Origin of the sequence: Spirosoma endophyticum, from assembly GCF_900112365.1 — a bacterium.
Taxonomy (GTDB): Bacteria; Bacteroidota; Bacteroidia; order Cytophagales; family Spirosomataceae; genus Spirosoma; species Spirosoma endophyticum.
The window spans coordinates 346030-461372 of the sequence record NZ_FOLQ01000001.1 but is presented as its reverse complement, the minus strand read 5'-3'; the positions used below and the strand labels follow the sequence as shown (position 1 = coordinate 461372).

At 48.4% G+C, this 115343-nt stretch carries 85 protein-coding genes (2 of these 85 only partly in view); 47 read left to right on the top strand and 38 right to left on the bottom strand.

Features of this window, described 5'->3' with window-relative positions; all coding sequences use genetic code 11:
* The 7 genes from BM202_RS01755 to BM202_RS01725 all read left to right on the top strand — a co-directional run.
* Nucleotides 1–140: the end of a nucleotidyltransferase family protein gene (locus BM202_RS01755; RefSeq protein ID WP_093822741.1), read on the top strand. The gene continues 466 nt to the left of window position 1, outside the view; the window shows 140 of its 606 coding nt (coding positions 467–606); its start codon lies off the left edge, out of view; its stop codon occupies nt 138–140.
* A 107-nt stretch (nt 141–247) separates the two neighbouring features.
* Nucleotides 248–823 carry a DinB family protein gene (locus BM202_RS01750; protein WP_093822740.1) on the top strand — a complete coding sequence of 192 codons (576 nt, stop codon included), beginning with the start codon at nt 248–250 and terminating at the stop codon, nt 821–823.
* Between the two features lie 20 nt (nt 824–843).
* Nucleotides 844–3180 carry a glycoside hydrolase family 65 protein gene (locus BM202_RS01745; RefSeq protein WP_093822739.1) on the top strand — a complete coding sequence of 779 codons (2337 nt, stop codon included), beginning with the start codon at nt 844–846 and terminating at the stop codon, nt 3178–3180.
* 153 nt (nt 3181–3333) lie between these two features.
* Nucleotides 3334–4323, top strand: a complete 990-nt coding sequence (locus BM202_RS01740; RefSeq protein ID WP_245776484.1) for a hypothetical protein — start codon at nt 3334–3336, stop codon at nt 4321–4323.
* Nucleotides 4280–6730, top strand: a complete 2451-nt coding sequence (locus BM202_RS01735; protein ID WP_143100618.1) for a hypothetical protein — start codon at nt 4280–4282, stop codon at nt 6728–6730. Before BM202_RS01740 ends, BM202_RS01735 begins: the two co-directional genes overlap by 44 nt.
* Nucleotides 6727–7386 carry a class I SAM-dependent methyltransferase gene (locus tag BM202_RS01730; RefSeq protein WP_093822736.1) on the top strand — a complete coding sequence of 220 codons (660 nt, stop codon included), beginning with the start codon at nt 6727–6729 and terminating at the stop codon, nt 7384–7386. Before BM202_RS01735 ends, BM202_RS01730 begins: the two co-directional genes overlap by 4 nt.
* 106 nt (nt 7387–7492) lie before the next feature.
* A complete protein-coding gene (locus BM202_RS01725; protein WP_093822735.1) occupies nt 7493–8989 on the top strand; it encodes a glycine--tRNA ligase in 1497 nt (498 codons plus the stop codon).
* Between the two features lie 86 nt (nt 8990–9075).
* Here the strand turns inward: BM202_RS01725 and BM202_RS01720 are convergent, their stop codons facing one another.
* From BM202_RS01720 to BM202_RS01690, 7 genes are all read right to left on the bottom strand, one after another.
* Nucleotides 9076–9738 (bottom strand): Uma2 family endonuclease, encoded by a 663-nt coding sequence (locus tag BM202_RS01720; RefSeq protein ID WP_093822734.1) that lies wholly within the window; start codon nt 9736–9738, stop codon nt 9076–9078.
* 46 nt (nt 9739–9784) lie between these two features.
* Nucleotides 9785–11035, bottom strand: a complete 1251-nt coding sequence (locus BM202_RS01715; RefSeq protein WP_093822733.1) for a sulfate adenylyltransferase subunit 1 — start codon at nt 11033–11035, stop codon at nt 9785–9787.
* 79 nt (nt 11036–11114) lie between these two features.
* Nucleotides 11115–12017 carry a sulfate adenylyltransferase subunit CysD gene (cysD, locus tag BM202_RS01710; protein WP_093822732.1) on the bottom strand — a complete coding sequence of 301 codons (903 nt, stop codon included), beginning with the start codon at nt 12015–12017 and terminating at the stop codon, nt 11115–11117.
* Nucleotides 12018–12109: 92 nt separating this feature from the next.
* Nucleotides 12110–12841 carry a phosphoadenylyl-sulfate reductase gene (locus BM202_RS01705; protein WP_093822731.1) on the bottom strand — a complete coding sequence of 244 codons (732 nt, stop codon included), beginning with the start codon at nt 12839–12841 and terminating at the stop codon, nt 12110–12112.
* Complete coding sequence (locus BM202_RS01700; protein WP_093822730.1) at nt 12838–13950, bottom strand: Gfo/Idh/MocA family protein; 1113 nt, start codon at nt 13948–13950, stop codon at nt 12838–12840. Before BM202_RS01700 ends, BM202_RS01705 begins: the two co-directional genes overlap by 4 nt.
* A 36-nt stretch (nt 13951–13986) precedes the next feature.
* Nucleotides 13987–15180: a trans-sulfuration enzyme family protein gene (locus BM202_RS01695; protein WP_093822729.1), complete on the bottom strand. Its 1194-nt coding sequence runs from the start codon at nt 15178–15180 to the stop codon at nt 13987–13989.
* A gap of 107 nt (nt 15181–15287) precedes the next feature.
* Complete coding sequence (locus tag BM202_RS01690) at nt 15288–16343, bottom strand: sulfite exporter TauE/SafE family protein (RefSeq protein ID WP_245776524.1); 1056 nt, start codon at nt 16341–16343, stop codon at nt 15288–15290.
* A gap of 555 nt (nt 16344–16898) precedes the next feature.
* Between BM202_RS01690 and BM202_RS38055 the strand changes: the two genes are divergently transcribed.
* From BM202_RS38055 to BM202_RS01680, 3 genes are read left to right on the top strand one after another with little or no spacing between them, the layout of a single operon-like run.
* Complete coding sequence (locus BM202_RS38055; protein ID WP_245776483.1) at nt 16899–18116, top strand: carboxypeptidase-like regulatory domain-containing protein; 1218 nt, start codon at nt 16899–16901, stop codon at nt 18114–18116.
* Nucleotides 18117–18119: 3 nt separating this feature from the next.
* Nucleotides 18120–19922 (top strand): TonB-dependent receptor, encoded by a 1803-nt coding sequence (locus BM202_RS38050; protein ID WP_262507658.1) that lies wholly within the window; start codon nt 18120–18122, stop codon nt 19920–19922.
* Between the two features lie 37 nt (nt 19923–19959).
* Nucleotides 19960–21288 carry a RagB/SusD family nutrient uptake outer membrane protein gene (locus BM202_RS01680; protein WP_093822728.1) on the top strand — a complete coding sequence of 443 codons (1329 nt, stop codon included), beginning with the start codon at nt 19960–19962 and terminating at the stop codon, nt 21286–21288.
* Between the two features lie 73 nt (nt 21289–21361).
* On the opposite strand, the gene BM202_RS01675 is transcribed toward BM202_RS01680, so the two are convergent.
* From BM202_RS01675 to BM202_RS01660, 4 genes are all read right to left on the bottom strand, one after another.
* Entirely contained in the window at nt 21362–21811 is a 450-nt protein-coding gene (locus BM202_RS01675; protein ID WP_093822727.1) for a DoxX family protein, read from the bottom strand.
* Between the two features lie 88 nt (nt 21812–21899).
* Nucleotides 21900–22472 (bottom strand): Crp/Fnr family transcriptional regulator, encoded by a 573-nt coding sequence (locus tag BM202_RS01670; protein WP_093822726.1) that lies wholly within the window; start codon nt 22470–22472, stop codon nt 21900–21902.
* Between the two features lie 69 nt (nt 22473–22541).
* Nucleotides 22542–23735 (bottom strand): S8 family peptidase, encoded by a 1194-nt coding sequence (locus BM202_RS01665; RefSeq protein ID WP_093822725.1) that lies wholly within the window; start codon nt 23733–23735, stop codon nt 22542–22544.
* Between the two features lie 134 nt (nt 23736–23869).
* Nucleotides 23870–25696: a hypothetical protein gene (locus tag BM202_RS01660; protein WP_093822724.1), complete on the bottom strand. Its 1827-nt coding sequence runs from the start codon at nt 25694–25696 to the stop codon at nt 23870–23872.
* A 137-nt stretch (nt 25697–25833) separates the two neighbouring features.
* Between BM202_RS01660 and BM202_RS01655 the strand changes: the two genes are divergently transcribed.
* Nucleotides 25834–28779, top strand: coding sequence for a leucine--tRNA ligase (locus BM202_RS01655; RefSeq protein ID WP_093823577.1), 2946 nt, complete (start codon nt 25834–25836; stop codon nt 28777–28779).
* A gap of 95 nt (nt 28780–28874) precedes the next feature.
* Here the strand turns inward: BM202_RS01655 and BM202_RS01650 are convergent, their stop codons facing one another.
* Nucleotides 28875–29423: a Uma2 family endonuclease gene (locus tag BM202_RS01650; protein ID WP_093822723.1), complete on the bottom strand. Its 549-nt coding sequence runs from the start codon at nt 29421–29423 to the stop codon at nt 28875–28877.
* A gap of 88 nt (nt 29424–29511) precedes the next feature.
* The gene (locus BM202_RS01645; RefSeq protein ID WP_093822722.1) at nt 29512–30528 is read right to left on the bottom strand and encodes an LLM class flavin-dependent oxidoreductase; all 1017 of its coding nucleotides are present in this window, start codon (nt 30526–30528) and stop codon (nt 29512–29514) included.
* 159 nt (nt 30529–30687) lie between these two features.
* On the opposite strand from BM202_RS01645, the gene BM202_RS01640 reads away from it, so the two are divergent.
* From BM202_RS01640 to BM202_RS01625, 4 genes are all read left to right on the top strand, one after another.
* Entirely contained in the window at nt 30688–31563 is an 876-nt protein-coding gene (locus BM202_RS01640) for a glycerophosphodiester phosphodiesterase family protein (protein ID WP_093822721.1), read from the top strand.
* A gap of 1 nt (nt 31564) precedes the next feature.
* Nucleotides 31565–31975 carry a ribosomal maturation YjgA family protein gene (locus tag BM202_RS01635; protein ID WP_093822720.1) on the top strand — a complete coding sequence of 137 codons (411 nt, stop codon included), beginning with the start codon at nt 31565–31567 and terminating at the stop codon, nt 31973–31975.
* Between the two features lie 116 nt (nt 31976–32091).
* Nucleotides 32092–33432 carry an MFS transporter gene (locus BM202_RS01630; protein ID WP_093822719.1) on the top strand — a complete coding sequence of 447 codons (1341 nt, stop codon included), beginning with the start codon at nt 32092–32094 and terminating at the stop codon, nt 33430–33432.
* Nucleotides 33433–33444: 12 nt separating this feature from the next.
* On the top strand, nt 33445–34470 hold the full coding sequence (locus BM202_RS01625) for a zinc-dependent alcohol dehydrogenase (RefSeq protein WP_093822718.1): 1026 nt from the start codon (nt 33445–33447) through the stop codon (nt 34468–34470).
* Nucleotides 34471–34535: 65 nt separating this feature from the next.
* Here the strand turns inward: BM202_RS01625 and BM202_RS01620 are convergent, their stop codons facing one another.
* The 4 genes from BM202_RS01620 to BM202_RS01605 form a co-directional block, all read right to left on the bottom strand.
* Nucleotides 34536–35180, bottom strand: a complete 645-nt coding sequence (locus BM202_RS01620; RefSeq protein ID WP_093822717.1) for an NAD(P)-dependent oxidoreductase — start codon at nt 35178–35180, stop codon at nt 34536–34538.
* Nucleotides 35181–35246: 66 nt separating this feature from the next.
* Complete coding sequence (locus tag BM202_RS01615; RefSeq protein ID WP_093822716.1) at nt 35247–35654, bottom strand: RrF2 family transcriptional regulator; 408 nt, start codon at nt 35652–35654, stop codon at nt 35247–35249.
* Between the two features lie 222 nt (nt 35655–35876).
* The gene (locus tag BM202_RS01610; protein WP_093822715.1) at nt 35877–37475 is read right to left on the bottom strand and encodes a carbon-nitrogen hydrolase family protein; all 1599 of its coding nucleotides are present in this window, start codon (nt 37473–37475) and stop codon (nt 35877–35879) included.
* Nucleotides 37476–37576: 101 nt separating this feature from the next.
* A complete protein-coding gene (locus tag BM202_RS01605; RefSeq protein WP_093822714.1) occupies nt 37577–38614 on the bottom strand; it encodes a threonine aldolase family protein in 1038 nt (345 codons plus the stop codon).
* A 303-nt stretch (nt 38615–38917) separates the two neighbouring features.
* On the opposite strand from BM202_RS01605, the gene BM202_RS01600 reads away from it, so the two are divergent.
* The 3 genes from BM202_RS01600 (at nt 38918) to BM202_RS38045 (ending at nt 41616) form a co-directional block, all read left to right on the top strand.
* A complete protein-coding gene (locus BM202_RS01600) occupies nt 38918–39874 on the top strand; it encodes an OmpA family protein (RefSeq protein WP_093822713.1) in 957 nt (318 codons plus the stop codon).
* A gap of 30 nt (nt 39875–39904) precedes the next feature.
* Nucleotides 39905–40396 (top strand): hypothetical protein, encoded by a 492-nt coding sequence (locus tag BM202_RS01595; RefSeq protein ID WP_093822712.1) that lies wholly within the window; start codon nt 39905–39907, stop codon nt 40394–40396.
* 68 nt (nt 40397–40464) lie between these two features.
* The gene (locus BM202_RS38045; RefSeq protein WP_245776481.1) at nt 40465–41616 is read left to right on the top strand and encodes a hypothetical protein; all 1152 of its coding nucleotides are present in this window, start codon (nt 40465–40467) and stop codon (nt 41614–41616) included.
* A 111-nt stretch (nt 41617–41727) separates the two neighbouring features.
* On the opposite strand, the gene BM202_RS01585 is transcribed toward BM202_RS38045, so the two are convergent.
* The 3 genes from BM202_RS01585 to BM202_RS01575 form a co-directional block, all read right to left on the bottom strand.
* Nucleotides 41728–42231 carry an SRPBCC family protein gene (locus BM202_RS01585; RefSeq protein ID WP_093822711.1) on the bottom strand — a complete coding sequence of 168 codons (504 nt, stop codon included), beginning with the start codon at nt 42229–42231 and terminating at the stop codon, nt 41728–41730.
* 6 nt (nt 42232–42237) lie between these two features.
* The gene (locus BM202_RS01580) at nt 42238–44910 is read right to left on the bottom strand and encodes an MGH1-like glycoside hydrolase domain-containing protein (RefSeq protein ID WP_093822710.1); all 2673 of its coding nucleotides are present in this window, start codon (nt 44908–44910) and stop codon (nt 42238–42240) included.
* Between the two features lie 584 nt (nt 44911–45494).
* Nucleotides 45495–46670, bottom strand: a complete 1176-nt coding sequence (locus BM202_RS01575) for a serine hydrolase domain-containing protein (RefSeq protein ID WP_093822709.1) — start codon at nt 46668–46670, stop codon at nt 45495–45497.
* Nucleotides 46671–46951: 281 nt separating this feature from the next.
* Between BM202_RS01575 and BM202_RS01570 the strand changes: the two genes are divergently transcribed.
* Nucleotides 46952–48310 (top strand): DUF3300 domain-containing protein, encoded by a 1359-nt coding sequence (locus BM202_RS01570; protein ID WP_093822708.1) that lies wholly within the window; start codon nt 46952–46954, stop codon nt 48308–48310.
* A gap of 106 nt (nt 48311–48416) precedes the next feature.
* Here BM202_RS01570 and BM202_RS01565 read toward each other — a convergent pair whose 3' ends face one another.
* Entirely contained in the window at nt 48417–49916 is a 1500-nt protein-coding gene (locus tag BM202_RS01565) for a M28 family peptidase (protein WP_093822707.1), read from the bottom strand.
* 224 nt (nt 49917–50140) lie between these two features.
* On the opposite strand from BM202_RS01565, the gene BM202_RS01560 reads away from it, so the two are divergent.
* The 8 genes from BM202_RS01560 to BM202_RS01525 all read left to right on the top strand — a co-directional run bounded on the left by BM202_RS01560 (nt 50141) and on the right by BM202_RS01525 (nt 59357).
* Nucleotides 50141–51715 (top strand): serine hydrolase, encoded by a 1575-nt coding sequence (locus BM202_RS01560; RefSeq protein WP_093822706.1) that lies wholly within the window; start codon nt 50141–50143, stop codon nt 51713–51715.
* Between the two features lie 82 nt (nt 51716–51797).
* Nucleotides 51798–53330 (top strand): M20/M25/M40 family metallo-hydrolase, encoded by a 1533-nt coding sequence (locus BM202_RS01555; RefSeq protein WP_093822705.1) that lies wholly within the window; start codon nt 51798–51800, stop codon nt 53328–53330.
* A gap of 40 nt (nt 53331–53370) precedes the next feature.
* Nucleotides 53371–55065, top strand: a complete 1695-nt coding sequence (locus tag BM202_RS01550) for an N-acyl-D-amino-acid deacylase family protein (protein WP_093822704.1) — start codon at nt 53371–53373, stop codon at nt 55063–55065.
* A 112-nt stretch (nt 55066–55177) separates the two neighbouring features.
* Complete coding sequence (locus tag BM202_RS01545; RefSeq protein WP_245776480.1) at nt 55178–56215, top strand: amidohydrolase family protein; 1038 nt, start codon at nt 55178–55180, stop codon at nt 56213–56215.
* Nucleotides 56216–56278: 63 nt separating this feature from the next.
* Complete coding sequence (locus tag BM202_RS01540) at nt 56279–56620, top strand: ArsR/SmtB family transcription factor (RefSeq protein ID WP_143100617.1); 342 nt, start codon at nt 56279–56281, stop codon at nt 56618–56620.
* A gap of 140 nt (nt 56621–56760) precedes the next feature.
* Nucleotides 56761–57912, top strand: a complete 1152-nt coding sequence (locus tag BM202_RS01535; protein ID WP_093822702.1) for a sensor histidine kinase — start codon at nt 56761–56763, stop codon at nt 57910–57912.
* The gene (locus BM202_RS01530) at nt 57909–58688 is read left to right on the top strand and encodes a LytR/AlgR family response regulator transcription factor (RefSeq protein ID WP_093822701.1); all 780 of its coding nucleotides are present in this window, start codon (nt 57909–57911) and stop codon (nt 58686–58688) included. Before BM202_RS01535 ends, BM202_RS01530 begins: the two co-directional genes overlap by 4 nt.
* Nucleotides 58689–58808: 120 nt before the next feature.
* Entirely contained in the window at nt 58809–59357 is a 549-nt protein-coding gene (locus BM202_RS01525) for a YceI family protein (RefSeq protein WP_093822700.1), read from the top strand.
* A 37-nt stretch (nt 59358–59394) separates the two neighbouring features.
* Here the strand turns inward: BM202_RS01525 and BM202_RS38665 are convergent, their stop codons facing one another.
* Nucleotides 59395–59520, bottom strand: coding sequence for a hypothetical protein (locus BM202_RS38665; protein ID WP_262507653.1), 126 nt, complete (start codon nt 59518–59520; stop codon nt 59395–59397).
* Here BM202_RS38665 and BM202_RS01520 point away from each other — a divergent pair.
* Nucleotides 59511–59885: a chromate transporter gene (locus BM202_RS01520; protein WP_317039673.1), complete on the top strand. Its 375-nt coding sequence runs from the start codon at nt 59511–59513 to the stop codon at nt 59883–59885. The genes BM202_RS38665 and BM202_RS01520 overlap by 10 nt on opposite strands.
* A 301-nt stretch (nt 59886–60186) precedes the next feature.
* Here the strand turns inward: BM202_RS01520 and BM202_RS01515 are convergent, their stop codons facing one another.
* Nucleotides 60187–61764, bottom strand: coding sequence for a RagB/SusD family nutrient uptake outer membrane protein (locus tag BM202_RS01515; RefSeq protein WP_093822699.1), 1578 nt, complete (start codon nt 61762–61764; stop codon nt 60187–60189).
* A gap of 12 nt (nt 61765–61776) precedes the next feature.
* Nucleotides 61777–64830 carry a SusC/RagA family TonB-linked outer membrane protein gene (locus tag BM202_RS01510; protein ID WP_218160497.1) on the bottom strand — a complete coding sequence of 1018 codons (3054 nt, stop codon included), beginning with the start codon at nt 64828–64830 and terminating at the stop codon, nt 61777–61779.
* 491 nt (nt 64831–65321) lie between these two features.
* Between BM202_RS01510 and BM202_RS01505 the strand changes: the two genes are divergently transcribed.
* From BM202_RS01505 to BM202_RS01470, 8 genes are all read left to right on the top strand, one after another.
* Nucleotides 65322–67883, top strand: a complete 2562-nt coding sequence (locus tag BM202_RS01505; RefSeq protein WP_093822697.1) for a DUF7133 domain-containing protein — start codon at nt 65322–65324, stop codon at nt 67881–67883.
* Nucleotides 67884–67964: 81 nt separating this feature from the next.
* Nucleotides 67965–69023: a sugar phosphate isomerase/epimerase family protein gene (locus tag BM202_RS01500; RefSeq protein WP_093822696.1), complete on the top strand. Its 1059-nt coding sequence runs from the start codon at nt 67965–67967 to the stop codon at nt 69021–69023.
* 24 nt (nt 69024–69047) lie between these two features.
* Nucleotides 69048–69833 carry an SDR family NAD(P)-dependent oxidoreductase gene (locus tag BM202_RS01495; RefSeq protein WP_093822695.1) on the top strand — a complete coding sequence of 262 codons (786 nt, stop codon included), beginning with the start codon at nt 69048–69050 and terminating at the stop codon, nt 69831–69833.
* Nucleotides 69834–69860: 27 nt separating this feature from the next.
* A complete protein-coding gene (locus tag BM202_RS01490; protein ID WP_093822694.1) occupies nt 69861–71183 on the top strand; it encodes an MFS transporter in 1323 nt (440 codons plus the stop codon).
* A gap of 49 nt (nt 71184–71232) precedes the next feature.
* Entirely contained in the window at nt 71233–72006 is a 774-nt protein-coding gene (locus tag BM202_RS01485) for an SDR family NAD(P)-dependent oxidoreductase (protein WP_093822693.1), read from the top strand.
* An 83-nt stretch (nt 72007–72089) separates the two neighbouring features.
* On the top strand, nt 72090–73301 hold the full coding sequence (locus tag BM202_RS01480; protein ID WP_093823573.1) for a pyridoxal phosphate-dependent aminotransferase: 1212 nt from the start codon (nt 72090–72092) through the stop codon (nt 73299–73301).
* A 299-nt stretch (nt 73302–73600) separates the two neighbouring features.
* A complete protein-coding gene (locus BM202_RS01475; RefSeq protein ID WP_093822692.1) occupies nt 73601–74494 on the top strand; it encodes an AraC family transcriptional regulator in 894 nt (297 codons plus the stop codon).
* A 137-nt stretch (nt 74495–74631) separates the two neighbouring features.
* Nucleotides 74632–76560, top strand: coding sequence for a tetratricopeptide repeat-containing sensor histidine kinase (locus BM202_RS01470; protein WP_093822691.1), 1929 nt, complete (start codon nt 74632–74634; stop codon nt 76558–76560).
* 17 nt (nt 76561–76577) lie between these two features.
* On the opposite strand, the gene BM202_RS01465 is transcribed toward BM202_RS01470, so the two are convergent.
* Together BM202_RS01465 and BM202_RS01460 are read right to left on the bottom strand one after the other, a co-directional pair.
* The gene (locus tag BM202_RS01465; protein WP_093822690.1) at nt 76578–78977 is read right to left on the bottom strand and encodes a tetratricopeptide repeat-containing sensor histidine kinase; all 2400 of its coding nucleotides are present in this window, start codon (nt 78975–78977) and stop codon (nt 76578–76580) included.
* A 41-nt stretch (nt 78978–79018) separates the two neighbouring features.
* Entirely contained in the window at nt 79019–79324 is a 306-nt protein-coding gene (locus tag BM202_RS01460; RefSeq protein WP_143100616.1) for a hypothetical protein, read from the bottom strand.
* A 386-nt stretch (nt 79325–79710) separates the two neighbouring features.
* Between BM202_RS01460 and BM202_RS01455 the strand changes: the two genes are divergently transcribed.
* Complete coding sequence (locus tag BM202_RS01455) at nt 79711–80181, top strand: hypothetical protein (RefSeq protein WP_093822688.1); 471 nt, start codon at nt 79711–79713, stop codon at nt 80179–80181.
* Between the two features lie 60 nt (nt 80182–80241).
* On the opposite strand, the gene BM202_RS01450 is transcribed toward BM202_RS01455, so the two are convergent.
* Entirely contained in the window at nt 80242–82314 is a 2073-nt protein-coding gene (locus BM202_RS01450; protein WP_245776478.1) for a sigma 54-interacting transcriptional regulator, read from the bottom strand.
* 438 nt (nt 82315–82752) lie between these two features.
* On the opposite strand from BM202_RS01450, the gene BM202_RS01445 reads away from it, so the two are divergent.
* From BM202_RS01445 to BM202_RS01420, 6 genes are all read left to right on the top strand, one after another.
* Nucleotides 82753–83220 (top strand): nuclear transport factor 2 family protein, encoded by a 468-nt coding sequence (locus BM202_RS01445; RefSeq protein WP_093822687.1) that lies wholly within the window; start codon nt 82753–82755, stop codon nt 83218–83220.
* Nucleotides 83221–83298: 78 nt separating this feature from the next.
* The gene (locus BM202_RS01440; RefSeq protein WP_093822686.1) at nt 83299–84879 is read left to right on the top strand and encodes a Na+/H+ antiporter; all 1581 of its coding nucleotides are present in this window, start codon (nt 83299–83301) and stop codon (nt 84877–84879) included.
* A gap of 377 nt (nt 84880–85256) precedes the next feature.
* On the top strand, nt 85257–86042 hold the full coding sequence (locus BM202_RS01435; protein WP_093822685.1) for an alpha/beta fold hydrolase: 786 nt from the start codon (nt 85257–85259) through the stop codon (nt 86040–86042).
* 58 nt (nt 86043–86100) lie between these two features.
* On the top strand, nt 86101–86922 hold the full coding sequence (locus BM202_RS01430) for an alpha/beta fold hydrolase (RefSeq protein ID WP_093822684.1): 822 nt from the start codon (nt 86101–86103) through the stop codon (nt 86920–86922).
* A gap of 608 nt (nt 86923–87530) precedes the next feature.
* Nucleotides 87531–89843 (top strand): tetratricopeptide repeat-containing sensor histidine kinase, encoded by a 2313-nt coding sequence (locus BM202_RS01425; RefSeq protein WP_093822683.1) that lies wholly within the window; start codon nt 87531–87533, stop codon nt 89841–89843.
* A gap of 701 nt (nt 89844–90544) precedes the next feature.
* Nucleotides 90545–92680, top strand: a complete 2136-nt coding sequence (locus BM202_RS01420) for a tetratricopeptide repeat-containing sensor histidine kinase (RefSeq protein ID WP_177236481.1) — start codon at nt 90545–90547, stop codon at nt 92678–92680.
* Between the two features lie 288 nt (nt 92681–92968).
* On the opposite strand, the gene BM202_RS01415 is transcribed toward BM202_RS01420, so the two are convergent.
* Together BM202_RS01415 and BM202_RS01410 are read right to left on the bottom strand one after the other, a co-directional pair.
* A complete protein-coding gene (locus BM202_RS01415; protein WP_093822681.1) occupies nt 92969–96655 on the bottom strand; it encodes a DUF6923 family protein in 3687 nt (1228 codons plus the stop codon).
* Between the two features lie 1343 nt (nt 96656–97998).
* Nucleotides 97999–98748: a LytR/AlgR family response regulator transcription factor gene (locus BM202_RS01410; RefSeq protein WP_143100615.1), complete on the bottom strand. Its 750-nt coding sequence runs from the start codon at nt 98746–98748 to the stop codon at nt 97999–98001.
* Nucleotides 98749–99860: 1112 nt separating this feature from the next.
* Between BM202_RS01410 and BM202_RS01405 the strand changes: the two genes are divergently transcribed.
* Entirely contained in the window at nt 99861–104156 is a 4296-nt protein-coding gene (locus BM202_RS01405) for a hypothetical protein (protein ID WP_093822679.1), read from the top strand.
* Nucleotides 104157–104259: 103 nt separating this feature from the next.
* Here the strand turns inward: BM202_RS01405 and BM202_RS01400 are convergent, their stop codons facing one another.
* From BM202_RS01400 to BM202_RS01385, 4 genes are all read right to left on the bottom strand, one after another.
* On the bottom strand, nt 104260–104679 hold the full coding sequence (locus BM202_RS01400) for a hypothetical protein (RefSeq protein WP_093822678.1): 420 nt from the start codon (nt 104677–104679) through the stop codon (nt 104260–104262).
* A 135-nt stretch (nt 104680–104814) separates the two neighbouring features.
* Complete coding sequence (locus BM202_RS01395; RefSeq protein ID WP_093822677.1) at nt 104815–105552, bottom strand: SDR family oxidoreductase; 738 nt, start codon at nt 105550–105552, stop codon at nt 104815–104817.
* A 66-nt stretch (nt 105553–105618) separates the two neighbouring features.
* On the bottom strand, nt 105619–106497 hold the full coding sequence (locus BM202_RS01390) for a helix-turn-helix domain-containing protein (protein WP_093822676.1): 879 nt from the start codon (nt 106495–106497) through the stop codon (nt 105619–105621).
* 25 nt (nt 106498–106522) lie between these two features.
* Entirely contained in the window at nt 106523–106888 is a 366-nt protein-coding gene (locus BM202_RS01385) for a winged helix-turn-helix transcriptional regulator (protein WP_093822675.1), read from the bottom strand.
* Between the two features lie 86 nt (nt 106889–106974).
* Between BM202_RS01385 and BM202_RS01380 the strand changes: the two genes are divergently transcribed.
* Complete coding sequence (locus tag BM202_RS01380; protein WP_093822674.1) at nt 106975–107778, top strand: SDR family oxidoreductase; 804 nt, start codon at nt 106975–106977, stop codon at nt 107776–107778.
* A gap of 447 nt (nt 107779–108225) precedes the next feature.
* Here the strand turns inward: BM202_RS01380 and BM202_RS01375 are convergent, their stop codons facing one another.
* From BM202_RS01375 to BM202_RS01355, 5 genes are all read right to left on the bottom strand, one after another.
* Nucleotides 108226–109143: a helix-turn-helix domain-containing protein gene (locus BM202_RS01375; protein WP_093822673.1), complete on the bottom strand. Its 918-nt coding sequence runs from the start codon at nt 109141–109143 to the stop codon at nt 108226–108228.
* Nucleotides 109130–110122, bottom strand: coding sequence for an NADP-dependent oxidoreductase (locus tag BM202_RS01370; RefSeq protein ID WP_093822672.1), 993 nt, complete (start codon nt 110120–110122; stop codon nt 109130–109132). Before BM202_RS01370 ends, BM202_RS01375 begins: the two co-directional genes overlap by 14 nt.
* A gap of 150 nt (nt 110123–110272) precedes the next feature.
* On the bottom strand, nt 110273–112639 hold the full coding sequence (locus tag BM202_RS01365; RefSeq protein WP_093822671.1) for a TonB-dependent receptor: 2367 nt from the start codon (nt 112637–112639) through the stop codon (nt 110273–110275).
* 36 nt (nt 112640–112675) lie between these two features.
* Nucleotides 112676–113017: a winged helix-turn-helix domain-containing protein gene (locus BM202_RS01360; RefSeq protein ID WP_317039664.1), complete on the bottom strand. Its 342-nt coding sequence runs from the start codon at nt 113015–113017 to the stop codon at nt 112676–112678.
* 306 nt (nt 113018–113323) lie between these two features.
* A complete protein-coding gene (locus tag BM202_RS01355) occupies nt 113324–113836 on the bottom strand; it encodes a hypothetical protein (RefSeq protein ID WP_093822670.1) in 513 nt (170 codons plus the stop codon).
* A gap of 509 nt (nt 113837–114345) precedes the next feature.
* Here BM202_RS01355 and BM202_RS01350 point away from each other — a divergent pair.
* Together BM202_RS01350 and BM202_RS01345 are read left to right on the top strand one after the other, a co-directional pair.
* Entirely contained in the window at nt 114346–114966 is a 621-nt protein-coding gene (locus BM202_RS01350; protein WP_093822669.1) for an RNA polymerase sigma factor, read from the top strand.
* Nucleotides 114967–115065: 99 nt separating this feature from the next.
* Nucleotides 115066–115343: the 5' end (the start) of a FecR family protein gene (locus BM202_RS01345; protein WP_093822668.1), read on the top strand. Its footprint extends 844 nt past the window's final position; only the first 278 of its 1122 coding nucleotides appear in the window; the start codon lies at nt 115066–115068; its stop codon lies off the right edge, out of view.

Here is a 115343-nt window from a genome sequence, read left to right as displayed (position 1 = left end):
AAGGGGATAAGGGCGTAAAATGGGTCATTGTTAAACACCGGGCTGATTGCTCGGAAGTCCCTTTTGAAGCCGGAGGCATCGACCTCGATTCAAAGCGAGATGTTGAGTTGTTTCAGCAGGTACTGATGCAGACGCAATAGACGTTGCGTGTAGAGACGCAAATAGGCGTCTCCTGACCGGGTGATTTTACTGACATACATATTGCTGACGCACAGGAGACGTTTATTTGCGTCTTTACACATAAATCATGCAAAAACTAAACGCTGCCCACGATCTGAAAACTCGTCTTAAGACCGTTCTGGAAACAGTAGAACGGGAATTTACTCCCCTGACTGACGAACAACTACGGTGGAAACCCGCACCCGATCGCTGGAGTATTGTGGAGTGTTTACAGCATCTGAATCTGGCCGAACGGTTCTACATTCGGAATATTCAGCATAAAGTTGATAAGCTTGGGCTGGTGCAAACCAACCCCACAGACCAGCCTGTCATGAGTGACTGGGTTGGGAGGGTCATGCTGTTTGCCGTTGACCCAACCGTGAAAATTAAATTGCCAGCGCCGGGAATGATACGTCCCCGGCCAGCCGCTGATCTGGTTCCTGCCGACGTGCTGGGGCAATTTGTTGAGCTACAAACGTTACTGCTTTCGCTCCTGAACAAAGCCGTTTACCTCGATTGGAATCAGGAGAAAGTGATGTCGTTGTTTGGTAACTGGCTCAGGATTCGGTTGGGAGATGCCCTCAAAATGCTGATCGCGCATACGGAACGACATATGAACCAAGCCATGCATGTAAAAGCGGAAATGGCTACTTTTACGCAGTAGAGATCTATAACTAACCATTGATGAAACACTATTTTACTGAAGACCCCTGGAATATTGTTGAAGAAGGATTTCACCGTGACTACAACGAAATTACCGAAAGTGTGATGTCACTCGGTAATGGCAGGCTTGGTGGGCGCGGTTCATTTGAAGAGAAATTTACGGGTAAAACCTTGCAGGGTAACTACGTAGCGGGCGTTTATTATCCCGACAAAACCCGCGTTGGCTGGTGGAAAAATGGCTACCCCGAATACTTTGCCAAAGTGCTGAATGCGGCCAACTGGATTGGTATCGATATTGATATTGAGTACGAAACACTCGACCTGAATCAGTGCGAGGTGCGCGATTTCCGACGGGTGCTGAACATGCAGGAAGGTTATCTCGAACGTTCGTTTGTTGCGCAGCTCAAGAGTGGGAAAGAAGTACAGGTAAATGCAAAACGGTTTTGCTCCATTGTCGACGACGAAGCCGGGGCCATTCGCTACGCCGTTAAACCGCTGAATTTCGACGCCAAGATTACCGTTACACCCTACATCAATGGCGATATCCGCAACCGCGATGCCAATTACGACGAAACGTTCTGGGACGAAGTGCGGAAAGAAACGGCTTACGGTGAAGCCTATATTGAGTTGCGCACTCGTAAAACAGGCTTCCACGTAGCGACCGGCATGTGTGTTGAAATCGAACAGGATGGCGTAAAGGTTGATTACCAGTCGCAGCCAATTAAATACGAAAAATACGTAGCGAACCGGATTACGCTCGACTGTCGACAGGGACAGGAAACAGTCATGTATAAGTACGCCGTAAACTTGTCGTCGCTCAATTACGACAGCGACACGATCATCAAAGACGCGCACCAGTACATCCAGCGCATTACGCGGAAAGGCTTCGAAAAAATGCTGTTCGAGCAGAAGCAGGCCTGGGCCGATAAATGGAAAACCAACGATATTGTAATTGACGGCGACATCGTGGCGCAGCAGGGTATCCGATTCAATATTTTCCAGCTTAACCAGACGTATACTGGTGAAGATGAGCGCCTAAACATTGGTCCGAAAGGATTTACGGGTGAGAAATACGGTGGTTCGACCTACTGGGACACCGAAGCGTACTGCCTGCCATTCTACCTCTCGACGGCCGATCAGAAAGTGGCTAAAAACCTGCTGGTCTATCGCTATAAGCAACTGGGCAAAGCCATCGAAAATGCCCAAAAACTTGGCTTTCGGGCGGGCGCTGCGCTGTATCCAATGGTGACGATGACGGGCGAGGAGTGCCACAATGAGTGGGAAATCACCTTTGAGGAAATTCACCGGAATGGAGCCATTGCCTACGCCATTTACGACTACGTTCGCTACACCGCCGACGAGCAGTATCTGGTCGACTACGGCCTGGAAGTTCTCATTGCCATCAGTCGGTTCTGGAGCCAGCGTGTCAACTGGTCGAAAGCGAAGGAGCAGTACGTTATGCTGGGCGTAACGGGCCCGAACGAATACGAAAATAACATCAATAATAACTGGTACACGAATTACATTGCCGCCTGGACGTTGCGGTACACGACCGAAGCCGTGGCTAAAGTGAAAGCGCTGGACCCCACTAAATACGCCGAGCTGATTGATCGGATTCATTTCCGGGAAGAAAAAGAACTGGCTACGGCCCGGCACATTATCGACAAAATGTACCTGCCACAGGATGAGACGCTGGGCGTTTTTCTACAGCAGGAAGGGTTTTTAGATAAAGACCTCATGCCGGTGTCGGACATTCCGAAAGGGCAGCGGCCTATTAATCAACACTGGTCGTGGGACAGGATACTGCGTTCGTGTTTTATCAAACAGGCCGACGTGTTGCAGGGGCTCTATTTCTTTGAAGATGAGTTCGATACCGAAACGCTACGTCGCAATTTCGACTTCTACGAACCAATGACGGTGCATGAGTCGTCGCTCTCGCCCTGCGTTCACTCGATTCAGGCGTCGAAGCTGGGAATGAAGGAAAAAGCCTACGAAATGTATCTGCGCACAGCCCGGCTTGACCTGGACGATTACAACAATGACACCGAAGACGGCTGCCACATCACGTCAATGGCCGGTACGTGGCTGGCCGTAGTGAAAGGCTTCGGTGGACTCCGCATTGAGAATAAAGGCGGCACCGACCAGCAGTTATCGCTAAATCCCTACTGCCCCGATAACTGGCAGTCGCTGGCGTTTAAGATACGATTCCGGGGCGCGTTAATTCAGGTGACAACCACCCAACAGGACGTAACGGTACAGAATTTCTCGACTTCTCCAATTATCATCAAACTGCTTGGTAAAGACGTAACGGTTAAAGCTGAGAGCCATAAGACGGTGGGTGTGACGGAGAAGGTGTGAGAATAAAATCAAAGTAGACTAGACACCGGGTCAAAACCCGGCGCAATGTATATCTTTACTTGCGCCGGGTTTTGACCCGATGTTGTATAAGGCATGGGGAAAATAATAAGCCAACCCAAGAATGTACTTGGGTTCTTAGCACTATGTGTGAGTATGGTCGCCTGCCAAACTACCGAATCACCCAAACAGATTACCCCCGCCTTTTATCACTGGAAAGTAGCCTACAACCCAACTCATTCGGAATTGGAGCAGCTTAAAGAGCTGAAAATTAGTAAGGTATACCTTCATTTTTTCGATGTAGACTGGGACGCAAAAACCCGTCAGCCAGTACCGAAAGCCTTTGTTCAATGTCGGCAGCAGCCTATAGGTAACGTAGTGCCGGTGGTCTTCATCACAAACCGGACGCTGAGCAACGTAGCGCCTTCAGCACTGCCTGAACTGGCTACAAATGTTACCCAGGCCATCACCCGCATCAGTCAGAAAAATGAGATCCGGTTCCAGGAAGTGCAGGTTGACTGCGACTGGTCGACCAGCACGCGCGATCGCTATTTTAAGTTGCTTACACTGCTGAATCAGCAACTTTATTGCCCACTTTCGGCAACGATCCGGCTGCATCAGATCAAGTACACCGATCAAACGGGTATTCCGCCCGTAGCGCGGGGTATGTTGATGCTCTACAACGTAGCGGACTGGAAACGGGCTGACACGCGCAATTCCATTTACGATGCCGACGTTGCCAACCAGTATCTGTCGTTTGTGCCAACCTATCCATTGCCGCTCGATGTTGTGCTGCCGCTTTTCCGCTGGACGGTAGTGTATCGGAATAATCGTTTCCTGACGTTTTTAAACAACGTTGACCGGACGTCATTAGCGAGTCGTGAATTTCTGGACGTTCAGTCCGATAGCATGCGGTTTCTGGCCACACGTGATACGTCGGCTTTCGGGTTTTCAGTTCGGCGGGGCGACCTGTTTCGGGCTGAAGCTGTTTCGGCCGAGATGCTGCTGACCGAAAAAAAGCGACTGCTAGGCCAGATTCGCAACCAAAAAATTACTTTTGCTTTATACCACCTCGATTCCACTATACTTTCTGCGTATCCCCGTGAAACCCTTAAAGCCCTTCTCTTCCCTCAGGCGCTTCCGTAAGCCTGTTTTACTCGTTGCTGTCGCTCTCGGATTTGCCTGTGGTCCATCGTTCGACCCGAATGAGTTTATGAGCTTCTTTATGCCCGAATCGACCAATGCCCAGCCTGAAGATCGACGCTATTTTTTTACACCCCAGTTTTATAATGACGCCGAAAGTGCAGAGCAGTACACGACCAGTACCATTGTGGACGAAAACACACAAGCCTGGGCAGGTTACGTGGGTGGCAATCTACCGCAAACGCTCATTAGTAAGGCACTCTATGCTGAAAATACGGAAGCGGTCAGTACGTTAAAAGCGGCATTGAACCGGACCAATCCGCAGGCGGTAACTTACCTGGATTTCGCCTGGGCAGCCGACAACGGACAGGGGAATCCGTGGGAGGCTGGTGCTAACCAACCCGACAGTGCGAATCTTCCTCACTTGTTTAATGACGCCCAAAAAGGGTACAAAAGCGTAAATGATGCTTTTTTGAAGGAACGCTATGGCTTTCAGATGGTAAAGCTGGCCTGCGAAATGGTAGATTATAAACAGGCGCAACTCGTCTATGATAAACTCTGCAAGCCTTTGCCGAAACATACGTTCATTAGCGATTGGGCGTTGTGCCGACGGGCGGGTGCTACGTTAGCACTGGGCGATACGGCCCAGGCGATCTATGAATTTGCGCAGGTATTTGATCGGTGTCCATCGCGCCGGAAAGCGGCTGAAACGAGTTTGCGCCGATACAATATCAAATTTCAGGAGGGCGCTATGCAATATGCAAAAACCGATCGGGAACGAGCGGCTGTGTATGCGCTCTGTGCGATTCAGCCGGGCCAGGATGGACTGGATTTACTCAAAGCGCTGGCCCACTTAGCGCCTAAAAATCCACTCGTTGAGTTGGTGATGGCGCGGGAAATAAATCGGAATGAATATTACTTCTTTACATCGGCGCAGGAATACGTGAATTATGGCTTGCTGAATCGACCAGATTCAACAGTGTTTGAGGGCCGAAAAACAGAAGCAGTATCGTATTTCGATAAACTACGTTCGTTTGCTGTCGAATCAGCTGAAAACAAAGAACTTGGTAATGGCGCGTTCTGGTACACGGCGGCTGCCTACCTGGATTATATTGGCAAAGACTATAAGGCGGCCCAAACTCACCTGGATCAGGCAGCATTTTTACCGACAACGAACAAAAATCTGAAGTCGCAGATTGCCGTGCAACGCATGTTATTACTGGCAGCACAGACCGAAAAAATTACGCCCGAAGTTGAAAATCAATTGATTGGTTATCTGGAAGAGTTTGATAGTACGCTAAATTTCCGACTTAACAACGCCTTTGTGGCCGTCTGCAAACAGTTTGCCGATTTGTATCAGCAAAAGCCAGCGAAGAAAAGTGGCTGGTTATCGAGTTGTACCCGGTCAACGGATGAACCTTTCGATGGCCCAAGTCAGGCGAAAGCGTATCTGCTGACCATGCTTACGACACAGGCGAACCCTGCTACGTATTTCGCCAGCACGGTCGATCCACATACCATCGAGGATTCGATTACGCCAACGGTTGTTCAACAGGCCATTGCCTTTGCCAGCCAGCCTAACCCGTCTGATTTCGACAAACGGTTGTTGACATTATCCGGCTTAACTGGCGACTACCTGAATCTCTTGCTGGGGCGTCGGCTTATGATGAATCACCACTACGCCGAAGCTGCGGATGCCTTCGCGAACGTAAAGCCTGAAACATGGAAGACTGAAAATTTTACGATGTACTTTCAGAAAAATCCATTCGCGGTAAAAATGCCCCAGTTAGGCGCTCCCGTAAATTTCCCGGCTGAATCGGCAAAGAACCTTTACACGCCGGTTCAGTTTGCCCGGCGGATGGCCGATCTGAAGCAACAGGCAAAAGCCGCTACGGGCGACAAGGCTGCCGAGTTATATTATCAGCTGGGCTGTGGTGCCTGGAATCTGAGCTGGTATGGCAATGCCTGGCTTCTGGTAAAGTCCTACTGGAGCGCGGGTGAGCCACCCGTTTACGATGTGCCGACCAATCCCGTAGCCAAACAAAAACGCTTCGATGCGCTTATGCATACGGATTATTACACGACTGCGTATGCCAGAAATTATTTTGAGCAGTCCGCAAAACTCGCCAAAACATCTGTTATGGCTGACCGATCGGCTTACATGGCGGCCCGTTGCGAATCCAATGGGTTTTCGGTGCAGCGATCCATTGAGCAAATTCGGAATGGCTACGTATATGAGGAAGATTCGACGTTTGTGAGGAATATGCGGGTGTTGCGTAAAACTAAATACGCTAACCTATATGACGATTTTTTCAAAAATCATACCCACACGATGTTCAATAAAGAGATGATTCGCGAGTGTGCGATGTACAAGGATTTCCTGTCGTTTGGTGAACAGACCGGCGAATGAGCGATGAACCAATAGGGCCTAAACCGAATACCGGAAGCGGTTTCGACTGGATCGCTCCCGTATATGATGCCCTTGCGTTTGTCGTGTTTGGGAGAAAGCTGCAACAGGCACAGCTTACGTTCCTGAATCGGATTCCCCACGACGCCACCATTCTACTGGTGGGTGGCGGAACCGGCTGGCTACTTGAGCAGGTGTTGATAAAATGCAAGCCCCGACGTGTGCTTTATCTCGAATTGTCCGCCCGGATGGTAGCGAAAGCCAGCCATCGAATGGTGAAAAACGGCGTAGTAGGTTCCGTTGAATTTCGAGTCGGAGATGTGCGTGACTTGCCCACCGATGAACCATTCGACATCCTCATAACGCCCTTTTTGCTGGATCTTTTCCCTGAATCAACCTTACAAACCGACGTTATTCCCCGACTGCTACGTATCCTGAAGCCGACCAGCTTATGGCTTGTCACTGATTTTGTCGCAACTCATGTTTGGTGGCAAAAAGCCTTACTGTGGAGCATGATCCGCTTTTTTCAACTAACGGCCGGAATTGAAGCAAAGCAACTACCCGACTGGCAACGGTTCCTTGCCGATGCCGGGTTGATACGTCAGGAAAGCCAGCCGCAGGTAGGAGGGATGGTTCGGGCGGAGATTTGGGGAAGGTAAGAAATCGCTGCCAATCAGGTAGTTGTCAGCAACGTGAGTGTCGAAAGTTAGCCATTTTCGGGGATTTTCGGCGTAAACGCTATCTTTGTGGCATCAGTAACTGATTATGACAGAGCAAAAAGTTTCCCCAGCTACAACATTACAGGATATCATCTCCCACGCCAAAGAATATGGCTTTGTATTTCCGTCCTCCGAAATCTACGACGGGTTGCAGGCTGTTTACGACTACGGTCAAAATGGCGTTGAACTCAAAAATAACCTCAAAACGCTGTGGTGGAAGGCCATGACTCAACTCCACGACAACGTAGTGGGGATTGATGCGTCGATTTTTATGCACCCGCTGACCTGGAAAGCGTCGGGTCACGTGGACTCGTTCAACGATCCGATGATCGACAACCGCGATTCGAAAAAACGCTACCGTGCCGACCAACTCATAGAGCTTAAGGCTGAGACGTATGAAAATGCGGGCGACGTAGCGCGTGGGCAAGCCCTGCGTGACGAGCTTGGCCGTTTGCAAAGTGCGGAGGATATGGAAGGTCTTCGGAACCTCATCATCGCCGAGGGCATCAAAGACCCCGTATCTGGTAACGACAACTGGACCGAGGTGCGTCAGTTTAACCTCATGTTCTCCACGCAGGTGGGGTCGCTGGCCGAAGATGCCAGTCTGATTTACCTGCGTCCCGAAACGGCACAGGGAATTTTTGTGAACTTCCTGAACGTGCAAAAAACCGGCCGGATGAAGATTCCGTTTGGAATCGCTCAGATCGGGAAAGCCTTCCGAAATGAGATTGTGGCGCGGCAGTTTACGTTCCGGATGCGGGAGTTTGAACAGATGGAGATGCAGTTTTTCGTACGGCCCGGCACCGAAATGGAGTGGTATCAAACCTGGCGCGATGCACGGATGAAGTTTTACCAGGCGGTTGGATTGCCCGCCGAGAGCCTCAAATTCCATAATCACGAAAAGCTGGCGCACTACGCGAATGCGGCCGTGGATATCGAGTATAAGTTTCCGTTTGGTTTCCGCGAAATGGAAGGGATTCACTCCCGCACCGATTTCGACTTGAAAGCGCACCAGGAGCTGAGCCGTAAGAAAATGCAGTACTTCGACAACGACATTGACGAAGCGACGGGCAAACCCTACGGTAATTACATTCCCTATGTAGTGGAAACGTCCGTTGGTGCCGATCGGTTATTTCTGGCGGTGTTCTGCAACGCGTTTACGAAGGAAACGGTGGGCGAGGGTGATCAGCAGAAAGAGCGGACGTATTTAAAACTGCACCCAGCTTTAGCGCCCATTAAAGCCGCTGTGTTCCCACTTGTGCGCAAAGACGGACTGCCTGAAAAAGCAGAGGAAATCGTTAAGAGCCTACGCTCGGAATTTCGGGTGGTGTATGAAGAGCGCGATGCCATCGGCAAACGCTACACCCGGCAGGATTTGATCGGTACGCCGTTCTGTATTGCCGTGGATTACCAAACGCTTGAAGATGACACCGTGACGGTCCGTTACCGCGACACAACCGAACAAATTCGTATCCCGATCAGCGAACTGAAGGCGCATATCGGCCAGGAAGTTTCGATGGAACGAGTGCTGGAGAAGATGTAAAAGCTTCGAAATAAATAAAAAAATGCCCTGGAAACCATTTCCAGGGCATTTGTCATTCTGAGGAACGAGGAATAAAAAAATCCCTCTTAACGAACAAGTAACGTTCTTAGGGCGGCTACATTTGCGGTTGAATCGAAGACCGCTTTTACTGGAATTGTAAAACCCACTAACTGCTGACTGGAAATGGTTTCACCTATACGAAACAAGCCCTGTAAGGCATAAGCTTCAGTATCTGCGTCGAGCGTGTAAAGATCAATGGTTTGGCGGGTTGGGTCGATGAGCCAGTATTCAGCTACATTGTGAGCCGCGTAATCTTCAAACTTTACTTCCCGATCATTCTTCTGGGTGCTTTTCGACAGCACTTCAACAACCAGATCAGGAGCTGGGTAGTATAATTGATCAGGTTGTATGGTCGCGGCTTTCTCTACTCCGAAAAAGCAGATGTCTGGCTCGTAACTGTTGCGTGTTAACTCAACTAAGGCTTTTTCCGCACGTACTTTACCTAGATTTCGTTCTGTAACAAAAACGTTTAGTAAGGTTGATAGGAACAGAACTGCCGAGTTGTGTTTATCTAATGCTAGCGAGTGGACGACGATTTCGCCGTTAATAAACTCAGCTTTTACATCGTCATCCATCCACTCATAAAAAGCCTGCCGCCGATTTTTCTCGTCATTCAGAATGGCTTGCACCTGCTGAATGATTTGCGGAGCTTTCGGTGATTCAAGCAGTTGAGCAGCTAGTTCAGTCATGCTATTGTCGGGTATTTACCCAAATATACAAAATTAGCAAGCCATTTTATGCTTCGCCTATCAGCATCAGGGCACCGACTGTTACGTTCGACGTTTCGTCAATCAGGATGGCCCCACCCGATGCCCGGTTTGTTGCATACGGGTCGAAACTGATTGGCTGGGCGGTACGTAGCATGACCTTGGCTAAATCATTTAGTTTCAGGCTATCAACATGCTCTATCTCTTCGTAGGTGTTAACATTTAGCTGGTAGACAATTTCCCGCACTGAGCAGCGTGTCCGGGATGTACCCACCTGCAAAATATACTTGCTGCCTGCTTTTAACTCTTTGGTGTCCATCCAGCAAAGCATCGCTTCAACGGTTTGGCTAACAATCGGCTGGCTATCAGAACGCACGATGAGGTCACCCCGGCTGATGTCTACATCTGTCGCTAAATGCAGGACAACCGACATTGGTGTAACAGCCTCGTCAAAATGGGTTTCTGCAATTTCAATGGCGTCAATTGTCGACGTTTCGCCCGATGGGAATACCGTTATGGAATCACCTTTGCGGAACTGACCGCTGGTGATTTTTCCGGCATAGCCCCGGTAGTCGTGCAACTCGGCCGTCTGCGGCCGAATAACGTATTGAACGGGAAAGCGGCCTTGCACCAGGTTGAGATCGTCGTCAATTTCGACCGTTTCCAGATGTTCCAGTAATGTAGGGCCTTCGTACCAGGGCATCGCCACCGACTTGTCAACGACGTTGTCGCCGTCGAGGGCACTCATTGGAATATACGTTACGTTCCTGACATTTAGTTTTTGGGCTAACTCCGCGTAGTGAATGCAGATGTTCGAAAACACGTCCTGCGAGTAACCCACTAAATCCATTTTGTTAACCGCTACCACAATGTGCGGGATGCCCAGCAAAGATGCAATCAGCGAATGCCGCCGGGTCTGCTCGGCCACACCGTGTCGTGCATCGACCAGCACAATAGCCAACTGACAGTTCGAGGCTCCCGTTACCATGTTGCGGGTGTACTGAATGTGCCCCGGCGCATCGACAATGATAAATTTGCGGGCTGGCGTTTGAAAATAGCGATACGCTACGTCAATGGTGATACCCTGCTCACGTTCGGAGCGAAGTCCATCGGTCAGCAGAGCGAGGTCGATCTCACCGTCGTCCCGGCTTTTACTTGCCCGTTCGATGGCTTCCAACTGGTCAGCCAGGATGGATTTGGAATCGTAAAGAAGCCGCCCAATGAGCGTACTTTTGCCGTCATCAACCGAACCGGCCGTTATAAATCGTAATAAATCCATTTCTTGAATGATGAATTATAAATGATGAATTATGAATGAATTGGAGTGAAATAATTCATCATTCATAATTCATCATTTTTCAAAAATACCCGCCTTTTTTGCGGTCTTCCATCGCGGCTTCCGACAATTGGTCGTCCATCCGGGTTTCGCCCCGCTCAGAGATGCGCGTGGCCTGTATTTCGTCGATAACGTCGTCGAGTGATTCGGCAACTGATTCAGACGCTGCTGTGCAGGAAATGTCGCCAACGGTGCGGAATCGTACCCGACGGGTGACAACCTGGTCGTCGGCTTCGGGTTTGATAACACCCCCAGCGGTCGCCATCAGTTTGCCGTCGCGGATGATCAATTCCCGGTCGTGCGCAAAATAGATGCTCGGTAGTTCTATTTTTTCACGGCGGATGTAATTCCAGACGTCAAGTTCGGTCCAGTTCGAAATAGGGAATACACGGACGTTTTCGCCTTTGTGAATCCGGCCGTTATACAGGTTCCAGAGTTCAGGACGCTGGCGTTTGGGGTCCCACGAACCGAACTCATCACGTACTGAGAAAACACGTTCTTTCGCCCGTGCTTTCTCTTCGTCCCGACGGGCTCCACCGATGCAGGCATCGAACTCAAATTCTTCGATGGTGTCTAGTAACGTGAACGTTTGCAGACCGTTACGTGTCGCGTTACGTCCCGTTGGTTCTTTCAATTTCTTCTCCCGGATCGTATCCTCCACGTAGCGAACGATGAGTTTTTCACCAATTCGCTCCGCCAGGTTATCCCGGTAATCAAGGGCTTCCTGAAAGTTATGGCCTGTGTCGATGTGTACTAGCGGAAACGGAAATTTCCCTGGCCGGAACGCTTTCAGCGCCAGGTGCACTAACGTAATAGAATCTTTACCGCCCGAGAACAGCAAAGCAGGTCGCTCAAACTGGCCCGCAACCTCCCGCATGATGTGGATGGCTTCGGATTCAAGCTGATCTAGATAATCGAGTTTCATTGTAATGAGTGAACCGGAACGCCGGGGCGGAGCGAATGAGCGAACGAGTGAGTAGCTGCCAGCGCTTATTCACTCGTTCATTCATTCGCTCATTATGGTTTAAATGTCTCTTCATGGCTGTGCAGCCCGCACTCTTTCTTGGAGTTATCTTCCCACCACCAACGGCCTGCGCGAAAATCCTCGCCAGGCTGGATGGCGCGTGTGCAGGGCTGGCAGCCAATACTCACAAATCCCCGGTCGTGCAGCGGGTTATAGGGTACGTTATTGTCTTTTACATACTGCTTCACGTCCTCGAAGGTCCAGTCCATGAGTGGGTGGAATTTAAAGAGGCTGTGTGCGTCGTCCCATTCGAGCTGGGGCATGCTCTGGCGATTGGCCGACTGTTCGGCGCGAATGCCCGTTATCCAGACTTTCTGTCCTTTTAACGCCCGGTTCAGCGGCTCAAGTTTACGAATACCACAGCATTCTTTCCGATTCTCAATGGAGTCATACATGCTGTATGGGCCTTTCTCCGTCATTAAGGCTTCTTCGGCCGCACGGTCCGGAAAAAAGGCTTCAATCTTCGTCGCATACCGGTCATTGGTTTTTTTCCAGACCGAGTAGGTTTCCGAAAACATACGCCCCGTATCAAGCGTGAAAATTTTGATCGGGATGTCATTGGCAAGAATCAGGTCGGTAATAACCTGATCTTCGTATCCGAGGCTGGTCGAGAAAACGACTTCGCCGGGAAACAGATCGGCCAGCGTGCGCAGTGCATCAACGTTGCTTAGGCCGTGTAGTCGCTCGCTTAAGCTTTCGAGCGTGTAAGTAGGTTCAGCGATCATAATTTCGGCTTCAATGATACCGCCTTGCCCGTTTTCGCCGATTGCCGGGCGGCATCTAAAATTTCCATGACGATCATGTTATTGTCTAATGACGTTAATTCGTCGGGTTTAGTTTCGCCGTGCAGGAGTCTGGCCAGATACGTGAATGAGTCGCTAGCGGGCGCATCGGCCTGGGTCGCTTCGGCCAGATGTTCCGCCTTTTCATCCTTGAGCCGAATACGCATTTTAGTGCCGTCTACGGTGAAAACGTATCCCGTTTGTCCGTACACTTCCATGTCTTTTCGGGCAAATGGCCAGTTCCACGACGCCTGAATAATCGTCTGGGTTTTCGGGTAGGTCAGAATAATCGTTCCTTCGTCGTCTACCTTCGGATAGATGTCGGGCTTGATCTGCTGCGTGACGGCCAGCACCGACAGGGGACGCTGGTTGTGCATCAACCAGGTGGAGAGATTCGCGCCGTAGCAACCAAAATCAAACAACGCGCCCGCACCATTTGTCACGGGATCGGTTAGCCACTCAAAGAACTCCTGGTTTACATTGATCTCTTTTGGGCCCTGATGACCGTCATGGACAACGATTTTACGCAGGTCGCCAATAACTTTATCCGTATTGGCCAGCGCGTAAGCTTTATGATTGCTACCGTACCAGGTTGTCTCATAGTTGGTTAGCAACTGAGTCTTGTGCTTTTTTGACAAGGCTTCCATTTGCTGGGCATCGGCAAAACTCGTGGCCAGTGGCTTTTCAACCATCACATGAATGCCTCGCGGGGCACAGGCTTCCACTGTTTTCTTATGATCAACAATACGTCCAAAATCCGTGACAGCCTCAGGTTTGGTTTTGTCGAGCATTTCGGCGATGGTCGGGTAAACCAGTTTCATGTCGAAGCCAAACCGTTTGGCCAATCGCTCGGCCAGATCACGGTTTGGTTCGGCGATACCTACAATCTCAATATCTGCCTGATTTTGTTGTTTGTATACCTTGTTTAAAATGCCATTCACGTGCGAATGCACCAGCCCGACCACACCTACGCGCAACGGCTTTTTCGCGGATTGGCCAAACGTAAGTTGAGCCGATAACAGTAAGGCAACAAACAGGATGATACGTAGCATAGTGAGTCAGTTTAAAGTAGTCAGGCGCGAACTACGCTACGCTACTTTCTCTTTAACTACGTCAGCCGACTTTTCTACTGCCTGCGTGAAATCGTCAATTAAATCCTCAATGGCTTCCAGACCTACCGAAATACGAATCAGGCCCGGCGTAATACCCAGAGCCGCTTTTTCTTCGGGTTTCAATTTCGCGTGGGTCGTTGTGTTTGGATTGGTAACGATGGTACGTGAATCACCCAGATTTGAGGAAAGTGTCGGAATCTGGAGCGCATCGAAAAACGCGCTTACCCGCTCAAAACCGCCTTCCAGTTCAATGGTTACGATGGCACCGCCCGCACTCATCTGCCGCTTGGCCAGATCATATTGCGGGTGGGAGGGAAGGAATGGATACAATACCCGCTCTACATCCGTATGGGCGTCCAACGCTTCGGCTAACTGGAGGGCGTTGCGGCAATGACGTTCCATCCGCAGGTCCAGCGTCTCCAGACTTTTCGACAAAACCCAGGCATTGAACGGCGATAACGACGGTCCCGTGTGCCGCGCAAAGAACCGGATCGGCTGAATCAGATCGGCCCGGCCGACAACAATGCCGCCCAGCACACGTCCCTGGCCATCCATGTATTTCGTTGCTGAATGCACCGATAAGTCGGCCCCGAAATCGATGGGTGTTTGTAAAATCGGTGTAGCGAAGCAGTTGTCTACATTTAGGATAAACCCGTACTTCTGTTTTAGTCGCCCCAGCATCTCCAAATCAACCAGTTCCAGACCCGGATTTGATGGCGTTTCCAGATAGACCATGCGCGTATTGGGCTGCATGGCGGCTTCCCATTCGGCTTCTGTAGCACTGGCATCCACATACGTATGCGTGATGCCCCATTTGCTCAGAATCTGGGTAATAATCTGGTGTGCCGATCCGAATAAAGCCCGGCAGGCTACCAGATGATCGCCGGATTTCAGCAAACCTGCCATGCTCGCAAACACAGCCGCCATGCCCGTTCCCGTTGCAATACCGTCTTCTGCGTTTTCCAGCATGCAGACTTTAGCGACGAATTCCGATACATTGGGGTTCGAAAAACGGGAGTAAATATTACCCTCTTCTGTTTCCTCAAAGAGTGCTTTTCCCTGTTCGGCACTTTCGAAAGCAAAACTTGAGGTTAAATATAACGGGACTGAATGCTCGCGATTCTGCGATTTGTCCGCCTGAATACGGATGGCTTTGGTTTGTTTCTGCATTGGAGTCGTTAGTCGACAGTCGTTAGTCAATAGGTTGAAGCCCGCAAGTAGTCAGGATCATTTATGAACGACTACTACAGACTGATAACTAACGACTATCGACTTCTTTAAAAGAACTTGATAATCTTGCGCAAACTTACGAGGATCACGACAATTCCGACGAGGATCATCATGGTTTTGACCGGTAGTTTTTGCGCTAACCGAGCCGCAATAGGTGCCGCAATCATCCCGCCAAGGATCAGACCCAGAATGACCATGCCGTAGTTGTCTAATCCGGCATAAAGGGCAAATACAACCGAACTGGCAAACGATACGAAAAATTCAGCCAGATTAACCGAACCAATCGTGTAGCGTGGGTGGCGTCCGGCCGCAATCAGGGTTGAATTCACAATAGGGCCCCAGCCCCCTCCGCCAATCGCATCGACGAAACCACCGAACCAGGCTAGCAGACCAATCTGACGAACAGGCTTTTTCTTGGTTTGCTTCGCTAAGGCTTTTTTTAGAATCAAAATACCAAGAATAGCAGTGTAAACGGATATAGCCGGGCCAAGGTAATTCGCGACAACTTCCATATCCGCGAGCTTCGTGATCAGAAAGGCGCCAAGAGCCGCTCCAATAACTCCAGGAATCAGGACAATCTTAAAGAGTCGACTGTTCACGTTGCCGAATTTCAGGTGCATATAGCCGGACACACCACTCGTGAAAATTTCGGAACTATGGACGCTGGCCGTTGCAAATAGGGGACTGATGCCCACGCTCGTCAGGAACGTAGTGGCCGTTACACCATAGGCCATGCCTAACGCACCGTCAATCATCTGGGCCACAAATCCGGCCATTATAAAGTAAAAAATATCGGGCGTTACATCAATTGTGCTGGCAATGAGCGTCAATCGATCCAGTGTAAAATAACTGAATAGAAGATGCCCCACAAGCATCAGGGCAAGCGCTGAAAAGACATAAATGGCGATTTCGGTACGGGTACGCCGTCGGAGCAAGGGTTGAGAAGCCCCCGTCTCGACGATTGCCGTTGGGAAGGCTGCTCGAAGCACATCGGCTTGTTTCGATGCATCATGACCCTGAATGCTAATGGTCAATCCGTTCAGGTCTATCGCTGACTGAATAGGATTGAGCGTAGCAGCAGCCGGTTCGGTGGGGGAGACTATTGGTTCCTGCACAAGGTATAATGTCTATCGACTTAATGGATTAATTCACTTATGAAAAACGGCACAAGGCCGTGCCGCTTCTTAAATCCGTGTATTGAGTACAAAGGTAAGACCAGTTGTGGGAAAAATGCAAATAAGTAAGAAAAAGGTGGGCCTACTACTCGACCAATGCTTTATTGCCCGAAATGTTTTTGATGGGAGTCATCCCGTGAACAACGTATTGCCCACGTTTAAATGAGGTTCAGGAGCCTAACCACCTTCTTCAGCGTAATTAGACATAATTGTCGGAACAACACTTGGGTGCAACCTATGGGGTTAGCTGACCAAGCTTATTTTCTGCTTTCAAACACAAGACTACCCTTTATGTTTGTATGAAGCTTTACATAAGTTTTACTAGGTAAAAACCACAGCAATGTACATAGAAAGTTACAAAATAAGATTAGGTGAGACGAGAGATATATGAAATATTAGGTCACTAAAATCTAGTAATTGCAAAACAAACCATTACTTTGCAGGCAATTTACTTAAAGCTTACTAACTTAAACTAAAGATGAAATGAACAGAAAATTACTTTTAAGTCTATGGCTTTTTCTGGGACTTTTTGGCGTGGCATTCGCTCAGGATCAAGAGATCACCGGGCAAGTGACCGACTCCCAGGGAACCAATATTCCCGGCGCCAGTGTCGTCCTGAAAGGTCGTTCTATTGGTACCAATACGGATGCTTCTGGCAATTTCAAACTGAATGCTCCTCCGACCGGAACGCTGGTGATCAGTTTTATCGGATTTGCCACACAGGAAGTTGCGATTGGGAATCGGTCGGTTGTTAACGTAACGTTAGCTGATGGAAATCAGCAGCTTGACGAAGTAATCGTGACAGGACTGGCAACGAGCGTGAAGCGCTCCAATTCGGCTAACGCGGTTGGATCGCTCTCCGCCAAACAACTTACCGGGATCACAACCCCCGTAACGACGGATGGCGCCATGCAGGGTAAACTGGCCGGTGCTAACATTCAGTCGAATGGCTCGGTACCGGGTGGCGGCTTCAACGTTCAGTTGCGTGGCGTATCAACTCTGGGGTCGTCGGCTTCTCAACCGCTATATATTGTCGATGGGGTTTACATCGACAATGGTCAATATTCGGTGGGTCGTTCCGATGCTAACAAAGCAGGGGCCGGTTCATCGACAGCCTCGCAGGATAATAACGCCAACCGCCTGGCTGACCTTAATCCCGATGATATTGAAAGCATGGAAGTATTGAAAGGCTCGTCGGCGGCAGCAATTTATGGGACAAGGGCCAATGCCGGGGTGGTGATAATCACCACTAAACGGGGTAAAGGGGGACGTACCAACGTATCATTTGGGCAGGATCTGGGTATTTCCAATGCCTATAGTTATTTCGGCGGAGCCGACTGGACTGAGCAGAAATTAACCGATTTCTTCTCCGCTGCCGACATCCCAAAGTTGCAGGCGGCTAAGCAAAATGGCACGTACACCGATTGGGAAAAGGTCATTTATGGCGAAACGGGGTCGATCAAAAACACACACCTTAGCATAACAGGTGGTAATGAGAAAACCAAGTTTTACGTGAATGGTAGCGCTGCCAACGAGACAGGTATCATCAAAAATACCGCGTTTGCACGCTACTCGATACGCGCCAATATTGACCACAAGCTCAACAACTGGATTGACTTTGGTATTTCGACTAACTACGTTAATTCCAACAACGATCGCGGCTGGACAGGTAATGACAACTCAAGTATTAACTATGGCTAATCTATACCGTATACCAGGCCGTATAACAACCTCTATCCCGATGCGAATGGTGTTTATCCGGATAATGACGCGAGTGTAGGCGAAAATCCGCTGTCCATCCGCGACCGGGCGATCAACAATCAGAAAATTAACCGTTTCATTCAGGGATTCAATGTTAATTTCCGGTTGATTAACAAAGAAAATACATCGTTGTCGCTTAAGGTTAACGGAGGATTGGATTATCAGAGTGGTTTTGCCTTTATCTACCTGCCAACCGACTTGCAGTCGCAGCGGGCCGAAGCAAACCCAGGCTTCGCGCAGGATACACGTACTGAAGTTTATAATTCCAACATTCAGGTTGCTGCGGTATTTACGCAACTGGCCATGGGTGGTAAGTTGAATCTGACCACCTCGGCCGGTGCCGTTCGGTTGCACCGTGATTTTCGGTATAATTACACCCGAGGCCGGAATTTGCCGGTTGGTGTTCAAAACCCCTCTCGGGGCGGTGTTCAGCAGTTAGGTACGGAATACCAGTTAAATACTGATGTGGGTATTTTTGCCCAGCAGGAAGCGAATTACGACGACAAAATCATTGGAACCGTTGGAATTCGTTTCGATAAATCGACGCTGAATGGTGATAATTTCAATAAATTCTATGCGTTTCCCAAAGCGTCACTCGCGCTTAACCTGACCCGCTTTGGCGACTGGGCTACCAAGAGTGGCATCATCAGTCAATTGAAACCGCGTATTGCCTATGGCGCAACGGCTGGTTTGCCGAACTGGGGAACACCTTACTCGCAACTGGATATTACGGGGATTGGTGGCTTAAGTGGTCTACAGCCGCTCACTACGTTGGGAAATCCACAGATTAAACCCGAACGGGCAACCGAGCTTGAGTATGGTCTTGACCTGGGTTTATTCAATAACCGCGTTACGGCTGAATTCACCCTCTATAACAAAAAGGTTGTTGACCTGATTCAGCCACTGAATTTTGCGCCAACAACGGGTCTTGTCTCTACAAATATCAACGCGGCTGACCTGGTGAACAAGGGGCTGGAACTGACTATTGGTGCCGAAGTTATCCGTAGCCGGAATGTGACGTGGTTTGTACAACCGATTTTCTGGTACAACCGCTCCGAAATCACGCGGTTAACAATTCCTGAACGACTGACGGGGGGCTTCGGTGCAACGTTTGGCCAATGGCGTGTGAAAGAAGGCTACTCGCCTACCCAGATTGTGGGTCAGCCACGCATATTGCCAACGACCGATCCTAACTACGCTTCGTCGTGGACGGTGTATGGCGATCAGCAGCCTAAATATGAACTGTCCCTTAATCAGCGCATTACGTTCTTTAAAAACTTCGAGTTCTCGGCACTGCTGCACTACCGGAATCGGTTCACGGTCGTGTCGCTGCAACGCGTGTTGTTTGATGAGGGGGGCAATACGTCGGACTGGAACGGCACAACAGAAACCGGTAATGATGGCAAGCAACCCAATGGTATCTACCGGCAGAATGTCAATGGGTTAGATGAGAGTGGTAAGCCAAAACCGGGTTATAATCCATCGGTGGCCAGCTTCCTGAAACTGCGTGAAGTATCGCTCTACTATCGCGTGCCAAAAGCCGTACTGAATTCTGCTTTCCGCAACGTAGTACAGGGCATTCGGGTTGGCGTATCGGGTACGAACCTGCTACGTTGGACGGATTACAAAGCGGGTTACGATCCTGAGAACTCAAACTTCGGTTCGCTGGCGTTGGGTAGCGGGGTTGACATTGGTAGTGCGCCACTGGCGCGACGTATGATGTTCCATGTCGCCATCGACTTGTAGTCTAATCTTATCTGACCAAACTCATTTGTTTTGATCTATGAAATTCATTCGATATTCAATCCTTACGGCAGCGGTTCTCCTGAGCCTGAATGCCTGTAATCCCTTTAGAACCGACTTGCAGACTGACCCAAACTACGCGTCGGTAGAGTCGGTTCAGACGAATGCCACCAAAGGCCAGTTGGACAATTTAGCCATTGGCCAGTTTTCGCTGGCACGCAACGCTCTGGCTACTTATAATCAAGTGGTTGGGACAATCGGCAAAGAACTGTTTAACTTCAATTCGACGGAATCGCGCTGGATGACTGAGTTAAATGGACTACGGCCCATTGACAACTCGGCGTTTTACAATACGGCCACAACGGGCTTCGGGTTACCTGTCCGTCAGGCCAATATTATCATAGCCTCAGTAGCCGCAACCAACACCGTTACCGACGTGCAGAAGAGCGGTTATCTGGGTATGGCCAATACGTTCAAGGGGCTGGCGTATTTATACATGCTGAATGCCCAGGGAACTAACGGCGTTCGGTTGAGCATCGAAAATCCGTATAAACCCAGCAAGGCCGCTACGTATGCCGAATCGTTAACGGGTATCGCCAAGATTCTGGACGATGGCGCTGCCCAACTCGACAAGGCTGGAACAAGTTTTGCTTTTGCTACGCCATCGGGTTTTGCCGGATTCAATACACCCACTACGTTTAAGCAATTCAACCGGGCCATCGCGTTGCGCGTCGCCATATATCAGGCTGACTGGGCTAAAGCCGCTACGTTGCTCCCTCAAACATTTTACAACGCCACGGGCGATCTGACGGCCGGACCGAAGCATACCTTCAGTGCTACGCCACCAGACTTTGCGAACCCGCTGATTAACACGGCTACCGTGCGGATCGTGGCTGTGCAAAAGTTATTTGACGACATTGAGGCTGGTGATAAGCGATTGGCCAAAGTTCGTGTTCTGGCAACGCCCGCTACGTTCAGTTCGGGGGTTACCTATACGACAAAATACATCCAAAACCTGTACAACACCGCTAACGATCCAGTCCCCATCATCCGAAATGAAGAGCTGGTGTTGATCGCGGCCGAAATCGCGGCTCAACAGGGCAACACGGCCGAGGCAACCCGGAATATCAATATTGTTCGGGCGAATGCGGGACTGGCGGTTTATGCGGGTGCCACGACCAAAGACGCACTCATCAACGCGATCCTGAAAGAGCGGTTGTATTCACTCTGGTACGAAGGTCATCGCTGGGTAGATATGCGTCGGTATAACAAACTCGGCGAGATTTATCTGCCTGTCACCGGTATGAAAGTGCTGGAGCGTCTGGAGAAACCCGTTGCGGAAGTCAACTGGGATTTACAGAATCCGTAGTAAGAAAAAGGAATCGTGAACAAAGGCGGTCGTCGGTATAATTCCGACGACCGCCTTTGCTTTATGGAATTGCTTAAGTTAGTGCCGCATACCAGATCCAGAATATATAAACAGGCTGAAATAAAAGCCTTGACCAGACGTACCAGGGCTTGGCCGGTAAACCGCCCGGCGGTGGTAAGTTGTTGACCGCTACGTTGATATTCGCCGGAAATAGGCCAATTAGCATTACAATTAATCCCCAGGCCGCCCAGAATCGAGTTTCGGAGGACAGTAACCCAAGCCCCAAAATGATTTCTGCAATGCCTGAAAGCAGGATGATCATTCGTGCGTTTGGCAGAAAGTTCGCAATCATATAGGTGAGTTGCTCCGGTTTGCGAAGATGCACGAATCCAATCATGACAAACATAATCGTAGTGGCTAACAGGGCATCGTGTTGTATAGTAAGCAGATACGGCGAGTGTGTGAGCCAGCCTGCTCCGTAGAGAAATGCTGCGATAGATACTAAACCTAGAAAGAAAGCCATGACCTTGATACCTGTTGATGTATGGGTCAAAGTTCCGGCGGAGCTACTGGCTTTCCGCTAACATTTGTTAGGAAATCAAATTTCTCTCTTAAACCTCCCGGCGAATACGGCTCAGGCTTTCGGGTTCAATGCCAAGGTAAGATGCTAAGTGCCGAATTGAAATTGTTTGTACAAGAATGGGATGCTGCTCCAGCAATTGAACGTAGCGCTGTTTGGCGTTGCTGGTCAGAAATTGTACTTCACGACGGGTTTTTCGCAGAAAAGCCTGTTCAGCGATTAATCGGCCAATCCGCTCTGCTTTGTGCGATTGGTCATACAAACTCAGCAGGTTGGTACGGCTGAAACGAAACGCCTGAACATCGGTCAGGGCTTGTACCGTAAATGCCGTAGGCTGTCCTGTCAGAAACGACGAATAGGCCGAAACGAAATCGTTACTAAAAACAAAGTCGAGCGAAATATCTTTCCCGTCATTATTCAGAAAGAGCCGAACCATGCCCTCCGCAACGTAGTAAATGTACTGTTCAACCTGACCCGCCTGAATCAGAAAATCGTTTTTCTGGTACGTAACGGGTTCAACGATCGCCGTAAAACGATTCCAGTCCTCATCGGTTTGTGGGGTGAACGTATCGAATCGCTGACGTAGTCGGTCGAGGTTATTCATTGTTGTATAAACGCAAAAGCGAGCGTCAGAGTTAACTCCGACACCCGCTTTAAAAAAATCTACGCTAATTTACTCGCCTGCCATTGGATCAGGCGTGCCATCTGTATCGCCCGTCACGGTGCCGTGCATGGGGAACGTATTGCCCCGGATGTAAAGCAGACCCGCAACATGGGGAGCCGCCATCGACGTACCACTCAGGGTCGCATAGGTACCGCCTTTGTACGTCGATTTGATGCGCACGCCATACGCGCAGACGTCTACGCTGCTGCCGAAGTTGGAAAACGACGCAAACTGGTTTTTGCTGTCCATTGCCGAAACCGTAAACACGTTGGCGTGGTTGACACGTGCTGGTGAATAGTTGTTGCTGTTTTTGCCGTCGTTACCCGCAGCAATAGCAAACAAAATTCCGGCGTTGGCGGCTTGCGTGATCGCCTGATCGAGCGTTGTTGATGTACTCTCGCCACCCAGACTCAAATTGACAACATCGCCCGCTTTGCCGTTTTGTGCTACGTAGTTGACCGCCTGGATAATCCCCGACAGGCGCCCTTCGCCATCTTCGTCCAGCACCCGCAGCGCCACCAGCGTAGCCCCCGACGCAATGCCCGTTACACCAATGTTATTGTTTTTTGCGCCAATAATGCCGGCTACGTGTGTTCCGTGCCCATTCTGATCATCGGCCGAGGTTTGGCCAGACACGAATGACTTACTGCGCTGAATATCCACATTCAGGTCAGGATGGTCGAGGTCGATGCCTGTATCAATAATCCAGGCCGTTTTATCCGTTTGCAGATCACCCCGGCCGTAGCCCGTTTGTTGAACGTTCCAGGTTAGGGTTGAGGTCGTGGCTACATCAACACAGCTGCACATGGCCATGATCCGGTCGGGTTCGATCAGCGTGACGGCTGGGTCGTGGCGTAGTTCTTCAGACTCGCTGGCCGTCAACTGAGCCAGAAAACTTGTCTGTGTGCCCGATGCCAACACTGTCGTTTGTGCATTTGCTACCTTGTGCCGAGATAAAAGCTGTTGCATAGAAAATTCTGTTGCAGCCACGCGTGCACCGGGAGCAACCGGCAGCGTTTCGGTGGGCTGATACGTAACAATGTAGGAACCCGCAATTGCCACCCCATTCGTAGAAGAGGCTTTAACCAGGCAGTCGGTTGATAGACTGTTGGCTTCAATACTGCTGTCGGTTTGGCAACCAAACAGGCTAAAGCTAATTAGGGCGACGTTGGTGAGCGTCGCAAACGATAAAAAACGTCGCATGAATAGGTACGAAATCAACAGGTTCAAAAAAGTAGTAAATCGTACACGATTACATCATACGCCGTTGCGGGATTTGATTGTATTGAGCTATACGCCAAAAACGAAATTGTCGTTGCGTCGCTTGTCTTCCGGGGTTACTTTTCTTTCCGAACAGGAATAAATACCACTCGCCCCGCAGCCGGAAACCGGGTTTCGGCAATCGGCAATCCATAGTGCTGATAGAAGTCAGCTACCTGTTTATTGGTTAACAAATCGGGATATAGGTTGATTCCCGCGAAGTTATTTTGCCGTAAAAATGTATGCAGAAATTGCCAGTCCTGTTCGGTGAACGCTCGGCCGGGTGTTAACAAGCGGGGCCAGCCATCGCGTAGGAACGGTTGAATCTGGCCGGGGTGGAGTCTCCCAAAATATTGTCCAACAGCACTTTTGTCGTAAAAACGCCGGAACGTAAAAACGGCATTTTGTTTGGCGTAGTAAGGGCACAAGCCTTCCTCGAAACCTACGCCATTGGCCCCAATGGTGCAAAATGGAAAATCGAGCACCGCGCTACCGGGTTGTTGCCGCACGATGGCACAATACCGTAACAGATTATCCGATGCTACGTTAAGCGGATAAAATAATCGGTTGTGATAGCCAGTGTACCACTCCATACCCATCAAACCAAGTAACAGCACGCCAAGTAGCTTTCCTGATAATTGACGTGGCCACGTGATCGGCAACGCCAGTAAACAAAAAAGCACCGGATACACCAGACTCGCCCGTCCGCCGTGCCGATTAAAGCTAAACCAGGGGAACAGTTTAAGCGTTGGAAACGCGACCGGATGATAGAGCAGACACAACACCAGCATCAACACAATGGGTAACCAGACCGCAACCCGACGCCGAGTTTGCCAGAGTCCGAGCCCTCCCAGAATTATAAGGTACAGGCCGGGACTGCCTTGTCCGTAGCTTTCGAACGTATCGTGTAGCCACTTCTGGTAGGGAATGGCATAGCTGTGCAGACCGGGTAAATGAGGTAGAAATAACCGGGCCGGATGCGACCAGGCACGCAGCTCCGGTATGGCTTCAAAATTGAATGACCAGGCCGTAAAGGCGATTTGCAACGTAAGTGGCAGGTATAAATATAGACTGACGACCAGCAGGAAAAGGAAAAATAAAATTCCCGGTTTTTGCTGATTCCATTCTTCCTGCAAAAAAACTTTTCCTGATAGAAAATAATCCGTTTTCCGAAAACGGTTAAACAGTACAACTACTAAAAAGGGTATTGTCAGCGTTGTGAAGGTAAGGGCAAACCCCGCCACATAGCCCAGTTCCTGGCTTAAAATCTGTACGTGCAACCAGATCCATACCAGGATAAAAACCAGCGAAACCGGTTTTTTCTCTACGACGTCATACAGCAGACGATACGTAGCAACGATGCACAATGTCGTCCAATGGCCCACGCAGACGTTCATGTGAACGGGGAATTTCCAGAGCGCGTAGAAATTAAAGATGGAGACGATCAGCCCGACTACCAGTGATTTAGGTACACCAAACCGGAAACGTAGCAGTATAAACGTACCGACGGACGTAACAACCAGCGAATACACGTAATAGAACTGGAGATAGGGACCGGGACCGTCGAAGAATTTATAACAGAGCCTGTACCAATAATCGCGCTCGAACCCCCAGTCCAAAAATACCTGATTGGTACCGTATGGGTAAAATGTTTGGGTATTGACGAGTTTGAGGTGAGGAAATGGGTTGAACGACAGGTTCTTCGTGAAAAAATAACCCACATACTCAAACTGATCCGTATCGTTGCCATCAGACATGGGATGACTGAAATTGCCCACCACTAAGCTGCCAAGAATCATCGTCAGCAGTCCCAATAAGAGCGGCCAGAACCAGTTCGAGTGGGTAGCCAGCCGTATTGGATTATTTTTTGAGAATGGATTCGTGAGCGATTGGGCTTGGCGCATGAGGGAAGTTTACGGCTTCATCGTCGGTGAGGATAGGCAAAAGTCTTAGTAAACGGCTATTTTTGCAAGAAAATTAAGCAACGCGGCTGGAAAGCCGCATTTTGACTAGTATGCGGCTTCCCGGCCGCGTTACCCCTATGGCTGACTACAACCACCGCGAAACTGAGCAGAAGTGGCAAAAATTCTGGGATGAACATAATACGTTTAAACCAGAAGAATATACTAACAACCGTGCGACGGACCGTCCCAAATACTACGTACTCGATATGTTCCCGTATCCTTCGGGGGCTGGCTTGCACGTCGGTCATCCGCTGGGCTACATTGCTTCCGATATCGTGTCGCGCTACAAGCGTTTGAAAGGCTTTAACGTACTGCATCCGATGGGTTTCGATTCGTTCGGACTTCCGGCCGAACAGTATGCCATCCAGACGGGGCAGCACCCGGCTGTCACGACCGAGCAGAATCTGACCCGCTATATCGAGCAATTGAAAAATATTGGTTTCAGTTACGACTGGACGCGTGAGGTTCGTACGTCCGATCCGTCGTATTACAAGTGGACGCAGTGGATTTTTATGGAGTTGTTTCGCTCGTGGTACAACAAAGACACCGACCGGGCGGAACCCATTGAAACGTTGCTGAACAAGTTTGCCACAAACGGCACGACCGATGTCAACGCGGTTTGTGATGAAAATACGCCAACGTTCACCGCTGCCGAGTGGAACGCTAAGTCGAAGGTGGAATCCTACGAAATTACGCTTAAATACCGGCTTACGTATCTGGCGAATGCCGTCGTGAACTGGTGCCCGGCTTTGGGAACAGTGCTGGCCAACGACGAAGTAAAAGACGGTGTCTCAGAGCGGGGCGGTTACCCGGTCGAGCAGAAGTTGATGCGGCAGTGGATGATGCGGATTACGGCCTATGCCGATCGGCTATTGACGGGTCTGGACACCATCGACTGGACCGAATCGCTCAAAGAACAGCAGCGGAACTGGATCGGGAAATCGGTAGGCGCCAGTGTGAAGTTTCCACTGGCGACGAACACGAAGCGGTTCATCGAAGTCTTTACCACACGCGTCGATACGATCTATGGTGTTACGTTTATGGTGCTGGCACCCGAACATGAATTGGCGGTTGAACTGACGACGTCCGACCAGCGTGAGGCTGTTGACGCCTACGTCAACGCGGCCAAGCTACGTTCTGAACGGGACCGGATGGCCGATACGAAAGTGGTTTCGGGCGTGTTTACGGGCAGCTACTGCATCAATCCACTCAACGACGAGAAGGTGCCAATTTTCCTGGCCGACTACGTACTGGCGGGATACGGCACGGGCGCCGTGATGGCCGTGCCGTCGGGTGATCAGCGCGACTGGAATTTCGCCAGACATTTCAATTTGCCGATCGTTCCGATTCTGGATGCTCAGAAAGACATTGACCAGCAGGCGGATAACACCAAAGAAGGACATTACATCAACTCCGGTATTGTCAATGGCATGACCTACAAAGAGGCTACGGATACGCTGGTTGCGTGGCTGGAAGAACACGGTCTGGGTAGTGGTAAAATCAATTTCCGGATGCGCGATGCTGTGTTCAGTCGTCAACGCTACTGGGGTGAACCGGTACCGGTATATTTCAAAGACGGCGGTTCGACGGGTCGATTGCCTTACCTGATCGACGAAAGCGATTTGCCGCTGGAGTTGCCCGCCGTTGACAAATACCTGCCAACCGAAACCGGCGAACCACCGCTGGGCCGCGCTGAAGGCTGGAAATACAAAGGGGAGTATGAGTATGAGTTAAGCACGATGCCCGGTTGGGCGGGGTCATCCTGGTACTGGTACCGCTACATGGACCCGAACAATGACCAGGAATTTGCCAGCAAATCGGCTATTGACTATTGGCAGAATGTCGATCTGTACATTGGCGGCACCGAACACGCGACCGGTCATTTGCTGTACAGCCGTTTCTGGAACAAGTTCATGAAAGATCGTGGCTACGTACCGCAAGAGGAGCCGTTCAAAAAGCTCATCAATCAGGGCATGATTCAGGGCATGAGTGCTTATGCAAAAATTGTGTGGGAGACACAAACGGATGAGAATGAAGGGAATTCATATGGGTATATAATCAATCCTTTAGTAGATGTAAAACAAGATGCAGCTGACGAGGTGCTCAGTGTGAACTTTGTCCCAATTGACGTCAATTTCATATCTTATATTGATGGAGACCCATACATATCGGCAGAAAGTTTTAGAGAACTAAAATTGAAATACCCTAATTTCAATGATGTATTAATTGCCAGGTCTGATGAAGTTAGAGGTAGACTTGTGAGTTACTTTACACCTGATGAATTATTTGAAAAAGATAGGGTAAAATTAATTTCACAAGTTGAAAAGATGTCGAAGTCGAAGTTTAACGTCGTGAATCCTGATGACATTGTCACGAAGTACGGGGCCGACGTACTACGTCTGTACGAAATGTTTCTGGGGCCGCTGGAACAGGCGAAACCTTGGAATACCAATGGCATCGACGGCGTGTATCGCTTCATCCGTAAGTTCTGGCGGTTGTTCTACAAAGACAATGCCACCGGAGAAAGTCAGTGGATTGTAACGGACGAACAACCGACACCCGCTGAACTGAAAATCCTGCATAAAACCATTCAGAAAGCCGAAAGCGACATTGACGCATATTCGTTCAATACGTCGGTGAGTTCGTTCATGATCTGCGTCAACGAGCTGGCTACGTTGAATTGCCACAAGCGGGCCATTTTGCAGGATCTGGTGTTGTTGCTGTCACCTTATGCGCCCCACATTACAGAAGAGCTTTGGGCCGCTTTGGGGAATGAGCCGGGTACGATTTCGAAAGCGTCGTTCCCTGTTTTCAACCCGACTTATCTGGTGGAAGATGCGTTTGAGTACCCGATTCAGATTAACGGCAAAGTCCGTACGACGATCAGCTTCGCCATCGACCGCGCCCCAACTGAAATCGAACGGGAAGTGCTGGCCGACGAAATTGTCCAGAAATGGCTCGAAGGTAAAGCCCCCAAGAAAGTGGTGGTGGTCCCGAAGCGGATTGTAAACGTAGTGATTTAGGTTAGGTATCAGGCATAAATAAAGCGATAAAGGCGTGTCACGGATTTGAACCGTAGCACGCCTTGATCGCTTTATTTAGTTTCAACTAGCGAAATTCAACCCTGGGCAAACAACGTATTGACACTGATTGTAAAATCGGGCAAAACGGGGGCTGCTGAGCAAATATCATCTTCGAGGCAGATGGTTACGTGCTTGCGGGACGTGTAAACATACACGACTTCCTGTTCAGGAATGATATTCCAGACAACCTGTACATCTGCTTTAAAATACTCAACAATTTTCTCCTCGATTCGGTAAGCCATATCCGTTTCCGACAATACGTCAATCACAAAAGCCGGAATAACGTCCTCGCCCTTCCGCCCTGCTTCTACTTGCTCGTTCGTAAAATAAGCAATGTCGGGACGACACATTTGAAAAGCCGTAAGCATAACGTCTGGTTCAGCCATGAACGTACCATTTTGATAATAGCCTTTATCATAAAAAAGCTTGCTTAGGACGTTATAAATGAAATATTGTTTTTTCTTCATGCCCGAAAACCGTATAATTTCTCTATCCTTCCATTCATATTTGAACCAGTCTGTGGGTTCCCAGTCGATGAATGCTTCTAGTGTTTGAGGAAGAGCAGGGCCAGATGCTTGTACCATGGCGTTTGTTATTTGAGCGAATATACGACCGGAAAGATGTCAACTTCCCGAAAGTTTAGAACCCTCGGGAAGTTTGTTAACTGCTAAATCAGACAACCGCTGGTTCAGACTGCTGGGCCGCCAGCGCATCGCGAACTTGCGCCGTGAGCGAGAGCGAATGCTTGCGGGCCTCATGATCGTAAATGGGCGCGGTAATGATTAATTCGTCGGCCTGGGTTTGCGAGATAAAACTAGCCAGTCCGCGCTGAACGGTTTCGGGCGAACCCACGGCCGAGCAACGTAGCATCTGGTCAATACCAACCAGTTCATACTCCGACCAGTTTGCCGTTATGTCATCAATTGGCGGCTGCATCTGTCGGGCCCGGCCACTCCGAATATACAAAAACTGTTGCTGCAAGGAGGTAAACAGACGCGTGGCTTCCGCATCCGTATCGGCCGCGACCACATTCACGGCGACCATGGCATAAGGTGCTTTCAGGTGTTCCGACGGTTGAAATTGCGTTCGGTACACTTGCAGGGCACGTAACAGATCTTTGGGCGCAAAATGCGATGCAAACGCATAAGGTAGCCCAAGCATAGCCGCCAGTTGCGCCCCAAATAAGCTCGATCCCAGAATCCAGATGGGTATGTCCAGGCCATTCCCCGGTATAGCGCGAATGAATTGATTCGTATCGTCGGGCTGGAAATAATGCTGTAATTCAACGACATCCTGCGGGAACGTATCCGGACCGTTGGCATCCCGACGCAGCGCCCGATACGTTGCCTGGTCGGAGCCGGGGGCACGACCCAATCCCAGGTCGATCCGGCCCGGATAGAGCGATTCCAGCGTACCAAACTGCTCGGCAATTACCAGCGGAGAATGGTTGGGCAACATAATACCACCCGAACCTACCCGAATGGTTTTTGTGCCACCCGCTACGTAGCCAATCACCACCGACGTAGCGGCACTGGCAATACCCGGCATGTTGTGATGTTCGGCCAGCCAGTAGCGGTTAAACCCCAACTGTTCAGCATGCTGGGCGAGATTTAATGTATTGTGTAACGCCTGACTAGCGGTATTGCCCGCTACAATGGGCGATAAATCGAGAATTGAAAAGGGAATCATACGATGTTGCTATAAATAGTTGCCTTATTTTTACAGGATTTTCCTATCTAAATCGGGCGATAAATACTACGCTTCTTTATCAACAACGCGGTTTATGAGAACGGTTCCAGAAAGTAACTTCCGTTCCGGAAAGCGAACAGCATTTGTCAACGACGTATCATGACTATAAAACAGTTTATTGTACTTGGCCTGGGATTCGGGCTGGCCACTTGTTCACCCAAAACAACCCCTACCGGATCAGTCGGGACGGCTTACGATTACTTCCGGTATAAGCCAAATCAGCTGACCAAAATATCGGTTCACCGGGGCGGGGGCGACCTGAAAGGTTATCCCGAAAACTGCATCGAGTCGTTTGAGTTTATGGCCAAAACCATTGGTCGGCCCATACAGCCGGTCATTATTGAGTGCGACATAGATCTGACAAAAGACAGCGTAATGGTCATGATGCACGACGCTACGCTTGATAGAACGACGACCGGCACCGGCAAACTGATCGACAAAACCTACGCTGAATTAGATCCGTACCGACTGGAAGATAACCAGGGTAGTGTTACGCCCTACAAGATTCCGACGCTGGAAAAAGTGCTGCGCTGGGGCAAGAACAAAGCCACGTTCACGCTTGATGTGAAACGTAACGTATCGTTCGCGAAAGTCGTAGACATGATTCATAAAACCGGTGCCGACAACTACGTAGCGGTGATTACCTACAACGCACAGGATGCGGCTAAACTTAATAAACTCGACCCGAATTTGATGATTTCGGTCACGATTCGGAACAATGCCGAATACGACCGACTGCACGAATTAGGCGTTCCCGATAACCGGATGGTAGCATTCGTGGGTGTCAAAGAACCCGATGCGGCCTTATATAAATTTCTGCACGAAAAGGGCATTGCCTGCATCCTCGGTACACTGGGCAACCTGGACAAACAGGCTGCGGCCAAAGGCGATCAGATCTACAAAACTTTTGCCGATAATGGCGCCGACATCATGTCCACCGACCGGCCGCTTGAAATAGCGAAGGCGCTGTATTGATATGCCCGGCATTCAGCGCAACAGACTTATATACAATGCCTTGGCCATTGTTGTTTTGCTGCTCGGCTTGGCGTCAAGGCGTTTTTTTGGAGAAATCCCCTTTGTTCGAACTTACGTCGGAGATGTGCTTTGGGCACTAATGGTGTTCTTTGGATTTGCGCTCATTTTTAACCACTGGCCGACACGTACCGTAGTCCTGGCCGCGCTGTTGTTTTCGTTCGGGATCGAAGTGAGTCAGTTGTATCACGCGCCCTGGATCGACAGCATTCGGGCAACTCGTCTGGGCGGTTTGGTCCTCGGATTTAGCTTTGTCTGGAGCGATTTGTTATGCTACAGCTTAGGTATTGCGGTTGGCTTTCTGGTAGAAACGGTATTGATTCCCACTCGTTTCTGGCGTGCAGACCGGACGTAGTAAAGACCGGAGACATTGACCTGAAAGGGTAGGTTCTTGAACCGGGCTACTTACCTTATTCTAGTCGGATTTATAAGCCGAATGGCCCCTATCTATCATATTCTGACTTGGCTTTCATGAACCAAAATTACCGGTGGCGGATCATTGCGCTGCTTTTTCTGGCGACAACGATTAATTACGTAGACCGACAGGCGCTGTCCTTCGTGATGACGGACGGAGCCTTTAAACGAACCATACTAGGGTTATCGCCCGCGGCCCTGCTGACAGACGAACACCTGAAACAATTTCGCATTCAGATGGGGCTGGTCGATTCGGCCTTTAAAGCGACCTACGCCATTGGTTTCCTGTTGATTGGCTGGCTGATTGATCGGGTGGGCACCAAGAAAGGATTTACGATTGGCATTGCCGTCTGGAGTGTGGCCAGTATTGCTTCGGGGTTTATATCGACCGTTGGGCAATTTGCGCTTGTGCGGGCGGTGTTGGGGCTCGGCGAAGCGGCCAATTTCCCCTCGGCTATGAAAGCGATTGCGGAATGGTTTCCCAAGCGGGAACGCTCCACAGCCACGGGAATTCTGAATGCCGGTTCAAATATGGGCGTGATCACCACGGCATTGCTGGTGCCCTTTCTGATGCAGCAATTTGGCTGGCGGGGTGCGTTTCTGATATCGGCGGTGCTGGGTGTGCTGATGCTTGGCATCTGGTGGGTCAGTTATTCGAAGCCTGATGAAACGGCGGCAGTTTCTGAAACCGAATTTCGATACATCAGCGAGGGCCGGGACGTAGCGGATAAATCGCAGGAGACGAGTCGGCTTTCCTGGGCGCAACTGATTGGGCACAAGCAGACCTGGGCGTTTAGTTTCGGGAAAATCTTCGCCGATCCGGTCTGGTTTTTTTACCTCACCTGGCTACCGGACTTTCTGCTGACGAACAACCAGCTCGACCGGAAACTCGATCTGAAAAACTTTGGCATTCCCTTCCTGATTATCTACGTGGTCTCCGATCTGGGCAGTATCTTCTTCGGCTGGATGGCAACCCGGCTTATGAAAAACGGCTGGACCGAAAACAAGGCCCGGAAATTGACCATGCTGATCTGCGCGCTCGCCGTGACGCCCATTTACCTGATTCCATCCGTGCATAGTTTTACGGGTGTAGTCGCGCTGCTTGCGCTGGCAACGGCCGCGCATCAGGGATGGTCGACCAACGTGTACGCGATGGCTACTACGTTGTTTCCCAGCGGTTCGGTGGCAACGGCGACGGGAATTGGTGGGTTTCTGGGTGGCATGACGAGCATGGTCGTGGCTGGGGCTACGGGCTACGTCGTCGCGACGTTTGGCTATAGACCCATGTTTATCTTTGCCAGTTGTTCGTACCTGATCGGTCTGATCGTTATTCATCTGGTTTTGCCCGCCCTTCGACCCATTGAGGTAAAAAACGAACAATTTTCCCCTGTGGCCTAATAGAAGACGATAATGAGTGAAGTGCCAACGTTTATGAAAGCTGGTGTATTAACGGCACCACGGTCCATTGGGATTCAGCAACGTCCGATACCCGAACCCGGTCCCGGCGAAGTACGTATCAAAATGAAAGCGGTGGGCATCTGCGGATCTGATGTGTCTATTTTTCAGGGCCACCGCCCCGACCTCAAGTTTCCGCTGATCATTGGCCACGAAGGGCTGGGTTACATCGACAAACCAGGCGAGGGCGTGAGCCAGCACCAACCCGGCGATCGCGTCGTGATTGAACCGAATTTCCCCTGTGGACACTGCGAATTCTGCTGGCAGGGCCGTAGCAATATCTGCCTGAACAAGCGCATTATCGGCGTACTGGAAACCGGCTGCTTTGCTGAATATGCCGTAGTGCCTGCGAATTTTGCCTGGAAACTACCCGGCAGCATCAGCGATGATGACGCCGTCGTTATCGAACCGACCGCTGTAGCGTTGCATACGCTCTATTCGTCGCCCGCCCGTCCCGGCGATGCGGTAGCTGTGGTTGGACTGGGTGCCATTGGGCTTTTGGTGACCCATCTGGCCCAAAAAATGGGCTACACGGTGCTGGCCTACGACCGCGTTCAGGAGAAGGTAAATCTGGCGTCGGCTTTTGGCGCCATCCCGATTTCTGCCGATGCCACTACGTCCCAGATCGCTGCGTTGTGGAAAGACACCCGGGTGCATACCGTTTTCGAATGCGCAGGAGCCGCTCAGGCATTCACAATGGCGGTGGAGGCTGCACCGCGTGGGGCCAACGTAGTGGTGGCGGGCCTGTCCGACAAACCTAGTGCGATTACCGAGTTTGGCATGACAAGGCAGGGTATCAATATCATTACGTCCATCATTTACCAGCACCCCATCGATTTTCGCCGGACCATCGACCTGATTGACAGTGGATTCCTGCAACCGGGACGTATCGTTTCGGCAAGAGAACCGTTCAGCAATCTCGCTTCAGCCATCGAGATCGCCTGTAGCGGTGAGCACGCCAAAATTGTGCTGGACGTTTGATGCGTAGACCAGGACTGCCCGTACTTTCAAAAGTACAGGCAGTCCTGGTACGGTTACAACACTACTTAATACCCCGCTGTAAACCGCTTTTGAATAAACTGCGGCTGTTCGATTTCGTTCAGGATCGCCACGGCCAGGTCAGCTACCGAGATGGTAGACTCGCCTTTTTCGTTGAAGACGGGTTGTTCGGTGCCAATCCGGAACGTACCGGTTCGTTCCCCGGGAACCAGCATGATTGCCGGGCTTAGGAACGTCCAGTCCAGGGTCGTGTTCTGACGGAGAAGATTGAGGTAGTCACGCGCCGACGTAGCGCCCGCTTTCCACTCGGCCGGGAACTGGGGCGTATCTACTAGTTGAACACCGGGGGCTGCTTCCAGACTGCCCGCGCCACCAACGACCAGCAACCGCTTAACACCAGCCTGTTGCGTCCCTTTTTCAATGGCTTTTGAACCTTCCAGGAAATCATCATACAGATTCGGGTTTGTCCAGCCGGCGTTATAAGCGCTCAAAACAGCATCATGACCCGCTACGAGTTGCGCTACTGTGTCGGCATCTTGAGCGTCGCCTTCCATCACGACGAGGTTTGGATCGGTATTCGTTATTTTTTCGGGATGGCGAACGATGGCCGTAACGGTATGGCCGCGTTGTAATGCTTCTTCGAGGAGGGGTGCTCCAACAAACCCTGAGGCTCCAATAATGGCCAGTTTCATACGTGTACTTAGTTAATTGAAAATAATTTATTGTAATAAAATTTGTTACAGTTTTGGGCAAAAAAATTAGTCGAACCGTTGGCTGAAATCGTCCAGCGTACTGTCGCCCAACTTCTGAATGAGCGCGTTTTCAGCTTCTTCATACAGATTATCGAGTTGCTGATTGATCTGCTTGCCAACGGGGCAATCGGGGTTTGGTGTATTACGAGCCGTTCCCAGAAAAGCACCCTGCCGCGTCGCCAGAAACACATCCGATACCCGAATTTGTTGGGCCGGTTTCGCGAGTAAACTTCCCCCATTCTTACCTTCACGACTGATAACCAGTCCGTTGTTTCGGAGGTTGCTAATTTCTTTACGTACCAGTACCGGGTTGATATTAATACTACCCGCAATAAAGTCAGACGTAAGCCATTCCCCGTTGGCTTTGGCCAGCAGCGTTAAAATGTGCATCGATATAGCAAATCGTCCGTTCATTACTGTAATATTTATAGTTACAGATTAATAACAAAAAAGATTCCTGGGTACCCAAAAAAGTAAAGATTTCAGGACGGGTACCTATAAAATGGTAGCCCGACAGTAATGTTATCTGCGTTTGAGAGTTGCGCCAGCTATTTTCTAAATGCATAAGCGCTTAAAAGACAGAAGACGCTCAAATATGTAAACTGTGAGCGTCTTCTGTTGTCATTAAACTATGTTTTACTCCGCAACCACGATCAGGGGAGCCACCTCTTCAGGATCGTTATCGGCCGACGCTTTCTTTTGTTTGAGTGCTTTTTTGGCTGCCTTTTTCAGTGTTACGTCGTATAAATCCGTCCGGCGGTCCTTCAGAACTTGCACCGAACCGTGTTCGTGCAATTCTTTCAATAAACTCAAATCGACGTCGGCGATCAGAACCATTTCGGTGTTGGTCGTGGCTTCGGCTTTTACCGCGTTGGTTGGAAACTGGAAGTCAGAAGGTGTGAACACCGCCGATTGAGCGTAGTTGATGTCCATATTCTGCACCCTCGGCAAGTTGCCGACACAGCCCGAAATGGCAACGTAGCATTCATTCTCGATGGCCCGCGCCTGCGCACAGTGCCGCACCCGTGAATACCCATTTTGCGTATCGGTCAGGAAGGGGACGAACAGAATCTGCATGCCCTGTTGCGCCAGAATCCGCCCCAGTTCGGGAAATTCGACATCGTAGCAAATTAACATCCCGATTTTACCGCAATCCGTATCGAATGCCCGAATCTCGTTGCCGCCAACCATACCGTAATGCTTCACTTCATTCGGTGTGATGTGAATCTTCCGGTATTCTTCGTAGGAGCCATCGCGTCGGCAGAGATACGCCACGTTATAAAGCTTTCCATCGTCGTCGACGAGCGGCATGCTGCCTCCCACAATATTTACGTTGTAGGAAATGGCTAACTCGCACAGTTTTTCACGCACGGGCACCGTGAAATCAGCCAGTTTTCGAATGGCGACTGGCTCGGGCAGATCATTGAAATCGGCCATCAGGGGCGTATTGAAAAACTCGGGCAGGACCATGAAATCAGCCCGGTAGTCACTGACGGCGTTAACGAAAAATTCGACCTGTTCCAAAAACGCATTCAGGTTTTTGAATAGCCGCATCTGCCACTGAATGACGCCCAGCCGGATAATAGAGTCCGTATGGGATTTTTTGTCTTTCTCATCCACGTAGTAGATGTTGATCCATTCCAGCAACGTAGCGTATTCTTTCGACTCCGAATCGCCGGGCAAATACCCACGTAGCACCTTACGGACGTGAAAGTCGTTGGAGAGCTGGAACGTCAGGGTAGGATCATAAATCTCCTTCTGCTTAACCTTGGCGATGTATTCGCGGGGTGTCAGCTCGTCGGAATATTTGTTGTAATTGGGAATGCGTCCTCCGGCCAGAATTCCCTTGAGGTTTAACTGCTCACACACCTCTTTCCGGGCATCGTAAAGCCGCCGACCAAGGCGCAAATCCCGGAAATCGGGATGCACAAACACCTCGATGCCGTAGAGGTAATCGCCTTCATCGTTGTGGGTTTTGAAGGTGTAGCCCCCCGTAATCTGGTAGTAGGTATGATTATCGCCAAACTGATCGTATTTGACCCGGATCGCCAGCGCACAGGCCACGACCCGTCCATCCACTTCGACACAGAACTGACCTTCCGGGAAGATATTGAGCAACTTGGTGATTTTACTCTTTTCCCAGTAATCGCCCCCAATACCGCTATAAACTTCAATCATGGCCTCTTTCAGGTCATGATAATCTGATTTCTGTAATGTTCTAGTTTGTATATGCATAAGTTGTCAGAACCAGGATTTTTATGATTTTATTGACTGACTATGATTGTTGTTTTCGCTGTGATATTGCTTTCGAAGAAAGCTTACTAATAAAATCATAGTTAGTCAATAAAATCATAAAAATCCCGGTTCAGAATTTTTTCCATTTCTACAACCATCTCGTCGGTGAAGTCGTGGTGCGTGACGAAGCGCACTAAGTGTTTGCCGAACGAAATGCCACGAATGCCCTTTGTCGCTAATTTTTCAACATAATCGGCGGCCAATATGGTTTCGGGAAGTCTGAAAATGACAATGTTTGTATCAATAGGAAGAATTTCTTCCACTTCAGGCAGATGTTCGAGCATGGCCCCGATTTTACGAGCGCGGGAATGATCCTGTTTCAGACGATCGACCTGGTGGTCAAGCGCATAAATCCCGGCGGCCGCCAGAAAACCGGCCTGACGCCAGCCGCCACCCATCAGTTTGCGAAAACGCCGGGCCTGCCGAATAAAATCGGCTTTGCCGAGCAGGAGAGACCCCACCGGGCAACCCAGCCCTTTCGATAGGCAGATGCTAATGGAGTCAAAGAGTTGCCCGTAGGCGCCTGTCGGTTCACCCGTTTCGACCAGTGCATTGAATAAACGGGCACCATCCAGGTGAAGAATCAACCCGTTTTCATCACACACTTTTTTGATAGCCGCAATTTCGGGCACGGTGTAATAGCAGCCTCCTCCTTTATTGACAGTGTTTTCGAGCACAACCAATCTCGACAAAGGCTTGTGTGAATCGGTAGGGCTATAAATGTAATCGCGGATGAGACTGGGCGTAAGCTTGCCCCGTTCGCCATGCGCCAGACTCACCGACGCCAGCGCGTTGACCGAAATGCCCCCGCCCTCGTACTGATAAACGTGCGACAGGTAATCGCAGATGACATCATCGCCGGGGCGCGTGTGGGTGCGAATAGCGAGTTGGTTGGTCATGGTGCCCGAGGCACAAAAGAGGGCCGCTTCCATCCCGAATAGCGAAGCGGCTTTGGCTTCCAGGGCATTAACTGTGGGGTCATCCCCCAATACGTCGTCGCCAAGTGGGGCGGAGAACATAGCCTCGCGCATGGCGGGCGTGGGTTGGGTAACCGTGTCGCTGCGAAGATCAATAAGCATAAGTAATTCGGCTGATTCGTCGTCGAAAACGAACCGTTGGTTATATGTTTGTTCAGGTTGTAGAAAAATGGCAAGTTAGCGACATTCAGGAGCATCTTAACGTAACAGGCCCAAGTTCCTGATTCGTCAGAATAGGTAAATAAGGGTGTAGCTTTATAAACGCTGTGTAAATAGTCAAAAACAATGGTAACCTTGTATGTATTATATAGGCATGTAATTTTGAGCAACCTTTTCGGTCAAGTCCGTCTCAAATGGGTAATCTGAAACATAGCTCAGTGGCAACCTTCACTATTCCGTACACTCATGACTAAAACGCTCTGGATTTTTCTCCTCCTGCTCTGGATGGTCGGCTCTACCTGGTGGCATGTCTGCAAAATAAAGCAGCTGTGTGCCGATGATTTTCGACCGACGGAAATACGATCCACCGATGCGCCTTTATTTACGACGCCACCCGGCGCCGATGTGTTCACCATTGCCGATGGCAACAAATTCCGGCTTGAACTACCGGGCAATTTCAGCTTTGCCACATCGGATGCCAACGCCAACATGAATACCCTGGGTGGTTCGCTGGAAACATTGATCTCGTATTTGAAAGATAGCCCGGAGCGTACGATTCAGGTAATTGGGTACTATGCGCCAGCTGAAACGAATAAAAGCTCATTCGACAATCTGGGACTTGCCCGCGCTGAAGGAATAAAGCAATATATGGGGCAACAGGGCATTCCGGCTGCGTCGATAACCACAAAAGGTGTGGAAAGGAATCTTCCGTTCACCACAAAAGGCGACTCGCTGAAGGGGGGCATTGACTTTGCTTTCGGCGGGGCTGAACCGAATGAGAGTTCCTCATCTACTTCCGGATTGGTAGTGATGGACGAGCCAACGTCGGAGAAAGAACTGGCCGAAGGGCAGAAATATACGTCGGTATTCGAGCCAATTGATTTGTATTTTCCACTTGGTGAAGCTAATTACATCAAGACATCGGATACGAAAAAATTCTTTGACGAAGCCGCTAAATTCCTGGCTGCCAACAAAAATAAAAAGCTCATCCTGACGGGGCATACCGATAATTCGGGTCCTGAAGATGCGAACATGAGACTCTCAAAAAATCGCGCGAACGAGGTGAAGTCAAAACTGCGCAAGTCAGGCATTGAGTCAGACCAAATTGAGGTTATTGCCAGGGGTGAATCTGAACCCAAAGCTGATAATAAAACCCTCTCGGGACGTAAGGCCAACCGGCGCGTAACGGTGGTAGTCAAATAAAATACCGTAACCCATAAACCAGTAGTATCCATGTTTGAACTCAACCCTCTTAACTTACCCGGTGCTCAAATGCAGCATATTATTATGCTGGTCGTGGCTGGTGTGTTGGGCTTTATAATTGGTTACGTTTCGCGCAAGCAAACGATTCGTCAGCTCGAAAGCACGTTACTGAATACCGAACGAGCCGTAGTCGATTGCTACCGGGCTACGGCGGCCGTCGTCAACAAAGAAGACGAAGAAACGATTGTTCTGAACCGAATTCGTGCCCGCGCCAGCGACGTTAATTATTCGCGAATTGGAACGGCGACGTTTGCCGAAGCCGACGACCTGAAACAGATCGTTGGGATCGGGCCATTTCTGGAGCGGAAACTGCACGCAATTGATATCTATACTTTCCGGCAGATTGCCAATTTTACCGAAGACGATATTGAACAGGTAAACGACATCATCGAGTTTTTTCCCGGCCGTATTCAACGCGACAACTGGGTTCGCCAGGCGACCGAGTTAGCTAAAAAGAAATAAGTTTTTCAAGTTTCAGGGTCGAGGTTGAGCCTGAAACTGAAACTAATATCCTTTAACTATATCCTATTATGTTTGGATTAGATCCATTAAGTCGTCCGGTTGCCATTGCCGAAATTCTGCTGCTGCTGGCCTTTGTTGCCTTTATTGGCTGGTTGTTGGGCCGATTGATGCTTGCTGGCCGTATCAGTACGTTGCGGGTAGCCATTGACGACAAAAAAGCCGAACTCGATAAATGCCGTAGTGAAAAAGTGAGCGGTATGGCTGCTGTAAAAACTACCGAACCAGCCACTTTCAAGCCTGTCTACCCGTACGAAGCCGAGGACGTTGAGCCACCGCATCTGTTTGTTTCTGCCGACCCCTTGTTGCCCGCTTATTCGCACGAGGATACGCCAGCCCCAATCGTCAATGATGAACTTGCCGCTGAAATAATGGATGCATCCGCAACGGAAACTCCTGCGCCAGTTACGTATCGTCAGGAAGAATCTGAGCCAGAATCAAGTATAGAAGCTCCTCAGCTGTTCGTTTCTGCTGATCCATTACTGCCCATCTATTCGCATGATGATACGCCTGAATTGCTGGTTGATGATACGCTAGCGGCTGAAATTAATGAAGCGTCAGCCACAGTAGTCGCTGAAAAACCGATGCCTACTCTTCCTGATGAAGCTTTTGAGCCCGTTGAAGTGACGGAACCCTTACCTGTTGAAACACCCCAGTTGTTTGTTTCGGCTGATCCCTTGTTGCCTATCTATTCGTATGATGATACCCCTTCGCCTTTGGTCAACGATGATCTTGCCGGCGAAATTAATGATGCGTCACCACCTGTAATCGGCGAAAAGCTGTCACTGGTTGGGTCTGCGTTTGAGTTTCCTACAGAAGAAGAGTCAAACGTGATGGAGTCGCCACCCGCTGTTGAGGATCGTGAAACCATCGTGTTGAACCGAATTAAGTCCCGGATTTCAGAAGTCAACTTCGACCGGATTGGTCGGGCCACGGCTGCTCAGGCCGATGATTTGAAAGATATTATTGGTGTAGGGCCGTTTCTGGAGCGTAAACTCCATGCCTTGGGCATTTACACATTCCGGCAGGTCGCCAATTTCTCAAAAGAAGACATTAACACGATCAACGAACTAATCGAATTCTTCCCCGGACGTATTGAGGGCGATAACTGGGTTGGTCAGTCAAAAACGTTCTATGAGCGCAAGTACGGCGCAAAGAGCTGATGTTATCATTCTGACACAGGAGAAATGACTAAATCAGCTCCGAGATATCGATCACAAGAAATCCCCGTCAGCGATCTGACGGGGATTTCTTATTATGTAGAAAATGACTTTCTAACGTATCGAACTGAAATCATCCGCTAGTACGTCTCTCCAGCGGTCTGATTCCGCAAATTGCTTGATGGTTTGATTTCGTTCCATAAGAAAACGCGTCATGTAAGCTTTCAAGAACAGCTTATTAACCCATACGCCCAGTAGTCCCAAGGGAGACGTAAATTGAAAGATATCACGCATCAGCGTTAACTTATCGTTATCAACCTGAGGCTCAAAATAGTGTTCATGACGCATTGATTTGAATGCACCTTTGAGCATTTCATCGCAGAAATAGTAAGGCGCACTAGCCTCGGTAATTTTTGACGTTAAGGTTTGCCAGATGCCGAAATGTTTCGCTTTCCACGTAACGGTTTCACCCAGCTTCATAACGCCCTGCTTCACGCCACCAACAATGTGCTCGCCTGTTCGGCTCGTTGAAATCTTGTGCAGATCAACGCTCAGGGCCAACGTATAACACACCGCTACCGGAGCCTCAATGTAAGTTTCGAGTTCAATGACTGACATTGACTATTATTTTGACACCACTACGGCAGCTTCCTGTGGCTGGTATTTGTACCAGTATTCAATCAAATCAGCCACAAGACCTGTCCAGCCTGTTTGGTGGTTTGCGCCGAGCCCCATGCCGTTGTCGCCGTTGAAATATTCATAGAACAGATACAACCCCTGAAAATGGGGATCATCCTGCATTTTTCGATCCTGACCATAAGCTGCAACTTGCCCATTCGCATCACGTTTGAAGATGTTGATGAGTCGTTGAGCTACCAGTACCGTAGCGTCTTTTACGCTCATGATCTGCCCGGAATTGGTTGGGTATTCGACCTCAAAATCATCACCATAATACTGATAGAACTTCAGTAAGGAGTCAATGAGCAGGAAATTAACGGGGAACCAGATCGGTCCGCGCCAGTTTGAGTTACCGCCAAACATGCTCATCTCAGACTCGGCCGCTACGTAGCGCACCTGGAAAATTTCGCTGTTCAGCTCAAACTGATAGGGCATTTTTTCGTGATACTTCGACAAAGCCCGAATGCCGTAATCAGACAAAAACTCCGTTTCGTCGAACATGCGTTTCAGGATCATCTTCATCCGGTGACCACGTAGCAAACTCAGCAGGTGGGTTTCGCCCTTGCCCGGCTCGTGCCAGCGCGATACCAGAGAGGCTAAATCGGGCCGGTTCGTGAGTACCCACTCAACCCGGCGTTTGAAATCAGGCAATTTCGACAGCAAGGCTTCGTCCAGAATTTCGACGGCGAAGAGGGGAATCAACCCCACCATCGACCGGATTTTCAGCAAGCGAGCATTGTTGTCAGGCATGTGGAGCACATCGTAATAGAACTGGTCAACCTCATCCCACAGGCTGATATTCTGGCGCCCAAGGTTATTCATGGCCGACGCGATGTGCAGGAAGTGCTCGAAAAATTTACTGGCCATGTCCTGATAACTAGGCCGGGTAAGCGAAATCTCACAGGCAATACGTAGCATATTGAGCGTATACATGGCCATCCAGCCTGTGCCATCGGCTTGCTCAATTCGTCCGCCCATCGGCAGCGGTTGCGAGCGGTCGAACACCCCAATATTATCCAGGCCGAGGAAGCCTCCCCCGAAAATGTTGTTGCCCGATACGTCTTTGCGGTTTACCCACCACGTAAAGTTGAGCAGCAGTTTATGGAATACCCGCTCCAGAAAGTTCACATCGCCAACGCCATTCGCTTCTTTGTCAATCTCATACACCTTCCAGGTGGCCCAGGCATGAACAGGCGGGTTCACGTCGCCAAAATTCCATTCATACGCCGGAATCTGACCATTGGGATGCATATAGTATTCCCGTAGAATAACCGCTAGTTGGCGCTTGGCAAAATGCGGATCGAGCCGGGCGAGGGTCAGCGTGTGGAAGGCCAGATCCCAGGCGGCAAACCAGGGGTATTCCCATTTGTCGGGCATCGACAGGATGTTGGCCGTGTACATATGCCGCCAGTTTTCATTGCGGGCATACACGCGTCCCTGAAACGGAACCGGCATTTTTGGGTCACCCTTAAGCCACTCATTAACGTTGTAGTAATAGAATTGCTTATTCCACAGCATGCCTGCGTAGGCCTGCCGCTGAATGGCCATCAATTCGGGATCGGTTACATTTTTCTGAAGATCAGCATAAAAGGCATCGGCTTCACTCAGGCGCTTGTTCCAGATTTCGTCGAAGTCAGCAAAAGGCTGAGCCATCGTCGTCTGGTCGCTGAACCGCAACCGAATACTGACGCTCTCACCCGCCGGTACTTTCCGGGTATACTGCGCCGAGGCCTTCGTGCCAATCTGGTTGGGATTGACGAAGGTCTTTTTGCCACCCGACATGATGAAATTATTAATGCCGTCTTTCGGGTATTTCGCTACGTTAGGGCGGCCATAGAGCCGTTCCGTATTTGTATCGTTGTCGCAGAACAGCAGAGCATCGGCGTTCTCACAGTAGAGCTTATATTTGCCTAACTGCTTGTGATTCACCTCGATCTGGTTATTGGCAATGCCATTCAGCATGGGTCGGGCATTGTACTGCTCGTAGCCCCATGACCAGGTATTGCGGAACCAGATCGTTGGCAACATCGTCAGCGGAGCCGTCTTGTTCGACCGGTTATGCGCCGTAATCGTCACCAGCCAGTCATTCAGACCAGCTTTGGCGTATTCGATAAAAATGTCGAAATACTCGTCTTTTTCGAAAATACCGGTGTCCGTCAGCTCAAATTCCGGCGACTGACGGTCCCGGCGCATCGTTTCTATAACCAGTCGGTTATACGGAAATTCCTGCTGCGGGTATTTATACAGCATTTTCATGTAGGAATGCGTTGGTGTGCTGTCCAGGTAATAATACAGCTCCTTAACGTCCTCGCCATGATTGCCTTCCGGCCCAGTAAGGCCAAAAAGTCGTTCCTTTAAGATATTGTCTTTATGATTCCAAAATGCCAGCGCAAAGCAGATGTGACCTTTATTGTCTGAAATGCCGCCGATGCCTTCTTCACCCCAGCGGTAAGCGCGGGAGCGGGCCATGTCGTGCGTAACGAAATTCCAGGCATCGCCATATGGGCTATAATCCTCGCGGACAGTACCCCATGCGCGTTCAGAAAGATAAGGACCCCATTTTTTCCAGCCTTTGTTATCGGCTCGTTCGTAAATGCGTTCGCGTTCAACTGTTGGCATATAGTTCAGGAATTTCTATTCTAAAGTACGGTGGTACTACTTCTCATTGTGTAAAATAGACACCAAAGATAGTATGCGTGCTGAGTATTTCAGAAAAACTTGCCTGTATTTACTCCCATCAGACGGCAATGGTTTTGCTATTGAAAATAAGCAACAACTTAGTTTGATGTACAAGAATATGTAACAAAATTTATTATTAGGTAACCTTTAAGCTTTTATTCTGATAATTAATAGACTTTAGAAACACTATGTTGTCACATTCAAATTGATGAAATGCGCGCTCTAGTCGACTAGTTGATGCTTTTTCGTCTTTTTTATCTATTCCAGATACTATCTATTTCAGACGATTATGCATGAAATACGAACACCTGACTGTCAGTTATTGAACATTGATTCATTCTCAACTACTTCTAAACCATTTGTTTGCGGAATCGTTTGGAGAAATTTTTGGAAGATGGCTATACGTAATGAGTGAGGAGCCAGGATCATGAACGAGTACCCATTGGCCTTTGCCAAGAAGGTTTTTCTACTTGATTATAAACCGATAAGGTCTCGGAGACCTTATCGGTTCAATGAAAGTTCCGTTACTTCTTTACCGCGGCCAATACACGCTTAATCAATTCATTCGGGCTACCGTTGTGCCAGCGCCAGACGATGACGATATCGTGCTCTGGGTCCACCCAGATCGTGTTTGACCCCGCTCCAATTGCGGCATAACTGCTAGTGGGTGCATCGGGCCACGCTTTTTTGCCGGTTGAACTCGTGCCCGTATTCAGCCACCAGAGGTACCCATAATCCGGACCATACTGACTGGGTGTCGTGGCTTGTTTTACCCAGCTCGACGATACAATCTGACGATCGCCCCATCGGCCCTGACGAAGAAACAGATAACCGAATCGGGCTTCATCGCGTGCGCTGATACGCAGTCCCCCGCCCCAGCGGGTACCCCCACTGACGGACGGCATCTTTTTGCCGTCAACATCGGCAACGGCGTTTGGATACGTAACGTATTGCCACGTATCGGATGCGCCGATAGGGTTCATGATTTCGTCGCGCACGACGTCGGGGATGGGTTTCTTCCAAAGGCGTAGCAGCGAAAGCGCCATTCGGTTGATACGTACGTCGTTATATTCATAATACGTACCGGGTTTCTGTAAGGTACGGGGCTTTCGTTCGCCTTTGCCAAAGGCTTCTTTTCCCACAAAATCGCTGTTTTTTCCCCACAGTTCACCTTCCCATTCGCTGGCTTGCTGAAGATGATTTTCCCACGTAATGGATTGATTCTGTGGTGAGTCGTAGCCGCCATCGTGTATGAGCTTGGCTACTGGATCGTGAACGTCGGGAATCATGCCGCGCTCTACGGTAATGCCCGTTACGGTCGATAACACGCTTTTGGCGACACTATAGGTTGGGTCTGGGCGTTGGGTATCCCCCCATTCAGCCACGATGTAGCCGTGACGTAGCACAACACCGTTAGTAGCCGCCCGGCTGGTTGGCATAGGGCCAAGAAGTTTACCGAAAATCTCTTCCTGGGTCGAAAAATCAGGCGCCATCTGGGTGGTTTCCTGCGTTTTGGCAAAGGCTACGGCCTGGTCGAGCAAAGCCGCATCCATGTCTGCTTTTTCGGGAGTCAGGTGCGCCCAGTTATCACCTTTTGGGGGAAAATAGGTTGTTGATTTTGCTGTTGGCCGCTGGCAATTTAGTAACGTAACCAGCACCAGACTGTAAAAAATGGATTTTCGTAGTGGAAAATGTGGCATAAATTGATGAAGGAGGTTTGTTTTTGGGACTTACAGAATCAGACCCCGAAGGTAGGCGATTCACAGAAAGATAACGCGTCAAATCGACTTACTTTTTTAACCAAACATTAACAAAGAATTTATCCCTTATTAAGGTCTATTGGTGACGTTTGTCGTGTCAATGGGGCCGCAAATACGATGAAAAGGCGTCCAATAATTTTCACCGCGTGGGGCCTGATCGTTGACCGTTAGGTACGCGTTTGTATCAGCTATATACCCTGGAAAGGCGTAAGTTATCAACCATGAAAGCGTTCATTCACTTCATTCCAGCCAAAACCTTGTTGCTTGCCACAGGACTGTTGGTAATAGGATGGCAACCCATAGTTGCCCAAAATCAACAAACAGGCGTTGACCAACAACCAGCGTCCAGCGATGACCAAACGATTGTGTCGGCCATTGCTCCCTACCGCGATGATGTTCGCCGTTCTATTTTATTAGCCAGCCAACAACCACAGGTATTGACCAGCTTAGCCCAACAACGGGCATCCAGCCAACAGGCGTTCACTACGGTAATTCAATCCTATGGGCAGGAAAAGCAAAGCTGGTTTTATGACCTGTCCCGTTACCCGGATGTCATGCATGAGCTGGCCACGTTACCCGCGGGTTCTAACGAGTCAGCAGTGAAAAATCTGACCAAAAACATGCCCGCCGATTTGCAGGAATCTGCCTGGAAACTGTATCGACACCACCACGATGATCTGGTGCAGGTCGACAACCTGAATCAGCAGGCACAGCAGTCATTTGACAATCTCATTGGTCCGCTGGACGTACCAACGCAGAATGCCTTTCGACAGTTGATCGACATGCCCGATGTGCTGACCCAACTGACCGATCAGATCGATAAGACGACACAATTGGGACAGGCTTATGCGGCCAACCCCGACCAGGTGACCAAAGATTTGACAGCGCTTCATGACAGCCTGACGGTTCAGAATCAGCAGGAACTGGCTGATTACCAGAATGAACTGAATAACGATCCGCAGGCGAAACAGGAGTTACAACAGGCTGGACAAGCCTATGCGCAGGCCAACGGCTACAATACGGGTATCAATCCAAATCCGGCCTGGGTGAATAGCGGGTACTACTATCAGAATCCGTACCCCTACTTTTTTGGGTACCCTTACTGGTATACATCGGCCATGTGGTATCCATCCGCCTGGTGGTACGGCACGGGGTTCTATTATGGCTTGGGTGGTAATATGGTTCTGTTTGGCTTGCCGGGGCTGGGATTCTCGAACTGGTTTTTTGGACCGGGCCGTGGCGTATATCCTCACCTGTATAATCGGTTCAATAATTACTATTCCCGTACCATCGGCGAACGTCGCATCCTGACGCCGGGGAACGCAGGCTTTATAACATCGGCCCGTCGGGCGTTTGGTCCCGTAAGCGGTGCCAGCCGAGGCAACTGGCTGACCAACGCCCGTCAATATAGCCGGCCCAATAGCTGGTCAAGTTCGAACATGAATACGATCCGTAGTGCACCATCGGCTCGTTATCAGAACTTTAACGCGGGTGGCTACCATACGCAATCCTGGGGTGGTGGCCGCTCGTTTGGTGGCGGCAGCTTCCATAGTGGCGGCTTCCACGGCGGCAGACGATAAGTAAAGTCAGTAGTCAGTAGTGAATAGTCAAAAGGGGTTGGCACAAGAACAAAACGCTTGTGCCAACCCCTTTTGACTATTCACTTTACCCCTTACGACTCTCTTTCTACCGTTCCAGCTTAAACCCTTCGTCCAGACGAACGCGCGTTGGTCGGTTCGCTACGTCCCAGCCGGTGAGGTAAATCCATTTCGCGATACGTGTCACTTTGTCGGTATTGATGCGATCTGGTTCATCTTTGGGCGTATGATAATCTGGGTGGAGCAGGGTCGTGAAAGCAATCGCCGGTACGTTCGCCCGGGCGTAGGGGAGGTGGTCAGAACGGAAATACCAGCCTTCGGGATGGCTCGGTTTATCCCACAACGTATCGAGTTTAAAATGGGCCTCCGACTGGTTGACCGCCAGAGCCGCATTGACCAGATCGGTTGAATTGCGGTGCGGAGGCTGTTGCCCCAGAATGGCCGCGCTATCGGGCGCATTACGGCCAATCATCTCGGCGTTCAAGACGGCTACAATAGATTCTTTTGGTACGGTTGGATGCTCGACAAAATAGCGGGAACCCAGCAATCCCCGTTCCTCGGCGCCGTGAAAAACAATCAGGGCAGATCGCTTGCCGGGCTTCTGGGCAAAGGCCCGACCGATGGCCATCGTGGCCACGCAGCCACTGGCATTATCATCGGCTCCGTTCCAGATGGAGTCACCCGCTACGGCCCGACGAACACCGTCATGATCCTGGTGCGTACTGAAAAGAACGTACTCGTCTTTGAGTTTCGGATCTGTACCGGGCACCTTCGCCACGATATTTACGGATGGATAGTTGAAACTCTCGACATTCACTACGTTGGTAAACTGCTGACCGGGCTGCTTGATCCACTCCAGTGCACTGGCCGGCAGCCAAACCGTGGGTGCCTGCGAAAAGACACGCGTATTGGCGCCACCCGGCAGATCGTAACGACCCCGTTCCAGACCCGTCGTCCAGCGCTCGAAGTAGGATTGGGCCTGCGTATCAGACACCCACACCACGGCCAAAGCACCCTTTTTTACCAGCTCCGCAGCCCGGCTGTTCATCGTGCCGAACAGAAAACGACGATAGCTTATTTCGGCCGGGCCTGTTCCCGAAAACGCTATGGCCACGGCTTTTCCTTTAATATCAACTTTTGCCAGGTCTTCGGGCGTGCCTTTGCCCACAAAGACAAGTGGCGCATCGACCGACGCAATAGCTGGTGCTAAGAGAAACGCGTCCTGACCGTGGACCATTTGGTGCGTACCAATGTTTAAGCGGCTGGTTTCGGTAATACGTGTCCGCTGAATGTGAAAAAACTGGAAGAACGTACCGTCGTCGCCAGCGGGTTGAAGACCCATCGCCCGGAGTTGGTCCGCAATCCAGACGGACGCTTTCAACTCATCAAGCGAGCCACCTTCGCGACCCCGGAAATGATCACCGGCCAACGCAAACAGATCGCGTTTTATGTCACTTTCTTTGATGGCCGACAGGGCGTTTGCGCCTGCTTTCGACTGGGCATAACTTACGGCCGAGTTGACGAGCATCGACATGGCGATCGCCAGCGTCAGCAATGGCCGAATTTTCTGCTTATTGAGGTAATTCATGGTTGTATAAAAAACTGATGATTGGGGTTTTTACAAATATACGGAAAGACCGGGCCGCCAATGACACAATAGGCCGCTACTCGCTACAGAAGCTGGTCGAATGTTTTTTATCGTAGTTTATTTTTGATTCAAGCCAGAATCTGTTGCGGACGCATGGAAGACGGACCGTGTTGCGTCTCTACAACGATGATAAAACGCTATATTGGGAAAACAAACCGCCTTCCATGAAATCGACCTTTATTCTCCTTGCCCTTGTTGTCAGTAGTTTTACCAATCAGCCACTATCCGCACAATCCAGAAAAAAGACTTCACCTTCTGACCCCGTTGCTCGCTACGATGCCTATGTTCGGCAGGCCGTTCAGGACTGGCGAGTGCCCGGCCTTACCGTCACCGTTGTTAAAGAGGGCAACGTATTATTCAAGAAAGGATATGGTATTCGTGAACTTGCCGGGGTCGCGACCGACCAAACTGAACCTGTCGACACGAAAACGCTGTTTGCCATGGCTTCAACAACCAAAGCCATGACGGCGGCCTGTATTGGGATGCTAGTGGATGAAGGTAAACTCAAGTGGGACGACCCTGTCGCGAATTACCTGCCCGACTTTATGTTTTACGACCCGGCCGTCACGCGGGAAATTCGGGTGCGGGATTTGCTCATTCATAATACGGGGATTGGCAATGCCGATGTACTCTGGGCCGCTATGGAAATACCCTCCGACGAAATCCTCCACCGGATGCGGCTCATTAAACCAACTTATTCGCTACGTTCGAGCTTTATCTACCAGAATATCATGTATCTGGCGGCTGGTAAAGTCATCGAAAAAGTGAGCGGAATGCCCTGGGACGTATTTGTACGTACCCGTATTTTTGAACCCCTCGGCATGAGCCGAACCAAAGCGCTGTTCAGGGAAGTCACGGATGCCAACCGGGCCAAACCGCATTTCGAAAGCAATGATACCGTTCGGGCAGTCAATAGCCTGAAAGAAGAAAGTCTGGTCGATGCCGTTGGTCCGGCCGGATCAATCTGGACTTGTCCGGATGATGTATCGGCCTGGATGATCTGTATGCTCGACAGCAGCCGGTATGGCGGCAAAACCTTACTCAAACCCGCTACGTGGGCGGAATTGTTCAAGCCGCAGACGCTCGTCACGGACAGCGAATTTTATCCTACCCAGCAACTTACCAAACCTGTCTGGAAAACCTACGGGCTGGGCTGGTTTCAGCAGGATTATCGAGGGCACCGGATTAATTTCCACACGGGTAGCCTCACCGGGATGGTGGCGATTCACGGACAACTGCCCGACCAGAAACTGGCCGTCTACGTGCAGGGCAACCTCGACCACGCCGAACTTCGTCATGCCTTGATGTATCGTGCTTTCGATGAGTTTTCCCTAGGTGTTGACCGCGACTGGAGCGCTGAGTTTCGTAAACTCTACGGTGGCCTTAAGCAAAATGCGAAATTGGCCGAACGAAAAGTCGACAGTACGCGGGTGCTGAACGCGAAACCATCCTTGCCCCTGGCTGCTTATGTGGGTTCGTACACCGACCCACTGTACGGGAAGACGGATGTTTCATTGCGGGATGGAAGGCTCTACGTATCCATCAACAACGTACTGACCGGCTATCTGAACCACTGGAATTTCGATACGTTCCGACTCGTGTACGATCAGTGGTGGAATGGGAAAGATTTCTTCAATTTTGAGCTTGATACGAAAGGAAAAGTAGCCCGAGTGCGTGGCGCAGGTATCGAATTAACCAAAGTGCAGGAAGGCGCACTGAAAGGCACGATGGAGCACTGATGGCTAATTACTGACAACTTATATCAATTTTTGTCGGACTCACAAAAAGGTCCAATCTTCACAGAATATACAACCGAACAGAATGACGTTTCCTTCCAGAGTAACCCTGTTTTTAGCCTGCATCATCACCCTTTCCGCCAACGCGCAATCACCACAACAACGCGTTCGGCAATATCGACAAACTCGTGAAACGGCACTGATGGACGAGTATCGTCAGTTTCTGACCATTCCTAACGTATCATCCGACTCGGCAACGATCCGCCAAAATGCGGCCTTCATCATGCAAATGATGAAGCAGCGGGGTATCCCGGCTTCTTTACTGGATGGCGTAAAACCGGGTACTAATCCGGCGGTATTTGGGGAGGTAAAGGTGCCTGGAGCCACCAAAACGCTCATTTTTTACGCGCACTACGATGGGCAACCCGTTAACCCAAAGCAGTGGGCTAAAGGATTACAACCTTTCGAACCGGTGTTTATCACGGCTCCCGTTGAGCAGGGGGGCACTATCGTTACTACGTATAAATCGGGAGATGCGATCAATCCGACCTGGCGTCTATCCGGGCGGGGAAGTGCCGACGACAAAGCCGGGGTCATGGCGATTCTGAATGCCTACGACGCGTTGGTGAAAAGCAACATCAAACCAACGGTCAATCTGAAATTCTTCTTTGAAGGCGAGGAAGAACTTGGTTCAACCCATCTGGGCGATATTCTACAAAAACACCAGGACAAACTGACGAGTGATCTCTGGCTGATTGTCGATGGTCCACGTCATGTATCGGGCAAAAAAGTGGTCCAGTTCGGTGTACGGGGCGATGTCAACATGAACCTGACGGTTTATGGCCCAAAACGTCCGCTCCACAGCGGCAACTACGGAAACTGGGCACCTAATCCCGCGCAGAAACTGGTGAACCTGCTGGCGAGTATGAAAAATGACGAAGGACGTGTCATGATCAAAGGTTTTTACGACGACGTAACGCCACTTACGGCCCGCGAGAAACAGGCGATGGCCACCGTCCCTAATATGGAAGCAGCCCTGAAAAAAGAACTGGGTATCGCCAAACCTGATGGGGGCGGGGCCTCGTTCATGGACCTGATGATGATTCCGACCCTGAATATCAACGGAATTCAAAGCGCGAATGTCGGACCGATGGCGGGCAACGTTATCCCCACCAAAGCCGAAGCCGTGCTGGATTTGCGGCTGGTTCGGGGCAACGACATCACTCGTCAGATTGAGCGCGTAACCGAACACATTCGCGGTCAGGGCTACCACGTACTCGACCATGACCCGACCGATGCCGACCGTCAGCAGTATCCTAAACTGATCAAAATCACGACGGGAGCGGGTTACAATGCCCAGCGGACACCAATGGATTTGCCCATCGCGCAAGAGGTCATTGCGGCAGTACAAACGACATCGACGGACCCCATTGTGTTAACGCCCACGGCGGGAGGTAGTTTACCGCTGTATCTGTTCGAAAAACACCTGAAAGCCAACGTAGTGTCGGTGCCGATTGTCAATTATGACAACAATCAGCATGCCGAAAACGAGAATGTATTGGTGCAATACCTCTGGGACGGCATCGAGACATTGGCCGCCATTATGCAATTGAAATGAGTTTTCACCCGCGCCAGCCTCTGGTTCTAAAATATTAATTATGAGACTTTCACTTCTCATTATAATCTGTCTCACTGGGGCGATCCTCACCCAGGCACAGCCATCGGGAACAACCAATCGCTTCGACGTATTGATCCGTAACGGATTGATCTACGACGGATCGGGTAAGCCACCCACGGCGGGTGATGTCGGCATCCGGGGAGATCGGGTTGTTGCGGTCGGAAAACTGACGAATGCTCAGGCCACCACTATCATTGATGCGCAGGGCAAGGCCGTAGCACCGGGATTTATCAACGTGTTATCCCACACCGGCATCGAACTGTTGAGGGATGGGCATTCCATGAGCGATCTCAAACAGGGCATTACCACCGAAGTGTTTGGCGAGGATTCGTGGGGACCAGTCGACACGGATGAAATGCGCCAGCAGGTCAATCAAGCCCTGAAACCGTATAAATTGACCTGCGACTGGAAAACACTGGCTGATTTTTTGAAGAAATTACAGCAAAAGGGCATCACCCCGAACGTAGCGTCTTATCTCGGAGCCGGTCAGGTTCGTCAGAGTGTCTTGGGCGAAGAGAACGTGAAACCAACGCCAGCTCAGTTGGATAAGATGCGGGCCATTGTTCGAAAGGCTATGGAAGAGGGCGCGTTAGGCATCACAACCGCCCTGATTTATCCGCCAAATACCTTTGCCGATACGGACGAATTAGTTGCCCTTTGTAAGGAAGCGGGTCGCTACGGTGGCCGGTACATTGCCCATATACGTAGCGAAGGCGACCGACTCGATCAGGGAGTTGCTGAGTTGATTCAGATTGGGAAAGCCGCAAAGGTGCCGGTTGAGTTGTACCATTTCAAAGCGTCGGGGCAACGGAACTGGCCGCGCATGGAAACGGCCATAGCGCTCATCAACGACGCCCGAAAGCAGGGACAGGACGTAACGGCCAATATGTATACGTACACCGCTGGCGCTACGGGGCTTACGTCCTGTTTGCCACCATACCTGTTCAATGGAGGCTTTATGGCGGGCTGGAAACGGCTTCAGGACCCCGCTACCCGTCAGAAATTAGCCGCTGAAGTTCGACAGAGCGGTAATGACTGGGAGAATATGTTTCAGCTGGCGGGCTCAACCGACAACATAATCCTGACAGCTTTTGAGGTGGATTCGCTCAAAAAATACAACAGCAAAACGCTCGGGCAGATAGCCGCCATCTGGCATAGAGACCCCATCGAAACGGTCATGGATTTGATCGTGGCGGACAAAAGCCGCGTTGAAACAACGTATTTCCTGATGTCGGAGGAAAATGTAAAAAAGGGAATCAGTCAGCCGTGGGTGTCATTCGGGTCGGATGCGGCTTCGATTACCGACGACCGGAAAGATATTGGTGTGGTGCATCCCCGAACGTTTGGGAATTTTTCCCGCTTGCTGGGTAAATACGTCCGGGATGAACACGTAATGTCGCTTGAAGAAGGTATTCGCCGATTGACCAGCTTACCCGCCACGAATCATAAACTTCCCAAACGGGGGCTGCTCAGCGCAGGTTATTTTGCCGACGTAGTAATATTCGATCCGGCCACTATCGCCGATAAAGCGACGTTTTCTGATCCATTTCAATACTCGATCGGGGTGCAGCACGTACTGGTCAATGGGAAACTGGTCCTGAAAGACGGTGAACATACGGGCACTTTCCCCGGCCGTGCAATCTGGGGACCGGGGAAGAAAACTACGGATCAGTAGCGGGTAGGGGATTCATTCATCCGGTAAAATCGAACGTCCAACCAACTCGTTCTGACATTCAGTCCTTTTTTGTTTCAGCCATCAATCGGTTCGTGCATTTTTACCTAAACGCATGACCGATTTTGACATGAACAAGAATCTATCTGCAGTGATGAATGCCTGCCCGGCGAGATTGGTCTGCCTGATCACGGCCTGTCTGTTTATAGTCGGCGCTTCTTGGGGGCAAGCCGTTCCCCGCCGACCACTTCCCATCATTGATGTGCACGTGCACGCCATGAAGGTGAACCCTAGCTTTGCCGTAGAGATGTGTCCCTGGTTTCTACGGGACATGCCGGGGGGCGATCCGAATCAGCAGATGCGCGCGTTTCTCAATGCTGAATGTGCTACGCCCTTACAACCGGCCAAATCGGATCAGGAGATGCAGGCCGCCGTAGTGGATGCCATGCAACGGCTCAACATGACCATTGTGGCCTACGGCGATCCCCAGATTTTACGAAACTGGAAAAAAGCAGCACCCGGTCGGGTAATTGCCGGTATTGGCGTCAGTTCCCCCAACGACATGAGTGTGAAAGCCTTTACCGACTCCCTGTCTTCAGGTTTTTATGAGGTAATGGGCGAGGTAGCCCCGCAATATCAGGGCCTGTCGCCGAGCGATATGTCACTTGATGGCTATTTTGCCGCAGCCGAAAAATTGAATATTCCGGTGGGCATTCATATGGGAACGGGTGGAAACGGCATGGCTAATATTGGTCAGTCGAAGTACCGGGCCTCGCTGGGGAGCCCTTTTTTACTGGAAGATATGCTGGCTCGACATCCCAAACTGAAACTATGGGTCATGCATGCGGGTTATCCAATGATCGATCAGATGATTGCGTTGATGGGCGCGAATGCGTATGTATATGTGGATCTGGCGGGTTTCATCTGGAGTTACCCTCAGGCAGAAATACACGCGTATCTCAAACGACTGGTGCAGGCTGGGTTTGGCAAACGGATCATGTACGGCACCGATCTGTTGATCTGGCCCAAGTTGTTTGAAACCTCGATCAGCATCATCGAAAATGCGGACTATTTGTCGTTCGATCAGAAACGAGACATTATGTTCAATAATGCGGTTCGCTTTTTCCGGCTGGATGCCAGTAAGTTTAAGTAAGGCGTTGAACTAAATCAACAAATCTGGCATTTACTAGTGCTTAAACGATTAAAGTGAACTATTGTGGAGGGAAGTAGAGTGGAGATGGAAATGTGTGATCAGGAAGAAATAAGTCGACTGGCCAATTTGCTGAAAGCCGTTGGTCATCCACTACGTGTTCAAATCGTATCGATCATAGCCCATGAGCAGTTGGCCAGTATCACTACGATCCAGAGTTATTTGCCTGATATTGATCAATTTGTGCTCTATAGTAATCTGAGGTTCCTCCATGAGAGGACGATTCTGAAAAAGCTCCGAAAAGGCCGGGAGACGTACTATTCACTAACCGACACATCGATCAATGATGGATTAAATCTGTTCTTCCACAGTAAGTTGGTCAAAACAAGCGCTGAAGCCGACTATTAGGGAATTGGCGACCAATCGTCTGTTTGGTGCTGGTTTGTCATTGACCACTTTGTTTAGGTCGGTTTCCCCATTTCCCTTTTATATTCGATGCCTACCGGTTTTTCCGTGAAAAAGTCATCAATCCTGTAGCTTTGTTGTCGATGGATTCACCCGCTGGCTATTCCCTGACACTCACCCAAAAAGTACGGCTTGCACTCAGTGTCTTTGCCATTTACTGGCCTATCAAACTCTACATTTTCTTCGATCATTTGACCTGGGAAGGTGTCCAGCGATTTTGGTGGGTGTGGTTGCTGGAAATTACAATGACCGTACTCTTTTTTACGGCCTGGCTAAGCCTGTCCGAACGGCTCGAACGTTGGTTTTGGGGTTGGTCAGAGAGTGATTTTCTGGTGAATATCAAACTGCCGGCCAAACTCGCTACGTTACTGGTGGCAGGGGCGTTGGCCATTGTGCTAAACCTGGCTTTTTACAACCTGTGGGTAACTGTCATTGGCTACATGAATCGGGCCGATGATCCCCTGCATCAGGTCCCGTCGATGAAAGCCGGTCTGGCAACGCCCGTTGACGAACGGATAACGGCCCTGACGAAGCGGGCCACGCAACAACGGGAACGATTCAATGATGGATTAACGGTGATGGCCATGCTCTCGGCTTTTTATCTGGCCGCTAACCTGCGCGGGTACAAGCAGTTGGAAGAACTTCGGGTGAAGGCTGAACAGCTAAAACGGGAGGCTACTCAGGCTCAGTTTGCAGCCCTTAAGAATCAGGTAAATCCTCATTTTCTCTTTAACAGCCTGAGTATTCTTTCATCGCTGGTGGAAGTCGATACCAGGCTGTCGGTGCAGTTTATCAATCGACTGGCTAAAGCCTACCGCTACATTCTGGAGCAGCGGGATGTGGAACAGGTCAGCCTGAAAACAGAACTCGATTTCCTGGAGGCCTATGTATTTTTGCTCAACATTCGGTTTGACGGAAAATTGAAGATAATTACCAGCGTCCCGTCACACGAAGCCACGCGCTACCGGATTGCGCCATTGACTCTGCAACTGCTGGTTGAAAATGCGGTCAAACACAACCAGATGTCCATTGAAGATCCGCTGATTATCTCGATCTATAAAGACGCCAATACGTTATTGATTGCCAATCCGATTCAGCTACGTCCCCAACCGGAATCGTCCACCGGCATGGGTTTACAAAACATCATCAACCGGTACCGGCTGCTGACCGACCGATCGGTCGGGGTGGGGGAAGAGGGTGGCTCGTTTATCATAAAAATCCCCCTGCTACCATGAATGTACTCATCATTGAAGACGAGTCGCTGACGGCCCAGCGACTGGAAAAGCTTCTACTACAGTACGATCCGTCCATTCAGGTATTGGCCCAAATTCCCTCGGTGGCTAAATCCATCCGCTGGTTTTCCGAACACGCACTGGGCCCGCAGCCGGATTTGATTTTCATGGATATTCAATTAGAAGACGATATTGGATTTCGGATTATTGAACAGACCCAACTGACCATTCCGATTGTCTTTACCACGGCTTACGATGAATATACGCTTCAGGCGTTCAAGGTGAACAGCATCGATTATTTGCTCAAACCTATTGATGAACAGGAACTGGCCGCAGCCATTGATAAGTTTAAAGTCCTCCGGCAGGCGGCTGGCTACCGAGCGCAATTACCCGATCTGTCTGACGTAGTGACTACGTTGATCCAATCGAAATCGGCTGCGTATAAAGAACGGTTTATGGTAACCTTAGGGTCAAAGATCCGCAGTGTGGAGACAAGCCAGATTGCCTATTTCTTTTTTGAGGACAAAGCCACATACCTGACTACCCGGGAGGGGCAAAACCTGCTTGTTGAGTATAGTTTAGATAAACTGGGAAGTTTGGTGGACCCCAACCAGTTTTTTCGGGTGAATCGCTCCTTTCTGGTGTCGTTAAAGTCCACGCAGACCATTCATACCTTTTCGGGTGGTAAACTAAAGCTGGATTTAGCCCCCAAACCCCGTCAGGAGGTCTTTGTCAGTGCCGACCGGATTCCTGGTTTCAAAGAATGGTTGGGTAAATAAGGCCAGCCATACCTGCCGGATTTCAATAAAAATAATTTTTTCAGTGCAATGAAACAATTTGCAAAAATTAAATGTATATACATCAAATACGAAAACATTTAATTTTAAACTCTTACAACTATGGCAACCGAAACCGCCACCACTACTTCCTGGGTTATTGATCCTACTCACTCAGAAATACAATTTAAAGTAAAACACCTGGTTATCTCGACGGTAACAGGTTCGTTCACGCAATACGAAGGTCAGGTAGAATCCGTTGGGGAAGATTTCACCGACGCAAAAATTTCCTTCTCGGCTGACATCAGCAGTATTACAACGGGTAACGAACAACGGGATGGTCACCTGAAATCGGCTGATTTCTTTGACGCCGAAAGCTTCCCTAAACTAACGTTTACGTCGACAAACCTGACCAAAACGGGTGATGATACGTATAACCTCACAGGCGATCTGACGATTCGCGGCACCACGAAACCAATAACGCTGAAGGTTGAACATGGCGGTATTATGCAGGATTTCTACGGTCAAACCAAAGCCGGTTTTGAAGCCGTTGGAACGATCAAACGGAAAGAATTCGGATTAACCTGGGATGGTGTTACCGAAGCCGGTGGCGTCGTTGTCAGTGATGACGTTAAACTGGTTTTAAATATTCAATTGACGAAGCAAGCTTAATATTGTTCAGGATTTTGCGGGAAGCCGTGCCACCGTTCTAAACGGTGGCACGGCTTCCCGCAAAATCCTGAAAGGATACGTATTGAATTCCGGCACTGACCAAATAAACCTGGTTGTCGCCGGAATTTTTGTTTTGGTCATTCTTTTCGTCAGATTCAGTCATTAGCTCAACTGGCAATTTATCTTACGCCCGGTCCTGTAGTGATTACCGTTGCGTTTATTGGCTATCTGGTGGTGGGGTTCCCGAACGCCTGCGTAGCGGCTCTGACCGAACTGCCTGCACCCTACTTCAAACGCTGGGGCAAACATCCGAGCGTTAAGGCATTTGTAGATGGCGTGACCGTAGCCGCAGTAGGCGCTATAGCTGGTGCGGTGGTGGAATTAGCGCGTCGGCAGTTGATCAATATACCGGCGGTACTGATTGCGATAACGACGGTTGAATTGCTTTATCGGCTTAAGAAATTACCCGAGCTAAGCTTTATTGGCATAGTCGCCGTGATTGGGTTACTGCTGCGCTACGTTGGGTAACGGATTCAGGCGAACTAACCACAAACAAAAATGCTCTCCCGCAAAGCAGGAGAGCATTTTTTTGTCAACCTATGATGAAAACAGTAAAGCGTCTACAGTACTATTACGAATTCAATTCCTAAAATAAGTATAAGCAAAACAAAGAACTTTCCTATAGTTACCCATTCCCTCACTAAAAGTTGTTTCCGACAAGTGGCCAGAACAAATTTTGATGAGCTATTCTTTCCGCTACGTATCACTCTGGTATTTGAATAGTTTTACCTGTACACAACTGGTTAATGGTCTACAAGTCCTTGTCCGATTAATAACCAGCGTTCTGCACATAATTTTCATTAACGGCCATTTGCTGGATCGGAATGGGGAATAAAAGATACTTCGGATCGCTCGTGTAATTCTTTTCGTAGAAAGGTTGCAGGAATTTTCCAAACCGTATTAAATCCTGCCGTCTCCAGTTTTCGATGTACAATTCCCGACCCCGCTCATCCAGCAGAATATCCAGATTGACCGACGTTAAAGCGCTGGCTCCTCTTGACGTATGCGTACGGATGGCATTGACCAATGAGAGTGCACTATTACCATACGTGCCTGTATTCGTTGCCGTACCACCCCGTAAAATAGCCTCCGCTTTCATCAGCAACACATCGGATAGTCGAAAATACACGTAGTCATTGTCAACCAGCCGACTGCCATCGTTGGCATAGTCAATCGGATACTTGATGGGCCGGATGCCAGGCAGTTCCAGATTGCTACCGGTCTCAATAATTTTCACATCCTTCGAAAAAATTAAGTTATTACCGGGCCTGTCTTTCAAGGGGGCATCCGTCGTTAAATTATATTGTTGACCGATCAGAAAACCCGTATTGATGCGGTTACCCGGATTTGCCAGCCCCCCCGGACTCTTATAGGCCGTTCCCAGTCGCTTATCGGTCGCTTCATATTTATCGTAGAAGGTCGGCAACATCGCCCAGCCATTGTTGCCGTTGGGATTCTGGTTTGGGTGCAGGAACGTAACCCACCGGTTCCGCAGGTTCGCGTTGGGTGATACGCCCCCCACATTCTCCTGGGTCCAGATATTTTCCTTCCCAATGGTGGTGTTATTGGGCGCGAAATTGTCGTAATAATTGGCCGTAAACTGGTATTTATTGCTGTTAATAATCTCATCGGCCAGGCTGATGACTTTGTTCATGTCCTCTGCCGCAAAGGTTGGCGTCGCCCGATTGGCATACGCCCCTTTGTTGAGGTACAGTTTCATCAGGAAAACCCGGGCAGCATCTTTATTCGCTAGCCCGGCGGGGCCATCTGGCAAAGCCGCCTGAATGGTGGTCACTTCGCTGATAATGTAATTCAGGGCATCCAGTCCTTTTCGAACTTTAGCCGCCTGGATCACACTTTCCCCAGGCTCGCGATAGGGCACCTGATCGTATAAATCCAGCAGCCAGAACATGCAAAAGGCGCGAATAAATCGGGCTTCAGCAGCCTGTTGGGGTGTCGGATTGAACCGCAGCATATCGGTGGCGGCAAAAACCCCGCCACTCATATTGTTGAAGGTATTGATGATGCGAATGTGATTGCCATCCCACCGATGCTGGTGCAATTGCCGCCATGTACCGTTATCATCCCAGTCCGGGCCGCGGGTAGGCCCCATCATGGCATCGGTGGTCATTTCGCAGAGCGCGTTCAACTGCGAATTGTTCTGAAAGGGCTCACGTACTGAATTGTACACACCCGTTAGCAACGCGGCTGTATTGGCTGACGTTGTCGTACCGATCTGGTTAGCCGTAAGGTCGCCCTGGAACTTCTCTTCCAGATCCGTGCAACTTCCAAGACCTAAAACCAGACCGAACGTACTAATAATGAATACGTTATTTTTTAATGACATTATCGTAAGAGTTTATAAAGAGAAGTTGATGCCAAACGTTATGGTACGCGCTGGTGGATAAGCCGCATAATCGATACCGACCGACGGAACACTGTTGATAGCCTTGTTCACGTTGACTTCAGGGTCAAAGCCGGTGTATTTGGTGAGGACAAACAGATTTTGGCCGGTCACGTAAACATTCGCTCCACGAATAACTTTCGCGATGTTGCCAATTGAGTACGAGACAGTTGCGTTCGTCATTTTCAGGTAATCGCCTTTCTCAATGTAGCGCGAAGAGGGCGTTACCGGGTTGGCAATCGACTCCTTAACTGGTTCTCTGAACAGCGACAAAGCGATATTCCGCCCCCCGTTGATCAATCCGACACTAATGACGGCATTGTTGGTATTGTTGTAAATATCCTGACCAAAGGCACCGTTCATATTCGCGATCAGCGAGAATTTTTTGTACCGGAGCGTCGTGCTGAGACCTAACAGGGTTTTGGGATTGGGGTTTCCAACGTAGAAGAACGTATTCCCGGCATCTTCATACGTAGCCAGGCCTGTGGATTCACTCATCCCCAGATACCTACGGGTGAAAAACGCATTGATCGGTAAGCCATTCTGAATAACTTCCACCGACACGCCACTTAGTCCCGGACCGTTCAAGGCCCCCGTCAAAATGGGAGCTGTCAACCCGGAAACACTATTGGTAATAAAGGTAGCATTGGCTGCCAAGTCCCAACTGAAGTTCGGTTTTTTGACAATATTAGCATCTACGGCAACTTCCAGCCCTTTGTTTTCGATACGTCCATCCAGATTGATCCACCGAATAACCGATCCCGGAGGAGCGGGCTGAATGGGTGGGCTGGGGAACAGCAGGTCGGTCGTGGTTTTATTGAAGTAATCGACGGTTGCCGTAACCCGACTACCTAGCATCGTTAAGTCAAAGCCGAAGTTATACTGCTTGTCGGATTGCCATTTTAAATCCGGGTTGGGGTTATTCGTCTGGCCCAGACCGCCATTATCGGTGAACGAATAGCGGGCCTGAGAAGAGCCCGATGGGAATTCCTGATTACCCGTCTTGCCCCAACCACCGCGTATTTTTAGCGAATTGATGGCGTCTACATGGAAAAACTTTTCGTTACTGATATTCCAGGCCGCCGAAAAAGACGGGAAATAACCATACTTATTATTGGCGCCAAATTTGGTGGAACCGTCGGAACGTAACGTAGCCGTTACCAGGTACCGATCTTTATAATTGCCGATTGCCCGGCCAAAGTAGGACTGTAATTCGGCGGTTGGATCAACAAACGAAGAAACGGTGCGGCCCGTTGTGTTCGAATACTGGATATAATCGGTGTAATCCAGCCCATAATTGCCAAACCCGGAAGCCGGTCCTAATGCACTCATGGCGGACCCTTTATTGGCAAAGCTCATGTACTCAAAGCCGACTAACGCATTCAGATTGAGGTCCGGTAAAATGTCCTTGTTGAAGTTCAGCGTGTGGGTAAATTGCTGGGTGCTCAGCTCGTTGTTCCCTATACTCGCCCAGCCCTTCCCCTGCGTAGCGGAAATGTTAATATCCTGGTTAATAGAGGACCGACGCCCGCCCGCGCTGTAATTGACGCTATACAGCATCCGGTACTCCAGCCAATCTGTAAATTTATAATACGGGGAAATGCTGGCAAGAATGGTGGTGACTTTCGACTGGTCGTTGTATAATTCAGACATGGCCAGCGGATTAATAACCGCGCCCGCTTTTATGTTCAGACTGCCGTTGGCTTTGCGCAGGGAATCCGTGGGGTTCCATTGCAACGCGTGCCCGATCAAACTACCATTCGACCCGGCATCGTTGCTAATGGCAGCGATATTTTCGATGTACTGGCTGGAATTAACTGTCATGTCTAATCCCAGTCGTTTGCTTTCCAGAAACTTTAGATTGCCTGAGAAATTAGCCGTATATTTTTTGAATCCAGTCTTATTGACGATGCCTTCCTGATTTAAATAACCAGCTGAAATTCGGTATTTGCCGCTTTCATTCCCTCCGCTAACGGCAATGGTATAATTCTGCTGTAGTCCATTTCGCAAAATGGCATCAAACGCATCCACGTTGCCACCCTTGTCATTCAGGGCGCTCACCCCGTAGTATTTTATCGCTTCCCGGTACTGGTCGGCATTCAATACATTTATTTTCCGGAAGATGGACGATACCCCCGTGTTCAGGCCAACATCAATTTTTGCCTGTCCGGCCTGTCCTCGTTTGGTATTAATAATGACAACCCCGTAGGCAGCCCGCGAACCGTAAATGGCCGTGGCCGATGCATCTTTCAATACGTCGATACTCGCGATGTCGGCCGGGTTCAAAAAATTCAGCGGGTTACCACCGGGCGTATTTCCTATTCCGTTCGCATTCAAACCCGGTCGGGCCGAGCGGTTGTCCAGCGGAATACCATCCACTACGTATAACGGCTGGCCGCTACCGGTGATGGCCGAGTTACCCCGGATCTTGACGGTGGCGGCTCCCCCCGGCTGGCCACTGTTGTTTATAATTTGTACCCCCGAAACCTTACCCTGAATTAACTGATCGGGTGAGGTGAAGTTGCCTTTATTAAAATCTTTAGCCGTTACGGACGTCACCGCGCCGGTAAGATCTTTTTTACGGGCCGTTCCATACCCGACAACGACGACTTCATCCAGTGACTTTGTCTCGGGTTTAAGCGTAATGTTCACGGCCGTTTGATTGTTCACCGGTACGTCCTGCGCTACGTAACCCACAAAGCTGAAGGTCAGTGTGGCGGTTCCGTCGGGGACTGACAATCGGTAGGCGCCGTCTTTATCGGTCACTGTACCTTTTTGCGTGCCTTTTACAACCACGGATACCCCTGGCAAACCAGACCCAGATTCATCGATAACCGTACCTGAAATCGTCCGGTCGGCGCGTTGCTCGCTGGTCGCCGGTGTGGTGAGTGCGGTCCGTGTCGGCAAAGGTGGTGTCGAACCATAACTGGACGTAAGCGGGAAAAGCGCTAACTGGAGGCAACCCAGCCACATAATACGTCGCCCGTTTCTTACTAAAGATTGTTGCATACAAAATAAGGGTTTAAGGAATAAGGGAAAAGAAATTCCAGGTAACCGACAACTTCCATAGTAGACAAGCTGTTAGCCTGCTCATCTGGCCTGTCATTCAAAAAGTCATGAACATCGCAAGTATGATGATTCATCACTTTTTAAAGATTTAATTGTCAGTTCCCCTTATTTAGTAAGAGCCGGGAAAATTGGGTTTAACCTCTTTTTAATGAAAATATTTTTTGAAAGCAGTTGTGAGCAGAAATTGATGCGTTGATTGGTTTATATCGTTTTAATGAAAGAAGCGCTATGAATAGCCAATCCAGATAGTACGTGAGCTTTCTAATGTATTCCCGAAAAAGTGAGGGGGATATGGAAAGAACGGGTAACAGGCGTTGTCAGGAATTTTAACCGGACAATACCCTGCCTGATTGAGTATAATTTAGTTCAAACAACCCTTATAGACGGGTTGCTTGCCCAACGTTATTTACCAATAATGCTAGTCATGACTCATGCTTAAGCATCGATACGTTACCTACCTGTTAAGTGCCAGCCTAGTGAGCTTCCTGTGCTTTAAGGCTAACTTCAGAAATACACTAGGCGGAGAAGGACCTTCACCCGCACGAACACCCGCCGAGGAGGTCGCTACGTTCCAGCTCGAACCAGGGTTGAAAGTTCAGCTAGTAGCGTCTGAGCCCATGGTTGAAGATCCGGTGGTTTTCACGTTCGATGAAAATGGCCGGCTCTGGGTCGTCGAAATGCGAGGATTCATGCCGGATGTTGATGGGAATGGCGAAGACAAACGCGTGGGTCGTATATCGGTGCTGGAAGATACCGATGGCGACGGGCAGATGGACGTTAGTAAAATTTACCTCGACAGTCTGGTCATGCCCAGGGCAATTGCACTAGTGAAAGGGGGCGCGTTGATCGCCGAAAATGGTGCATTATGGCTCACCCAAGACACGAATGGCGATTTGAAGGCCGATACCAAAACAGTAGTTGATGCGCACTATGCTGGTGAAGGCCTCCCCGAACACGCGCCAAATGGTCTCCTGCGGGGGATGGACAACTGGTTTTACAATGCAAAAGCGCGTCTTCGGTACCGGTTAATGAATGGGAAATGGGAACGGGACAGTACTGAGTTTCGTGGCCAATGGGGGATTAGCCACGATGATAGAGGACGCTTGTACTACAATTATAACTGGTCGCAGCTTCACGCCGATCTGGTCCCCGCCAACTACCTGTCCCGCAACAAAAACCACAAGCCAACAACCGGCATCGATTATGGCGTTACGCTTGATCGACGGGTATATCCAATACGTCCCAATCCGGCGGTTAATCGGGGGTATATTCCCGGTACGCTGGATAAAGAGGGGCATTTACGGGAATTCACGGCCGCCTGTTCGCCCCTTTTCTACCGGGGAACGGCACTACCTAAAGATTATTACGGGAATGTTTTCGTTTGCGAACCCGCCGGAAATCTGGTCAAGCGCAATGTTGTCGAAGATAACGGATTGCTCATCGCAGCGCATGATCCGCATCCCGGCACCGAATTCCTGGCTTCGACCGACGAGCGATTCAGGCCGGTTCATATCGCCACCGGCCCCGATGGCGCACTTTATATCGCCGATATGTATCGGGGACTCATTCAGCATAAAGCCTACGTAACGCCTTATTTGAAAGAGCAAACGCTGACCCGTGACCTGGATAAACCCATCAATCGGGGACGTATCTGGCGCATTGTGCCGGAAAACTGGAAAGCTGAGAAAGCGAAAAAACTGTCGGACGCGTCGCCCGATGAGCTGGTTGCGGAATTGTCGAGCCCAGATGGCTGGCATCGCGACATGGCACAGCGGTTGTTGATCGAGCGAAATGACAAAAAAATCGGTGCGACTTTAACGAATCTAGCGTTGAAAGGCACTTCCGAACTAGGCAGATTTCATACCTTGTGGACACTGGATGGCCTGAAGCTGAGCAACTCCACTACGTTGTTAGGACTGGTTTCAGACCCGAATGAACTTGTTGGTACGACGGCTATCCGACTGCTTGAGCCATTTGCCAAAGCGGACAAAACCGTTCGGACGAAATTGGGCGAGAAATTGGTAAAGCAGTGGGAAAAAGCCCCAATCGAACAAGTGCTTCAGATGACGTTTACTGCTGGCGTACTTGATCAGCCCGTGGCTCAGCAACTGCTGGCAAACATTGTCGGAAAGTATGGTGAATCCGCGTTGATTCGGGATGCGGCCATGAGTAGTCTACAGAATCAGGAATTTGCGTTTTTACAGCGGCTGATGAAATCGCCCCAATGGCAAACGAGTGAACCACCGAAAGAAATTTTCGTGGAGATGCTGACGACGTCGATTGTGAAGAAGCGAAACCCCGCTGAATTGACCGCGCTGCTGGCGGCAGTGGACGCCCATAAAGAACCCCTGGGTTGGCAGGAAAAAGCGGTGCTGACCAGCATGTCGATTGCCGGAAGCAGTAGCAAAGTGAAGCCTATAAAACTCGCATCGGCTCCCAGCCTGTTAACCCAGTCCAGTCATAAAGTTGATCCAAACCGTCTGGCTACGCTGGACGCCATGTTTGAATGGCCGGGCCATATTGCCGCAAAAAGCAACGTAGTGAAAAAAAGTTTGCTGAACGACGACGAACAAAAACTGTTTGCTTCGGGACGGCAGCTTTATCTGAATACGTGTTCGGGTTGTCACGGAACCGACGGGGCTGGTCTGGCCCGATTTGGTCCACCCCTCATCGGTTCAGAATGGGTCGTGGGCGACGAAAAACGGTTAGCCCTTATCCTGCTGCACGGCATGGAAGGACCAATCGAAATCAACAAACGAATCTACGACGCCCCGGACATTCTCCCGGTCATGCCCTCGCATTCGACGATGGACGACGCGTCGATCACGTCCATTCTGATGTATATCCGCAATGAATGGGGAAACAATGGCGGTCCAATTGGTAAGAGAACGGTTGGCATGACCCGCGTCACAGCGCAGGGCCGGGTTGTACCCTGGACGGCCAAAGAATTGAATAAATATATGGCGGACAATCAGGCCGCCAGCGCGAAATGAGGTAGTAACCTGGACGGCCACGTCCGGGAATAAATGCTTTTACCCTACCCGGACGTGGCCGTCCAGGCTACCTAACCCCGAATGGATAGACGAGATTTTTTGCAGAAAACTACGGCTGGAGCACTGGCGCTGTCGTTCCCAACTGTGCCCGATTTTCTGGCGGACAAGCGAATGGGCATTGTTGTTCATTCGTACTGGAGTCGGTGGAATTCGAAAGTAGACAGCAAAAAATATCCGGCTTTCACCAATGCCATTGAACTGCTCGATCATTGCCATCAACTCGGTGCGGGTGGTGTGCAGGTCATCGTCAATGGCTGGTCAACCGACTTTGCCAAAAAGGTGCGCGATGAGCGGGAGAAACTGGGCCTGTATCTGGAAGGGTCGATTGGCTTACCCAAGAAGGCAGAAGATATGCCCAAGTTTGAACAGGATGTAGCCAACGCCAGGGAAGCTGGAGCGCAGGTGCTACGTACGGTTTGTTCAACCGGTCGGCGCTATGAAACGTATCATTCTCCCGAAGCCTTCGAGGACTTGAAGAAAAGTGCACTGACGTCTTTGCAACTGGCCGAGCCGGTTCTGCGCAGGCATAAAGTCAAACTGGGCATAGAAAATCATAAAGACTGGCTGGCCCCTGATCTGGTAAATCTGCTGAAACAGGTCAACAGTGAATGGATTGGCGTAACCCTCGATTTTGGCAATAGCATGGCGTTACTGGAAGATCCGATGCAGGTTGTGCAAACGCTGGCCCCCTATGTATTCAGTACACACGTGAAAGACATGGCAGTGGAGGAATACCCAAATGGATTCCTGCTGTCGGAAGTTCCCATGGGAAAAGGCATGCTGGACCTGCCAAAGATGGTTGAGCTCTGCCGAAAACATAATCCAGTCGGTACGTTCAGCCTGGAAATGATCACGCGGGACCCGCTGGAAATCCCCTGTTTAACGAATGCGTACTGGGAAACCTTCCGCGCTATGCCAGCTCCTGAACTGGCCCGAATGCTACGTACGGTGAGGGAGCATACCTATTCGGGTGGACTTCCCCGAGTTTCCCAACTGACGCCCGAAGCCAAACTTGCCCTTGAAGAAGAGAACATTGTCGCCTGTCTGAACTACAGCAAGGAGAAATTGGGAATGAAATAGACAAACAAACTATCGAGTAAACGAATGAGTAAAGAAATACTTCCTGGAATTAAGCAATTTGATTTAACGGGTAAAGCGGCCATTATTACCGGCGGCTCCAAAGGACTGGGTTTTGCGATGGCCGCCGGGCTGGCATCGGCGGGGGCTAACGTGATGCTGGTCAATCGAAATGCCGATGAAGGCGCACAGGCTGCGCAGGAACTGGCTGATGATTATGGCGTTAAAGCGATTTCATTTAGTGCCGACATCACGAACCAGGCGCAAACGGAAACGATGGTCCAGGCCGCCATCGACGCGTTTGGCCGAATTGATATTCTGATCAACAGTGCGGGCATCAACATTCGGGGGGCTATCGATGAGCTGACTGCCGACGATTTCAAAAAGGTAATGGATGTGAATGTCACCGGGACCTGGCTTGCTTCCAGAGCCGTGACGCCATTCATGAAGCAGGCTGGTCGGGGAAGTATTATCAATCTGGCCAGTACGCTCGGTCTGGTCGGTTTGGCCAACCGGACACCCTACACGGCCAGCAAAGGCGCCGTTGTGCAGATGACCCGCGCCCTGGCGCTGGAACTGGCACCTTTCAATATTAATGTCAACGCCATTTGTCCGGGTCCATTTTTAACCGAAATGAACCTACCCATTGCTGATACTGAGGAAGGTAAAAAATTTGTGGTCGGGGCTACCGCTCTGGGTCGCTGGGGCTTGCTGCGCGAAATTCAGGGTGCCGCCATTTTCCTCGCCAGCGATGCCGCTTCGTTTATGATCGGTTCCATGCTCACCGTCGACGGTGGCTGGACCGCCAGATAAACCACAACCCGAAACCCTAATCCGAAAATGGAGCAATCAAGTAGCAGTAAGCCGACCCGCGCCCGATACGGGATGCTAGCCCTTGTCTTTGTGAATGTGGTTATCAATTACTTAGATCGCAGTAATATCTCGGTTGCCGGGGCTGCCCTGAGTAAAGATCTGAACCTGTCGACGGTCGAATTAGGGTATATTTTTTCGGCCTTTGGGTGGACGTATGCGGCTTTGCAAATTCCGGGGGGCTTGATCGCTGACCGGTTTGGACCCCGCGTTTTATACGCATTCTGTTTAATTACCTGGTCGCTGGTGACAGTCTGCCAGGGATTTATAAAAGGCTTTGCAGCGCTTTTTTCTCTCCGTTTAGCCACGGGTGCATTTGAAGCCCCTTCTTATCCCATTAACAACCGAATTGTGACGAGCTGGTTTCCCGAAAACGAACGGACCTCATCCATAGCGCTATATGTATCAGGTCAGTTTATCGGTCTGGCCTTTCTAACGCCAATTTTGTTTAGGGTTCAAGAGTATGCCGGGTGGCAGGGTTTGTTTATCGGAACAGGAATAATTGGTTTGCTATGGGGTGTTGTCTGGTATGTTTTTTATCGTGACCCGCTTGACCATCGTGGTGTAAATCAGGCCGAACTAACCTATATCGAAGAAGGGGGCGGCCTGTTCAGAGGTAAAAAACCGGGTGCTGCCCAGGTAAACATCTGGAAATGGGAGAACCTGAAACAGGTCATTTCTCATAGAACTTTATGGGGTGTTTATATTGGCCAGTTTGCCGTCAATGCGATGCTGTGGTTTTTCCTGACCTGGTTTCCTAAATACCTGGTTGATTACCGGCATTTAGGTTTTATCAAGTCCGGCTATCTGGCCTCGGTGCCGTTTCTGGCTGCCTGTGTCGGGTTGCTCTTATCCGGATTTCTCTCAGATCGGTTAGTCAGACAGGGGAGATCGGTCGGTATGGCCCGTAAGACGCCCATTATTGTCGGTATGCTGTTGTCGATGAGCATCATCGGTGCCAATTATACCAACAACACAGCCCTGATAATTTTCTTTATGGCGCTGGCCTTTTTTGGTAATGGTATGGCACTTATTTCCTGGGTTTTTGTGTCGCTTTTATCGCCAAAGCACCTGATTGGCCTAACCGGCGGCATCTTCAATTTCATGGGCAATCTAGCCTCAATCGTGGTGCCAATTGTGATAGGTTACTTAGTTCAGGGAGGTAATTTTAAACCGGCGCTGGTTTTCGTTGGCACACTAGGCCTGGTTGGAGCCTGTTCCTATATCTTTCTTGTTGGTAAAATAGAACGGGTCGGGATCAATACCGGAAAGGAAGTATTGATTTCAGAATAAGAATGCTACGTAGTGACAACCTGGACTAGCCAACTACTTACAACACGCCATGAATGCATCTGCTAGTTTCCCCGGCCGATATACAGACCAGGTTGCGATCGTGACCGGAGGAGCTGAAGGGCTGGGAAAAGCCATTGCCCGCCGATTAGGTGCCGAGGGTGCTTCGTTAGCGCTGTTCGACCGGAACACCGATTTGCTGAACAGTACAGTCGATGAATTGATGGCGCTGAACAGCAATGTTCGGCCTTATTCTGTGGATATTTCCCAGGAAGAGCAGGTCAAGAAGGCTATTGAACAGGTAGTTGCAGATTTTGGAAAGATCGACGTAGTGGTTCATTCGGCGGGGATTGTGGGCCCAACCAGTACGAACATCACAGCTTATGCTACCGCCGATTTTGAGCAGGTTTGCGCGGTCAACCTGCTGGGTAGCTTTTTGATGACCAAATATGCCGTCACCCACATGGCCCCACAGCGATACGGGCGAATTCTGTTGATTGCCTCCATTGCCGGGAAAGAAGGAAACCCCGGTATGGTTGGCTATTCGGTCAGTAAAGCCGGAGTGATTGGGCTCGTAAAAGCTATCGCCAAAGAGTACGCCACTGCTGGCATTACAATTAATGGGCTGGCTCCGGCCGTCATCAGAACGGCGATGAACGCCAATACCGCTACTGAACAGTTAGCGTACATGACCGCTAAAATCCCGATGGGACGGCTGGGCGAAGCCGAAGAAGTGGCGGCAATGGCCAGTTTTATCGTGTCGCCCGAAAACAGCTTTTCTACTGGATTTATCTATGATATCTCTGGTGGTCGGGCAACGTATTGATTTGACATCTATCCTTGAATTACCCAACAGTTCCGTACTTTTGTGCCATGGAATTAGCGTGCATAGAAGTAGAAGTGCCTGAAATGGAAATTCTTAAAAGCGACCGACTTACCCACCTTAAATATGATATTCGGGGGCCGGTTTACGAAAAATCACTGGAACTGGAGAGTCAGGGGTACAAAATCATCAGCCTTAATATCGGTAACCCCGCTACGTTTGGTTTCGACGCTCCCGACGAAATTGTCCACGATATTATTCTGAACATCCGCAATGCGCAGGGTTATTCGGACTCGCGGGGTTTGTTTGCCGCTCGAAAAGCTGTTATGCACCACACCCAGAATATCGGTTTGCCGGGCATTGCCATCAACGATATTTACATTGGGAACGGGGTTAGCGAATTGATCATGCTCTCAATGCAGGCGCTCCTTAACGAAGGCGACGAAGTGCTGATTCCTTCGCCCGACTATCCCCTTTGGACGGCTTCTGTTGCGTTTTGTGGCGGAAAACCTGTTCACTACGTGTGTGACGAAGCCTCCGACTGGAATCCCGACCTCGCGGATCTGGAACGTAAAATCACACCCCGGACGCGAGCCGTCGTGGTGATTAATCCGAATAATCCGACCGGGGCTGTGTATGATAAAGCGGTGCTGGAAGGCATTGCCCGCATCGCCGAACGGCACAAACTCATTGTCTTCTCCGACGAGATTTACGATCGAATTCTGTACAATGGCGCGGTACATTATCCCATTTCAAAAATGGTGAATGATACGCTTTGCATCACGATGGGCGGCCTGTCGAAAAACTATCGGGCGGCTGGTTTCCGGGGTGGCTGGATGATCCTGAGCGGAGCACGACAGCGAGCTAAATCCTACATTGAGGGACTGACATTGCTGGCTAGTATGCGCCTTTGCGCAAACGTACCTACGCAGTACGCTATCCAGACGGCGCTCGGTGGTTATCAGAGTATCAATGACTTAGTGATGCCAACGGGTCGTCTGTACAAGCAGATGATGCTGGCCTATGACCGTATGACGGCTATTCCAGGCATTACCTGTGTGAAGCCGAAAGGAGCGTTGTACATCTTTCCAAAGATTGACCTAAGTCAGTTTCGGTTTACCGATGATGATGACTTCGTCTATAATCTGCTGACCGAGCAAAAAGTGCTGGTGGTGGCAGGAAATGGCTTTAATTATATCGATAATGACCACTTTCGGGTTGTCTGTCTACCCACGATCGATGAGTTGAACGTAGCGATGGACCGCATCGAAAACTTCTTAGAAAGCCACCGGAAGTGAAATGGCCTGATTGTATAATAAAGTGGTAATGCATGTTATAATTCAGTCAAATGTAGCCTGAAACGAGTGCTTGATTGCTTAAAATAGTACCCGGCTCTCCAAAGCCTACCTCCAGATATAATGGACTCTCCAATTTTTCTGGAGGCAACCTGTAAAGGTATTGTTAAATATATTTGCTGACTGTCAGGATTTTATCCTGGTTTTCTGCTTATGTAAGATCGCTGTGAAGGTTGGCATTTTATTGGCAAAGTAGTTCCTGGTGGTTGATCTAATAACATCCATTTCGAACACTTCCCTTTATGAAACGTAACATTCAACATGAACTTCTGACGATTCAACTAGTTGACACAAGCCAATGGCCTTACCCAATTCATAACCATAATCACTTCGAACTAATCCTGATTCGGAAAGGCAGTGGGCAGCATATAGTCAATGGCAATCGATTCGCCTACCAGGCTGGCGACGTTTTCTTTCTGGGACCTTTAGACAGTCATTATTTTGTGGTTGACAAAATGACAAGCTTTTGCTGTCTCTCCTTTACGGAACTTTACATGGCTGGGTTGACAACGCTGGGAACAGACTACTGGTTACACATTAGAGAGCGAGGGCTCAGGGGTAGCCAGCAACTCGCAGGTAGTATCGTTATGAATCAGATCGAGCAACAAAACCTGAATGCACTTGTCGAGATAATTTTAACTGAACAAAACAACTATCGGCAACTTGTTTCTAATCAAATCGTTGATGCGCTGATGAAAACAATTCTGAGTCTGGTTGATCGTCAGCTCAGTCAGCATCAGGGGTTAAGTGCGTCGAACGTTAATTCTTCCCCGCTGATGCAGCGTATTGGTACGTATATATGCCATCATATTACCAGGCCGGATCAACTGCGGATGGAAAAAATGGCTGATGTGTTCAATTATTCACAAAGCCATCTGGCCGCCCTATTTAAACAACAGGCTGGCGAATCCATCAATCAGTACATTATTCGCTACAAGCTTCAGCTAGTTGAAACAAGGCTGCGACTAAGTAGCATGTCCATCTCGCAGATAGCCGACGAATTTGGCTTTACTGACATTTGTCATTTGAACAAGCTTTTCAAACGGTATTATCAAACCACACCCACTGCGTATCGACGATGCTTTCTTACACCTACTCGGCTAAGAACTAGCTATTTACAGCCTTCAATAAGTTAGCCAAAAGGAGTTGCCCGTTCATTAATGGTTTTTTCAAAAGCCATTTTATGACTCTTTTTCGAATAGTGATTTTGTTGCCATAAATTAGTGAATTAGCCCATGTGTAGCCACAAGCGAAAGTGCTATATTCGTGTGTTATGTGCTACAGACTACTAGTTATCTTATTGATCAGCAGTACAGTCTGCACTCTTGGACAGAGCCTTGATACGGGTAGCGGTAAGAAAATCGAACGTATAGCAGATTGTGAACGCCTGGTTAAACATTACAGGTACCTAAAGCCAGATTCAGCTACCTACTTTGCTCAGAAAGGTATCGGTTTCGCCCGCGACCAGAAAGATAGTATCGGCGTAGCTTCAATGCTTGTTCAATTGGGCATGATCGACGATAATCAGGGTAAGTTTGATGAGTCGGATAAGAAATACGCCCAGGCTCTGGCTATCTACAAAACAGCAGGTAACAAAAAGGGAGCAGCTACCGTCACGATACGTATTGGTGTTGTTGAGCTACGAAACGGAAATTATGACAAAGCGGTCGGCCACTTTTTGCAGTCGCTGAAATTAGCCGAAGCAAGCCGGGATACATTTGGTATGATGGAAGCCAATTACAGTATATCCTGGGCTCACCTTGATCAGCATCATTATGACTTGGCTTTGAGGTACTTAGCTATTGCTGACCGTTATAACGAACGGCTTCCTTTCTCAAACATTTCGCTTAATATTTATAACAATTTTGGTGTTGTTTACCGGGAAAAGAAAGCGTTCGACAAAGCTAAACAGTATTTGCAAAAAGGAATAAGCCTAAGTAATGCGCCTGAATATCAAGGCCTAAACATCACATTGATTAATAACCTTGCCAGCGTTTATGCTAAACAAGGCGATAAAAAGAAAGCCATTACTCTTCAGGAAGAAGCACTCATCAGATCGCGGGAAATCCACAATTACTTGCGGGAGCTACAGACGTTATCTGGGTTAGCCAAGACATATGGGGATGACAATCCGGAAAAAGCCATTTTTTATTTTAAACAGGCTGTTTTACTCGCTCGACAGAAGAAAGCGTATAAGCAGGAGATGCGGTTTCTGAAAGAAATTACGAGTATTTATAAATCGCAGGGTAATTATCAGGAAGCACTGTTGATGAAAGAGCGCGAGCATAGCCTGGCAGATAGCTTCTTTTATAAGGATATGTCGCAGCATATTGAAGTGCTTAAATCGGACTATGAATTAAGTAAATCGAAGGCAAGGATAAAAGAACTTAGCTATCTCAATACTAAAAATCAGCTAGAGCTGGAAAAAACGACTATTCTCCGAAATGTTACGCTCGCAGGCTTCATCCTGCTGTTTGTAATCCTGGGATTGTTGTATAATCAGAACCGGATAAAGCAGCAAAAAGCGAGAGAGATTGGCGAGAAAAATAAGTCGCTGGAATTGTTGGTCGAGGAAAAAGAGTGGCTTCTCAAAGAGATTCACCACCGGGTCAAAAACAACCTCCAGATCATCAGTAGTCTGTTGCACTCACAGGGTGTTTACCTGAAAGATCAGGCTGCCCAGTCGGCTATTCGGGAGAGCCAGAATCGGGTTCATGCCATGGCGTTGATTCACCAAAAGCTTTACCAGTCAGACCGGTTATCGACCGTTCCAATGGCTGAGTATATTGACGAGATCGTTCGCTATCTGATTAATTCATTCGACGCTGAGGAAACCGTTTGTGCACAGTTGAACGTAGCACCGATTGATCTGGATGTCATTCAGGCTGTACTTATTGGTCTGATTATCAATGAAGCGGTTACCAATTCGCTGAAATATGCCTTTCCTCAACAGACGGGGACAATCAGTATTCAGCTCACTACTGGGGAAAAGCACGAGTATCTGCTTGCAATTGGCGATAATGGCGTTGGCCTGCCCGCTGATTTCAACCCCGGCAAAAGCCGGACAATGGGCATGAGCCTGATACGGGGGCTGAGCAAGCAGCTAGGCGGTGAATTGAAGATTACCAGCCAGCATGGTTTGAAAATCCGCTTATTATTTTTTGAAGAGAAAATTACGAAAAAGCACCAGAAAGTCGCTTAGTAGGAGGGAAGTCCCTCTTACAACTCATGGGCTACTTCTGGCTGACCAACCTTTTCTTCCGTAAATGTTAGACTGATCTGCACCCCATTCATCTGGTTAATCTGTAGCTTTCCCCCAAGTTGTTTACTAAGTCCCCGAATCAGGCTCATGCCCAGCGTGCGACTTCGGTTTGGGTTCAGATCAGGGGGGAAACCAACGCCATCATCACTAATGGTGAGTCGATACGTCTGTTTATCCACTACGGTGAGTTCAATACTGATTGTTCCCGGCTGTTGAGGGAAGGCGTATTTCAGTGAATTGGTAACGACTTCGTTAAGGATAAGACCCAGTGGTACCGCCAAAATAACATCCAGTTGTATGGGCGCAAGGGCCATCTGCTTGCGAACGGAATCCTGGCGGGCAAAGGTAACGAGCAGATAATCAACAATTTCATTAATATAATCGGCCATTGGAATGGTCGATAGCCGGTCCGACTGGTACAGTTTCTGATGGATCAACGCCATTACGTGTACCCGGTTCTGGCTCTGCTGAATGGCTGAAAGAGCGGCTTTATCTTTCAGATAAACGCCCTGAGAGTGCAGCAGGCTGGTGATGATCTGGAGGTTGTTTTTGACCCGATGATGGATTTCTTTAAGCATCCACTCTTTCTCTTCCAACAACCCTTGCTTCTCATCCAGCAAATTATCTTTATCATGAATCAGTAGTTCTTTCTCATCCAGAATATGCTGAAGGGATTCATTTTTTTGATTGATTTCCAGCTGCTTGGCTTCCAGGAGTTGGTTACTACGTTGCTTTAATCGGTACTGATTAAAACTCACCCCTAATAAACCCAGAAGCAGAATGGTTCCCGCAAGTATACCATTACGCGTTGTCTTTTCTTTTTCCAATTCATTCTGCTGCCGCTGAATCTGCTGTACTTTTTTAGCGGTTGCGTATTTAACCTCCAGTTCAGCAAACTGCCGACTTTTAACTTCATTGAAAATTGAATCATTCAAGGCTTTATGTTGCCGAAAATGACGGATGGCCGACAGATAATTTCCCGCCGTAGAGTCTACTTTAAAGAGCATAAAGTGAACATCCTTTACGGTTGATATGGCGTTTTTTTGTGGAGAAAAAGCAAGGGCTTTTCGCAAATAAAATCCCGCCTTTTTTAAATCGTTGCGTTTCAAATAAAATTCACCGACTTCTTTTGGCGCTTTTTGTGCCATTTCAAAGTCATTACCTGATAGACTATACCAGGCAATTGCTTCCAGATAGTACTTCTCCGCCTGCGAATAATTAGGCAAGTCATTATAACAATACGCGAATATTTGGGCAATGCATCCTTTTTGAATGTTCGTAACGGGTGGAATTTCTTTAACAAGGTTTTTGATCAAACGGAGAGCTTCCTGTGTTTTGTGCCGCCCGATCATATCCTGCACAACGAAACTGGCTGCATAATACAGTGAATAATTAGGTAGTTTTTCTTGCTGCCATTGCTGAAGCGTCTTTTTGAACCAGTAAATGCTTTGATCCTGTTTGCCCAGTTCCATGTATAATTCGGCGACAGTTCCATAAAAGTTGGCAGCAGACAATGTATCCTGGGTCTTGTTCATACTTTCCAGACACAGCAATGCATAGAAAAGGCCTTTATCGAAATTTCCTTTTAACCGACTAACACCGGCTAACCAGCTATAGGTGTAATGAAGCTTAGCGTATTTGATCGCTTTATACCGTTTCAACACATCCAGGAACTCATTTTCCGCCAAATCCAGCTCGCCCATATCTGCATGTAGACCAGCGATCTGCTCATATATCTGAATTTCTTTTTCCGAATCCCTGAGTTCTTTATATATGGAAGCTGCCTGGCGATAACTAGCAAAAGCTTTGGGATAATTTCGGGTGATGTACCGTTGCGCGGTGGCAAACCTGTACGTAGCATCGGCTTCAGTCGCTTTATCCTCTGTTCGCTGGCAATCCGTAATTAATTTAGAAAAACTAGATTCTCCAAGCCGAACGTCTCCCCGCTCCATATAGGCAATAACCAGAATACTTTCTGCCTGATGTTTTTCTTTCAGCATATGCAACGTAGTGCTTAGCTCTTCTGCCTGACGTAAATAAAGTAGCGCACTGTCCAGATCAATTTTAACCTCTCCTGCTTTATACACGTGAAATTTCCCCAATTCAATCAGAGCAGTAAGCCGGGCCGTGTCTGGCTCACTTTTCTGCAATCTGATTACTAACTGATTGACCATTTTTCGGGTAATATTCTGGGCATCAGCAGGAGAAATTGCCAACAATTGATACGCAATACCAAATAGACTGAACCAGGCAATTGGTGATGAATGCCAGTCCGCCAATTTAGCCACTCGTTTAAAATGGAGTACCCAATCAGGCATTGATTGTGTTCGGTCCAAATAGTACTGTATTCTGTGCATACGTAGTCGTTTTGGCAATCGATAAAAAAGTTACGCACTGATCAAGGCTTGCCTGCTTTTTCTTCACTAAATCTCAGGCTAATCTGTACGCCATTGACCTGGCTGATTTCTAAAGTCCCCCCAAGTTGTTTACTGAGTCCCCGAATCAAACTCATGCCAAGGGTCCGGCTCTGGTTCGGATTTAAGTTGATGGGTAAACCAATACCATCGTCGCTGATTAAAAGCCAGTAACTTTTGCAATCCAGTCGATTAAATTCAATGCGTAGGGTGCCGCCGGCCGGTACGCGCTTCAAGCTGTCAGCCTGAGCTGAAGTTGGCTGTGCCTGGACCGAGAGGGTGGGCAGCATACATAGTACCAGGAAAATATACTGCTTCATTGTATTCGGGAAGCTACTTGCTGTTTTCACTGGCACCTTTCTTTATATAAATAGGACAGTACGACAAAAATGAATCCTGTTTGACCGGCACAGTTACTACGTTCCAATATTGGCAGTTACCTGTCATTAGCCACACATAGACTCTAAAAAAAATGGCGTTGTACAACTTGCTTACCAGGTATTCTGGAGGTATTCAGTTTTTTACATAGGCAGTGGAAGAACCTCAATCACGTTAAAACTCACTTTCAATATCAGAAGGACCAATTTTCGATTCTGTTATCCACTTCACTATTTATGGCATACGAATTGACAATACGTTGTAGCAATCGGTTGACGCTCACTATCTAACAGACGCTATGAAATTTATCGTTGCCTTCATCCGGATGATTCTTGGCCCACCCCTCGTTTCCCTCACCCAGGCCCTCCACGTTCGACTACTCAATGCCTGGTTGGCGAAACCTAACACTACCTTCTTACATCCTCAATGCCGGTGGATCCTGGCGGATGGCCATCCTAATCAGGGAACCTATGTGGGACATGATTTCTGTGATTGGTATAGCAGTCAGTTAGCCGATACGTACTGGAAATGGAACGAAGTCATTCATGAAATTATAGGCTCTTCAATTGGAGGAATTGTTGTTGGTGAGTATCTGTTTCAGTACGAATTGAATGGGCCCTGGTATACAGCTCCTTTTACTCGTTTCTACCAGATTCGGCGAGGGCAGATCACGGATGTTCGGTATTTTATGGGGAAGGTAACTAGGTGTGAAACCACTCACCAGCCAATCGAACTTTCGGCACTTCTCCATTTCTGCTCGCCCAACTGATTTTTGACTTTTTGTTAACGTTCCTATGATAAATCTCCGTCAGTTGAAATGCCAATTGATTTAACGCTGGTCAGATGAGGAATTTGGTGGCTGAACGGAAAGTGTTTTTCGGATACCCAGTTTATCCATCCGATATTCGAGTGTCGTTGGTTTTAAGTTCAATAATTCAGCCGCCCCACCACTTCCCCGAATACGGCCGTTTGTTTGTTTAAGGATGGCCAGAATGTATTCCCGTTCAGTTTCCTGCTGAATGTGCTTTACATCCTGTAAATCTTTTGGCGTTGCGTTTGCCGGTTGACCATACTCTTTGAAACTACCAGCTGATTGACTCATAGGGCCTGCCATATTCATGGAGAACAAACTGTTGATCAATGGACGGCCCAGGGATAAGGGTGATTGACCATCGTTGATGATGACAGCCTGTTCGATCACATTTTCTAATTCCCGAATATTGCCAGGCCAACTGTAATTGATAAGTTCATTCAATACCGGTTCACTAATTCCTCGAAATGGTTTACCCAGTTTACGGGCTGACCGTTGCGCGAAAAATTGGGCCAGAAGTGGTATATCACCCGGTCGTTCCCGTAAGGATGGTAACGTGATGGGAAACGTAGCTAATCGGAAATACAGGTCCATTCGAAAGCGCCCTTCAGCTACTTCTTTTTCCAGGTATCTGTTGGTGGCAGCCATAACACGAACATCCGTTTTGATGGGGGTTCTACCACCAACTCGTTCGATCTCCTTTTCCTGGAGAACGCGCAGAAGTTTGGCTTGTAATTCGAGGGGCATCTCCCCAATTTCATCCAGAAAAATAGTGCCTCCCTGCGCCAGTTCAAACTTGCCAATCCGCTTCTCGAAGGCCCCCGTAAACGCTCCTTTTTCGTGGCCAAAAAGCTCAGATTCAATCAGCGTCGCCGGTAGTGTTGCACAGTTGATTTTTACCAGAATTTTGTCTTTTCGTGCTGACAGGTTATGAAGCGCCCGGGCAATGAGTTCTTTTCCAGTACCACTTTCGCCTAATATGAGTACCGTCGTATCGGTATTGGCAACCTGGGTAACCTGATCAAAAACCCGTAAAAGGCGTTGGCTCCGGCCAATGATTTCTTCAAAATTAGCCAGTGTTTTTACCTCTTCCTGGAGGTAGTTGTTCTCCCGTTTCAGTTGTTCACTGAGTCGGGCAACTTCCTCGAAGGCCAGAACCCGCTCCAGCATCAGTACAATAGGTTGCTCTAGTCGCTCCAGTAAGTTAAGGTGTCGGGAAAGATATGCATCAGGCTTTCGGCTCAGAAAAGAAATAGTAAACGTATCGAATGGTCCTACGCTAAGTGGCATCACTAACGCTGATTCCATTCGAAACGTCTTGGCTAGCATCTGTCCAAAGCGATTCTGTTGGCAGAAAACACTAAATGTATCTTCATTGTAGCGCACAGGACCGGAAGGCGATTGTCCAATCTGTAACTGGAGAAGTTGATCGATGGCCGTGTTGGTCATCTGCTGTATATCAGTCAGGCTAATGGTTTGGTATTCCTCAAATCCAACCCGGTAGTAATTGAAATTATGGATTGTGCCTTTCTTTTGATATTGAATCGATAAGAAATCGAACGGCACATGTGATTGAAGCACCATGGCTACATTCAGCAGCTTATGTTCCCAACCTACCTGAGCCGACAGTGCATCCGTCAAGGCAATCTGAAGCGCCTTTTCTTCCCGGAGTTTCATTTCAACACTATGCGCATGACGGTACCGGCTGATTTCCAACGTAGTAAGGATATCTTTTTCCCGAAACGGTTTGACTATATAGCCAATTGGCTGCGTGGCTTTCACCGCTTCCAGCACACTTTTATTGTCATTGGCAGATATATAAATAAAGGGGATGCTTCGGTCTTCCAGTTGTTTCGCCAGATCAATACCGGTTTCTTTCCCCTTCAGGTAAATATCCAGTAATACGATATCGGGCTTTTGCTGATCCATAAGCGCTAAGGCTTCGGCAACAGAGTCGGCGACACCAATGACCGGATAGCCTGCCTCAACCAGAATGAGTTCCAGGTCATTCGCGATAATGTATTCATCCTCAACAATTAAAATGTTGCAGGACGAGGTTGAAGAAAGAGGAGGGTTGACTGGTGACAGCATAGTCCGAAATGGTTTAAAGGATATCATGCACAGACCTATCATGCACAGACCGCGTTCTCATCTGCCTGCAAGAACTATTCCCATTCATGTCCGGGTAAGCTCAAACGGAATGAAAACCTTTGTGAAGCTAGTTACTTTGTTGGTAGAGAGACTCAGAACAAGGATAAATAAATTAGTACTAAACCACACGTCAGTCCGAACTCTTACCTTAATTCGATCTTCCCCTACGGGAAATACAATAAACTCCATTTTTTCCGTAGAACTCCAAATTAATAAAAAATACTGGTTGAGGGGTCAACACCAACTTACGTTTACTACTGGTTGACAATGAGGAATTTGATTCATTTCAGGGAGCCAGATTCCTCGTTCACGCATGCCTCAAAGGCTGGCACTTGCCTTGATAGAGAGTAGGATCAGGTAGCTTACTTTTCTATTAGTATGGCCATTCCCAAGCAAATAATTGAAGTAGTTTACGGTGTTTTTGCGGATAATAATTTAAGCCGAATACTACCCGTACTGGATGAGAAAATCGTTCTCTACATTTCTGAATATGGACCTGCCGGTAGTGAATACCACGGAAGAAGTGGTTTTCTAAACATGATGTCAGGACTATATACAATCTGTGAGAATCTCAGTGTGAATTCGCTGGTTTATTTCACTGCCGATAACGATCATCCGCAAGACGCCATCGTTACAACTGGTTTTTTTGAAGGTAAACTGCTCATAGACAATGAAGTGGCTATTTTGCCTTTTATACACTACTGGCAGCTAAAGGATGACAGAGTCGTTGAATTAAGGGCATTTAACTGGGATTCTACCAAACTGCTCCACCGTTTGCATCGGGCAAATAAAGACACTAAACTTCCATCAAACGGTCATCATAATCCTGGTAACGGTACGCCATAAATCAGGCTGTCAATCAGCAATGGACCATAGCAGACAAGGGTAGTAGTGGTGTGAACGTAGCGTCTATTTAAAACAAGAATGCATCCCTTAGAAACGGTTCTGCTGCTGCTAATTTTTGTCATTGGGCTGGCGCTGATAGCCCGACGGCTCAACCTGGTTTTCCCGATTGTACTGACAGTGGGCGGCCTGGTTATTGGCTTTATTCCTGGTTTGCCAAATGTTGGCTTAGATTCGTCAGTTGTTCTATTGGTTTTTCTGCCTCCTATTCTTTACAGCGCAGCCTGGTATACCAATTGGAGCGATTTTCGCCGAAATCTAGAACCAATCGTTGTCCTTGCCTTAGGGCTGGTGTTGGCTACCAGTATTTGTATAGCCTACGTAGCTCAATCGTTTATCCCCGGCTTTACGCTGGCAACAGGCTTACTGCTGGGGGCCATCGTCTCACCCTCCGACGCCGTAGCGGCTACGGCGATCATGAAAACCCTGGCTGTTCCCCGAAAAATTGTCGCAATTCTGGAAGGCGAAAGCCTGGTCAATGATGCAACGGCTTTAGTGATCTTTCAATTGGCACTCGCTACCATGAGTACCGGAAACTTTTCACTAACCGAATCGCTATTGGATTTCATCCGGTTAGCCGGGGGTGGAATAGGTGTAGGACTCGTTATCGGGTATTTATCTTTCTTATTGCACAAACACGGCAATCTGGAACCTGCCCTGGAAACCGTGTTGACGTTTGTGACCGCTTACTCGGCTTACATAGCAGCCGAACACCTTCATTTAAGTGGGGTGCTCAGTGTAGTTACAGCAGGATTGTTACTGGGACGCAAGCAGTCGAGCGTACATAGCCCAATCACCCGGATGCAGGCCGTAGCTGTCTGGGATTTTGTGGTTGTACTGTTGAATGGGCTGATTTTTATTTTAATTGGGTTGCAACTGCCTCATGTTGTGGACGCTATCAAAGGTCAGTCGCTGGGGCAACTCGTCTGGTTCGGATTACTCATCAGTTTGACAACTGTCGTTATTCGCTTCCTGGGTATCTTTTTGGCGGATACGGTTTCTACCCAGGCGCGAAAAGCCTTGCACCTGCTTCCTGTATTTCCTTCGTACAAACACACGACCTTGTTAGCGTATATCAGCATGCGGGGAATTGTATCGCTGGCGGCAGCCCTATCAATTCCGGAACGACTGCCTAATGGCCTTCCCTGTCCAGGTCGAAATCTAATTTTGTTTATTACGTTTTGCGTGATCCTGTTCACGCTGGTCGGGCAGGGGAGTATACTACCTATCGTTATTCGAGCTTTACAATTTGGCCAGCAGTCCACTGATTATCTTTCCCGGCAGGAAATTCGGCGAAGACTATCCCGGAAAGCCTTAGCTGTGATTCATCAGGTTGTTGATCAGGAAGGGCTTACCGGAGACACTGTTAAGGAAATCATTGATCGGCATCAGCAACGCGTTAATGAGCTTGAACGGAAAGATCCTGAAAAGGCCGAGTGTCAACATCAACTCAGTCGCAAACTGACCCTATCCTCCATTCAAGTCCAACGAGCTGAGTTACTAAATTTACGAGATGCCCAATTGATTGATGTTGACCTGTTTCATGAGTTGGAAAATGAACTGGATCGGGAAGAGATTCAAGCGAAAACCAGTGACGTATAAACCATGCAGTTACTACGTAAATAAACTCAAGGTTTGGCTTTTAGCGGTGCATACGCAATGCAATCAATCTCTATTTGAGCCCCCTGATGCCAGGCCAGAAGCTCCAAACGCACTACGGGCCGGATAATGGCCCGCAGGGAAATAAGATTGATATACTGTATTAAAGTCTGAATATCTTGACATGTCCGAAATCACCGGCCCTCCTGGTTTTTGAAAAGGAGTAAACGGCGGGTTATTTATTGAGGAGACTAGGTAGAACAGCCATAGAAGAATCCCTTCTTTTTACTGGAATACCATCTGTTTTTACCGCTTTCCTCACTCGCATACTCCGTACGTTTGTTGCAGCAAACCGATAGATCATCTAGCCAGAACTACTTATGTGGAGAATTAACCGCATTGCACTGGGCGCACTACTCAGTATCGTCATTACATTTTATCAAATCGAAGAGGTAGCGGCTCAATCTTCAGCTACCGGGGTAAAAAATGTAGTCCTTATTCATGGAGCATTTGCCGACGGATCAAGCTGGGCAAAAGTCATTCCATTGCTTGAAGCCAGAGGCCTACACGTAGTGGCAGTCCAAAATCCGCTTAGTTCACTGGAAGATGACGTAGCGGCTGCCAAACGAGCCATTGCCTTACAGAATGGACCTGTTCTGCTAATTGGCCATTCGTGGGGTGGCGTGGTCATTTCCCAGGCAGGCACCGACCCCAAAGTAGCAGGGCTGGTCTACGTAGCTGCTTTTGCGCCCGATGATAACGAATCCCTGGTCGATGCATCGAAAGCCTTCCCGCCCACGCCCGGATTGGCGGAAGCTAAACCAGATGCGGCTGGTTTTCTGGCCTTAACAGCTAAAGGTATTCATGAGGATTTCTGTCCGGACTTACCCCTGGCAGAACGTAAAATCGTATTGGCGACGCAAGGCCCCTGGGCTGCTAGTTGTACTACGGCAAAGATCAGCAAAGCCGCCTGGAAAGTGAAGCCGTCCTGGTATATCGTCGCCAGTGAGGATCGGATGATCAACCCGGATCTGGAACGCAAATTTGCCAGGACGATGAAGGCTACGACGCTGGAAGTCAAAGCCAGTCACGTTCCCATGTTGTCGCAGCCTAAGCAGGTTGCCGATTTCATTAGCGAGGCTGCCCGTAAAGTAAGCCCGCAGTAGCTGTTTTTTAACGTATCGATAAAATCAATATTTACAATCACAATTAAAGCCCAAAAACATGAGCAAGATCACAGTAAAAGACGGTACTGAAATTTATTACAAAGATTGGGGAACAGGTCAGCCCTTGGTTTTTCATCACGGCTGGCCGCTTTCAGGCGATGACTGGGATGCACAATTAATGTTTTTCGTAGCGCGGGGATTTCGAGTCATCGCCCATGATCGCCGGGGGCATGGGCGTTCGTCCCAAACGTCCGAGGGTCACAACATGGACACCTATGTAGCCGATGTGGCGGAGCTTACGGCATTTCTTGATTTAAAAAATGCGATACACATTGGTCACTCAACCGGGGGGGGCGAAGTAATCCACTACGTGGCTAAACACGGCCAGGGCCGGGTAGCCAAAGCCGTGCTGATTAGTGCGGTTACGCCACTCATGGTCCAAACTGAAAATAACCCAGATGGTATCCCTATAGCTGTATTCGATGAAATACGCGAAGGTACGGCTACCCATCGCCCCCAGTATTTCCAGGATTTTACCTTGCCTTTTTACGGGTACAATCGGGAAGGTGCAAACGTGTCGCAAGGCATTCGGGATAATTGGTGGCGCCAGGCTATGATGGGGAGCATCAAAGCCCATTACGATGGTATCAAAGCTTTTTCAGAAACCGATTTTACGGAAGATCTGAAGAGTGTGGATTTGCCGGTTTTGGTTCTGCATGGTGAAGACGACCAGATCGTTCCTTTCCCCATTTCCGGAGCAAAGGCCGTTAAATTGTTAAAACACGGGAAACTGATTTCGTACCCCGGATTTCCGCATGGCATGCCCGCTACCGAAGCCGCCACCATTAACGCAGACCTGTTGGCGTTTATTAACTCGTAATTAATACCCTTCCATTCACTAACAATCAAAAAAGCTGCCAATGGAAATTGGCAGCTTTTTTGCTGAATTAACATCTGAAGAGTGGGCTTTTAGTTTGTAAATTGGGAATCACGGATATGATTAAGGCTACGCTGCAAATGATTCGTCAGGATAACTACGTATCGCTTACGTAAAACGTCTTGTCTTGACGGTTAATAGCAGGATTGACCAGCAAATTATTTTACCGATGAATTGTAGACAGGACCGCCCAGGTAGTCAACTCGTCCTCAAAGTAGACTGATTCTGTTTTTCTAGCGCCGACTGTTCGTTTTTAAGCAGGTACTTGATTTGGTTTGGGTACTAAGTTCAATCAAATGTAAGATGCCTCCTTTCTTCCTCACTTAGGTTCGGTTCATGACGAATTTTTGCTACTTCTTTTGTCTCGAAGTGGTAATTCCATATTTTGTCATTAATTTGGTAATCCTGCCAATTAGTCTATATGGTAGACAATTAGCCTGAAATTACGCTTGATTCCTGGCTGTTATACCCAGCTAGGCAGCTAATTCGGTAGCTTCCATCGCGCGGCTATCCAGACTATTAAAATACGCTTTGCTTAATTATAGTTTACTATGAAAGAAAGATTACCCCTTAGTGCGCACATTGGGGTTGCTCTGAACGCCTTTTATAAGCAGTTCGTGCTACAACGCCCGAAAACGTTTTTAATGATATTTGGGCTATATCTTTTGACGATGCAAGCTGGGTATGGGCAAAGCAGGACCTATAATTTTGTTGCCAGCATCACGAAATATCGGCTGGCCTTAGCAACCGCTAAAACCAACGCTGAGCGCGCACAAATCTATTTTCATCTAGCTGATAACTATTCCGTTACAAACGAAGACTCCGCAGTCTATTTTGCCAGTCAGGGCGTAGTTGTGGCCCAAAAGTTGCCGGATAAACACCTGCTCATCAATTTGTACGGAGAGTTAGGACGGTCCTACGAGAGTAGTGGAAAAATAAGTGAGGGATTAGCCATTCTTAAAAAGGCTGAGCAAATGAGCCAGCAGTTTTATAAAGACTCTACCACGGCTCTTATCCAGTTAATGCTGGCAAATTTCTATACAAAACAGGGCGATGATAAAAAGGCCCTGCCTAAGGCGTTGGCCGCGCTCCGGTATCAGGAGAAGTATAGTCCGGACAAAAAACTTTTCCAATGTAAGATCTATAACTCCTTAGGGATTATCAATACGAATCTTAAACAGTATCAGCAGGCGATCTATTATTTCGATAAGCTCCGTGAGACGGGGGCAACCATTCTTGGCGGCTTTTATGTATACCTGGCTGCAATCAATGTCTCCGATATTTACCTTCGGCTCAATGCTTTTGAAAAAGCCGAAATCGCGGCTAAACAAGCGCTGGCTAAAGCCAGTGAATTGAAAAGTAATCGGGGAATAGGCTTCGGGTTGGGTCAGCTAGCCGAGATCATGTACAAAACCAACCACTACCAGGAAGCGATTGAGTACGGCAAACAGGCGCTCCAGATACGGCAACAGCTCTCCGATAAACGACTGATTGGGCTGTCCTTGACGACACTGGCTGAGATATACCTGGCTCTCCATCAATATGATCTGGCATTACCCTATGCCAACCAGGGCGTTGATGTCCTGCGTGCCACCAATGATCGAATCAATACCAGGCATGCCCTGGAAATTCAGGCTCAAATTCTGGAAAAAACAAATGATTACCGGGCGGCATTAACGGCCTATAAAACAGCAAAGGCGTTGAATGATAGTCTGATGAATGTGGATAATGCCCGGGAAGTGAGTCGGATTCAGGGAACGTTTAATCTGGAACGCAAGCAGAACCAGATTGAGTTGCTCAACAAAAACTTAGCGATTCAAAACCTTCAGGGAGCACAACGGCAGAAACAACTGCTGCTATTAAACCAGGTTAATGCTGCCAGTGAACTCCAGAATCAACTCCTTGTCAAGAAACAACAGCTTAATCAATCGCGGCTTACCCTTCAGGCCGTTACAGCCAAACGCCAACAAGCATTAATAAACCAGCAGCAAAGCCAACTCGCCTTTGCCAGGCAACAACGTTTGCTGTACTTGGTTATTCTCGTGTTGCTCGTCGGACTCATCGCCCTCATTAGTTACTTTTTCCGCCGGGAGAAAAAAGCCAAACGGCTGCTACATGCTCAGAAAGAAGAACTTCAACAAACGGCTCAGGCGCTGGCAGAAATCAACGCCGTTAAAGACAAACTGTTCTCCCTGATCGGACACGATTTGCGAAGCCCGATCGCCAGTGTAAAAACGAACATTCGGCAAATTCGTAAAGTTGACGATCAGCCTCAGCTCCTGTTACCGCTAATGGGCCGTCTGGAGAAACAGGTAGATAATGTATTGACCCTCCTGACTAATTTATTAGACTGGTCGATGATTCAATTGAAAGGGTTTCAACTGCAACTTCAACCCATTCACCTGCACGAGATAACAGAGGAAACGATTAGTCAGGTGAGTGAGCTTATCCAACAAAAGCAATTAGTTGTAATTGATCAAGTCGACAAAGCATTGTTGATCAGGGCGGATAAGCATCAGTTCAGGGCGGTGGTGCGCAACGTAGTAGGAAACGCCATCAAGTTCACCCCACCTGGAGGGTACATTCGCATCCAGTCCGTGCGGCAGGGGGAAACCATTGAGTTACAGATCAGCGACACGGGTATTGGCATGTCGGCCGAACAGATTGACACGCTTTTCCAGTCGCCCCAGGTGCGCGCGGGAACGACGGGCGAAACCGGCGTCGGGCTGGGACTACGAATCTGCCGGGACATGCTGGATCAACAGGGCGGTAGTCTCCACGTCGAGAGCCATCCTAAAGGGGGCACTCGGGTCCGTATTCGATTAGCTGCGTTTTCAGAGAAACCTCAACCCGTGCTAAGTTAAAACCCCTTAAATGGGGCTGTACGCCACTGCTGGCAATGGACAGGCCTTGGGGAACATAAAAAAGTTTAGTTTCTTTATCACCTCTGTCTACCTGACTTATACAATGATCAGCCTGGCGATTGCCTCATTGACGATTTCAACTGAAAAATCTGCCGATGGAAAAAACAGTATATTTCGGTGGTAAAGACCAATTGTTTTATTTATTCGAAGCTCAACGGAAATCGTTTGCAGATCAAAAGAACAACGGACTTTATAAACGAACGGGATTTGTTTTACCTTCTCCAGTTCAGTGTCTAAAAATTTCATTTAATATACAGGGCAATTCTACCAGGTGAGCCATAATAAAACTGACCAGGCTGTAAAGTAACTGATTTGTTTTTTTACCAAAGTCTACCAATTAAATTCTGCGCTCCAGTAAACTAGCAATCAACTGTTTCCGAATATTATTCAAAAAAAAGGCAGACTATTTTCAGGTCTGCCTTTTTGACTATCCACACAATTGACGAGGTTGGTATCAAGGGCCTCATACTTCAAGTAAAGATAATAATAGACCCTCTACCATCATCAGCCAATAAATGAACATGCGATTAAATGATACGAATAATACGTACTACTGTTATTAATGATACATTTGATTAGCGCTGGCTTAGTAAATGGAGACGTTTATACCTCCCGTTTTGTCGCATTTCCCCTCAATCTGCATGCTCTCGCTTATGCTCAATTCCTGGATTGCTTTGACCTTCCGGTTACGGATGACCATTTTGTTTGTGTTATTGTCAGGAACGATAACCTGCGCGCAGTTACCTGCCATCCACCGGATCAAGGTTCAACTCAATCGGGTTCAATCTGATTCAACCCGAGCTTTGCTCTACTTGGCACTGGGCGAAGCTTATGGGCAAATCCAACTTGATTCATCACTGCATTACATCCGGAAAAGCATTGACTTAGCGAAAAAACAGCCTAATGAACGGCGCTTGCTAGCCAGAGGTCTATTGAAACTGGGATATTCTTATAGAAATCGTGGTGATTATGCGAAGGCTTTAGCAAGCTTTCAGAAAGCAGAGCGAATTCAACGAGTTTTTCCATTTGATAGTACCTTCCTGGAAATTCAGGTACAGGCTGCAATCGCACACCGCAGCCAGGGAAACTATTCCAAAGCTCTTCAATTGGCTCTGGCTGTTCTTCAACAGGTAGAAAAACAGCCCACGCGTTCTTACCGGCAGATAGGGATGCTGTATACCGAACTTGGTATCATTTATGACTACCTGCAACAATATACTTTAGCGATGGCCTACCATCAAAAAAGACTGGCGTTTTCAAAGAAAGGTACCCACAAGCGAGACTTGACGTTAGCTTATATAAATATGGGCGCTTACTGCATAAATATCAATAGGCTGGAAGATGCCCATAAATATTACCTTGAAGCACTTTCTATCAGTAAAAAATTTTATTTTAGCGGAGACCAGGCGGTTATACTCCAGAGTCTGGGTGACATTGCTTATAAAAGGAATTTATATTCGGAAGCTATCGCCTATGGTTATAAGGGCTTGCAACTGCAAAAACAAAGAGGAGCTGAAGAATACGTTGGTTTAGCGTGTTTAGCACTAGCCAGAAGCTATGGAGCACTGCATAAATACAAGCGGGCGTCAGCCTATGTAAATCAGGCTGGATTGATTTTCGAATCCATTCGATCTGCGCATTATTTACAGCAGGTAATGGAAGTTAAAAGCCAATTAGCCGCGCAAACTGGACATTATAAAGAGGCATTACAGGCCGTTTTGAAAGCACAGAGCTTCAAAGATAGTCTGACTGGTTTGGACAAACAGAATGCTATTGCCCAGGTACAAGTACGATATGACCTGGAGCGAAAGCAGGACCAGATTGCTATCCTAAACAAGGATTTGACAATTCAAAAACAGGTTCAACGCTCGATGCAACTTCAGTTAAAGTTAATCCAGCAGGAGCGATTACTTTATCTGACCACTGCGTTATTGCTCGCTTTATTATTAGGAATAAGCTATATCGGCGTTCGAAAACAGAAAAAAGCCAAACAGATATTGATTCGGCAAAAGGAAGAAATAAGTCAGCAGTCCCAGCAGTTAGCTGAACTCAATGCAACCAAAGACAAGTTATTTTCGCTTATCAGCCATGATCTACGCAGCCCCATGGCTCATCTCAAACAGAATTTTTATCAGCTCAGGGCTGACAGTACAGCCTCCCCAGCCCTGGTCAAGCCGCTACGTCAGTTGGAAGATCAGGTTGATCGGATACTAGATTTGTTGACTAATCTGCTCGACTGGTCGCACAGCCAGTTAAAAGGCTTTCGATCCTATCCTCAGTCTATTGAGCTGACCCAGGTCACGACTGAATTAGTTAGTCAATTAGCTGATCAGCTGCGCCAAAAGAATATTGTTCTGATCAATCAGATTCCTCTGAACATGGTTGTTGTTGCAGACAAACATCAGCTCCATTCGATTCTGCGCAACCTGTTGAGTAATGCCGTCAAGTTTACTCCCCCCGAGGGCTATGTTCGTTTACAGGCAACCTTACTCGCGGATCAGGTGGAACTAATAATACAGGATACAGGCATCGGTATGAATTCAGAGGAACTGGCCCATGTACTAACCAATCCTCAAGTACGCCTGGGTACGCAGGGTGAGTTGGGCTCAGGACTGGGTCTTCAGCTAAGTCAGGAGTTACTGGCTCGTCAGAGTGGCTCACTGACGGTGAGTAGCCAGCCGGACAAAGGAACTACTTTTCGAGTCAGATTGCCAGCCGACGTATCGCTCCAGAACGTGGCAAATGTCTATAGGTCAGCAGATTATACAGTAGTTTAGCCAGTGGTTGTACGGCTTAAGAACCGAACGTTTTATCAATATGCGTGAAATAAACGCCTTTCAAGATAAGAAAATTTATCTGTTACTCAGGATACAAAGTCTATTCAGCAGGTCAACGGTACGTGTAGGAAACGAGTTAAGTATATAAAAAAATCAGCCTGGTGCATGTACTAATAAAACAGGGCGACCCGTGCCGAGCCACCCTGTTTCGAGTAATCATGAACTAGTAACTACAGGTTCTCTCAGGAAAGTGAACCGACCGAAGCTAAGCTACATTGCTTTGCTGATTTACTGCTTCATAAACCGTTGCCGGTATAAAGCTCCTGAAACTGTTTTCACTTCAATTACATAGAGTCCCGTTGGCAGACTCTGCACGTCGACTAAAGATGTGTTACCCAGTTGATGCAATACCAGTTGGCCAGCCAGCGAGTACAGAGTCGTCTCACTCACTATCTGATTGGTCAGCGTAAGCTTAAGTTTATCCGATGTTGGATTAGGGTAAACCACCAGCATTTGGCCAGGGTCATCTCGGCGAATACCAATGATCTGAGAGTAGTTAAAGGCACCACCCAGATCTACCTGCTTCAACCGATAGTAGGTGAGTTCGGATTGAGGGTGCGTATCAACAAAGGTGTATGTCTGCAGAGCTTCGATGGTCCCTTTGCCCGCAACCCGGCCAATTGTTTCAAACGATTTTGCATTTGTGCTGCTCTGCACGTCGAAGTGATCATTATTTTTCTCCCAGGAGGTGGTCCAGTTTAGCGTGTTGCCTGTATTTTCAATCCATTTACCCTGAAAACTCACCAAATTAACCGGCATGGGCGATGTGAAATTCAGAACAGCGGTACCTGTATTCGTTGACTCCTTCCCCGCATTGTCGATTGCTTTGAACGGAATACTTACGGGATTCGTGTCAATGGTGGGATTGACTAAAATCGGTACAGTTGGATTCCCATTGCCATCGGTCGCCACAATCACTCCCGCAGGCGAACCACCACTGAACTCGGCCGATGTAGCTGAATAGACAGTTCCGTTTATCGTCAAACTGGTTGTGTTGCTTGGGAACGCAGTAATTCGAATACTGGTCACTGTTCCTGGTACTACGTCACGGCTAAGCGTGGTGTTCGTGAACGTATTGGCAGGAACCGTTACGGGTGTTGCTCCTCCAGCATTCACCACTGTATTTACTCCGCCACCTGTAGTAGGCAATTGCTCAATGCCAAAATTAACATCGCTAACGCTAGACGTACCAACCGCGACGACCTGTACTCCGTTGGGTGTACCATCGCTCCCAACTCCCGTACCGATCGTTTCGCCTGTGTTTACATAGCCTGTCGGCACACCCGGGGTTGAGCTCCCCGCCGGATTCGTTGTCAGGACTACTGTATAGGATGTGTTGGAGGTTGCACCTGTAAAGCTATAGGTACCAGTTACTGTTACCGGTACGGTTGCCATAATAGTGCCGTTTTGCACCAAACTTACATAGACCGGCAAAGCTGGACCATTAACACCTGAACCATTAACTGTATTGTCTACCAGTCCGTTGGAATCATTTAGGACATTGCCGGAGATTGTGCGGGAAAAAGCGGTAAAGGGAACCCGAACGACAGCCGGAACAGAGGTCACACCCGCATTATCGTTCACGGCATAGGTGAAGGTCGGATCTGGCGAGGCCCCACTCGTGCCGGTGGTGGCTCCTGTAGCGGTGGGGTTCAGGCTCAGTTTGGTGGGGTCGAAATTGGTGATCACCTGTGTGCTACTCACCGCTGTGCTGTTGTAATAAAGCGTCCCATTGGTGGCCGGGGTTAGCGTCACGGTGCGACCCGTTAGATTCGCTGGATACGTACCATCTTCCAGATCGGAGCCACTAAAGACTGTCGAACTAATCGGTGTAGGCGTTGAGCCACCTGGATTAGGTCGGGGCGTATCTACCGCTGCCACTACGACGGGTTTCTTGTCGATACCGAAATTGGCATTATTGACCGAGGCCCCGGCGATTGTGAGATTGGTGAGAATACCATTAATAATGCCATCGCTACCAGTTCCTGTGCCAAGATGCTCACCCGTGTTGGTGTAGCTGGCCGGGAGTGAAGCGGTCGTACTGCCTGATGAATTCGTGCTCAGAACTACCGAATAAATGCCATTGCCAACGTCTGAAAAGCTATAGGTGCCCGTTGCCGTTACGGGTACAGTGGCCAGAGCTGTCCCGTTACTACTAACCAAAGTTGCATAGAGTTGAGCGCCATCCAGACTGGTACCATTAACCGGTGTCAACGCCCCTGTACCACTGGTATTGACCAGGCCGTCGGTCAGGCCATTGCCATCATTCAATACGTTCCCTGATAGGGTATAGGCCGTAAAAGGAACCCGAACAACAGCGGGTACCGATACGACACCCGCATTGTCGCTCACGGCATAGGTGAAGGTCGGATCTGGCGAGGCCCCACTCGTGCCGGTGGTGGCTCCTGTAGCCGTGGGGTCCAGACTCAGTTTGGTGGGATCGAAATTAGTGATCACCTGTGTGCTACTCACCGCTGTGCTGTTGTAATAAAGTGTCCCATTGGTAGCCGGGGTTAGCGTCACGGTGCGACCCGTTAGATTCGTTGGATAACTACCATCTTCCGGATCAGTACCGCTAAAGACCGTTGAACTGATCGGAACCGTAGCCGTACCCACAGGATTAGGCCGGGGCGTGTCGACTGCTGCAACCACAACAGGAATTCTATTAATTCCGAAGTTTATGTTGCTAATATTACTGGTGGCAACCGTAACGGCAAGCCGGCCATCAGGTGTACCATCGCTCCCCGCGCCAGTACCGATGTTACCGCCCGTATGTACCACACCACCCGTCAGCGTGGTGCTCGGCGGTGCGGAACCGATAGCCGACACGCTATTGCTTACAACAACTGTGTAAGAACTATTTACACTCACACCGGTAAAGGAATACGTTCCATTGGTCAACGGAGTAGTGGCCAGGACTTGTCCATTGCTCACTAAATTGGCATATAACGTATTGCCCGACAGCGTACTAACGGGCGTCCCATTCACCGTATTATCGGTCAATCCATTGGCGTCATTTAAAACAGAACCCGATAAGGTGACAATAGGAATAGCAGCATTGGGGCACCGGGCTCCATCATTGTCATTGGTGATAGGGCCATTATTAAGGAAAGTTGCCGTAGCATTGCCCGTCGATACGTTAGGTATTTTGTATAGTCGCCCAGTCGTGTTTAATGACGCGTATATCGTACCCGCATTATCAACGAAAACCGCCCCGAAGCCTTTACCGGTGTCGGTAATTCCTGTATATCCCAAATCAGTCACAAGACCAGTGCTGGGGTTAATTCGATTTAAATGGTTATCAACCGCATCAATACCATATAATTGTCCATCAACAGGATTAAAGGCATAGTCAATAATTAACCGATTTGCATCAACAGGACTTAATGTTATATCCGAAAGCAGCTTTAAATAATTTGCTGAAGCTGGATTCAAATCAATTCGCTTTAAAGTCGCTCCAGCACCCGGATTCGAGAACGCCCCCCGATACAAATAAAGCACCCCATTGGCGTCAATATCACCGGCATTGAAAGGAACATCGTTCGGCAACCCTGTAATGGAATAGGTTGTAACGGTGAAATCGCTGGCGATACGTACAAGTTGATTGGTTCCTCTTCTGTAACCCCATATATAATTATCTTTTACATTGTAGCCAATAGCATTAACCGAGGTGTTGCCGGAGGTAAGTAAAGGCCCACCTGCCAGAGTACTGACGCCTGTTAGAACATTTACCTGGAAAACCCGGGTATCGCTATCAAGCGATGTTCCGTTGGCATCCGTATTGCCAGCAAACAGGTAAGAACTGGCGCTGGCACAACTAAACGTTGGTGGTTGACCATGCAAGGGATGAGTAACCAATAAGGCCAGAAGACACCAGAAAATAGTCAGATTAAGTAAGGTAAATATTTTTTTCATTCAGCGTTGTATTTTTGGAAATAATTTAAATTATGTGAACATTGAAAAGCGGCAATTCAAGGGGAAATAATATTCATAATCCATTAAAATTCAAACATATTTCTTCTTCAAAAGGACATAATTATTGGACTCAAAAAAAGATTTTTAGGACTGAAAAAATAAATTATATCCTTCGGATAAGCAGCTCTGTTTTTGAAAAATTGTCCGTTTTTTTGATGTATAATCACTAAAAAAAGACAATTATTTTATCCAAGAAACTAGATACGATGATTGGAGTCTGACTTTAATAAGTATAACGAAGCGTTATATCAATCAAGCTTTGTTAGCGTAAACCAGTATAGGAGCCGTAAAAAAAGTAGCGGTATCCATTAACCGATTTAACTGGTATGAACGAAATGATGAGTTGCTAAATAAAAAGTTACTTAATTTGGACTATTGCAAATGTATGTTCTTTGCTATAAAGACTCAGCCTGTGTAGAAGCCATTTAATAACAACAGCAACTTAATATGCATGAACGGGCCGTTTTACTTATATTAAAAAGCAATTATTTTTATGACAAAAGCATTTAAAAATTAGCCTGAGTTATTTAATGTTCTGTTCTCTTGATTTTATGAGAGATTAGATTATAAAAAGAATTGATCAGTATTTTTGTGTGAGCAACTTTTTTATGTATGGGATTTTGTTTCTATGACCGCCTACAAACAAAGTGTTTAGTAAGGCTGGGATGAATTCCTATTTTGTCTGCATAGGTAACACAGCCCAATAATTAGTCGCCCCCTTTGCGACGGGGTTAGCACTAATGGTTTAAAAAAACGTCATAATTTCGTCCGCTATAAAGCTGATTCTGACCTATTATATACATAGGACGATGGCCGCCATTAGACTAAGATGGACACACTCAATGCCTACAGGTGATTGACCTCACAAAGCCCAGGTGTTAAGTAGTATATTCAACAAACAGAAAGTGAACTCGTCGACATACAAAATCAAACGCTGTTCATCGGGCGTCTTTTTAATTTCAGGAAGAGTTCTTGCTTTGACTGATTACAGGGCCCATAGCCTGTTATCGTGCACTGTGTGGGGTAATTTGATAGCCTCAGCCGACTGACTCATCCAGGATTAAGGTAAGTCAAACGCCAGAGCAATGACTAGTTGTGTTCCCAGCCCACCTGATTGAGTACGGCATCGGTTATTGTAGCGATGCTTATGCTAGTTGTCGTTCACTGACCAATGAAATAAGAAAACAAACCCGCCAAGCGGGCTTGCCAATCGACAAGCTAATGGAATTTGTTGCCAGCCGACTTTCACAGAATTTCTGGAACGATCAAAATTTAAGGAAATACTAATCAATTTCTTCTGTTCGGTCAAAAAGCCTTAATAAACCCTCTAATCTTGGCCGAAATGATATACCGATCGGAATTTTCAGTTGACCGAGCCATAAATAATTGCGGTCAAAACTGGTGATTTTAGTAATGTTGATCACATATGATTTATGTACGCGCAAAAACAGTTTTGAAGGTAATAAATCAGTCAACGTCACTAATCGTTCATTTACCGTACGAACCTGTCCATCACTAATTACTTTCGAGTATATTCCATAAGCTTCTACGTAATCAATCGACTTAAATTCGAATCGTTGAATCTTACGACCCATCTTCAGGAAAATAAAATCGATCTCGGCCATACTTCCCGAGCTTATTTGAATGGATAAAGCCCGGTTAATTGAAATCAGCAACCGCTCGTAGGAAAAGGGCTTAAGAAGGTAATCAACCGTTTTCCCGATTTCGTAACTATCAATAGCATATTCTGGATAAGCACTGGTAATAATAACCGGGGGCAGTTCAGAGTAATGCTTGAGTAGTTGCAACCCAGACTGCCCGTTCAGCTTAACATCCAGAAAAAGCAAATCGACTCTCTGCGTAGCTAAAAGACCTAGTGCTTCTTCAATACTTGAACTAACTGATAGGGAATCAAAAAAAGGCAATAACGTGAGTTGTTGTTTGAGGTAATTCGCATCGGCCTCTGAATCGTCCAAGATAAGACAACTTTTACTTTTCATTTTTAAAATCTGTTTTGCCTGGATAAGGAACACTGATTTGATTATCGACGTAGCTTTTATCAAGCATTCTGTTCAGAGAATGGGTAGAAGAAGCCGCAATTGATTCACTAAAAGTTACCGAGAAATAGCATATAGCAAGCGAATTTCCGAAAATTATCGTATTCCAGACTTTAATATTCCTCCAAAAAAATGAATCATTTCTCTATTTAATAGGCCGGAAAGAGTTGTTCATGACATAAAATAGCTAGTTAGCCTTATTATTAATACGTATTGATATGTGTGTAAATTAATAATTGTACACCTTGTCCAGCCAGAGGTAAGAATTGAATAATCAGTCTACAATAGTTTTGAACGTTTTTATACATAAGCTAACACTGCCGATTGCACTTAATTAAAGCACACCCGAAATTGATTTAATGGTATAATACCCAGTGTATCAATGTTCAACTACTGAAATAATTTTTAATAAATAATTCACTGACGTTTGAATGTACTAATGATAAAATTAGGTTCATTCATGTAGTCAAAAATGAGAGTTGGTATATTATAAATTATCGTTGATGTATAATCAAGTAATACCCAAGGCGAGGTGTACGCCTAGAAACCTAACTTTGTGCTGCTTAATTCATGTAATAAGACTGCATGTTTTGCAGGCTTTTAGGCTTCCGGACTAATGTTCACCCCTCTATTTGATTCATTATGAAATACATTCCCGTTAAACTCATTAAGTGCATTTATCCATGTGTCAATAAATATTGTCGAGCCAATTGGGATCGTCATTAGCCTCATTAAGTGGACCCAGTAAAAGGTAACAGATTGCATCATGCTCCGCAGAAAATTCTGATTTAAACGCTTGGTGACAGTGGTTCGTACCAGATCGACCACACATATAAAGATTGTCCCGTCCTTAAGCAGACTCAATGGTATTCAACTTCGTAGCCCTGTTCATATAGCTCAGGGTCCGGTGCAAGCTGAACCGAGCTTAACGAACTGGCCATTTTAATCTGATGAGCTGAGCCTTGTCAGGCTGGTATTCAAATGATTAAGCGGTTAGGGATTGACGTTTAGACCGCTCCGATTTTTGCGTTTTTGTGCACTTGCAAGCAATTATTAATTAACCATCTCTCTTTCAGTCAATAAATCACATGACACTATCTCTATTGTCTGGCCCTTCTATGGCGTATCCTCAACTGTTTCGCTACCGGAATCTACTATTTTTGACCGTGCTCTTACTGTTCATTTTAAGCGGTACGCTGCTGAGAGCACAGGTTTCGGCCCCTTATTGCTCAGATTTTTTAACTAAGTGGAGCAATCCCAACTGGAACTTTCAAGGGCCAGTATCTACATTTAACCTTCCTTTAGGAGTTGCCACCGATGGACAGGGTAACGTGTATGTCGGTGACTTCGCAAGCATCAGAAAGTTTGATGCTACTGGAACACTATTGGCCACCTATGGAAGCCTTGGATCGGGTAATGGCCAGTTTCAGTATGTCTATGGGCTGACCATAGATAGCCAGGGCAACCTCTATGTTGCCGATGCAGGAAATAATCGTATCCAGAAACTTTCGGCCAGTGGGCAGTTTGTGGCTTCCTATGGAAGTGCCGGATCGGGTAATGGTCAATTTAATCAACCGCACGACGTAGTGGTGGATGCTCAGGGCAGTATGTACATTACTGATTATGGGAACGATCGTATCGTCAAGCTAAATGCCAATGGGCAATGGGTAGCTAGCTGGGGAAGCCAGGGACAGGGCGTCAATCAATTTTTTCGTCCCTGGGGTATAGATCTGGATAGTCAGGGTAATATGTACATCACGGATAGTGGTACAGGGAATACGGGCGGTAATGGTGGTAATAACCGTCTCGTCAAACTCGACGCCAAGGGGCAATGGATTACGACTTGGGGTAGTCAGGGAACACTTGAGCATCAGCTAAATGAACCAAGAGGTGTCGCTGTGGATGCACGGGGTAATATCTATATCTCTGATCGAATTTGGGTTCGTAAACTCGATCCGAATTTGCAACTGGTTGGCATTTGGGGCGGTGCCGGATCGGCTAATGGTCAGTTTGATGAGACGATGGGCGTAGCCCTCTATGGGTTGAACAACATCTATGTTGTTGATCGAAATAATATCCGCGTCCAAAAGTTTGGTTGTCCCGATTGTACAACTCCACTGATTACGGCCCAACCAGCCAATACGACGGTAACGACCGGCCAGAATACCAGTTTTGCTGTAGCGGCTAGCGGGGCTAATCTAACGTATCAATGGCAAGTCAATACGGGCAGCGGTTTCACTAATCTCGCTAACAATGCTACCTACTCGGGTGTAAGTTCAGCAACGTTAAGTATTTCCAGCGCCACTACTGCCCTGACTGGCTTTCAGTACCAGGTAATCGTCAGCAGTGGCTACTGTGCCACCACATCAATAGCCACGATACTCACCGTGACCTGTGCTCCCCCAGCCATTACGGTTCAGCCGACGAATTCCACCGTCAACGATGGGCAGAATACCAGCTTTGCGGTGACGGCTACAGGCAACAACCCAACCTACCAATGGCAGGTAAACACAGGCAGTGGTTTCACGAACCTGACCAACGATGCGACTTATTCGGGCGTCAACTTACCTACGCTTAGCGTGCTTTCGGCCAGCAGTAGCCTGAGCGGCTACCAGTATCGGGTGATCATTAGCAGTAGTACGTGTCTTACTACGTCGACCACCGTTACGTTAACGGTCAGCCAGCCGGTTGCGCTCCCTTGTACCGACTTTTTGACCTCTCTTGGCAGTAGTACAGAGCTTAATATTCCGACTGGAGTAGCGGTGGATGGGCAAGGAAACGTCTATGTCGCCAGCATGGAAAACTCCCGCCTGGTCAAGTATAATGCGGCTGGTCAATTGCAGGCTACGTGGACGGGTGGTCAGGGGAATGGTCAGGTGTCTGCTCCCTATGGAGTAGCCGTCGATGGCCAGGGAAACGTCTATATTGCAGATACCTACAACCACCGTATTCAAAAGCTTTCGGCCAGTGGTCAGTTTCTGACTGCCTGGGGTAGTCAGGGGTCAGGGAATGACCAGTTTGATCGGCCTCAAGGGGTGGCCGTCGATGGACAGGGGAATATCTATGTCACGGATGAAGGAAACAGTCGCGTGGTCAAGCTTAGTGCCAGCGGGCAATGGATAGGCAGCCGGGGAGGGCTTAGTTACCCTCGGGGTCTGGCTGTGGCCCAGGGAAAGGTTTACATCGCGGAATCGGGTAATAGTCATATTGTTATCCTAAACGATAACCTACAGGATGTAGGCACCTGGGGCAGCCAGGGGTCGGGTGTCAATCAATTTAGTTTTCCGACTGGCATTGCCATTGATGGACAGGGCAACGCCTATGTGGCCGATAATGGAAACAACCGTATCGTCAAGCTTGATGGCAATGGGCAATGGCTGGGAACGTTGGGTAGCCAGGGGGCGGGCAATGATCAATTCCAAAGTCCTGCAGGTATAACGGTTGATGCGCAGAACAACATCTACGTTGCTGATTCATTCAATAGTCGCATCCAGAAGTTCGGCTGTGCCGCTGGGCCGGTTGCCAACGGGCCCAGCTGCGATACCTACGTCACCAAAAAAATGGCCGATGGGTTAAGCAGTGATTTCGTGTCGAATGTATACGCTCTAACAGGGCCAGGCAGTACGACCGTCTATGCCGCTACCAGTGAAGGTTTAAACATCTCGACGGATGGCGGGCAAACGTTCACCAACGCCCCATTTTTTAGCATAAGTGATATGTTTTCCCTGACAGGTGCCAGCGGAACAACCCTGTATGTGGCCAGTTTCAACGGGTTGATGATTTCTACCGACAATGGCCAGACGTTTACGACCCGGACCACAACCGATGGATTAGGCAATAACTACGTGCTGAAAGTGTATGCGGTAGGTACCAATGTGTATGCCGCTACGTATGGCGGGGTAAGCATCTCGACGGATGGCGGGCAAACATTCACTACCAAAACAACAACTAATGGATTGGTGAGCAATGAGGTAGTCAGTGTCTATGCCGTCGGGAATACGGTTTATGCCATTACAAATAATCCTGGTAATCAGGCGGGAACCACGCTGCATGTTTCTAACGACGGGGGCCAGACGTTTACTACACGAGGCCCGTCTGATGGGTTTGGTACGAGCAGCATGCTGAATAGCGCTGGCGCAAACAGTCTTTATGCAGTAGGTAACACAGTTTATGTTGGAACTGGTTTTGGCCTGTATATCTCTACGAATGGTGGACAGACGTTTACGGCTCGAACCACCGCCAATGGCCTGGGTGGCGACGGCGTGTCTGATGTGCAGGTGATTGGCAATACGGTCTATGTCGCGACCGACAATGGCTTAAGCATTTCTACAAACGGAGGCCAAACGTTCATCAATAAAACAACGGCCAATGGGCTGGGCGCTGATCGGTTATCGGCTGTTTATGTAACCGGAAATTCTATCTATATGGCTACCCAGGGCGGAGGGATATCATTCTGCCCACCCGTCTCGACGGTAGCCAGCCTCACGCTCACCCCGGCGGCTACGCCAGGTTCTGGCTGTGTGGATAGTCCGATAACGCTTTCGGTCGCTGTAGCAGGCGGTACGGCTCCGTATAGTTATACCTGGGCTGCACCGGCAGGCGTAAACCTGTCAGCTACCAGCTCCAGCGCCATCTCAGCCACAGCCACTACGTCGGGTGTACAGACCTTCACGGTTACAGTGGCTGATGGTTCGCTCACAAGTACGGCTACCATTGATGTTACAATCAATACACCACCGGTTGCCAGCCTAACCAGCAGCGGCACTCTCTCCCAGACCAATACCAGTGTGATGCTAACCGCTACACCTGGTGCCGCCAGTTACTTATTTAGTGCTGGTGCCAGTCAGGTCAGCAATGGCAATACCGCAACGGTGACCACACCCGGCTTGTATTCTGTCACCCTGACGGCTGCCAATGGCTGCTCAGCAACGGCCACGACATCTGTTACCGCAGAAAGTCTCCCAGATTTGACCCCAATCATGTATGCAGGTCCTGCCGTATTATATGGAACGGGCTCCATTAGCGTGGTAGTCAGTGTAATAGAAGTGAACAAAGTTGCCAGTCAGGGGCCTATCACTGTTTACATTGCTAAAGATCCTGCCGTGAGCCTGAGCCTTGATATGAGCCTGAACATAGTAGGCGGGCGCCTGGTGCAGAACCAGGATTGGGTGTTTAATAATTCAGATCCATCCGTTTACATACTGACGACTCAGCGATCAATTGGAGCCGGTAGCAAGTTGTCCTTTGGATTAACGGGGTTGTTATCACCGGGAAATACCAGAGGGTCTTTGGGAATAAGTGCCCTTGTCGTGGGAGGCAGCGGTGGTGAGGCTCGAATCACCAATAATTCGGATGCAGATAAGATCGATTATTTTAAAAAGTAATCTTTTCACTTCTGGCTGAGACTGAGTCATCCAGTTGGAGCCCGTCGCCAAATGATCAGCATTCTAAAACAACCTGGTAGGCGATCATTCAACATTAAATGGATTAATAAACTACCCTGCTGCAAGAAACAAAATAGCTAGTTTTTGAGGCTTGGTGCCCGCCAGTGACGCAGATCATCCCTGGCGGGCTCATAGTTTGGACATTATGATTCGATTTGCCAAAAAGTGGCGCACCTGTTACAGCCGACTTCAATGGTTGTCCATACACATGAGCATGGTTCCGAAGGCAAGGACCCATTTCAGGCAGTTCCTTTATCCTCTTTTGCTTCAGCAGACTGGTTTTGTTGGTGCCCGGTTTCTCAGCGAAACGGATTGCCGTCAGGCGCTTATCGTAACTGTATGGACCAGTGAAGCTCACCGCCAGCGAGCCGACCTTAACAGCGACCTTCAAGCCGCCTTTCAACAGTTGAGTGATTGCTTTGCGTGCCAATCTCAGGTGATCTATTGCGAGATGGTTGGCCAAATTTGATAGCTTAAGTGTCTTGCTATAAGGATAATACGTAGCATTTGGGCGGTAATCAACTGGCTTCCCGAATTCACGTCGATTCGATGAGAGGAGCTGTCCGTAAAGCAGCCTTACTTATTCCTGTTCGCTAGTTTACCAGGGGCAAGTTGCCGGTTCAGGAACGTATTCTTCACTGAAAAATTTTCCGGTTGGCCCATCCTGGCCAATCAGCGCATACGTAACGATACGTTGGCCTGCCTCGTCGACTGTACTTGTGCCTTGATGGTTGGTGAAATCGGTTTGGGTGTAGCCAGGGCAAACCGCATTGACTTTAAACGGGGTATCACGAAGCTCATAAGCCAGATTGATCGTGTACATATTCAGGGCCGCTTTGGACGATTGATAGGCGACAAACCGGGTGGGATAACTGCCATTGTCCAGGTCGGCAGCCAGGGTGAGCGAAGCCATGCTGGTGCTCACATTCACAATCCGGGGTGCCGGTGATTCTTTCAGTAAATCGATAAACGCTTGCGTTACGCTGATCACACCGAATACGTTGGTTTCGTAAACGGCCTTAAATTGATCGATCGTTGTAACAAGGGCTGATTGCTGAAATCCTCCCGAAACACCTGCATTGTTAATAAGTACGTCCAGAACAGCCGTTTTTTCGCCTACTACGGCACGGGCAGCCTTAACCGATTCGGGATTGGTAACATCCAGTTGTAGGGCTTCGACGTTGTCCAGTCCTAATGCGTTGAGCTTTTCAGCTGCCAATAAACCACGTTCCAGACTACGACTCCCTATATACACGAATAATCCGTTTTGGGCAAGTTGTCTTGCTACGTCAAAACCAATGCCTTTGTTGCCGCCTGTTACTAATGCTACTTTCATTTTATACCTGTTTTAAAACGAAGCAAAACTAGTCAGCGCACACCCAGCCGGAATGGACAAATCATCTTACTTGCTGGACAAATCGCGAAGGTCCTCTACAAAAGCACTGACGCTCTTGCCGGTATTCTTTTTAAAAAGCCGGGAAAAATAATTGGGGTCAGTAAAGCCCAGTTCATAAGCCAGTTCCTTGACCGAGACAGTGGAGTAATGCAGTTTCCGTTGCGCTTCCAGCATCAGCCGGTTCGTCATCCATGCCTTGGGAGAGAGTCCCGAAAATTCCTTGACAATTCCATAAAGACTGCTCGTGGTCATGGCTAAACTTTCGGCGATGGTCTGCACATCCTGCTGTTCGGTCAGGTGCGTTTCAACAACCAGTTTAAATTCTACATATTTCGACAGCTTAGCGTCCGACAGGGTATCCTGATTGCCAAGGACAAAGTAGGCGCTGTTAAACTCCGTTAGCAAGGTGTTTAAATGCGCTAAAATGATTTCAGTCGGTTTTTGCTTTCCATCAGCATGAGGCAACTGAAATAAAATAGAAAAAACGGCCTTTACCCGCTGTTTGGCCGCGGGGTCAAACGTGATCGTGTTTGAGTTTAAGGGATTAAGTAGAAAAGGATAAGCTTTTGGAAGTAGCGTTAGCGTGTGTTCATCGAATCCGACTTTATAATTTTGGGTGTTTTTGGCTTTTGGTGGATTGGTGAAAATTTGATTAGGTAGCCCAAACGCCAATTGACCATCGGAAACGGGAATCGTTCGTAAGTCTATTTTATATGTTTCTGAACCCTGTTCGATAAATACAAAACAATAATACGTTAGCTTATGGGGTTGAAGCAGCTTCTGCAAGACATCGTCCGGTAAGGCGATGGCACAATTTTCATTGACCGTGATCGACAACTTATCGTGGTGGGTTACTCTGCCCAAAAATTCCTTCGTTTCCTGCATTTCTCAAGAGGTTACACGTAACGGTTCATTCCGATTCGCCCCTGATCTTCAGCCGATGCTTTAAGCCAAATTCGATTAAGGCATTGATGAGCGGTTGAATCTCAATCGCATGCTGGGTCAAGGCATAGGAAACCGTCACGGGTTTGGTGTTATTGACCGTTCGGGTTATCAACCGGTTTTCTTCCAGATCCTGCAATTCTTTCGACAGTACTTTGGGTGTTATGCCGACGGATGTACCCTGCAAATCTTTGAAGCGCATGGTGCCGTAGTTGTATAGATTTAGCAGGATACAGAATTTCCATTTACCGCTGATCAATTCAATGGCATCTTTTAAGGCCAATATTCTTTCCCGGGAGAGTTGAGGATCTTTTTCACATGTTTCGTTCGTCATAAAATAGTCACTATCTTAAAGGTAATCGATAGTAAATGTATAGCTAATAGACGATAGGTTTGCCCTGAAATAAAAAAATAAGCAAAATGACCAGGACAATTTTCATTACCGGAACCTCGGCAGGCATCGGTAAGGCAACGGCTAAACTGTTTGCTTCCAAAGGCTGGAAGGTGATTGCGACCATGCGCAAACCCGAAAATGAAACGGAACTAAATCAATTGGCTAACATAACTCTATTGCCTTTGGATGTAACCAGCGTTGATCAGATCAACGAAGCAACCCAGAAAGCGCTGGCCCTGGGTGATGTGGATGTCGTCTTTAACAACGCGGGCTATGCTGTGCTTGGGGCGCTGGAAGCCACGACCGACGAAGAACTGGTTCGTCAAATGGAAACTAATTTCTTTGGTACGGTGCGTGTGACTAAGGCGTTTATTCCACATTTCAGGGCTAAACGATCGGGGTTGTTTATAACCACAAGCTCTTCAGCGGGTCTAATGGCATTTCCTATCAGTTCGATGTATGATGCCAGCAAATGGGCCCTGGAAGGTTGGGCCGAGAGCTTATCGTTCGAATTAGGTCAGTTTGGTATCGGCATTAAGAACATCGAGCCGGGATTGGTTTCGACGGATATGGCCGAACGGTCGGTATTTCCTTCACATCCAGCCTATAAAGCGTTGGCAGAGAAGTTTTTTGCTGTCTTGAGTAGCCCTGAAACTACAATGTCAACGCCCGAACAAATTGCGGAGGTGGTGTACGAAGCAGCCACGGATGGTAAAGATACGTTGCGGTACGTTTGTGGGGAAGACGCTAAAGCTATGTATGCGCAACGCCTTGCCGCAGGCGATGAGGCCTTCAGAAAAAGCATTAAGCAACTGATGTTGGGCAATTAAGCAATTATTAGTTAGCCTCACCCCCTCAGGACTTTCTCCTGGAGCCGTGCCACGGTTACCATGAGCCTAAAAAGTAACCGTAGCACGGCTCCAGGAGAAAGTCCTATAACTATACCTAAGAGTCAAACGTTGATCTATTACATTTTACTTGAATACTACGTTACGTAGTGTCCGGATGATGTAGCAGGTTAATGTTTGATTCTTAGGCTTATACTGATAAGTGAGGACTAGTAATCAGTCCCGCGGTTCACAAACAGACAAATGTCACATTGGCTAAACTGGATAAGACAGATGGGCGAAGCGGTGTCTGTTTACATAAGAGCGTTTATTTACTATGTACGTAATACGTCTCCGGCCAAAGAAGGGGCTGGTGAGGATACAGTAACCATCCGGTATAATTTAACAAGGAGGTTTAACCGTGTCAGGTGACGTTGAGATCGACACTGCTCAATGGAAGGACGCTCTAAACGCCAGCGGTGACTGGTTCGTTTTTGTTTTGAACAGTTTGCTAAACGATTGCAGATGTTCAAATCCCAGTTCGTACGCAATTTCACTGATGGTTAACTCGGTGGTTGACAGCTTTTCTTTCGCTTTTTCGATCAGCTTTTCGTGAATGTGCTGCTGGGTATTTTGTCCGGTCAGTACTTTTAACGAACTGCTTAAGTACTTGGGGGACACATTCAGGGATTGTGCGATATGCCCGACCGTTGGCAGTCCTTGTGTTATTAAATCACCACGGCCAAAATAATCACTTAACAGGTGATCCAGACGTTCCAGCAACTGATGACTGGATTTCTCCCGGGTAATAAACTGCCGATGGTAAAATCGGTCGGCATAGTTAAACAGGGTTTCAAGGTGCGAAATGATGATGCTCTTGCTGAACTTATCGATATTCGAATGGCACTCCTGCTGAACATTTTTGATGATATCAACCAGTAAAGTCTCTTCTTTTTCGGATAGGAACAAGGCTTCATTGACCGAGTAATCCCAAAAGTCATAGTGTTTGATTGTTGTGGCCAAGGACGTACTCCAGAGAAAATCAGGATGGATGAGCAGCATCCACCCTGATTGTTTAAGTTGTACCGCGCTCTTGTCAACAGAGAGGCCTAGCACCTGGTTAGGCGATATAAAGGACAGAATACCCTCATCGTAGTCATACGTTTGCTGCCCGTATTTCAATTTCACTTCATTGGCATTGGTCACCCTTTTGAGGCCAATGCAATAGAAGTCGCAAAGCCAGGCGGCCGGTTCGTTCAGGGTTAAACTACTAACTGACTCCACTTCAAACACGCTGATTAAAGGGTGCTGTGGTTTGGGCATCTGCCTGAACTGCAGAAATTCACTGATGGTTTTAAAACGCTTCACCAGGTTCGTTTTCCTTTCTTATTTCAAGTACAATTTTACCGCGCACGTGTTGGGTTTCGCTTTGGCGATGGGCGTCTGCGATTTGTTGCAATGGGTATATTTTGCTCACCACCGCTTTCACTTTCCCCTCGTCAATGAGTTGGGTGGTGCCGCTCAGTGATGACGTATACGTAGTTACACTACCACCGCCAACCATGATTCCGGTGGCGTTCTTTTTTGCCAGTGCGTTCAGGAAGTCATCACTGAAGGCTTGATCCAGATGCGTACAGACAAAGAGGCCACCTTCCTTTAGTACATCAACCGACTTTAACCGGATGTTGTTATCCCGAACGGGCGTAGCGTTGAAGACAAGATCAATATCGCGCAGTACTTTTTCGAATGGTTGATTTTGGTAGTCGATCACTTCATCGGCACCCAACTCCTTCAGAAAATCAACATTATAAGCCGATGCTGTTCCGATCACATAGGCACCTTTTGCTTTGGTAAACTGCACCGCCAGATTGCCCACGCCACCGGCTGCCCCATGAATCAGCACACGCTGCCCCGGTTGTACGTTACCCAAATCCACGATACCATTCCAGGCAATAAGCGCACAGGAGGGGAGGGCCCCGGCCTCATTAAAGGTGATGTGGTGCGGCATCAACGAAAACTGGCTTGCCTTCGCTGCAATATATTCCGCATAACTGCCATCGCCTGGGAAATTCGGAACCCCATATACTTTGTCACCTTTTTTAAAATCAGTCACCTCCTTTCCGGCTTCCTCTACAATACCTGCTGCATCCAGACCCAGGCCCAGAGGTAACGTCAGAAACGATCGCAAAACCTCATTTCCGCCCTGGCGGATAACATAATCGGCAGGATTAACGCTGCTGGCATATACCTTCACTAAAATCTCGTCGGCTGCCGGAACGGGGCGTTCAATTTCCTCCAGTTTCATTACCTCTGGTCCGCCAAATTCATGAATTCTGATTGCTTGCATAATTCTGTTTTTGTTTATGCAAAGGTCTGCACTACGTTCAGAACAGATTTAGCCAAAATGCCTTTTAGCTTAGCCAAAATTTACGGTAATAAATAACCCCTAAACCACATTTCGTTGCGGTTTAGGGGTTTACAAAGCTAAAAATAACGCCTAAAAATTACTGCTCAACGTAATGCCATAGGTTCTGGGGTTCCCTAAATGAGCGGCTCCGAAATTATAAGCGTAATCAATGTAGGTTTTGTTGTTCAGATTACGTCCCCAAAAAAACAACTCAGCGTGTCGGGATGAGAGGCCGATTCGGGTGTTTATTACGCCGAAACCGTTCTGAGATATAAGGTTTGTCAGATCGAAATACTGTTTCCCGACGTAGTACAATTCCCCCCGGGCAATTAACCGGAATTGACGGGCTCCGCCTAAAGGATAACCGTATTGTAGGGCCATCATGGAGGTTACGTCTGGTGTAAATATCTGTCGGTTGCCCGCTAAATTCACCGCTTCGCCATTCGATGCCAGATTGAGCGACCCGTATTTAGCATCCGTATAGCCTGCCTGATACGCTATTTCCAACCCTTTAGCGGGTGTTGCCTGCACCTCAATCTCCACCCCTTTACTGTCTAATTTTCCCGCATTTCGGGTAATGGTTATCGCATCGGGCAGGATTAGCGTAGGGACCTGGGCATCTTGGACCTGCGTGTAAAAAGCCGCGAGATTCAACCGGATTCGATTGTTCCAGAACGTATTTTTCAGCCCAATTTCAAAATTGTTGCTGTACTCGGGTTTGTAGGCATACAGGGGTGGCTGCGACGGATCGGACGAAAGCTGGGTGATGCCACCCGCCCGAAATCCCCGGCTATACGTAGCATAGACCTGATGATTTTCGGTGACTTGATAGGACAGGCTGGTTTTAGGCGAAAAGGCTTTAAAATTAGCTGTCGACGACGTATCGGGCCGGGTCACCATGGCTGCGTCACCATCCGGTTGAAACTCTCCCAGAACGGATTGCTTTTTGTGTTCATAATCATACCGGAGACCAAGGGTTGCTTTCAGTTTAGGGTTGAGGGCATAGGTCCCCTGTCCGTAAAGGGCCACGCCAAAACTCGTGCCCTTATTGGTATTGATACTGGTAAAAAATGGGAACGGCGCACCCAGCTGGTCCGAGTTCTTCCCAAAATGAGTGCCTAGTTTCGTTGGGTTATCCTGGTAGAAAGCATACGTACCGGCAATCCAGCTAAAGGCCGATGTTGAGCTGGCGGGTGAGGTAAACCGAAATTCCTGCGTACCTACCTGTACGTTATTCCATTTTTTACCGTAATCGTTGACAATCGTCACACCATCAATCGGCGAAAAATCACCGTCGATCGGGTGGTCGTAATAGCGATAATTGGATTGATAAGCCGTTTGGGAGGTAAACGTGAACGCTTTCCCCGAATGATTCACCGATAAGGACGTATTGAAAATATTATCGATCAACTGACCGACGGCATTCTGGTTGACCGTAAATGGATCGGTAAACGCATCTTGAGTGCTTGAGGCTAATGGGAAAGAACCCCGATTTCGGTTGGAATTGTGCTTTACATTCAGCGTCAACGACCAGTTTGGACTGGCCAGATACTTTAAATAATAATTCCCCATAAAATAATGCGACCGGTCAAATTTGGACTGATCAAATACATTCGTGTAAAAACCTTCCTGCTGACCATACAATGCCGATACACCCAGGAACAATCGATTTTTTACCAGGGGCGTTCGCAGGCCGGCACTATACCGCTGCTGGCCGAAGCTGCCATAATTGAGTTCGACAAAGCCCCGCGTCTTATTGTCTGGTTGTTTAGTGATAATATTAATAACCCCGCCCATGGCATTGCGTCCGTAAAGCGTTCCCTGTGGACCACGTAGTATTTCGATCCGTTCAATATCGAGGAGTTGGGCGATATAAGTATCCAGGCTAAACTGATTAACGCCATCAATATACGTAGCGACCGTAGGGTCGTAAGAGGTAGTGGTAATGCCCCGAATGGACGTTACGTTGCGGCCATCGCCGGGACTGGCCGAATACAAATTAGGAATCAACGCTGTAAGGTCTTTACTCGTCCATAATCGATAGTCCTGAACCTGTTTAGCCGACAGTGTCGAAATACTGAACGGGAGCTTTTGCGGGTCTTCTTCGACTTTTTGAGCCGAAACCGTTACTTCGTCCAATCGATTAGTGGCTGTAGTAAGTTGGATTGTAAGTTCCTGATTTTCAGTGGTAAACGTAACGGATTTATGGGCCGTGGCAAAGCCTAATGCGCTTACATTCAGTGTATATCGACCTGGTGGGACATTTGAGATCGTAAATTTCCCCTGCTCATTGGTAGAGGCTCCCAGGTTTGTGTTCAATAAATAAACGGAGGCACCCGCTATGCCAAGCGACTGCTGATCGGTGATCGTACCCGAAAAATGACCAGGCGTCTGACTTTTCACGGTTGGCATAAACGTAGTGAGTCCGATGCACAAAGACCAGATAAATTTCGTCATAGACTTAAGAGAGAGTAATAGAGCGAGTTGGTTCAGTTAATGAGGAACATGGATTTCTTCGGCAGCCATAAACTGCCTGAATCGCTCTTGCAATCCCCGGTAATACGTCAGGTAGGAGATTCCCACGGCAGTAAGGGTAGCGCCCCCCCCTTTTTCACCCCCGGTTTGGGTGCTAACCAGCGGTTGTTCGGCAAGTCGATTGAGCGAACTAACTAAATCCCAGGCTCGCTTATACGACATATTCATGGCTTTTGCTGCCTGATTGATGGAGCCGGTACGTTGAATATGGTCCAGTAAATCCATACGGCCAATGCCTATAAAGCGCTCGCTTTCAATGGTTTCCAGCCAGATACGGCCATTGATACGTAAGTTGATCATACGTAATGAATAGTAATGTTTTAGACAGATCAGTGCCTTGAATGACAAATAGAAAAAAGCCAATCCGTCCAGGCTACTTACCCAAACGGATTTTTATTTTCCTGAAATTCTCGGCGAAGATACGGCTGAAGGGGTCTTTCTTTCGCCAGATTGCAGGATTACTCCACAGAAACATAGCTTAGAAAGAGAGAATAAGGGTCTTTAGCTACTGATGACTACCAATTGGTAGGCTGTATAAACTGGAGCTTTATCCAGTTTATACTTTAACGCCTGCGTGGAGAAACGTTATACCCGGATAGATTGTGTTTATAGTTGCTCCAGGAGATTAAGCTTATCTATAGATAGTTTTTGATCACGTCGTGCCTTGGCAATGCCTTGTTGATACTTATGGATCAAGGTCGTGTAGTGGTTAAGTAGGCGGGCACTCCCTATCTTATTGGCTTGAACAAGAAGAGCTTCCAGTCGTATAATAGTTGAGTCGAGATGCGCAATCATACCCGTATGAATCTGAATCTTCTTGCGGAGTAAGCCAATAAGCTCCTGCGTATGCTGGCTTATAACAGGCTTTGCTGGCTTCTTCAAAAGCTTTTTCCATTGTTTTTCCAACGCCTGCATAGGGGCTGAAAATGACGTTCCATCAAATACGTCCAGTGGAATCTCGGTTGCACCATTTTCGTCAACAATATGTGCACTCAGAATGGCGTCGCCCTGCGCACTAACGATGTTTATTAAATCTAAACCGAGTTCTAATGTGCCCGGCTGAAAAGAAAATATTTTTATTTTCTTTTTTTCGTGTAAGGCGGTGAAGAATAATACCATAGCCGAAGTCTGATTATGATGTAACCGAAACTTTTAATTTAACCATCTTTTTGTTTTTGGTTGTTTCGCCATGCTATACTAAATTAGATTGAATTAACCCTTTTTAAATAAGTTTATTATTCACTAAATGTATGATGAATTTAATGGTATCATTAAGTTTTTATTGATTTATTATCATATGGATACACGCTTGTGTAGGGGTGTGATACGCTGATTAGACAATAAAAAATAGTACCAAGTCACAGAGGCAACTGGTTTAAATGAATACACCTCTTAGTATGCCTGAGACAATCAATTTGATACCTTATTGTTGATCTAATGCCAAAAATTGATACGCCGAATTTTCTTCAAAGAAACGTGTAAATAAGGCGCATGTTTTCACGAAGACTTATGCGCGTGGCTACTCATTGTTGCCACCAATTTCATTCTAATTAAAAAAATATAACCTTTGATCAATATAATAGTATACCTGACATCTTTGGTGTTAGTGCACTAAGGCTATTACATCTTTGGAACGGTTTACGTCAACTGATTATAGAAATCTGGCTCATCAGGAGCTATGGCAACGCTTCAAAGCCGGAGACGAACGGGCTTTGGGTGAACTGGCACGCGTACATTATCCAGGCCTCTATAATTACGGTCTACGGTTAACGACCGACGCTGAGTTGGTCTGGGATACCATTCAGGATCTGTTTCTGGAGATTTGGGATCACCGGGCGACAATTGGCAATGCCGTTTTCGTTAAAACATACCTGTTAAAAGCACTACGTTATAAATTATTGAAAGTACGGGGGCATCAATCACCGATTCATATCGATGAATTCGAATCGGTTAGCCTGCCTTTTTCGGATTCGATTGAAGAGGAAATAATTAATAATGAGCTACATACGGAACAGGAGCGCTTGCTGCATCAATTAATGGCTGGCCTGACCAAACGTCAACAGGAAGTGCTGTATCTGCGGTTTTACCAGAATCTGGAGAATCACGAAATCGCGCAGATACTGGGCATGGAACGGCAGAGTGTAGCCAATTTGCTTTACCGGACGTTTAAAGAACTTCGAAGCCAATGGTCGCCGGATTTGCTCATGTCGCTGCTGCTAGTGGCTCTCTCCAACGTGTCATCCTGCTAAATTGCATTCTAGGCGAAAATATTTTTACAATTTCCTGAGTATTGTACGGCGGGAAAGAGCACTATAGAAACAGAAGCTACCTGTACTATTTGCTCCGACATGGATTACAAGACGTATAAGACCGACGATTTTCTGTTCGACGAATCATTTCGCCAGTGGACAGCCGGCACGTCACCCGAGGCAACCGCTTTTTGGGAGCAGTGGCTAACGCAAAATCCGGATCGGGTTCATGTCGTTCGCCAGGCGCAGGAGCTGGTGCGGGCACTGAACGACCACTACCAGGATGACGCTACCGACGCGCGACTAACGAGCGAGCTGCGTCGATTAGTCAGGAATGCGGCAGAACGCCGGGAGGCTGAAGCAGCCGACACGCCCAG

Coding starts and splice junctions, on each gene's coding strand:
- BM202_RS01750 (WP_093822740.1), top strand. CDS start 248: ATGCAAAAACTAAACGCTGCCCACGATCTGAAAACTCGTCTTAAGACC.
- BM202_RS01745 (WP_093822739.1), top strand. CDS start 844: ATGAAACACTATTTTACTGAAGACCCCTGGAATATTGTTGAAGAAGGA.
- BM202_RS01740 (WP_245776484.1), top strand. CDS start 3,334: ATGGTCGCCTGCCAAACTACCGAATCACCCAAACAGATTACCCCCGCC.
- BM202_RS01730 (WP_093822736.1), top strand. CDS start 6,727: ATGAGCGATGAACCAATAGGGCCTAAACCGAATACCGGAAGCGGTTTC.
- BM202_RS01725 (WP_093822735.1), top strand. CDS start 7,493: ATGACAGAGCAAAAAGTTTCCCCAGCTACAACATTACAGGATATCATC.
- BM202_RS01720 (WP_093822734.1), bottom strand. CDS start 9,738: ATGACTGAACTAGCTGCTCAACTGCTTGAATCACCGAAAGCTCCGCAA.
- BM202_RS01715 (WP_093822733.1), bottom strand. CDS start 11,035: ATGGATTTATTACGATTTATAACGGCCGGTTCGGTTGATGACGGCAAA.
- cysD (WP_093822732.1), bottom strand. CDS start 12,017: ATGAAACTCGATTATCTAGATCAGCTTGAATCCGAAGCCATCCACATC.
- BM202_RS01705 (WP_093822731.1), bottom strand. CDS start 12,841: ATGATCGCTGAACCTACTTACACGCTCGAAAGCTTAAGCGAGCGACTA.
- BM202_RS01700 (WP_093822730.1), bottom strand. CDS start 13,950: ATGCTACGTATCATCCTGTTTGTTGCCTTACTGTTATCGGCTCAACTT.
- BM202_RS01695 (WP_093822729.1), bottom strand. CDS start 15,180: ATGCAGAAACAAACCAAAGCCATCCGTATTCAGGCGGACAAATCGCAG.
- BM202_RS38055 (WP_245776483.1), top strand. CDS start 16,899: ATGAACAGAAAATTACTTTTAAGTCTATGGCTTTTTCTGGGACTTTTT.
- BM202_RS01680 (WP_093822728.1), top strand. CDS start 19,960: ATGAAATTCATTCGATATTCAATCCTTACGGCAGCGGTTCTCCTGAGC.
- BM202_RS01675 (WP_093822727.1), bottom strand. CDS start 21,811: ATGGCTTTCTTTCTAGGTTTAGTATCTATCGCAGCATTTCTCTACGGA.
- BM202_RS01670 (WP_093822726.1), bottom strand. CDS start 22,472: ATGAATAACCTCGACCGACTACGTCAGCGATTCGATACGTTCACCCCA.
- BM202_RS01665 (WP_093822725.1), bottom strand. CDS start 23,735: ATGCGACGTTTTTTATCGTTTGCGACGCTCACCAACGTCGCCCTAATT.
- BM202_RS01660 (WP_093822724.1), bottom strand. CDS start 25,696: ATGCGCCAAGCCCAATCGCTCACGAATCCATTCTCAAAAAATAATCCA.
- BM202_RS01655 (WP_093823577.1), top strand. CDS start 25,834: ATGGCTGACTACAACCACCGCGAAACTGAGCAGAAGTGGCAAAAATTC.
- BM202_RS01650 (WP_093822723.1), bottom strand. CDS start 29,423: ATGGTACAAGCATCTGGCCCTGCTCTTCCTCAAACACTAGAAGCATTC.
- BM202_RS01645 (WP_093822722.1), bottom strand. CDS start 30,528: ATGATTCCCTTTTCAATTCTCGATTTATCGCCCATTGTAGCGGGCAAT.
- BM202_RS01640 (WP_093822721.1), top strand. CDS start 30,688: ATGACTATAAAACAGTTTATTGTACTTGGCCTGGGATTCGGGCTGGCC.
- BM202_RS01635 (WP_093822720.1), top strand. CDS start 31,565: ATGCCCGGCATTCAGCGCAACAGACTTATATACAATGCCTTGGCCATT.
- BM202_RS01630 (WP_093822719.1), top strand. CDS start 32,092: ATGAACCAAAATTACCGGTGGCGGATCATTGCGCTGCTTTTTCTGGCG.
- BM202_RS01625 (WP_093822718.1), top strand. CDS start 33,445: ATGAGTGAAGTGCCAACGTTTATGAAAGCTGGTGTATTAACGGCACCA.
- BM202_RS01620 (WP_093822717.1), bottom strand. CDS start 35,180: ATGAAACTGGCCATTATTGGAGCCTCAGGGTTTGTTGGAGCACCCCTC.
- BM202_RS01615 (WP_093822716.1), bottom strand. CDS start 35,654: ATGAACGGACGATTTGCTATATCGATGCACATTTTAACGCTGCTGGCC.
- BM202_RS01610 (WP_093822715.1), bottom strand. CDS start 37,475: ATGCATATACAAACTAGAACATTACAGAAATCAGATTATCATGACCTG.
- BM202_RS01605 (WP_093822714.1), bottom strand. CDS start 38,614: ATGCTTATTGATCTTCGCAGCGACACGGTTACCCAACCCACGCCCGCC.
- BM202_RS01600 (WP_093822713.1), top strand. CDS start 38,918: ATGACTAAAACGCTCTGGATTTTTCTCCTCCTGCTCTGGATGGTCGGC.
- BM202_RS01595 (WP_093822712.1), top strand. CDS start 39,905: ATGTTTGAACTCAACCCTCTTAACTTACCCGGTGCTCAAATGCAGCAT.
- BM202_RS38045 (WP_245776481.1), top strand. CDS start 40,465: ATGTTTGGATTAGATCCATTAAGTCGTCCGGTTGCCATTGCCGAAATT.
- BM202_RS01585 (WP_093822711.1), bottom strand. CDS start 42,231: ATGTCAGTCATTGAACTCGAAACTTACATTGAGGCTCCGGTAGCGGTG.
- BM202_RS01580 (WP_093822710.1), bottom strand. CDS start 44,910: ATGCCAACAGTTGAACGCGAACGCATTTACGAACGAGCCGATAACAAA.
- BM202_RS01575 (WP_093822709.1), bottom strand. CDS start 46,670: ATGCCACATTTTCCACTACGAAAATCCATTTTTTACAGTCTGGTGCTG.
- BM202_RS01570 (WP_093822708.1), top strand. CDS start 46,952: ATGAAAGCGTTCATTCACTTCATTCCAGCCAAAACCTTGTTGCTTGCC.
- BM202_RS01565 (WP_093822707.1), bottom strand. CDS start 49,916: ATGAATTACCTCAATAAGCAGAAAATTCGGCCATTGCTGACGCTGGCG.
- BM202_RS01560 (WP_093822706.1), top strand. CDS start 50,141: ATGAAATCGACCTTTATTCTCCTTGCCCTTGTTGTCAGTAGTTTTACC.
- BM202_RS01555 (WP_093822705.1), top strand. CDS start 51,798: ATGACGTTTCCTTCCAGAGTAACCCTGTTTTTAGCCTGCATCATCACC.
- BM202_RS01550 (WP_093822704.1), top strand. CDS start 53,371: ATGAGACTTTCACTTCTCATTATAATCTGTCTCACTGGGGCGATCCTC.
- BM202_RS01545 (WP_245776480.1), top strand. CDS start 55,178: ATGACCGATTTTGACATGAACAAGAATCTATCTGCAGTGATGAATGCC.
- BM202_RS01535 (WP_093822702.1), top strand. CDS start 56,761: ATGGATTCACCCGCTGGCTATTCCCTGACACTCACCCAAAAAGTACGG.
- BM202_RS01530 (WP_093822701.1), top strand. CDS start 57,909: ATGAATGTACTCATCATTGAAGACGAGTCGCTGACGGCCCAGCGACTG.
- BM202_RS01525 (WP_093822700.1), top strand. CDS start 58,809: ATGGCAACCGAAACCGCCACCACTACTTCCTGGGTTATTGATCCTACT.
- BM202_RS38665 (WP_262507653.1), bottom strand. CDS start 59,520: ATGACTGAATCTGACGAAAAGAATGACCAAAACAAAAATTCCGGCGAC.
- BM202_RS01515 (WP_093822699.1), bottom strand. CDS start 61,764: ATGTCATTAAAAAATAACGTATTCATTATTAGTACGTTCGGTCTGGTT.
- BM202_RS01510 (WP_218160497.1), bottom strand. CDS start 64,830: ATGCAACAATCTTTAGTAAGAAACGGGCGACGTATTATGTGGCTGGGT.
- BM202_RS01505 (WP_093822697.1), top strand. CDS start 65,322: ATGCTTAAGCATCGATACGTTACCTACCTGTTAAGTGCCAGCCTAGTG.
- BM202_RS01500 (WP_093822696.1), top strand. CDS start 67,965: ATGGATAGACGAGATTTTTTGCAGAAAACTACGGCTGGAGCACTGGCG.
- BM202_RS01495 (WP_093822695.1), top strand. CDS start 69,048: ATGAGTAAAGAAATACTTCCTGGAATTAAGCAATTTGATTTAACGGGT.
- BM202_RS01490 (WP_093822694.1), top strand. CDS start 69,861: ATGGAGCAATCAAGTAGCAGTAAGCCGACCCGCGCCCGATACGGGATG.
- BM202_RS01485 (WP_093822693.1), top strand. CDS start 71,233: ATGAATGCATCTGCTAGTTTCCCCGGCCGATATACAGACCAGGTTGCG.
- BM202_RS01480 (WP_093823573.1), top strand. CDS start 72,090: ATGGAAATTCTTAAAAGCGACCGACTTACCCACCTTAAATATGATATT.
- BM202_RS01475 (WP_093822692.1), top strand. CDS start 73,601: ATGAAACGTAACATTCAACATGAACTTCTGACGATTCAACTAGTTGAC.
- BM202_RS01470 (WP_093822691.1), top strand. CDS start 74,632: ATGTGCTACAGACTACTAGTTATCTTATTGATCAGCAGTACAGTCTGC.
- BM202_RS01465 (WP_093822690.1), bottom strand. CDS start 78,977: ATGCACAGAATACAGTACTATTTGGACCGAACACAATCAATGCCTGAT.
- BM202_RS01460 (WP_143100616.1), bottom strand. CDS start 79,324: ATGCTGCCCACCCTCTCGGTCCAGGCACAGCCAACTTCAGCTCAGGCT.
- BM202_RS01455 (WP_093822688.1), top strand. CDS start 79,711: ATGAAATTTATCGTTGCCTTCATCCGGATGATTCTTGGCCCACCCCTC.
- BM202_RS01450 (WP_245776478.1), bottom strand. CDS start 82,314: ATGCTGTCACCAGTCAACCCTCCTCTTTCTTCAACCTCGTCCTGCAAC.
- BM202_RS01445 (WP_093822687.1), top strand. CDS start 82,753: ATGGCCATTCCCAAGCAAATAATTGAAGTAGTTTACGGTGTTTTTGCG.
- BM202_RS01440 (WP_093822686.1), top strand. CDS start 83,299: ATGCATCCCTTAGAAACGGTTCTGCTGCTGCTAATTTTTGTCATTGGG.
- BM202_RS01435 (WP_093822685.1), top strand. CDS start 85,257: ATGTGGAGAATTAACCGCATTGCACTGGGCGCACTACTCAGTATCGTC.
- BM202_RS01430 (WP_093822684.1), top strand. CDS start 86,101: ATGAGCAAGATCACAGTAAAAGACGGTACTGAAATTTATTACAAAGAT.
- BM202_RS01425 (WP_093822683.1), top strand. CDS start 87,531: ATGAAAGAAAGATTACCCCTTAGTGCGCACATTGGGGTTGCTCTGAAC.
- BM202_RS01420 (WP_177236481.1), top strand. CDS start 90,545: ATGCTCTCGCTTATGCTCAATTCCTGGATTGCTTTGACCTTCCGGTTA.
- BM202_RS01415 (WP_093822681.1), bottom strand. CDS start 96,655: ATGAAAAAAATATTTACCTTACTTAATCTGACTATTTTCTGGTGTCTT.
- BM202_RS01405 (WP_093822679.1), top strand. CDS start 99,861: ATGACACTATCTCTATTGTCTGGCCCTTCTATGGCGTATCCTCAACTG.
- BM202_RS01395 (WP_093822677.1), bottom strand. CDS start 105,552: ATGAAAGTAGCATTAGTAACAGGCGGCAACAAAGGCATTGGTTTTGAC.
- BM202_RS01390 (WP_093822676.1), bottom strand. CDS start 106,497: ATGCAGGAAACGAAGGAATTTTTGGGCAGAGTAACCCACCACGATAAG.
- BM202_RS01385 (WP_093822675.1), bottom strand. CDS start 106,888: ATGACGAACGAAACATGTGAAAAAGATCCTCAACTCTCCCGGGAAAGA.
- BM202_RS01380 (WP_093822674.1), top strand. CDS start 106,975: ATGACCAGGACAATTTTCATTACCGGAACCTCGGCAGGCATCGGTAAG.
- BM202_RS01370 (WP_093822672.1), bottom strand. CDS start 110,122: ATGCAAGCAATCAGAATTCATGAATTTGGCGGACCAGAGGTAATGAAA.
- BM202_RS01365 (WP_093822671.1), bottom strand. CDS start 112,639: ATGACGAAATTTATCTGGTCTTTGTGCATCGGACTCACTACGTTTATG.
- BM202_RS01360 (WP_317039664.1), bottom strand. CDS start 113,017: ATGATCAACTTACGTATCAATGGCCGTATCTGGCTGGAAACCATTGAA.
- BM202_RS01355 (WP_093822670.1), bottom strand. CDS start 113,836: ATGGTATTATTCTTCACCGCCTTACACGAAAAAAAGAAAATAAAAATA.